General features: G+C 66.1%; 103 protein-coding genes and 3 pseudogenes (2 of these 106 only partly in view). 56 read left to right on the top strand and 50 right to left on the bottom strand.

Annotated elements, in window-relative coordinates; translation table 11 throughout:
• The 7 genes from ACILR9_RS02845 to ppk2 all read left to right on the top strand — a co-directional run.
• On the top strand, positions 1-212 hold the 3' portion of the coding sequence (locus tag ACILR9_RS02845) for a class I SAM-dependent methyltransferase (RefSeq protein WP_395708368.1). It extends 601 nt beyond the left edge of the window; 212 of the gene's 813 nt are visible here — the last part of the coding sequence; its start codon lies off the left edge, out of view; it ends in the stop codon at positions 210-212.
• 809 nt (positions 213-1,021) lie between these two features.
• Positions 1,022-1,318 (top strand): hypothetical protein, encoded by a 297-nt coding sequence (locus tag ACILR9_RS02840; RefSeq protein ID WP_395708367.1) that lies wholly within the window; start codon positions 1,022-1,024, stop codon positions 1,316-1,318.
• Positions 1,287-4,127 (top strand): cation-translocating P-type ATPase, encoded by a 2,841-nt coding sequence (locus ACILR9_RS02835; RefSeq protein ID WP_395708366.1) that lies wholly within the window; start codon positions 1,287-1,289, stop codon positions 4,125-4,127. Before ACILR9_RS02840 ends, ACILR9_RS02835 begins: the two co-directional genes overlap by 32 nt.
• Positions 4,124-5,572, top strand: coding sequence for a TolC family protein (locus ACILR9_RS02830; RefSeq protein ID WP_395708365.1), 1,449 nt, complete (start codon positions 4,124-4,126; stop codon positions 5,570-5,572). The genes ACILR9_RS02835 and ACILR9_RS02830 overlap by 4 nt, the downstream gene beginning before the upstream one ends.
• Positions 5,569-7,134, top strand: a complete 1,566-nt coding sequence (locus tag ACILR9_RS02825) for an efflux RND transporter periplasmic adaptor subunit (protein WP_395708364.1) — start codon at positions 5,569-5,571, stop codon at positions 7,132-7,134. Before ACILR9_RS02830 ends, ACILR9_RS02825 begins: the two co-directional genes overlap by 4 nt.
• A complete protein-coding gene (locus ACILR9_RS02820; protein WP_395708363.1) occupies positions 7,131-10,817 on the top strand; it encodes an efflux RND transporter permease subunit in 3,687 nt (1,228 codons plus the stop codon). Before ACILR9_RS02825 ends, ACILR9_RS02820 begins: the two co-directional genes overlap by 4 nt.
• A gap of 108 nt (positions 10,818-10,925) precedes the next feature.
• On the top strand, positions 10,926-11,726 hold the full coding sequence (ppk2, locus tag ACILR9_RS02815; protein ID WP_395708362.1) for a polyphosphate kinase 2: 801 nt from the start codon (positions 10,926-10,928) through the stop codon (positions 11,724-11,726).
• A 175-nt stretch (positions 11,727-11,901) separates the two neighbouring features.
• Here ppk2 and ACILR9_RS02810 read toward each other — a convergent pair whose 3' ends face one another.
• From ACILR9_RS02810 to ACILR9_RS02800, 3 genes are read right to left on the bottom strand one after another with little or no spacing between them, the layout of a single operon-like run.
• Positions 11,902-12,831, bottom strand: a complete 930-nt coding sequence (locus ACILR9_RS02810) for a ribose-phosphate pyrophosphokinase (RefSeq protein ID WP_395708361.1) — start codon at positions 12,829-12,831, stop codon at positions 11,902-11,904.
• Complete coding sequence (locus ACILR9_RS02805) at positions 12,828-14,375, bottom strand: thymidine phosphorylase family protein (RefSeq protein ID WP_395708512.1); 1,548 nt, start codon at positions 14,373-14,375, stop codon at positions 12,828-12,830. Before ACILR9_RS02805 ends, ACILR9_RS02810 begins: the two co-directional genes overlap by 4 nt.
• A gap of 5 nt (positions 14,376-14,380) precedes the next feature.
• Positions 14,381-15,757, bottom strand: a complete 1,377-nt coding sequence (locus tag ACILR9_RS02800; protein WP_395708360.1) for an MBL fold metallo-hydrolase RNA specificity domain-containing protein — start codon at positions 15,755-15,757, stop codon at positions 14,381-14,383.
• Positions 15,758-16,002: 245 nt separating this feature from the next.
• Here ACILR9_RS02800 and ACILR9_RS02795 point away from each other — a divergent pair, with 245 nt between their 5' ends.
• Together ACILR9_RS02795 and ACILR9_RS02790 are read left to right on the top strand one after the other, a co-directional pair.
• Positions 16,003-16,374: a hypothetical protein gene (locus ACILR9_RS02795; RefSeq protein ID WP_395708359.1), complete on the top strand. Its 372-nt coding sequence runs from the start codon at positions 16,003-16,005 to the stop codon at positions 16,372-16,374.
• The gene (locus tag ACILR9_RS02790) at positions 16,325-16,666 is read left to right on the top strand and encodes a hypothetical protein (protein ID WP_395708358.1); all 342 of its coding nucleotides are present in this window, start codon (positions 16,325-16,327) and stop codon (positions 16,664-16,666) included. The genes ACILR9_RS02795 and ACILR9_RS02790 overlap by 50 nt, the downstream gene beginning before the upstream one ends.
• 16 nt (positions 16,667-16,682) lie before the next feature.
• Here ACILR9_RS02790 and ACILR9_RS02785 read toward each other — a convergent pair whose 3' ends face one another.
• Genes ACILR9_RS02785 through ACILR9_RS02770 form a run of 4 tightly spaced genes read right to left on the bottom strand, consistent with a single transcriptional unit; the run spans position 16,683 to position 18,501 of the window.
• Complete coding sequence (locus ACILR9_RS02785; protein WP_395708511.1) at positions 16,683-17,138, bottom strand: hypothetical protein; 456 nt, start codon at positions 17,136-17,138, stop codon at positions 16,683-16,685.
• Complete coding sequence (locus ACILR9_RS02780; RefSeq protein ID WP_395708357.1) at positions 17,138-17,305, bottom strand: hypothetical protein; 168 nt, start codon at positions 17,303-17,305, stop codon at positions 17,138-17,140. The genes ACILR9_RS02785 and ACILR9_RS02780 overlap by 1 nt, the downstream gene beginning before the upstream one ends.
• 4 nt (positions 17,306-17,309) lie before the next feature.
• A complete protein-coding gene (locus ACILR9_RS02775) occupies positions 17,310-18,224 on the bottom strand; it encodes a nickel/cobalt efflux transporter (protein ID WP_395708356.1) in 915 nt (304 codons plus the stop codon).
• A 4-nt stretch (positions 18,225-18,228) separates the two neighbouring features.
• Positions 18,229-18,501, bottom strand: coding sequence for a metal-sensing transcriptional repressor (locus ACILR9_RS02770; RefSeq protein WP_395708355.1), 273 nt, complete (start codon positions 18,499-18,501; stop codon positions 18,229-18,231).
• A gap of 55 nt (positions 18,502-18,556) precedes the next feature.
• Between ACILR9_RS02770 and ACILR9_RS02765 the strand changes: the two genes are divergently transcribed.
• The 3 genes from ACILR9_RS02765 to ACILR9_RS02755 all read left to right on the top strand — a co-directional run bounded on the left by ACILR9_RS02765 (position 18,557) and on the right by ACILR9_RS02755 (position 20,958).
• A complete protein-coding gene (locus ACILR9_RS02765; RefSeq protein ID WP_395708354.1) occupies positions 18,557-19,270 on the top strand; it encodes a HupE/UreJ family protein in 714 nt (237 codons plus the stop codon).
• A 9-nt stretch (positions 19,271-19,279) separates the two neighbouring features.
• The gene (locus ACILR9_RS02760) at positions 19,280-19,993 is read left to right on the top strand and encodes a transmembrane anchor protein (RefSeq protein WP_395708353.1); all 714 of its coding nucleotides are present in this window, start codon (positions 19,280-19,282) and stop codon (positions 19,991-19,993) included.
• Between the two features lie 350 nt (positions 19,994-20,343).
• Positions 20,344-20,958, top strand: coding sequence for a class I SAM-dependent methyltransferase (locus ACILR9_RS02755; RefSeq protein ID WP_395708352.1), 615 nt, complete (start codon positions 20,344-20,346; stop codon positions 20,956-20,958).
• A gap of 121 nt (positions 20,959-21,079) precedes the next feature.
• Here ACILR9_RS02755 and ACILR9_RS02750 read toward each other — a convergent pair whose 3' ends face one another.
• The 3 genes from ACILR9_RS02750 to ACILR9_RS02740 are packed head-to-tail and all read right to left on the bottom strand — an operon-like array spanning position 21,080 to position 22,461.
• Positions 21,080-21,835, bottom strand: a complete 756-nt coding sequence (locus ACILR9_RS02750; RefSeq protein WP_395708351.1) for an alkylmercury lyase family protein — start codon at positions 21,833-21,835, stop codon at positions 21,080-21,082.
• Between the two features lie 15 nt (positions 21,836-21,850).
• Positions 21,851-22,069: a GDCCVxC domain-containing (seleno)protein gene (locus tag ACILR9_RS02745; protein ID WP_395708350.1), complete on the bottom strand. Its 219-nt coding sequence runs from the start codon at positions 22,067-22,069 to the stop codon at positions 21,851-21,853.
• Entirely contained in the window at positions 22,066-22,461 is a 396-nt protein-coding gene (locus tag ACILR9_RS02740; RefSeq protein ID WP_395708349.1) for a hypothetical protein, read from the bottom strand. Before ACILR9_RS02740 ends, ACILR9_RS02745 begins: the two co-directional genes overlap by 4 nt.
• Positions 22,462-22,527: 66 nt before the next feature.
• On the opposite strand from ACILR9_RS02740, the gene ACILR9_RS02735 reads away from it, so the two are divergent.
• Positions 22,528-22,935, top strand: a complete 408-nt coding sequence (locus ACILR9_RS02735; RefSeq protein WP_395708348.1) for a helix-turn-helix domain-containing protein — start codon at positions 22,528-22,530, stop codon at positions 22,933-22,935.
• Positions 22,936-23,090: 155 nt separating this feature from the next.
• On the top strand, positions 23,091-24,332 hold the full coding sequence (locus tag ACILR9_RS02730; protein WP_395708347.1) for an MFS transporter: 1,242 nt from the start codon (positions 23,091-23,093) through the stop codon (positions 24,330-24,332).
• Positions 24,333-24,374: 42 nt separating this feature from the next.
• Here ACILR9_RS02730 and ACILR9_RS02725 read toward each other — a convergent pair whose 3' ends face one another.
• From ACILR9_RS02725 to ACILR9_RS02705, 5 genes and pseudogenes are all read right to left on the bottom strand, one after another.
• Positions 24,375-24,572, bottom strand: coding sequence for a GDCCVxC domain-containing (seleno)protein (locus tag ACILR9_RS02725; protein WP_395708510.1), 198 nt, complete (start codon positions 24,570-24,572; stop codon positions 24,375-24,377).
• 64 nt (positions 24,573-24,636) lie between these two features.
• Positions 24,637-25,080, bottom strand: a pseudogene (locus ACILR9_RS02720) (efflux RND transporter permease subunit); the annotation flags it as partial.
• Between the two features lie 110 nt (positions 25,081-25,190).
• A complete protein-coding gene (locus ACILR9_RS02715; RefSeq protein WP_395708346.1) occupies positions 25,191-26,561 on the bottom strand; it encodes a TRAP transporter large permease subunit in 1,371 nt (456 codons plus the stop codon).
• 31 nt (positions 26,562-26,592) lie between these two features.
• Positions 26,593-27,141 carry a TRAP transporter small permease subunit gene (locus ACILR9_RS02710; RefSeq protein WP_395708345.1) on the bottom strand — a complete coding sequence of 183 codons (549 nt, stop codon included), beginning with the start codon at positions 27,139-27,141 and terminating at the stop codon, positions 26,593-26,595.
• 100 nt (positions 27,142-27,241) lie between these two features.
• Positions 27,242-28,096: a cation diffusion facilitator family transporter gene (locus ACILR9_RS02705; RefSeq protein ID WP_395708344.1), complete on the bottom strand. Its 855-nt coding sequence runs from the start codon at positions 28,094-28,096 to the stop codon at positions 27,242-27,244.
• 71 nt (positions 28,097-28,167) lie between these two features.
• On the opposite strand from ACILR9_RS02705, the gene ACILR9_RS02700 reads away from it, so the two are divergent.
• A complete protein-coding gene (locus ACILR9_RS02700; protein WP_395708343.1) occupies positions 28,168-28,563 on the top strand; it encodes a helix-turn-helix domain-containing protein in 396 nt (131 codons plus the stop codon).
• Between the two features lie 39 nt (positions 28,564-28,602).
• Here ACILR9_RS02700 and ACILR9_RS02695 read toward each other — a convergent pair whose 3' ends face one another.
• Complete coding sequence (locus ACILR9_RS02695; protein ID WP_395708342.1) at positions 28,603-31,758, bottom strand: efflux RND transporter permease subunit; 3,156 nt, start codon at positions 31,756-31,758, stop codon at positions 28,603-28,605.
• Positions 31,755-32,978 (bottom strand): efflux RND transporter periplasmic adaptor subunit, encoded by a 1,224-nt coding sequence (locus tag ACILR9_RS02690; RefSeq protein ID WP_395708341.1) that lies wholly within the window; start codon positions 32,976-32,978, stop codon positions 31,755-31,757. Before ACILR9_RS02690 ends, ACILR9_RS02695 begins: the two co-directional genes overlap by 4 nt.
• A gap of 177 nt (positions 32,979-33,155) precedes the next feature.
• Between ACILR9_RS02690 and ACILR9_RS02685 the strand changes: the two genes are divergently transcribed.
• Positions 33,156-33,392: a hypothetical protein gene (locus tag ACILR9_RS02685; protein WP_395708340.1), complete on the top strand. Its 237-nt coding sequence runs from the start codon at positions 33,156-33,158 to the stop codon at positions 33,390-33,392.
• Between the two features lie 63 nt (positions 33,393-33,455).
• Positions 33,456-33,992, top strand: a complete 537-nt coding sequence (locus tag ACILR9_RS02680) for a Spy/CpxP family protein refolding chaperone (protein ID WP_395708339.1) — start codon at positions 33,456-33,458, stop codon at positions 33,990-33,992.
• 168 nt (positions 33,993-34,160) lie between these two features.
• On the opposite strand, the gene ACILR9_RS02675 is transcribed toward ACILR9_RS02680, so the two are convergent.
• The 3 genes from ACILR9_RS02675 to ACILR9_RS02665 are packed head-to-tail and all read right to left on the bottom strand — an operon-like array spanning position 34,161 to position 37,095.
• The gene (locus ACILR9_RS02675) at positions 34,161-35,942 is read right to left on the bottom strand and encodes a nucleoside hydrolase (RefSeq protein WP_395708338.1); all 1,782 of its coding nucleotides are present in this window, start codon (positions 35,940-35,942) and stop codon (positions 34,161-34,163) included.
• A 3-nt stretch (positions 35,943-35,945) separates the two neighbouring features.
• Positions 35,946-36,569, bottom strand: coding sequence for a TVP38/TMEM64 family protein (locus ACILR9_RS02670; protein ID WP_395708337.1), 624 nt, complete (start codon positions 36,567-36,569; stop codon positions 35,946-35,948).
• Positions 36,570-36,621: 52 nt separating this feature from the next.
• Complete coding sequence (locus ACILR9_RS02665; RefSeq protein WP_395708336.1) at positions 36,622-37,095, bottom strand: methyltransferase family protein; 474 nt, start codon at positions 37,093-37,095, stop codon at positions 36,622-36,624.
• Positions 37,096-37,355: 260 nt separating this feature from the next.
• On the opposite strand from ACILR9_RS02665, the gene ACILR9_RS02660 reads away from it, so the two are divergent.
• On the top strand, positions 37,356-37,775 hold the full coding sequence (locus ACILR9_RS02660) for a MarR family winged helix-turn-helix transcriptional regulator (protein ID WP_395708335.1): 420 nt from the start codon (positions 37,356-37,358) through the stop codon (positions 37,773-37,775).
• A 425-nt stretch (positions 37,776-38,200) separates the two neighbouring features.
• Here the strand turns inward: ACILR9_RS02660 and ACILR9_RS02655 are convergent, their stop codons facing one another.
• Entirely contained in the window at positions 38,201-38,491 is a 291-nt protein-coding gene (locus ACILR9_RS02655; RefSeq protein WP_395708334.1) for a hypothetical protein, read from the bottom strand.
• 90 nt (positions 38,492-38,581) lie between these two features.
• Here ACILR9_RS02655 and ACILR9_RS02650 point away from each other — a divergent pair, with 90 nt between their 5' ends.
• A complete protein-coding gene (locus ACILR9_RS02650) occupies positions 38,582-38,902 on the top strand; it encodes a hypothetical protein (RefSeq protein ID WP_395708333.1) in 321 nt (106 codons plus the stop codon).
• Positions 38,903-38,958: 56 nt separating this feature from the next.
• On the opposite strand, the gene ACILR9_RS02645 is transcribed toward ACILR9_RS02650, so the two are convergent.
• Positions 38,959-39,330 carry a hypothetical protein gene (locus ACILR9_RS02645; protein WP_395708332.1) on the bottom strand — a complete coding sequence of 124 codons (372 nt, stop codon included), beginning with the start codon at positions 39,328-39,330 and terminating at the stop codon, positions 38,959-38,961.
• Positions 39,331-39,538: 208 nt separating this feature from the next.
• The gene (locus ACILR9_RS02640; RefSeq protein ID WP_395708331.1) at positions 39,539-40,441 is read right to left on the bottom strand and encodes a hypothetical protein; all 903 of its coding nucleotides are present in this window, start codon (positions 40,439-40,441) and stop codon (positions 39,539-39,541) included.
• A gap of 157 nt (positions 40,442-40,598) precedes the next feature.
• On the opposite strand from ACILR9_RS02640, the gene ACILR9_RS02635 reads away from it, so the two are divergent.
• Entirely contained in the window at positions 40,599-41,048 is a 450-nt protein-coding gene (locus tag ACILR9_RS02635) for an OsmC family protein (protein ID WP_395708330.1), read from the top strand.
• A 172-nt stretch (positions 41,049-41,220) separates the two neighbouring features.
• Here the strand turns inward: ACILR9_RS02635 and ACILR9_RS02630 are convergent, their stop codons facing one another.
• Entirely contained in the window at positions 41,221-41,973 is a 753-nt protein-coding gene (locus ACILR9_RS02630; RefSeq protein WP_395708329.1) for a DUF4239 domain-containing protein, read from the bottom strand.
• Between ACILR9_RS02630 and ACILR9_RS02625 the strand changes: the two genes are divergently transcribed.
• Positions 41,958-42,386: a carbonic anhydrase gene (locus tag ACILR9_RS02625; protein ID WP_395708328.1), complete on the top strand. Its 429-nt coding sequence runs from the start codon at positions 41,958-41,960 to the stop codon at positions 42,384-42,386. The genes ACILR9_RS02630 and ACILR9_RS02625 overlap by 16 nt on opposite strands.
• Here ACILR9_RS02625 and ACILR9_RS02620 read toward each other — a convergent pair.
• From ACILR9_RS02620 to ggt, 5 genes are all read right to left on the bottom strand, one after another.
• Positions 42,380-45,550 carry an efflux RND transporter permease subunit gene (locus ACILR9_RS02620; RefSeq protein WP_395708327.1) on the bottom strand — a complete coding sequence of 1,057 codons (3,171 nt, stop codon included), beginning with the start codon at positions 45,548-45,550 and terminating at the stop codon, positions 42,380-42,382. The genes ACILR9_RS02625 and ACILR9_RS02620 overlap by 7 nt on opposite strands.
• Before the next feature lie 18 nt (positions 45,551-45,568).
• On the bottom strand, positions 45,569-46,741 hold the full coding sequence (locus ACILR9_RS02615; RefSeq protein ID WP_395708326.1) for an efflux RND transporter periplasmic adaptor subunit: 1,173 nt from the start codon (positions 46,739-46,741) through the stop codon (positions 45,569-45,571).
• 161 nt (positions 46,742-46,902) lie between these two features.
• A complete protein-coding gene (locus tag ACILR9_RS02610; protein ID WP_395708325.1) occupies positions 46,903-49,233 on the bottom strand; it encodes a xanthine dehydrogenase family protein molybdopterin-binding subunit in 2,331 nt (776 codons plus the stop codon).
• Positions 49,230-50,543 carry an NAD(P)/FAD-dependent oxidoreductase gene (locus ACILR9_RS02605; RefSeq protein ID WP_395708324.1) on the bottom strand — a complete coding sequence of 438 codons (1,314 nt, stop codon included), beginning with the start codon at positions 50,541-50,543 and terminating at the stop codon, positions 49,230-49,232. The genes ACILR9_RS02610 and ACILR9_RS02605 overlap by 4 nt, the downstream gene beginning before the upstream one ends.
• Positions 50,540-52,147, bottom strand: a complete 1,608-nt coding sequence (gene ggt, locus ACILR9_RS02600) for a gamma-glutamyltransferase (protein ID WP_395708323.1) — start codon at positions 52,145-52,147, stop codon at positions 50,540-50,542. The genes ACILR9_RS02605 and ggt overlap by 4 nt, the downstream gene beginning before the upstream one ends.
• A 324-nt stretch (positions 52,148-52,471) precedes the next feature.
• Between ggt and ACILR9_RS02595 the strand changes: the two genes are divergently transcribed.
• The 4 genes from ACILR9_RS02595 (at position 52,472) to ACILR9_RS02580 (ending at position 54,840) form a co-directional block, all read left to right on the top strand.
• Positions 52,472-53,008 (top strand): SRPBCC family protein, encoded by a 537-nt coding sequence (locus ACILR9_RS02595; RefSeq protein WP_395708322.1) that lies wholly within the window; start codon positions 52,472-52,474, stop codon positions 53,006-53,008.
• A 17-nt stretch (positions 53,009-53,025) separates the two neighbouring features.
• Complete coding sequence (locus tag ACILR9_RS02590) at positions 53,026-53,688, top strand: YceI family protein (protein WP_395708321.1); 663 nt, start codon at positions 53,026-53,028, stop codon at positions 53,686-53,688.
• Positions 53,685-54,176, top strand: a complete 492-nt coding sequence (locus ACILR9_RS02585) for an SRPBCC domain-containing protein (RefSeq protein WP_395708320.1) — start codon at positions 53,685-53,687, stop codon at positions 54,174-54,176. Before ACILR9_RS02590 ends, ACILR9_RS02585 begins: the two co-directional genes overlap by 4 nt.
• Before the next feature lie 247 nt (positions 54,177-54,423).
• The gene (locus ACILR9_RS02580; RefSeq protein ID WP_395708319.1) at positions 54,424-54,840 is read left to right on the top strand and encodes a VOC family protein; all 417 of its coding nucleotides are present in this window, start codon (positions 54,424-54,426) and stop codon (positions 54,838-54,840) included.
• An 80-nt stretch (positions 54,841-54,920) separates the two neighbouring features.
• On the opposite strand, the gene ACILR9_RS02575 is transcribed toward ACILR9_RS02580, so the two are convergent.
• From ACILR9_RS02575 to ACILR9_RS02540, 8 genes and pseudogenes are all read right to left on the bottom strand, one after another.
• A complete protein-coding gene (locus ACILR9_RS02575) occupies positions 54,921-56,150 on the bottom strand; it encodes a PLP-dependent aminotransferase family protein (RefSeq protein ID WP_395708318.1) in 1,230 nt (409 codons plus the stop codon).
• 65 nt (positions 56,151-56,215) lie between these two features.
• Positions 56,216-57,844, bottom strand: a complete 1,629-nt coding sequence (locus tag ACILR9_RS02570; protein ID WP_395708317.1) for an FMN-binding glutamate synthase family protein — start codon at positions 57,842-57,844, stop codon at positions 56,216-56,218.
• 7 nt (positions 57,845-57,851) lie between these two features.
• Positions 57,852-58,121, bottom strand: a pseudogene (locus ACILR9_RS02565) (hypothetical protein); the annotation flags it as partial.
• Positions 58,122-58,459: 338 nt separating this feature from the next.
• Complete coding sequence (modC, locus tag ACILR9_RS02560) at positions 58,460-59,527, bottom strand: molybdenum ABC transporter ATP-binding protein (protein ID WP_395708316.1); 1,068 nt, start codon at positions 59,525-59,527, stop codon at positions 58,460-58,462.
• Complete coding sequence (gene modB / locus ACILR9_RS02555; RefSeq protein ID WP_395708315.1) at positions 59,524-60,210, bottom strand: molybdate ABC transporter permease subunit; 687 nt, start codon at positions 60,208-60,210, stop codon at positions 59,524-59,526. The genes modC and modB overlap by 4 nt, the downstream gene beginning before the upstream one ends.
• On the bottom strand, positions 60,207-60,995 hold the full coding sequence (modA, locus tag ACILR9_RS02550; protein WP_395708314.1) for a molybdate ABC transporter substrate-binding protein: 789 nt from the start codon (positions 60,993-60,995) through the stop codon (positions 60,207-60,209). Before modA ends, modB begins: the two co-directional genes overlap by 4 nt.
• Positions 60,996-61,008: 13 nt before the next feature.
• On the bottom strand, positions 61,009-61,860 hold the full coding sequence (locus tag ACILR9_RS02545) for a sulfite oxidase heme-binding subunit YedZ (protein WP_395708313.1): 852 nt from the start codon (positions 61,858-61,860) through the stop codon (positions 61,009-61,011).
• Between the two features lie 244 nt (positions 61,861-62,104).
• Positions 62,105-62,782 carry a hypothetical protein gene (locus ACILR9_RS02540; RefSeq protein ID WP_395708312.1) on the bottom strand — a complete coding sequence of 226 codons (678 nt, stop codon included), beginning with the start codon at positions 62,780-62,782 and terminating at the stop codon, positions 62,105-62,107.
• A 61-nt stretch (positions 62,783-62,843) separates the two neighbouring features.
• Here ACILR9_RS02540 and ACILR9_RS02535 point away from each other — a divergent pair, with 61 nt between their 5' ends.
• The 14 genes and pseudogenes from ACILR9_RS02535 (at position 62,844) to ACILR9_RS02470 (ending at position 85,327) form a co-directional block, all read left to right on the top strand.
• Positions 62,844-64,028, top strand: a complete 1,185-nt coding sequence (locus tag ACILR9_RS02535; protein ID WP_395708311.1) for a mandelate racemase/muconate lactonizing enzyme family protein — start codon at positions 62,844-62,846, stop codon at positions 64,026-64,028.
• 11 nt (positions 64,029-64,039) lie between these two features.
• Positions 64,040-64,678: an NIPSNAP family protein gene (locus ACILR9_RS02530; protein ID WP_395708310.1), complete on the top strand. Its 639-nt coding sequence runs from the start codon at positions 64,040-64,042 to the stop codon at positions 64,676-64,678.
• A 160-nt stretch (positions 64,679-64,838) separates the two neighbouring features.
• Positions 64,839-67,184, top strand: a complete 2,346-nt coding sequence (locus ACILR9_RS02525) for a xanthine dehydrogenase family protein molybdopterin-binding subunit (RefSeq protein ID WP_395708309.1) — start codon at positions 64,839-64,841, stop codon at positions 67,182-67,184.
• Positions 67,185-67,355: 171 nt separating this feature from the next.
• A pseudogene (locus ACILR9_RS02520) lies at positions 67,356-68,705 on the top strand (ABC transporter permease); the annotation flags it as partial.
• 142 nt (positions 68,706-68,847) lie between these two features.
• Positions 68,848-70,590, top strand: a complete 1,743-nt coding sequence (locus ACILR9_RS02515; RefSeq protein ID WP_395708308.1) for an ABC transporter permease — start codon at positions 68,848-68,850, stop codon at positions 70,588-70,590.
• Between the two features lie 199 nt (positions 70,591-70,789).
• Positions 70,790-71,536 carry an ABC transporter ATP-binding protein gene (locus ACILR9_RS02510; protein WP_395708307.1) on the top strand — a complete coding sequence of 249 codons (747 nt, stop codon included), beginning with the start codon at positions 70,790-70,792 and terminating at the stop codon, positions 71,534-71,536.
• Complete coding sequence (locus ACILR9_RS02505; RefSeq protein ID WP_395708509.1) at positions 71,533-72,237, top strand: ABC transporter ATP-binding protein; 705 nt, start codon at positions 71,533-71,535, stop codon at positions 72,235-72,237. Before ACILR9_RS02510 ends, ACILR9_RS02505 begins: the two co-directional genes overlap by 4 nt.
• A 138-nt stretch (positions 72,238-72,375) precedes the next feature.
• Positions 72,376-74,421 (top strand): hydantoinase/oxoprolinase family protein, encoded by a 2,046-nt coding sequence (locus tag ACILR9_RS02500; RefSeq protein ID WP_395708306.1) that lies wholly within the window; start codon positions 72,376-72,378, stop codon positions 74,419-74,421.
• Entirely contained in the window at positions 74,418-75,392 is a 975-nt protein-coding gene (locus ACILR9_RS02495) for a DUF2332 domain-containing protein (RefSeq protein ID WP_395708305.1), read from the top strand. The genes ACILR9_RS02500 and ACILR9_RS02495 overlap by 4 nt, the downstream gene beginning before the upstream one ends.
• A 181-nt stretch (positions 75,393-75,573) precedes the next feature.
• Positions 75,574-76,848, top strand: a complete 1,275-nt coding sequence (locus tag ACILR9_RS02490; RefSeq protein WP_395708304.1) for an exonuclease SbcCD subunit D — start codon at positions 75,574-75,576, stop codon at positions 76,846-76,848.
• A complete protein-coding gene (locus ACILR9_RS02485; RefSeq protein WP_395708303.1) occupies positions 76,848-80,351 on the top strand; it encodes an AAA family ATPase in 3,504 nt (1,167 codons plus the stop codon). The genes ACILR9_RS02490 and ACILR9_RS02485 overlap by 1 nt, the downstream gene beginning before the upstream one ends.
• Positions 80,348-81,487, top strand: a complete 1,140-nt coding sequence (locus tag ACILR9_RS02480; protein WP_395708302.1) for a mandelate racemase/muconate lactonizing enzyme family protein — start codon at positions 80,348-80,350, stop codon at positions 81,485-81,487. The genes ACILR9_RS02485 and ACILR9_RS02480 overlap by 4 nt, the downstream gene beginning before the upstream one ends.
• A gap of 196 nt (positions 81,488-81,683) precedes the next feature.
• Positions 81,684-84,173, top strand: coding sequence for a tetratricopeptide repeat protein (locus ACILR9_RS02475; protein ID WP_395708301.1), 2,490 nt, complete (start codon positions 81,684-81,686; stop codon positions 84,171-84,173).
• A gap of 14 nt (positions 84,174-84,187) precedes the next feature.
• The gene (locus tag ACILR9_RS02470) at positions 84,188-85,327 is read left to right on the top strand and encodes a mandelate racemase/muconate lactonizing enzyme family protein (RefSeq protein WP_395708300.1); all 1,140 of its coding nucleotides are present in this window, start codon (positions 84,188-84,190) and stop codon (positions 85,325-85,327) included.
• A 225-nt stretch (positions 85,328-85,552) separates the two neighbouring features.
• On the opposite strand, the gene ACILR9_RS02465 is transcribed toward ACILR9_RS02470, so the two are convergent.
• The 3 genes from ACILR9_RS02465 to ACILR9_RS02455 form a co-directional block, all read right to left on the bottom strand.
• Positions 85,553-87,151 carry a GMC family oxidoreductase gene (locus ACILR9_RS02465; RefSeq protein WP_395708299.1) on the bottom strand — a complete coding sequence of 533 codons (1,599 nt, stop codon included), beginning with the start codon at positions 87,149-87,151 and terminating at the stop codon, positions 85,553-85,555.
• 210 nt (positions 87,152-87,361) lie between these two features.
• A complete protein-coding gene (locus ACILR9_RS02460) occupies positions 87,362-88,150 on the bottom strand; it encodes an aspartate dehydrogenase (RefSeq protein WP_395708298.1) in 789 nt (262 codons plus the stop codon).
• Positions 88,147-89,421, bottom strand: coding sequence for an amidase (locus ACILR9_RS02455; RefSeq protein WP_395708297.1), 1,275 nt, complete (start codon positions 89,419-89,421; stop codon positions 88,147-88,149). The genes ACILR9_RS02460 and ACILR9_RS02455 overlap by 4 nt, the downstream gene beginning before the upstream one ends.
• A 194-nt stretch (positions 89,422-89,615) precedes the next feature.
• On the opposite strand from ACILR9_RS02455, the gene ACILR9_RS02450 reads away from it, so the two are divergent.
• From ACILR9_RS02450 to ACILR9_RS02435, 4 genes are all read left to right on the top strand, one after another.
• Positions 89,616-90,161, top strand: coding sequence for a VOC family protein (locus ACILR9_RS02450; protein WP_395708296.1), 546 nt, complete (start codon positions 89,616-89,618; stop codon positions 90,159-90,161).
• Positions 90,162-90,166: 5 nt separating this feature from the next.
• A complete protein-coding gene (locus ACILR9_RS02445) occupies positions 90,167-91,153 on the top strand; it encodes a Bug family tripartite tricarboxylate transporter substrate binding protein (RefSeq protein WP_395708295.1) in 987 nt (328 codons plus the stop codon).
• A gap of 25 nt (positions 91,154-91,178) precedes the next feature.
• Positions 91,179-91,787: a pyridoxamine 5'-phosphate oxidase family protein gene (locus ACILR9_RS02440; RefSeq protein ID WP_395708294.1), complete on the top strand. Its 609-nt coding sequence runs from the start codon at positions 91,179-91,181 to the stop codon at positions 91,785-91,787.
• 229 nt (positions 91,788-92,016) lie between these two features.
• Entirely contained in the window at positions 92,017-92,214 is a 198-nt protein-coding gene (locus tag ACILR9_RS02435; protein WP_395708293.1) for a hypothetical protein, read from the top strand.
• Between the two features lie 170 nt (positions 92,215-92,384).
• On the opposite strand, the gene ACILR9_RS02430 is transcribed toward ACILR9_RS02435, so the two are convergent.
• From ACILR9_RS02430 to ACILR9_RS02420, 3 genes are all read right to left on the bottom strand, one after another.
• Positions 92,385-92,801 carry a RidA family protein gene (locus tag ACILR9_RS02430; protein WP_395708292.1) on the bottom strand — a complete coding sequence of 139 codons (417 nt, stop codon included), beginning with the start codon at positions 92,799-92,801 and terminating at the stop codon, positions 92,385-92,387.
• A 94-nt stretch (positions 92,802-92,895) separates the two neighbouring features.
• On the bottom strand, positions 92,896-96,036 hold the full coding sequence (locus ACILR9_RS02425; protein WP_395708291.1) for an efflux RND transporter permease subunit: 3,141 nt from the start codon (positions 96,034-96,036) through the stop codon (positions 92,896-92,898).
• A gap of 21 nt (positions 96,037-96,057) precedes the next feature.
• Positions 96,058-97,185, bottom strand: a complete 1,128-nt coding sequence (locus ACILR9_RS02420) for an efflux RND transporter periplasmic adaptor subunit (RefSeq protein WP_395708290.1) — start codon at positions 97,183-97,185, stop codon at positions 96,058-96,060.
• 104 nt (positions 97,186-97,289) lie between these two features.
• On the opposite strand from ACILR9_RS02420, the gene ACILR9_RS02415 reads away from it, so the two are divergent.
• From ACILR9_RS02415 to ACILR9_RS02405, 3 genes are all read left to right on the top strand, one after another.
• Positions 97,290-98,705, top strand: a complete 1,416-nt coding sequence (locus ACILR9_RS02415) for a hypothetical protein (protein ID WP_395708289.1) — start codon at positions 97,290-97,292, stop codon at positions 98,703-98,705.
• 227 nt (positions 98,706-98,932) lie between these two features.
• A complete protein-coding gene (locus ACILR9_RS02410) occupies positions 98,933-99,580 on the top strand; it encodes a glutathione S-transferase family protein (protein WP_395708288.1) in 648 nt (215 codons plus the stop codon).
• 3 nt (positions 99,581-99,583) lie between these two features.
• On the top strand, positions 99,584-99,946 hold the full coding sequence (locus tag ACILR9_RS02405; RefSeq protein ID WP_395708287.1) for an ArsR/SmtB family transcription factor: 363 nt from the start codon (positions 99,584-99,586) through the stop codon (positions 99,944-99,946).
• A gap of 166 nt (positions 99,947-100,112) precedes the next feature.
• Here ACILR9_RS02405 and ACILR9_RS02400 read toward each other — a convergent pair whose 3' ends face one another.
• The 5 genes from ACILR9_RS02400 to ACILR9_RS02380 form a co-directional block, all read right to left on the bottom strand.
• Positions 100,113-100,943 carry a universal stress protein gene (locus ACILR9_RS02400; protein ID WP_395708286.1) on the bottom strand — a complete coding sequence of 277 codons (831 nt, stop codon included), beginning with the start codon at positions 100,941-100,943 and terminating at the stop codon, positions 100,113-100,115.
• Between the two features lie 86 nt (positions 100,944-101,029).
• Positions 101,030-101,476 (bottom strand): TIGR01244 family sulfur transferase, encoded by a 447-nt coding sequence (locus tag ACILR9_RS02395; RefSeq protein ID WP_395708285.1) that lies wholly within the window; start codon positions 101,474-101,476, stop codon positions 101,030-101,032.
• 9 nt (positions 101,477-101,485) lie between these two features.
• Positions 101,486-102,082 (bottom strand): VUT family protein, encoded by a 597-nt coding sequence (locus ACILR9_RS02390; RefSeq protein WP_395708284.1) that lies wholly within the window; start codon positions 102,080-102,082, stop codon positions 101,486-101,488.
• A 171-nt stretch (positions 102,083-102,253) separates the two neighbouring features.
• Positions 102,254-103,378 (bottom strand): MFS transporter, encoded by a 1,125-nt coding sequence (locus ACILR9_RS02385; RefSeq protein ID WP_395708283.1) that lies wholly within the window; start codon positions 103,376-103,378, stop codon positions 102,254-102,256.
• 67 nt (positions 103,379-103,445) lie between these two features.
• The gene (locus tag ACILR9_RS02380; RefSeq protein ID WP_395708282.1) at positions 103,446-104,399 is read right to left on the bottom strand and encodes an alpha/beta hydrolase; all 954 of its coding nucleotides are present in this window, start codon (positions 104,397-104,399) and stop codon (positions 103,446-103,448) included.
• Between the two features lie 248 nt (positions 104,400-104,647).
• On the opposite strand from ACILR9_RS02380, the gene ACILR9_RS02375 reads away from it, so the two are divergent.
• The 6 genes from ACILR9_RS02375 to ACILR9_RS02350 all read left to right on the top strand — a co-directional run bounded on the left by ACILR9_RS02375 (position 104,648) and on the right by ACILR9_RS02350 (position 109,839).
• Positions 104,648-105,511, top strand: coding sequence for a DUF2333 family protein (locus ACILR9_RS02375; protein WP_395708281.1), 864 nt, complete (start codon positions 104,648-104,650; stop codon positions 105,509-105,511).
• Positions 105,512-105,518: 7 nt separating this feature from the next.
• On the top strand, positions 105,519-106,445 hold the full coding sequence (locus tag ACILR9_RS02370) for a sulfite exporter TauE/SafE family protein (RefSeq protein ID WP_395708280.1): 927 nt from the start codon (positions 105,519-105,521) through the stop codon (positions 106,443-106,445).
• Positions 106,442-107,281, top strand: coding sequence for a TIGR02186 family protein (locus ACILR9_RS02365; RefSeq protein ID WP_395708279.1), 840 nt, complete (start codon positions 106,442-106,444; stop codon positions 107,279-107,281). The genes ACILR9_RS02370 and ACILR9_RS02365 overlap by 4 nt, the downstream gene beginning before the upstream one ends.
• 29 nt (positions 107,282-107,310) lie before the next feature.
• A complete protein-coding gene (locus ACILR9_RS02360; RefSeq protein ID WP_395708278.1) occupies positions 107,311-107,796 on the top strand; it encodes a universal stress protein in 486 nt (161 codons plus the stop codon).
• A gap of 293 nt (positions 107,797-108,089) precedes the next feature.
• On the top strand, positions 108,090-108,638 hold the full coding sequence (locus ACILR9_RS02355) for a NifU family protein (RefSeq protein ID WP_395708277.1): 549 nt from the start codon (positions 108,090-108,092) through the stop codon (positions 108,636-108,638).
• Between the two features lie 220 nt (positions 108,639-108,858).
• Positions 108,859-109,839 carry a glucosaminidase domain-containing protein gene (locus ACILR9_RS02350; protein ID WP_395708276.1) on the top strand — a complete coding sequence of 327 codons (981 nt, stop codon included), beginning with the start codon at positions 108,859-108,861 and terminating at the stop codon, positions 109,837-109,839.
• A 134-nt stretch (positions 109,840-109,973) separates the two neighbouring features.
• Here ACILR9_RS02350 and ddpX read toward each other — a convergent pair whose 3' ends face one another.
• Complete coding sequence (gene ddpX / locus ACILR9_RS02345) at positions 109,974-110,531, bottom strand: D-alanyl-D-alanine dipeptidase (RefSeq protein WP_395708275.1); 558 nt, start codon at positions 110,529-110,531, stop codon at positions 109,974-109,976.
• A 75-nt stretch (positions 110,532-110,606) separates the two neighbouring features.
• On the opposite strand from ddpX, the gene tsaB reads away from it, so the two are divergent.
• Both tsaB and rimI read left to right on the top strand, forming a co-directional pair.
• The gene (gene tsaB / locus ACILR9_RS02340) at positions 110,607-111,308 is read left to right on the top strand and encodes a tRNA (adenosine(37)-N6)-threonylcarbamoyltransferase complex dimerization subunit type 1 TsaB (RefSeq protein ID WP_395708274.1); all 702 of its coding nucleotides are present in this window, start codon (positions 110,607-110,609) and stop codon (positions 111,306-111,308) included.
• A 35-nt stretch (positions 111,309-111,343) separates the two neighbouring features.
• Complete coding sequence (gene rimI, locus ACILR9_RS02335) at positions 111,344-111,817, top strand: ribosomal protein S18-alanine N-acetyltransferase (RefSeq protein ID WP_395708273.1); 474 nt, start codon at positions 111,344-111,346, stop codon at positions 111,815-111,817.
• Positions 111,818-111,916: 99 nt separating this feature from the next.
• On the opposite strand, the gene ACILR9_RS02330 is transcribed toward rimI, so the two are convergent.
• Complete coding sequence (locus ACILR9_RS02330; RefSeq protein WP_395708508.1) at positions 111,917-112,126, bottom strand: sulfurtransferase TusA family protein; 210 nt, start codon at positions 112,124-112,126, stop codon at positions 111,917-111,919.
• Between the two features lie 99 nt (positions 112,127-112,225).
• Here ACILR9_RS02330 and ACILR9_RS02325 point away from each other — a divergent pair, with 99 nt between their 5' ends.
• Both ACILR9_RS02325 and ACILR9_RS02320 read left to right on the top strand, forming a co-directional pair.
• Positions 112,226-112,663, top strand: coding sequence for a Fur family transcriptional regulator (locus tag ACILR9_RS02325; protein WP_395708272.1), 438 nt, complete (start codon positions 112,226-112,228; stop codon positions 112,661-112,663).
• 67 nt (positions 112,664-112,730) lie between these two features.
• Positions 112,731-112,978: the 5' portion of a GNAT family N-acetyltransferase gene (locus ACILR9_RS02320; protein WP_395708271.1), read on the top strand. 601 nt of this gene lie beyond the right edge of the window; 248 of the gene's 849 nt are visible here — the first part of the coding sequence; the start codon lies at positions 112,731-112,733; its stop codon lies beyond the right edge, outside the window.

Genomic DNA, 112,978 nt, shown 5'->3' with positions numbered 1-112,978 from the left:
TGGATGTCCGCTTTCCCATTCCATCGCGCTTTGTGCAGATCACCGTACTCGGCGCGGCGACGTCTATTCCAGCCTTTGCAAGGCTCAGCCTGTCTGCGCGATCGGAAATCATCGACACCATATCCTGCGAACTCGCGCCTCTCATCGACCGCTACAGCAGGGCCGAGACGCTGGAGTTCCAGATGTCCACTCACCTGGTCGTCGCGGCCTGACTTGCGCTAGATCAAGGCGGGCGAGTCATCATCATGAAAAGAAGAAAGGTGGCATCGGATTAGCTTCGGGAACTTTTATGGAGGTTTCGGTCTAATCGGGCTCCGTGGACCTTGAAGGCTGTAGCATTGTGGCTAGACTGAACGACAATCTTGGTCAGTGATCATGTTTCAACTGACTTCATTGCTTCTACGATCGCTGCTGATCTCAATGGTCGGTCTGCTGGTCGTCGCCAGCGCCGTGCATGCACATGGGCGTTGCGACGCTGATTGCGGTAGGCACGTGCATCCTCCAGCTAGTGGGCCCGTGCCCGAGACCTCTAGATTTGCACAAACCGACGGCGCCGTTGCAGTGGCAGTGAATGCGCGCGCGGTGGTATCTGTCATGGAAAGCGACGCCTGCGAGCAAGGCGAGTGTGACCAGGGCTTCGGCGGCGGATGCTGTGCCGTAGCGTGTCACGCGGCTGTCGCGGGTCTGGGGCACATCATATTCAACGCTCATCGGCCGGCAAGTTCCGACCCGTTGATGAGCACACCCTCTCTTCACGGCAGGGTTGTTGGACCGGGTGATCATCCTCCCCGTTCTGTCTGACGCGACCGCGCTTCAAGCGCCGGATTCTTGTCTGAACTCGTAGCCACCAGCGGTAGGCGCAAGGAGCGTTCGGAATCACCAGCGCTGTAGCGAGCTCGCGAGCCGCTGCGCGCTCGTCGCCGGCCCCATGCCTATTTGAGCGGCTCGCACTACATAGGGAAGCCAGATGCTCCGAGCTCTGATTGCAATAGTCGTTCTCGCGGCGCTTCAGGGTGATGCAATGGCAGATGATGCCTGCACCGCGGCGTTGAACAAGCTTGTGCACGACTGGACATCGATCGCCGTGCCAGGGCCAACCCCGACCGGTCCCAATCAATCGTCCGAGCCCGAGCATGAACACGATGCGCAGGAGGTTTGGTACATGAGGAGCCAGATTCGCCTCGCACTTCGACTGTGCAACGAAGGCAAGACGCACGAAGCCTTGCTGCGAATGGATGTTGTGCGGGCATGGCTCAAGCTTCCGGAAGTGGAGCATCCCGCGGATCATGGGCGTTCGTATGAGGAAAAGCGGCCATGACTTGCAGCGATCAGGAAGCTGGGTGATGACAGCTACGACGCGCACGTCGGAAACCGCACGCGGCTCTACGGCCGCCGGGCCGATCCCCAGCGATTGGCACAGCCGACTGTTGGATGACCTGTTGAACGAACTCGGGACCCAACCGGAGCGAGGGTTGTCACTCGCAGACGCGGCCGACCGGCTGAAGCGCTATGGCCCGAATGAGTTACGCCAAGAGGCAGCTGTCCGACCGATTGCCATCTTGGTCGCCCAGTTTCGCAGCTTGGTAATCTGGATCTTGATCGGTGCGGCGGCGCTATCAATCGGCCTGGGCGAAATCGTGGATGGCCTCGCTATTGCCGTCATCGTCGTCCTGAACGCGCTGTTTGGATTCTATCAAGAGTTTCGGGCGGAGCGCGCAGCGGCGGCATTGGCGCACCTAGTTGCGCCTCGGGCCCGCGTCGTCCGGGATGGTCATTCGCTTATGATCCCGGCAGCGGAAGTCGTTCCCGGAGATATACTCCTCCACGAAGCCGGCGACCTTGTCGCGGCGGATGCGCGATTGATTCAAGCAGAGCAGCTGCGCACCGAGGAAGCGCCATTGACCGGCGAGTCCCAGCCCGTCGAGAAGGCCATCGCGCATTGCGTGGCCGAAACCGCGCTCGGAGACCGGCACAACATGGTTTTCCTTGCGACTACGGTGGCAGCTGGCACGGGTCGCAGCGTCGTCGTCGCGACCGGCATGGCGACCGAAGTGGGCCGCATTGCCGGGCTTCTGGAAAGTGCCACGGCGGGCGAAACGCCATTGCGTCGAAGGTTGGACCTTGTCGGGCGGTGGCTGCTGTGGGCCTGCCTTGCCATCGTTCTGCTCGTCTTTGTGCTCGGCTTGGTCCGATCGTTGCCGCTCTTCGGGCTGTTCCTCGCTTCGGTCAGCTTGGCCGTCGCCGCGATTCCCGAAGGTCTGCCGGCGGTTGTGACCGTTGCGCTCGCACTGGGTACCCAGCGCATGGCGCGGCGCAACGCACTGGTGAAGAACCTTCCCTCAGTGGAAACACTGGGCAGTGCGCAGGTCATCTGCACTGACAAGACAGGTACCCTGACCGTGGGTGAAATGACCGCGCGCAAGATGGTCACTGGCGCCAACGCCTACACGGTCACCGGCGAAGGCTATGCCGTGACGGGGGAATTCTTTGTCGGCGGACAAGAAATCCCTGCGGGAAGCGACCCGCTGCTCGGCAGACTCCTACGGGCAGCCGTAGCGTGCAACGACGCTGAACTGACCCGGCAAGCAGGGCGCTATGGGATCGTCGGCGACTCGACGGAAGGTTCGCTCCTTGTCGCGGCCGCCAAGCATGGCCTGCGGCGTGAGGAGCTGGAGGCCGAACTCCCGAGGATCGGCGGCGTGCCCTTCGACTCAGAACGAAAGCGAATGACGGTGGTTCGAGCGCAGGGCGATCAGGCTCTTGCCTTTGCGAAGGGCGCACCCGAGGTGATCTTCGCCCGGTGCTCGCATATTGTAACCGGGCGCAGCACCGAGCCAATGTCTGAGAGCGACCGGATGCGAATGTCGCTGGTCAGCGCGACCATGGCGAACGACGCACTGCGCGTGCTGGCGCTTGCGGAGCGGCCGCTCGGACCTCTGACAGAATACAATGCCAAGCCGATCGAGGCCGATGAAATCGAAAGCGGGATGACATTCCTGGGGTTGATCGGCCTTCAAGACCCACCGCGGGCGGAGGCTCGCGAGGCAGTCGCCAAGTGCCGCGGAGCCGGCATTCGGATCGTGATGATCACCGGAGATCACCCGGATACTGCGCGGGCGATCGCGCGTGAACTCGGCATCCTGGATCGGGGCGACGAGACCCTTACTGGTACCGAGTTGGCTCGGCTCGAGGACCGCAATCTGACCGAGCGAATAGCGCGGACCGCCGTATTCGCGCGAGTTACGGCCGCCGACAAGCTGCGGATCGTACGCGCGTGGAAACGGCGCAACGCCGTGGTCGCCATGACCGGAGACGGGGTGAACGACGCACCGGCGTTGAAAGAGGCATCGATTGGCATCGCCATGGGCATCACCGGTACGGAGGTCACCAAGCAGTCTGCCGATATCATCATCACCGACAACAACTTCGCGTCGATCGTCGCCGCTGTGGAAGAAGGGCGCGGCATATACGACAACATCGGCAAGACGCTAGGCTATCTGCTGGCCGGCAACACAGCCGAACTCACCGTCATGCTGGTGGCCACCCTGGTGGGGTGGCCCTTGCCGCTGCTGCCGATCCATCTGTTGTGGATCAACATCGTCACCGACGGGCTGCCGGCGTTGGCGCTTGCCACCGACCCAGTCGACCGGGATGTGCTGTCGCGCCCGCCGCGGCCCCCGCAGGCCCAGCTCATCGATGGTCCGTTCCTTAAGACGACTGCCATGATCGGCGGAGTCACGGCGCTCGTCACGCTGAGTGCTTTTGCCTTCGAACTTTACAGTGGAAGCCCTGACTCGGCGCAGAACGCCGCCTTCACAGTCCTCGTGTTCAGCGAGCTGTTCAGATCGTTCGGAGCGCGCAGCGACACCAAGCCGATCTGGCGGCTGGGCCTGTTCAGCAATCTCCGGTTGTTGATGGTCGTGCTGTTCACTTTCATCGCGCAGCTCGCGATCCATTATGTTCCGGCCTTGCAGGCTGTATTCGGAATCGGCCCGATCAGCATCGGCCAATGTCTGGCCTGGATGGCGTTGGGCACGATCCCGCTTGCTTTCGTGGAGGCCATGAAACTGCTGCGTACTTCAGGCGATGCCGCCACACGTGTCCCGCAGGCGGAGGGGCCATCGTGACCCCAAACTCTATTCCAAATAGGGGACTACCCAAGACTAGGGCGGTCTGCTTCCCGAGAGGCGTCCCAGCCTCTACCCGAAGTGTCTTCGTTAGGGCGGCATTCGTCAGTGCTCTTTATCTCCTGCTGTCCGGATGCGAGGGCGTCCCGACCGAAGGGGAACGCCGAGCGCAACAGGACCTACAAACCATCGCCGCCGCCTATCGGCCGCAACATCAACGTCCACCCCTGCCGCAGCTGCAAAGCAGTGACAGCCTCAGCACCTTTCTGCAGTTCGCCATCCTCAATCAGCCGCGAGTCGAAGCGGCATACTACGACTGGGCGGCGACGGTACGGCGCATCACCGTCGCGCGATCGCTGCCGGATCCGGAATTCCGATTCGAGATGGACATCTCGGGCATCGTGTCATCGGTGATGCCAGGGGCGATGGCGCAATTCCCAGGCTTCGGCAAGCTGGAAGCTGCGGCAAATGTGGTAACGGCGGAAAGCCAAGCGAAGTACTTCGTGTTCGAATCAAGTGTGCTGCAGGCGGCCTTTGGAGTGAAGAAGGCATACTACCAGCATCATTTCTTGGATGCCAGGATCGCCATCAACCAGCAGACTCTGAATTTGCTCGCGAATCTGGAGAAAGTCGCGCGCGCACAGCACGAGGCGGGCAAGGCCACGCTGCAGGATGTGCTGCGCGTGCAGATCGAACATGACCGCGTCGTCACAACGATCAGTAACCTGAAGGATTCGCGCAACGTGGTCCTTACGCAGTTCAAGGCAGCCTTGGGGTTGAGCGAATCCGATCTAACGCCGCCCGTACCCGCCAAGTTCGAGTCCACGCCGCTCGATCTGACTTCGGATCGGCTGTTGGCCTTCGCACTGGCGCGCAACCCACGCCTGAAGTCCATGGAAGCAGAGGTGCATCGCGCCGATGCAGAAATCAGAGTGGCGCAGAAGGCTCAGGTTCCTGACATCACTGCAGGCATCAGGGCGGATACGATCATGTGGCCCTTCATTATCCGACCGGAGCTCAGAGTCACACTCCCCGTATGGCGAGACAAAATCAAAGCGCAGATCGAGGGGGCCGAAGCCGGAAAGCGGGCCGCCGCAGCGCGGCTATCGGCCGAGCAGATCGCGTTGGTAGTCGAGTTCGTCGAGAAGCTGTACCTATTTCGCGAGGCAGGGCGCAATCTCGAACTCTACAATGGACGTTTGCTGCCCAAGGCTCGCCAATCCCTCGAAGTGGCGGAATCGGCCTACATTGGCGGACAGCTGGAATTCATCAATGTGATCGATGCTCAGCGGAGCCTCCTCGACTTCAGCCTGTCTGCCGTTGAAGCGCGTGTGCAGCGCGAACTCGCTCTTGCGGAACTATCGCTGATCATTCTCGGTACGCCGCCCGCGGGCGCTCCAGTCTTGCCGTCCGATGCTGCCGATCGCACGCGGGGGAATCCATGACCACCAAGCGACCTCTTCGCACGTACGTCATCCGCAGTGCCCTCGCGGCGGTGGCGATTCTCGGCGTTTCCTTCCTTTTCGCGATCCATTTGAGGGACGGTGGCGTGAATCGAGGCCAATCCGCCAGCGGAGCAGCTATGGAAGCAACGCAAGCGGCAGCGCCAGGCGCGTCGACGAGTGGAAGCCCTTCTGGGCCCAAGATCGTGGGTTACCGATCCACCATGCTGCCTGAAGTCAGCCAGACGCCACGCAAGGACAGCATGGGCATGGACATGGTGCCGGTCTACGAGGCGACAGGTTCGATGCTCGAACTGTCCGAGCACGCTCGCGCGATGGCGAGTGTGGAAACAGTTCCGGTACGTCGCCGCAGACTTACCCGCGACATGCGGGTGATCGGCAAGGTGCAATATGACGAGACAAGGCTTGCCACGATCACCTCCAGGGTCGACGGCTATGCGGAGCATCTTTTCGTCCGCTTCACCGGAGTTGAGGTCAAGCGCGGCGAACGGCTGGTGGAGATTTACAGTCCGGACCTGGTCATAGCTCAGCAGGAATTGCTCACCGTGCTTGATTTTTCCCGCAGCTCCAATCTGGTCGAATCATCCACGCGGAAGCTGCTTCGTTGGGGAATTTCGCAATCCCAGATCGATGAACTGAAACGGAACAGGAAGATCCACGAACGACTCACGTTGTCCTCGCCCATTGAAGGCACGGTCACGGAGAGAATGGTGGTGGAGCAGAGCGCCGTCAAACCGGGTGACGTGCTCTACCGCGTTGTGAATCTCGAGACGGTCTGGGTTTACCTCGACATCTACGAATATGAGCTGTCCTGGGTGAAATATGGTCAACCGGTCGAGATCAAATCCGAGGCGATCCCGGGACAAAGCTTCACCGGGCGCGTTGGCTTCATCAACCCTGTCCTGAACGAGGACAGCCGTACGGTCAAAGTTCTGGTCAGCGTCGACAACATCCAGAAGTTGCTGAAGCCTGGGATGTTCGTGAGCGCAACCATCCGGGCTGAGCTCCAGGCGAACGGCAAGGCCGCGCCGACCGGGGTCGAGGGCTTGTGGACGTGCCCGACACATCCGTTCGTCTTCCAAAGGGAGCCGGGCCAATGCCCCTCCGGCAACGTGCCACTGGTGCAGATTCCCGGCGGGGCGAAGCCGGAAGCTGACCAGTTTCCCCTCGCCGTGCCGCTGACCGCGGTCCTCGACAGTGGTCTTCGCAAGCTCGTGTATGTCGAGAGGGCCAAGGGCCAGTTCGTTCCGGTGGAGATCGAGGTCGGCCCTCGCACCGATGACGCCTATCTGGTGCTGAGCGGATTGCGCGAGGGAGACCTCGTGGTTACGCGCGGCAACGTTCTGTTGGACAGCCAATTCCAGATCCGAGGTTTGCCGAGCCTGTTCTACAAGGCAGGACAGGGGCCTGCCGCAAGTCACGCGCATGACGCTCCATCTTCCGAGAGGACAGGAAATGTCGCGCCCGCGACACCCCTCAGTCCAGTCTTTCCCCCCGCAACCGGATCAGGGGATCCGCAGCATCAGCAGCACACCCGTCCATGATCAACGCTCTGATCCGCTGGTCGCTCGGGCACGCGTTTCTGGTGGCACTCGCCGTCTTGGCGATCCTAGGGGCCAGCTACTACGCGATCCTCAACATGAGCGTCGATGCAATCCCCGACATCGGCGAGAAACAGGTCATCGTCTTCGCGGACTGGTCAGGACGCTCTCCCCAGGATGTCGACAACCAGGTCACCTATCCGTTGACCACGAGCCTCACGGGTACTCCGGGGGTCAAGTCCATCAGGTCGATGTCGGGTTTCGGCTTCGCCATGGTCTTCGTCATCTTCAAGGACGACGTGGACTACTACTGGGCTCGATCGCGCGTGCTCGAACGAATAAACGTTGCCCAGCAACGCCTGCCGAGCGGCGTGACACCGGTGCTCGGGCCCGACGCCACGGCGCTGGGTCAAGTCTACTGGTACACGGTCGAGGGGGAGGGATTCGATCTCGCCGAGTTGCGTTCCATTCAGGATTGGTATCTTCGCTACCAGCTCAATTCCGTCGAAGGCGTCAGCGAGGTCGCCAGCATTGGCGGGTATGTGCGGCAGTACCAGATCGACGTTCATCCCGACAAGCTGCGAGCCCACAGGGTCACGCTCATCGACGTCTATGACGCCGTACGGCGATCGAACATCGATGTCGGCGCGAAAGTGCTAGAGAAGAACGGCATTGAGTTTTTCATCCGCGGCGTCGGTTTCATCAAGACGGTCGAGGACCTGGAAAAAGTTGTCATACGCCAGGAGAAAGGTACGCCGATCCAGGTCAAGCACGTCGCAAACGTGACCATCGGACCTGAATTTCGCCGTGGCGCGCTCGACAAAGGTGGCGCTGAGGCCGTCGGCGGCGTCGTCATGATGCGCTACGGCGAGAACCCGCTGCAGGTCATCGAGCGGCTGAAGGAGAAGATCAAGCAACTGGAGCCCGGCTTGCCGCAGAAGACACTCGCAGACGGGCGCGTGTCGAAAGTGAGGGTGGTGTCCTTCTATGATCGGACCGACATCGTCACACAAACCATCGACACGTTGAAGGAAGCGTTGCTCGAGGAGGTGATGATGGCGAGCGCGGTCATCCTCATCTTCATGCTGCATCTACGCAGCACAATTTCGGTCATCGTCACGTTGCCGCTGTCTATCGGCATCTGCTTCATCCTGATGTACATCTTCGGCGTCGACGCGAACATAATGTCGCTCGCCGGCCTCGCGATCGCGATAGGCGACGTGGGAGACATGGGTATCATCGTGACGGAAAGCATCTATCGTCACATCGCCAAGGGGGATCAGTCCAAGAACCTCTTTCAAAAGGTCTTCGAGGGTGCGTCGGAAGTTGGAGGCGGGATCGTCACAGCGGTGTCGAACACCCTGGTTTCGTTCATTCCGGTGTTCTTCCTGATTGGCCAGGAAGGCTTGCTGTTCCGCCCGCTGGCCTTCACGAAGACATTCGCCATCGGGGCCTCTGTCATCATCGCACTCACGGTAGTGCCGCTGGTCTGCTACCTGGTGTACCGGCCGATCTCCTTGCCGCGGCGGACTGTCTGGATGATCGCCGCAACGCTCGGCATCGCTGCGATGCTCGCCGTGCATGGCATCGTCATGATGGTCGCCGCGGATGGGCACTACAGCGGCTGGCCGATGTCCGCGGTCATTGGTGTGATCGTCGCCCTGGCGTTCGTTCGGGTCACGCAGGAACGGTTCCTGCCACTCGAGGAAAATCCTGTCGCACGCGGAATCGCCGCCGTTTACGTTCCGATCCTGAGTTGGGTGCTGGCGCACAAGAAAACCTTCCTCATTCTACCGGTGTCGATCGCCTTCGCCGGCCTCTCCGTCTGGCTCGGCCTGGACAAGACGCTTGCGCCGTTGGGTTGGGCCATCAACCTGTTCGCCAGCGAGCAGGCCTCAGCCGAGCTGAAGCAGGCGATGCATGTCAAGACGACCGAGCCAGTGACGCGTCCACTCATCGAGTTCGGCCAACTCCGCTGGCAGAGGGTGAAGCACGCCGACGGCTCTACTTCCCAGCGCATCCAGTGGCGGCAGGCAGATCCCAGGGAGAGCGACGCCGAGGCGGCACGTGGCGTCCAAATCGTGCAGGAGCGCAGGATACTTCCGGGCATCGGCCGCGAATTCATTCCGCCCCTCGACGAAGGCGCGTTCCTCTACATGCCGACGTTGCTGCCGCAAGCCGGCCTCGGCCCGGCACTGGAAGTGAATGCCCGGCAGGATATGGCGATCGAAACCGTGCCCGAAGTGGCGTCGGTTGTCGGGAAGCTGGGTCGCGCCGACACGGCGCTCGATCCGGCGGCCATCGGCATGATCGAAAGCATCATCGTACTCAAGCCCGAGTCGGAATGGCGGCAGATACCGGTGAAACGTTGGTTCTCGGACTGGCCGGGCTGGTTCAAAGCCGGCCTTGCCTGGGTCTGGCCCGAGCACCGTCGCATCACAAAAAGCGAAATCCTCGGCGAGCTCCAGGAGAAGACGGCAATTCCGGGTGTGCTGCCGACGTTCCTGCAGCCGATCCAGACCCGCCTCGTCATGCTGACCACCGGTTTCCGGGCGATGATGGGGGTGAAGATCTTCGGAAGCGATCTCAGGCAGATCGAGCGCATCGGCCTGCAGATCGAGCAGTTGCTCAAGGAAGTGCCAGGTGCGACCGATATCGTCGCCGACCGTCTCGTCGGCAAGCCATATCTTGAGTTCGAGATCGATCGCGACAGGATGGCCCGCTACGGGGTGAACATCCGCGACGTGCAGGACATCATCGAGATAGCTATCGGCGGCACGAACATCATGGAGTCGGTCGAGGGTCGAGAGCGCTATCCGATTCGCGTACGCTATCTGCGAGAGTACCGCGAAGATGTTCCCGAGCTGGAAAGGATCCTGGTACCCACGTCCAGCGGTGCTCACATTCCCCTCGTGCAGGTGGTGACCATCAGGAGCGTCCTGGGACCGCAAGACATCAAGGGCGAGCGCGGCCTGCTCGTAGGCTATGTCACGATGAACACGCGGGACAGGGATGAGGTGAGTGTAGTCGAAGACGCCGAAGCCGCACTCCAGGCCGCGCTGCGGGATGGCCGGCTCACGCTGCCACCGGGCTATTACTGGGAATGGAGCGGTCAATTCGAGAATCAGGTCCGTGCAACCAAACGGATGCGCATTCTTGTTCCGCTCTGCCTCTTCATCATGTTCGTGATGCTGTATATCGGCTTCGAGCGCTGGTGGATCGCGCCCATTATCGCCTTCAGCATTCTCGTCGCCGCCGCAGGTGGGTTCATCATGCTGGCGCTGTGGGGCGCAAATCTCTCCATCGCCGTATGGGTCGGCTTTCTCGTGCTCTTCGGCGTGGTGGACGATGACGGCGTGATCTTGGCGACCTATCTGGAGAATATCTTCGACAAGGAAACGTTCGCCTCGGTGGAAGAGCTTCGTGCGGCCGTCGTGCGCGCCGGCCTGCAGCGCATTCGGGCGTCCTTGATGACGATCTCAACGACAATCTTCGGCCTGTTGCCAATCTTCTGGGCGACTGGACGCGGCTCTGACTTGATGCAGCCGATGGCCATACCGTCGGTCGGCGGCATGATCGTCGCTGGTCTTGTCGGAACGTTTATCGCGCCCTGCCTGTTCTGCGCGGTGGAGGAATGGAAATGGAAACGGGCCAAACGTCTTGCTCCGAACGTAGCCACGGCTTGAATATGGCACGGCTGCGTGACCTCGTGAATTCTGGCTGATGGCCGTTGGGGTGCAAAGCTCAAGCCTCGTCGCCGTAACGTCGCGCTTATACGAGAAATGACCTTTCCGATGAGTAAGAACAGAAGTGACCACGATGACCTTGCTGAGCAGCATGGCGATGCCAGCTACGACGCCACTCTTCGTACCCTGCAAATTGAGCTCGTCAAAATTCAGAGACACGTCATTGAACACGGACACAAAGTGCTCATCTTGTTCGAGGGTCGAGATGCCAGCGGGAAGGACGGTACGATCAAGCGCATCGTTGAACATTTGAGTCCGCGCGAGACCCGCGTCGTTGCACTCGGCAAACCCTCCGACCGTGACCAGGCATCGTGGTACTTTCAGCGGTATGCATCCTACTTGCCGGCGACTGGTGAAATGGTCCTGTTCAATCGTAGCTGGTACAATCGTGCCGGCGTTGAACGGGTAATGGGGTTCTGCAGCAGTGCCGAGTATGAAGCCTTCTTCGCGGCAGTGTTGCCATTCGAGTACATGCTCGCTGAAGCTGGTATTCAGATCATCAAGTATTACCTGGATATCAGCAAGAAGGAGCAAGGTAAGCGCTTGCGTGACCGCCGGACCGATCCGCTGAAGCAATGGAAGGTCAGTCCGGTCGATAGAGTCGCCCTCAAGTACTGGAACGAGTATAGTGAAGCTCGCAACGAAATGCTTGAGCGTACATCGAGGCCGTTGTCGCCGTGGATTGTGATTCGCGCTGACGACAAGCGTCGTACTCGTCTGAATGTCATACGCGATATTCTCTCGCGTATCAGCTGTCCTGAGAGCGACCAGCACTATGCGGTACCGGATTCTGACGTGGTAATTGTTTATGACAACCAGCGGGCGAAAGCTGGACTGTTGGCCAAGTAGCGACGCTTGCCACCCTCAATGGATTTGCGTTCGCTATCTGCGGGAATTCCGCGAAGACGTTCCGGAGCCTAAGAGCTACGCGGCGCAAGAATGGAAATGGGGACTCCGACGAACTCGTCTCGGAGGTGAGCTTTGGGGCGGCCAAATCGTGTGGTGATTTCAAGGTTCGGCCTTGTCAGGTCTTGGAAGCGTCCCATTTGTGGGAGCGACCTTGTACGCCTTTGAGCTGCGAGGCGATGGCGGTTGCCAGCAGTTCCGTCACGTCCATGGTATTGGAGCGGTGGCGGATGGTGTTGCTGCTGACGATGCGGCTGGCTCCGGCCCGCCGCAATTCCCTGTAGGACTCGCCTACAAAGAGGGGATGAACGGCGATGCACACGGGTGACGCACCGCCTTGGGAGCGGATCTGCTTTACCGTCTCGATCATCGTGCCGCCCGTGGATACGATGTCGTCGATTACGATCGGCGTGGGCTTCCCACGTCCGACGAAATTCAACGGAGACACCTTCACCGATCTGTCCCCCAGGCGGCGCTTCCGCAGTACCGTGTACGGGGCGTCGACCTGCAGGGCAACAGCGGCGACCCATTGCGCGCTCTCGCCGTCCGGGCCGACTAGAACAGGCCTCTGCACGTGATCATGGATCCATGCCGCAATCAGCGGTGTCGCATGCACGGCCACCGAGGGAATCACGTAGATTTCCGACAAGCTCTTGCGACGATGCAGATGAGGATCGACCGTCACGAGCCAGTCAAAAGCCGCGCTAATGGATCTTGCGAAATAGGTCGACGTAACCGCCTCTCCGCTCATGAACTGCTTGTCCTGGCGCATATACGGCAGGTAGGGACAAACGAGGCCGACGGCGCGGGCGCCTAGGTCGTGGGCGGCCGAAGCGAGAAACAGCAAGGGCAGGAACTTGTCGTCCGGCCGGTCAAGCTCGGCAACCACGACCACCTTCCGGTTTGCGAGCCTGGTTTTGACGCGCACGTAGGATTCACCGTCGGGAAAGTGCCTCCACTCGACAACTCCAAGTGCGGCTCCCAACGCGTGCGCCAGCCGTCGAGCGGTCAGCTCGGCCCCCGGCAGGGCCAGCAGAATCGGTTTCATGGCCTGGCGTTGCCCCGGACGATATCCAGCGGTTCGATCTGAATGATGCCCGGTCGCGGAATCACATAATCGAGAGCGTAGGCGAGTTCGCCTCGAGTCTCGGAGTGCAACGTAAAGAGCGGCTGACCACGCTGGACGGGCTCGCCCAGCCGAACGTGAAGCTCTAGCCCGGCCGTCTTGTCGTCAGGGGCGCCAGCGACCTTGGCCGCGCGGGACAGGAGCCGGTTGTCGATCGATTTAATCCAGCCGGCAGACGCGGCGGTGATCCCATGCGTGTGTCTTGCTCGCCCAGGCACCCGCATGCCGCCTTGCGCCTCGCAAATGGCCTGGAACTTCCGCCAGGCGCCGCCACATTCGAGTATGGCCGTGGCCGCCGCTTCGCCCGTGCCCGGCTTCGCGCTTGCGGTGAGCTCGAGCAGCGCCCCGGCAATACGGAGGGCACGCGCCCGCAGGTCGGCCGGCGCGGCGAGATCGTTGCGTAAGACGGCCAAGACGTCGCGGGCTTCAAGGGCAGGGCCGATGCCGCGCCCGACGGGCTGCGCGCCATCCGTCACCAGGATTTTTGCCGCGATGCCCAGGATCTGCGCCACGTCGAGAAGCCGCTCGCCCAGACCTTCCGCAGCCTGCTGCGTGCGCGCCTTCGCGGTGGGGCCGACCGGCACGTCCAGCACGAGGTGGGTTGCACCGGCCGCGGCCTTCTTGGAAAGGACCGAAGCCACCAACTGGCCCTCGCTGTCCAGATCGAGGGCGCGCTCGACACGGATCAGGATGTCATCCGCCGGACTGAGCCGGACAGCTCCACCCCAGACCACGCAGCCGCCTTCGCGATCGACGACCTTGCGCATGGCCACCTCGTCGAGATCGACGGGGGCCAGGGTTTCCATCGTGTCCGCGGTGCCTGACGGGGAGGTTATGGCCCGCGACGACGTCTTGGGTATCGTCACGCCGCTTGCCGCGACGATCGCTACCACGATCGGCGATGTCCGGTTGCCCGGCAGTCCACCGATGCAGTGCTTGTCGGCAATCGGCGATCGTCCCCAATCGATGCGGTCGCCGACATCGATCATCGCTTTAGTAAGACCGATCACCTCGTCGCGTCGCAGATTTGCGCCAGCGCAAGCGGTAACGAAAGACGCGAGGTGCACGTCGTCGTACCGGCCGGCCGCAACGTCGCCCATGATCGCAGCGAACGCAGCGTTATCGAGACTGTTCCCGTAAACCTTGGAGCGGACATGGCTCAACGAGTCGAGGGTTGGCGGGTGCTGAACCGAGATCACATCTCCGTCATGTGCGCGGAGGGCAAGCCATGCCACTTCGGAAAGTCCAGCTTCATCGGGCCGCAGCAGGTCGCCGTTGATGTGGTGAAGCGTGGCGATGATCGACTGCCTGCCGAGAGAGACGCCGACCCGAGCCTGCGCCATGAGACCTTCCGCGCGGCAGACATCGCAATCCGCTCTCATATAAACGACCGCCTCTTGGTGGGTATCGATTCCGAGACGACGCAGGCGCAGGGCATGATGCGTAGCCTTCGGTCCTACCGGCATGACGGTCATGTGAGCGTCCGCGATCGGCTCAGCTCGACCTCGTCACGGTAGGCCGGAACCCGGCAAGACCAGCCCAGCTCCTCCTCGATCCGGTGCCGCAATGCGTCAGCGGCCGCCGGCTCTCCATGCGTCACGAAAGTCATACGCGGAGGTTGGTCGAATGCCTTGAGCCAGCCCATGATCTCGTGCGCATCCGCGTGAGCGGAGAGCATGTCGAGATTCATGACCTCGGCTCGAATGGGTATGTAACTCCCGTGGATCTTGACCTCGGAGGTTCCGCCGACCATCGCCGAGCCACGCGTTCCGCCCGCCTGGAATCCGGCGAACAGCACCGTGTTGCGCGAGTCCGGCGCGAAGACCTTGAGGTGATGCAGTACCCGGCCACCGGTCGCCATGCCACTTGCCGAAATGACAATTGCCGGCACGTGATTGAGGTCGATCGCTTTCGATTCCTCGACGCTGCGCGTATTGCGCGCCAAGCCGCAAACAGCACGGCATTCCGAGATGCTGAGTCGGTGATCCAGGCGATGCTCGTGGAAGATCTCGCCGGCATCAATGGCCATGGGACTGTCCAGGAAGATCGGCAAATCGGGGATGCGGCGTGCCGACTTCAACACATGCAAATGGTAGAGGAGCGTCTGTGCACGGCCAACAGCGAAGGCTGGAATAAGGACGGTACCGCCACGCGCGGCAGTGCGGGTGATGACATCGGCAAGCACGTCCTGCGGGTCCTTCGATTCGTGTGTCCTGTTGCCGTAGGTCGATTCTACGACAAGATAGTCGGCGCCGACGATCGTAGCCGGTTCGCGCATGACGGGATCGTTGGGTCGCCCCAGATCGCCGGAGGATACGATAGTGGTGCCCTGATGGATGAGCCGGACAATCGCGGCCCCAAGAATGTGACCGGCATAGTGAAAAGTTAGGGTCGTACCATCGCCGAGATCGTGTACTTGGTCGAAGTCGATCGGTGCGAACTGCTCAAGGGCGATCCGTGCATCGGCTTCGGTATAGAGCGGAAGTGCAGGGCGATGCTTCGAGAAGCCGTGCCGATTAGCGAACTCTGCCTCCCGTTCTTCGAGATGGCCGGAATCGGGCAATAGGATGCCACACAAGTCGCGTGTCGCAGCGGTACAGACAACTCGCCCCGCGAATCCATTGCGGACGAGAAGAGGCAAATATCCTGAGTGGTCGAGGTGCGCGTGGGTGAGAACGACTGTATCGATCGTTCGTGGATCGACGGGCAGTGGTTCCCAGTTCTGCAGTCGCAACTGCTTAAAGCCTTGGAACAGTCCACAATCCAGGAGGAGTCGGCGACGACCTACTTGTACCAGGAACTTCGACCCCGTAACGGTTCCTACGCCGCCAAGAAAGGTAACGTGCATCCTTCCAGCCTTCCTGATCGATGAGCATCAATATCTGGCAGACCAACGGAGAAGATCCATTTCGAACTAATCCTTTAGCGCATGCAAGACACGATGAACCTTGAGCCAAATCAACTACCTTATCCCCCGATGGGGTGCGCGCTGCCCTGAGGTATCTGTAGCCGGTCGCCTACGACAAGTCGTTTGCGCTTGTCGATGGGGCGAAAGGGGAATTCCGGGCGACTGGGCAAATCCTGGGAGCTGCCATGGTTCGCATCGGCGATGGCACGGTCTCGGTCCTGTTCAGCGGCGACCTCGGCCGGCCGCATGATCCGGTGATGCTTGAGCCGGCACGCTTTCCGCAGAGCGATTACGTCGTCGTTGAATCCACTTACGGCGATCGACGACATGAGGCGGCAAGCGCCGAGAAGCGGCTTGCCGACATTGTCACTAAGACAGCAGCGCGCGGCGGTACGGTTGTCATTCCAGCCTTCGCTGTGGGCCGAGCGCAGTCGCTGCTCTACTACCTCGACCAGCTGAAGGCGCGAGGCGCCATTCCCGCAGATCCCTATCTATCTCGACAGTCCGATGGCGGTCGATGCTTCCGATATTTTCTGCCGGCGTGTGGGCGATCATAAGCTTACCCAAGGAGAGTGCCGCCGTATGTGCCACGTCGCGCACTACGTGCGCAGCGTCGAGGCATCGAAAGCGCTCGCGGCCCTCGACGGTGGTGGTCACGGCCTCGCCGCCCAGCGCGCTCGCCACCGCCTGCTGGACGTCCTCGATCATGACGCCGTACTGGGCGAGCTTGCCGCGATCGGGCACGACATCGCGGAAATAGCCGCCGGTCACGCGCTCGGCATGGGCCGCGGTCGTGCCGCCATGGATCGCCGCCTCGACCTGCGGGCGACGGCCTCCAGCTCGGCATAGTCCCGGCCGAGCGGCTTTACGGCTCATGGTGACGGCGATGCCTGCCGCCATGACAGCGACGAGAAGCAATCGCCCCAGCACCGCTTCCTTCACCAGCGCATAGTTCATGAGAAATTATGGTGAGTGGGCAAGGCAGCAGCCCGACGGCGTAGGCGAGGATGCCGCCGCGCTCGTGATGATGACCACCATCCGCCGCGCCGTCGTCTCGACTGTCTTCGCCGCGGCGGGCAAGGGCGCGATAAAGCAGCCAAGCGCCTATCAGGGCCACGGCGGCATGGCTGCCGATTTCGAGGGCGCGGCGGCTACCCTGCAGGCGGCCGAAGCGGACGACTGCCGCACCCACCACCAGCAGCAGGACTGCCGTGCCGACATGAAGGACGGCGATCTTGAGCACCATGGCAATGCCCGTCGTGATCCGTGCGCCGTTGCCCAGGAAGTAGGAAAAGAACACGGTCTTGCCTTGACCGGGCATCAGCGCGTGGACCATGCGCAAGGCAAAGGCGAGAGCGATGGCAACGGGCGCGGCGGCGAGATCGCGGAGGCCCGCCCCAGCGCGGCCGTGGCGGCGCCGCAGACGCCGGCATGCAGGTCGTCGAGACCGGTCAGCAGCGCCTGAATGATCGACTGGATCGTGTCCATCGCCTCACAGGATGTGGCTGAGTCCCTGCCAACCGACATAGAGTCCGACGCCGACAATCAACACGCCCGAGAAGTACGGTGCGCGGCGCGCCAACGTCTCAAAGCCGCTCCATCGGCGGCCGACATGCCGCACGCCGACAGCGGCCACGGCGCCGGCTGCCACCATCACGGCGGCGAGCCCGATGCTGAAGCAGAGGACGAGGGCGACGCCCAGCGTGACCTCGCGAAGCTGCAGGCAGAGCAACAGCACGGTGATGGCCGCCGGGCACGGGATCAGCCCGCCGGTCAGCCCGAAGACGACGATCTGGCCGGTCGTGACGTTGCGGTCGGCGAAGCGGCGGCGAATGTCGGAGGCATGCGCCTTCTCGTGCTCGTCCTGAAAGCCGGGCGTGCCGACGTCGAGACCATGATCGTGATGCCGATGCTGATGCTGATGCTGATGCTGATGCTGATGCTGATGCTGATGCTGATGCTGATGCTGATGCTGATGATCCTGGTCGTGGTGAGCAGGGTCGTGGTGCGCGTGTTCGTCGTGCGCGTGGTGCTGGTGCGTCGCCGCCTGCTTCTCGCGCTGCTGGTCGCGCCAGGTACGGGCCAGCATCCACACCGCGACGCCGACGATCAGCATTGCCGAAACGATCTGAAAGTAGGGTTCACTGGTCTCGGGGTTCCAGTGCGAGCCGAGATAGAGTCCGATCAGCGCAACCACCCAGACGACCGCCGTGTGCGAGACTGTCGCCGACAGGCCGAGCAGGGTCGCCTGGCCGATCGTGCCTCGGATCGCGACGATGAACGCCGCCATCATGGTCTTGGAATGGCCCGGCTCGAGGCCATGCAGTGCGCCCAGCACGATCGCACTCGGCACGAACAGCCAGGCGTTGCCGGCGCCCTGTTGCAGGAGGTCAGCGAATGAAGGCATGGGCCTAGAGGTAGCGGGTGATTTCCTTGAACTCGTCGATCGAGCGACGCTCCGCCTTGGGCAACGGGCCGACCGTCTCCTCCAGGCAATGATCGAGGTGATCGCGAATGAGTGTCTTCTTGGCTTCGCTGATCGCCTTCTCGACGGCGTGGAGCTGCTGGGCGATGTCGAGACACGACCGCCCCTGCTCGATCATCTCGATGACGCCGCGCAAATGACCGTTGCTGCGCTTCAGGCGCTTGACGATATCGCCATGGGTCTCGTGCTTGCCACTCATGGTGTCACCCCGTGGTCACTAGACCTATCCCCCTGGAGGGGATATAGCAAGATCGATGATTGCAGTTGGACTGGCCCCTCGTAAGCTGGCGCTCCGTGCCGGGAGCCTGTTGCCGGCGCTTTTTCTCGCCAACGCCGCCCTGGCCCACGCCGTCGCCGAGGGCGACAAGGGCTACATCCAGGAAATCTCCGGGGCGTATTTGCTGCCGTTCATCTATCTCGGCGCCAAGCACATGGTGACCGGCTACGACCACATCCTGTTCCTGCTCGGTGTGGTGTTCTTCCTCTATCGGCTGAACCATCTCGCCCTCTATGTCAGCCTGTTCGCGCTCGGCCACTCGACCACGATGCTGCTCGGCGTCTATTTCAATGTCGGCCTCAACAGTCACCTGATCGACGCCGTCATCGGCCTGTCGGTGGTCTACAAGGCGCTCGACAATTTGGGCGCCTACCAGAGGTGGTTCGGCTTCCAGCCCAACACCAAGCTGGCGACGCTGGTGTTCGGTTTCTTCCACGGCTTCGGCCTGTCGACCAAGATCATCGACTACGAGATCTCGCCGGACGGGCTGGTGCCGAACCTGCTGGCCTTCAACGTCGGCGTCGAGATCGGCCAGCTTCTGGCGCTGACCGCCATCCTGATCGTCATGGGCTTCTGGCGCCGGACCATCGGTTTCTGGCGGCATGCCTATGCCGCCAACGTCGCCATCATGACCGCCGGCTTCGTGCTGATCGGCTACCAGCTCACCGGCTTCTTCATCAACCGCGCCTGAGGTCCCGCCATGTTCAATGCCGAGATTCCGACCCGCGCCGAGCTGCCGAGCACCCGCCAGCTCCTGAAGTCGACCGCGATCGCCATCGTCGCGGCTTCCGTCATCCTGGTCACGATCGTGCTGCCCGCCGAATATGCGATCGACCCCACTGGCGTGGGGCGCGCGCTGCAGCTCACGCAGATGGGCGAGATCAAGAAGCAGCTTGCGATCGAGGCCGAAGCCGACCGCCAGCGCGACCGGCAGCCGGCGCCTGCACCGGCGGCGCCCGACCGGCGCTCGAGCCTGGGCGACATCATCGGCGGCCTGCTGGTGTCGCCGGCGCTGGCGCATCCCCACGACGACGACGAGGCCGCGCCCGCCAACAAAACGCCCAACAAATCCGTGGCGCAGCCCGCGCCCGGCGGCAAGACCGACGAGACCGTCGTCACCCTGAAACCCAACGAGGGCGTCGAGTACAAGCTCACGATGACGCGCGGCGCCGTCGTCGAGTATTCGTGGAAGACCGACGGTGGCAGCGTGAACTACGATTTGCATGCCTCGCCCAAGGGCGGCGGCAAGGAGACCAGCTACAAGAAGGGCCGCGACGTCGCCTCCGATTCCGGGACTCTGATGGCAATGTATGACGGCAGTCATGGCTGGTTCTGGCGCAACCGCAGTACCAGGAACGTGACAATCACGCTCAAGACAACGGGCGCTTACTCCGAGATCAAGCGTATGAACTAGGCTGGCGGAATCCTATCGGTAGGCACCCCTGTCCCATACAGCCCGTCGTCAACGGAAACGGCGCGCCCCAGGTAGCTCGGTGAGGGCATCGATTGTCGTCCAAAGTGATTGGTGATTGGAGAGCGTCTGTCCAATCGATTCAGTTTAATCCCCTAAGCAACCCTTCATCGAGGCCGCTCGCGCTGCCGAAGTAGATGAGGACGAGAAGCGCTGGGAGGCCCGGCTAAAGGCCGTCGTGAAGCCGCCAGCAGAACCCGCGCAGAAGGGGCGCTGGCTGCGCCTCGGTAAACTGGGCTAGAAATCTGCCATCATCTGCTTCTGGCGCGTGTCGCCGGATTGAGGAGGCACCCATGGGCGGCTCGCGCAGCTATTGGGACAACGTCTATGTTACCAAGGCAGAAACCGCCGTGAGCTGGTTCCAGCCGCACTCGATACGGTCGCTGGAGTTGATCGATTCGGCGTCTCCCGACCGCGAGGCGTCGGTGATCGACGTGGGAGGCGGCGCGGCGACCCTGGTCGATGATCTTCTGGCCCGAGGCTTTGGCGACGTTACGGTCCTGGACATTGCCGAGCCGGCGCTTGACCGGTCGAAAGTGCGCCTCGGCAGTGCGGGCGACCGGGTCGGATGGATCGTTGCCGATATCACGCAGTGGAAGCCGGCGCGGACCTGGGACATTTGGCACGACCGCGCGGTGTTTCACTTTCTCACCGAACGAGCGCAACAAGATGCGTACATCGCCGCACTGACCGCCGGAACCGCGCCCGGCGCCACAGTAGTCATGGCGACCTTTGCGCTTGACGGTCCCGATAAATGCAGCGGCCTCCCCGTGCAACGGTACAGCCCAGAAACTTTGGCTTCTCGGCTGGGCTTGGCCTTCGCGCTCACTGCTCATGCGAATGAGACCCACAAGACACCATGGGGGTCCGAGCAGCGCTTTTCATACACGGTGCTGAAGAGACAGTAAGCCTACTGGCTATTGTGTTGGGTTTGGCAAGTACCTAATCGCGAATTGATTGGACAGCTTTCGTCCAATCCGGTCGCGGCCATGAAGCCATGACCCTCGGCATCTCACAGTTCCCCGATTGTTACCCCGGCATCAGGATCGGTCCAAAGATGGCGCTGCCAACTTGCGTGGCTTCGCCCATCGTCAGATCGATCCCGGCCCGAGGGGGCGACTGAGTTCCGCACCACTCGCGTCGGTGCTCTTCGGAGCAGAAGAATGCGATTGCCGGGCAACACGAGGAAGCGGCACTACCGTCGTAAGCAAAGTCGTACCAGACGACCGCGCCGCGCGGCTGAGTGCTCCTCAACCTCTCGCCTTGTGCACGGGTCTCTACGTGGATAGGCGAGCCGCATTGATGGCACCGCGACGAGATCGAGATGCCCCTTCGGTACATGGCCGCCACGCCAAGTGCGTCGATGGCGCAGAGAGCGTTCAGGGTGTGCTTGCCGAAATGGATTCGGTGGCCAGTGGCCGCTTCGGTGAAGGGGTAGGCAAGCATCACTTCCCCGGTGACGTCATCGAGGTCAATCAGGTCATGCGACCTGAGGCTTGCGAGCAGAGTCGAGAGACGGGCGTCCGGTACGCCGGTTCTGGCAGCCATTTCGGTTCGCGTCGGCGCGCATCCAAGCTCGACATAGAGCCATAGAATCGTGCGCCACAACAGATCTTCATCATCACCCAGTTTCACCGCCCATCGATTCAGCAGGCCCGCACGAGAAGCAAGGCGCCCCGCAAGAGCTCGGCGAGCCTGCGGTTCGGTGATGGCCGACCAGTCTGGCCGACGAACGCCCGGTCTTATCTCAACCGAGAGTTCGGATGGCCTGGCTGTCGGATCCATCGGCTTTCTCCCCTATCATCGGGTGCAGCAGTCGTCGCGTTTGCCTTCCTGGATCGGCGGGCATGGGACAGACCCGAAGGAACAAAAGACGCAACAGTCACCCCGCTTTGGCTTGAGCAGCGTCTTGCAGCTCGAGCACTCATGGAAGTACTGGCAAGCGTTCGTGGGCATGGACTCCACTTTCGCGGTCCCGCACTCGGGACAGGTCAGCGTTGATTGCAAGATGACGTTCATAGAGGCGGCTCGATCCAGAAAGTCAGGGCAAGCAGGCCAATGGCGAGAAGGACGGCGAGCTTGCTGCCCCAGTCCAACACGGAGTTGGCGCGCCCACCAGAAGGCGCGCACGTCGGGGCTCTCCGACGACGAAACATCAGCCAGGCAGTAGCAGCCAGACAAGCCGTCGCCGCATAGAACAGCTCTTGCTGAAACTGCGCCGCAAAGTAGCCAATACCGACAAGAGATGCAGCGCTGATGCCCAGTACAGATAGAGCGAAGGGAAGAGCGCAGCACGAAGCCACGCCGAAGGCCGCCAGGAGGCCGCCCGCGGCAAACACGGCCTTGGCTGCGCCGCGCCCTGTGCCCGTCTGCGCCATTTTATCAAACTGCTCTTTGGCTTGCGTCACCATACGGTGATCCTGCACCCTGTAGCGACTACAGGCTCAAGCCCTTCTGGATCACAGGAGCGTGAGACCATGACGGCCTCGCAGAATTTTCCGATCGGTCGGCTTTCGAGCCAATCTGGCGTGAAGGTCGAGACTGTCCGTTACTACGAACGTATCGGCTTGTTGTCCAAGGCGCGTCGCACGTCAGGGGGATACCGATCCTATGGTGCGCCCGATGTCGAGCGACTTGCCTTCATTCGTCGCGCCCGGGACCTCGGCTTTTCGCTCGACGACGTTCGGCGTCTTCTCGATCTGGCAGACGGCAAATCCCGGTCTTGCCGCCGCGTACGAGACATTGCGGCCACGCATTTGTCCGACGTCCGAGCAAAGCTCGGCGACTTGCGTCGCATGGAGCAGGCTTTGGCCGACCTGGTCAGTGCTTGCACGGACGGCACTCTGCCGGCCTGCCCGTTGCTGGAAACTCTTCACACGCCTTGAGGTGCGAGAGGCAGCCCCGTCTCCCCTCACTGGGCCGCCGTTGTTACCGGGCGGACGACTTGAACGGGCTGCCACTAGCTGCGCCCTGCGCACGATCGGGCGGCCCCCGACGGCGGCGCACGACGCGGAATAATCCGGCCGCCTGTGTGCTACAAGTGCGCGAGGGGGCTCATCTGATCAAACGTCTTCCGATTCACTACGGCTGGATAATTCTGGCGGCCGGCACGCTCGGCTCGTTCATGACGCTGCCGGGTCAGACGGCCGGGGTATCGGTGTTCTTCGACCCCGTTACGCAAGAGCTTGGCATCTCGCGCACATGGGCTTCCGTCGCCTACTCGGCGGGAACGCTAGCGGGCATCCTGCCGGCACCCCTGGTGGGTCGCTGGATCGACAAGCGCGGACCACGCATCACGGCAACGATCATCGCCGCGGCACTCGCCCTGGCGTGTGCGTACATGGCGATGGTCCGTTCGGAGCTGATGCTGCTGATCGGCTTTGCGATGCTGCGCGGTACCGCCATCAGCGGCCTTAGCCTGGTGAGCGGCTACGTCGTCAATCTCTGGTTCGTCCAGCGTCGCGGCATCGCCGCTGCGGCTGCCAGCCTGGGTGTCGCGGCGGGCTCGATGGTCTTCCCGCCGCTGATCGACTTTTTGATAGCGCAATACGGCTGGCGCGGTGCTTACGTGGCACTCGCCCTGCTTGTCGCCATGACGATCTTGCCAGTGGCGGCACTCGTGTTCAGAGGCCGGCCGGAAACACTCGGGCTACGCCCCGATGCAGGACTGCCGCCCGTCGCCGGACGCACGCTGGAGGAGCCCTCGTTCACCCGCAAGGAGGCGCTTGGCACGGGCGTCTTCTGGCTGCTGAGCGCTGTCGGCTTCCTCACCAATGCCATTGGTACCGCGCTCTTGCTCAATCACTTCTCGATCATGCTCGGCACCGGCATCGAGCGCGGCGCCGCACTTGTGCTTCTGTCGGCGCTTGCGGCTGTTCAGGTCACAACGACGCTCGGCACGGGAGCTTTGGTCGATCACTACGAGCCCCGACGCCTGGTCCCGTTTTCAATGGCTGCGCTGGCGGCGGCGTCCCTGCTGCCAGCCGTCGGAAGCGGCATCGTCATTAGCTGGATGTACGCCCTATGCGTCGGCGCTGCCTACGGCTCGCAGCAAGCTATCTCCGCAGCGGGTTATGCCCAGTATTTTGGACGCGACAACCTCGGGGCAATCCGCGGCACAGCATCGCTGTTCGGGGTGAGCGGCGCGGCCTTCGGGCCGCTGCCCTTCGCCGCAAGCATCGACTGGACGGGAAACTATACCTACGCGTTGATCGGATCGGGGGCGCTCAGTCTGGCCTGTGGCGCAGCGGCGTTCATCGTGAAGCCGCCCGCACCGCCTTGAGCCGTACCACGACGCTAGTCCGATCGTGGCACAGTTCGAGCATCAGCAGCAGGATTTTCCGGATTGCTGAACGGGCGAACACGCTGCGTCGCCATAGGAACAGAACACACAACAGTCGCCGGCTTTCGGCCGCAGCACTGCCGTGCATCCTTTGCAGTCATAGAAGAATTGGCATGCATCGGTCGGCATGGTTTCGGTCTCACGATGCCCGCATGTCGGGCACGTTATGGTGGACGCCATCACCAATGTTTTCTCAGTCATAGCTGAACATGGCACGGGTGGGCTGCCTGTCAAAGGCGGCCGATCAGCCCGGATCACTACCGCTGGTCCGAGAGAGAAGTCCGGCCGGCGTTTGGGCATCGGCATCGGGTACGGGCTTCCATGAGGCCGCAAGCCGCCATCCCTTCACCAATCCATAGATCGCGGGAATCACCAGCAGCGTTAGCACCGTCGAGCTCGCCATGCCGCCGATCATCGGCACAGCGATGCGTTGCATGACCTCCGAGCCGGTACCCTCGTTCCACAGGATCGGCAACAAGCCGGCGGCAATCGTCGTCACCGTCATCATCTTGGGCCGTACGCGCTCGACGGCGCCCTCCATGATCGCGGCATGGAGATCGGCGCGTGTAAAGGCGCGGCCCTCTTCGGCGCATCGGGCGCGCCGCGCGATCAGCGCGTGGTCGAGATAGATCAGCATCACCACCCCGGTCTCGGCTGCCACGCCGGCCAAGGCAATGAAGCCTACCGCGCTTTTCTCCGATCTTCCGCGATAATCCGGAAAGGCCGCAGAGGGCTGTACGGAAATCGCGTGCTCTGGCGAAGGGACGACGCTACGCGGGGAGCAGGCCCTGAGGTAGGTTACGGCGTAGCGGCCCAGATCGGCAGCCAGGTCGCAAGGCCGGGCAAGGCCAGAACCAGCGCGATGCCGAGCAATTGGATCGCGACGATCGGCACGATGCCCCGATAGATGTCGCGCAGCGCGACGCTCGGTGGTGCAGCGCCCTTGAGGAAGAAGAGCGCAAAGCCGAAGGGCGGCGTCAGGAACGAGGTTTGCAGGTTGAGTGCGATCAGCACGGCGATCCACAGCGAGGCAAGCTCGGGCGAGCCGACATAGGCCGAGAAATCGAGCGCCTTCAGCACTGGCTCGAAGATCGGCAGGGTGATGAGGGCGATCTCGATCCAGTCGATGAAGAAGCCAAGCACGAAGATGATCGCCAGCATGGTCAGCAGCATGCCCCAGTCGCCGAAGCCGAGCCCCCGCAGCAGCTCGAGGACCAGCGTGTCGCCGCCGAAGTAGCGGAAAACATAGGAGAACGCCGTGGCGGCGACGGCGATGAAAAACACCATCGCGGTCATCAGCGCTGTGCTCTCGACGATCCCATGCATGGCGCGCAGCGAGAAGCTGCGATTGAGCAGCATCAGCAGGATTGCGCCAGCCGCACCGACGCAGGCCGACTGCGTCGGTGTGGCCAGTCCGGCAATGACCGAGCCAAGCACCATGGCGATCAGCAGCACCGGAAGGGCCAGGCTCCGCACGACATAGATCGTGAGTCGCAGCGCGCCACGGGTCGGCAAGGCCGTGAGCGGGGGTGCGATTCGCGGATCGACAATCGCCGCGCCTACATAGTAGGCAAGGTACAGCGCCACCAGGACCAAACCCGGCACGATCGTCGAAAGAAACATCTGCGAAATGAACACGCCGAGCTCGTCGGCGAGGAAATACAGCATGATCGCCGGCGGCAGGATCAGGCCGAGCGTGCCGGCAGCGGCAATCGAGCCGGTGGCGAAGGATCTCTTGTATCCGCGCTCCAGCATGGTTGGGAGCGCGAGATAGGCGAGCGTCGCTACCGAGGCGCCGACCAGGCCTGCCAACGGTGCCAGGATGACGCCGATCACTGTCACGGCGACTGCCTGGCTGGCGGGCACGCGACGCAACAACACCTGCAGGCAGAGCAGCAGCTCCCGTCCGATCCCGCTTCTTTCCAGCGCGATGCCCATGAACAGCAGCATGGGCACCGCGGGATAGATCAGGTTCTCGCCGAGCGTCGAGTAGATGCGCAGCGGAATGTTGAAGAAGGCGACCAGCGGGAACTGGCCGAGCGCGCAGCCGATCAAGCCGAAGGCCAGCGCGACACCGATGAGAACAAGCGCCACGGGATAGCCGCTGAACAACAACACGGCCAAGGCCAGGACCATGAACAGTGCGAGGTTGTCGATCAGGAAATCCACCGCGCTCCCCCTGCGCCGGCTGTGCCGTCGGCTAGCCTCGTTGCAACTCTCCGCCGGCCGGCGCCGGGCTTGGCGCGCGCCCAGCGAGGAACATCGCGTTGCGGATGGCGACGGACAGGCCGGCCAGCAGCAAAAGGAGGCCGCCCACCGGTAGCGTGGACTTGATGATCCAGCGCATCGGCAGGCCAAGCGGCGCGCGCGCACGTTCCGTCGTGACGAAGGAGTTCAGCGCGAGCTCGCCGCCATGGACGATGAGAAGCATGCAAAACGGCACTAGGACCAGCAGGCAGCCGAACAGCTCGATCCAGGCGCGCGTGCGCAGCGTCAGGCGGTCGCGCAGGATGTCGATCCGCACATGCGCATCGCGCAGATAGGCATAGCCCAGGCCGAGCATCACCACGGCGAGGAAGAAGTGCCACTCGAGTTCCTGCAGTCGGGTCGAGCCGACGTGGAAGAACTGCCGGCCGATCATGTCGTAGACCGAGACGGCGATCAGCGGGATGAGGGTGACCCAGGCGACAAGCGCACCGAACCCGATGATGCCGCGCTCCAATACGCGGCAGGCGCCGATCACCGACATGAACGACTCCTCTCAAGCCCAATCGCGGCGCCCTTGCTCACCTGATCGACGATGCAGCCTGCGATGGCGCTCGCCGAATCGTTCCCTTGCGCCGACCATCTCATACAACGCGCCTGGCCTGTCTCAAATCGGAGCGCGCGTCTGCAATGATCGACCATGCCGATTGCAGGAAAAGGGCGGCTATGACCGCGGCGACGACGAGGTCCGGCCACGGCGTGCCTGTCCACCACACCAGGCCCGCTGCGACAACGACCGCGGCGTTACCGATCGCGTCGTTGCGGGAGAAGAGCCAAACGGCGCGGACATTTGCATCGCCGTTGCGATGCGGGATGAGCACAAGGGCAGCAGCGATGTTCACGGCCAACGCGATCGCACCAAATATTCCCATCAGCTCTGCGTGCGGCTGATTGAGCACGAGCACGCGATATCCGGTGTAGGCAATGACGCCGACGCCGAGCGCGGTCAGAAACAGGCCCTGCAGCAGCGCAGCCTTCGCGCGCGCCCGCAGACCCCATCCGATGGCGATCAGTCCGAGAAACGATATGAATCCGTCGCCGAGGAAGTCGAGGGCGTCGGCCTTCAACGACTGCGAGCCGGCTATGATCCCGCCGACGATTTCAATGGCGCCATAACCGACGTTGAGAAGGATGACGATCCAAAGCGCGCGCTTGTACGCCGGTGTCACGTGCGAGAGGTCAGGAATTCTGTCGTCGTCATCGTCCTCGCTCAGCCGCGTGAGCTGGTAGCCCAAATCGGTGATCGTCCGCTCGAGCTCCGGCAGCGGCGCGGCCTTGTCCTGCAGCCGCAACGTCATTTCCTGCGAGGCAACCGACACCCTGACATCATCGACGCCCGGTATCTTGCGCGCCGCACCTTCGATCTTGGTGGCGCAGGAAGAGCAATCCATGCCGGTTACCCGGTACCGCACGGCCCCCTCGAGGGTTGTTGCGCTCATGAGAGGTGTCCTTGCTTTGGGGTCGACAAGTATACATCCTGTAGTAACTACAGTAACAAGGGGTCGTTGCCATGATGTCCATCGGTGCGCTTTCAAAGCAAAGCGGCGTCCACATCGAGACGATCCGCTACTACGAGCGCGCCGGTGTATTGCCGAAGGCGCGCCGTGCCACAAACGGCCGCAGAATCTACGGCGAAGACGATGCCGGCCGGTTGGCCTTCATCCGCCATGCCCGGGAACTGGGATTTGACCTTGTTTCCGTACGGGCTCTTCTCGCCCTGCAGGAGAAACCTGAACTGTCGTGCAAGGCCGCGTCGGACCTGGCTTCCGCTCAACTTTCAGCTGTCGAAAGCAGACTGAGTCGCCTCACCGTCCTGCGCGATGAACTGAAGCGAATGGTGCGCGCCTGCAAGAATGGGCGTGTCGTCGACTGCCGCGTGATCGATGCGCTCACCAATATGCGTTGATCCTGGGTAGGCTGGTCTCCTGCGCTTCGGGAGAGATGCCTAACCGACCTTTTGGGGATCGAGATTGAGCACAGGCTTCGATGCGGCAGTAAGCCGCCATCCTTTCACCAATCCATAGATCGCCGGGATCACCAGCAGCGTGAGGAGCGTCGAGCTCGCCATGCCGCCGATCATCGGCACGGCGATGCGTTGCATGACCTCCGAGCCGGTGCCCTCGTTCCACAGGATGGGCAGCAGGCCGGCGGCGATCGCCGTCACCGTCATCATCTTGGGCCGCACCCGGTCGACGGCGCCCTCCATGATCGCGGCGTGGAGATCGGCGCGCGTGAAGGCGCGGCCCTCGTCCGCGCATCGCGCACGGCGCGCGATCAGCGCGTGGTCGAGATAGATCAGCATCACCACGCCTGTCTCGGCCGCGACGCCCGCCAGGGCAATGAAGCCAACCGCCGCCGCCACGCTCATGTTGAAGCCCATCCACCAGACGAGCCACAGTCCGCCCACCAGGGCGAAGGGCAGCGACAGCATCACGATCAGCGTCTCGGCGATGCGGCCGAAATTGAGGTAGAGCAGGACGAAGATCAGCAGCAGCGTCGCCGGCACGACGATCTTCAGCCTGGCCTCGGCCCGCTCGAGATACTCGAACTGGCCGCTCCACACGGCATAGGTGCCGGGCGGGAACACGACCTTCTCCTGCACCGCCTTGCGCGCGTCGGCGACGTAGCCGGCAAGGTCGCGGCCGCGGAAATCGACGAAGACATAGACGGCGAGCTGGGCGTTCTCGGTGCGGATCGTGGTCGGCCCTTGAGTGAGCCGCACATCGGCGAGCTGGCCGAGCGGCAGCATGCCGCCGCGCATGGTTGGCACCAGCACGTCGGCTGCGATGGCCCGCGGATCGGAGCGGAAGTCGCGCGCATAGCGCACGTTCACCGAATAGCGCTCGCGGCCCTCGACGGTGGTGGTCACGGCCTCGCCGCCCAGCGCGCTCGCCACCGCCTGCTGCACCTCCTCGATCATGACGCCGTACTGGGCGAGCTTGCCGCGATCGGGCACGACATCGAGGAAGTAGCCGCCGGTGACGCGCTCGGCATGGGCCGAGGTCGTACCGGGCACGCCATGGATCGCCGCCTCGACCTGGCGGGCGACGGCCTCCAGCTCGGCATAGTCGCGGCCCAGCAGCTTTACGCCGACCGGCGTGCGGATGCCGGTTGCCAGCATGTCGATGCGTGCCTTGATCGGCATGGTCCAGGCGTTGCTGACGCCGGGGAACTGCAGCGCGCGGTCGAGCTCGGCGATCAGCGCGTCGATCGTCATGCCGCTGCGCCATTGCGCCTTGGGCTTGAGGTTGATCACGGTCTCGAACATTTCGAGCGGCGCCGGATCGGTCGCGGTCGCGGCGCGGCCCGCCTTGCCGAACACCGAGGCCACTTCGGGAAACGACTTGATGATCTTGTTCTGGGTCTGCAGCAGCTCGGCCGATTTGGTGACCGAAAGGCCCGGCAGGGTCACCGGCATGTAGAACAGCGTGCCCTCGTCGAGGCTCGGCATGAACTCCGCCCCCAGCCGCATCGCCGGCCACGCCGTTGCCGCGAGTGCGGCGACAGCGATGCCGATCGTGAGCAGCCGCGCGCGCAACACCAGCCGGATCAGCGGCCGGTAGAGCCAGATCAGCGCCCGGTTCACCGGATTTTTATGCTCCGGCAAAATGCGCCCACGCACGAACAGCATCATCAGCGCCGGCACCAGGGTGACCGACAGCAGTGCCGACGCCGCCATCGCCAGGCTCTTGGTCCAGGCGAGCGGCTTGAACAGGCGGCCTTCCTGGTCCTCGAGGGCGAAGATCGGCAGGAACGACACGGTGATGACCAGCAGGCTGAAGAACAGCGCCGGCCCGACCTCGACGGCGGCGGCGACGATGGCTTCGCCGCGCGATTTGCCGGGCTCGAGCCGTTCGAGATGCTTGTGGGCGTTCTCGATCATGACGATGGCGGCGTCGACCATGGCGCCGATGGCGATGGCGATGCCGCCGAGACTCATGATGTTGGAACCGATGCCCAGCGCCTGCATGGCGATGAAGGCCATCAGCACGCCGACCGGCAGCGTGACGATGGCGACCAGGGCCGAGCGCACATGCAGCAGGAAGACCAGGCACACCGCCGCGACCACCAGGCTTTCCTCGATCAGGGTGGTGCGCAAGGTGGCGATGGCGCGATGGATCAGCTCGGAGCGGTCGTAGACCGTCTCGATGCGCACGCCCTCGGGCAGGCCCGACGCGATGTCGATAAGCTTCGCCTTGACGTTTTCGATGACGTCGAGCGCGTTCTGGCCGAAGCGCTGCAAGGCGATGCCGCCCACCGCCTCGCCTTCGCCGTCGAGCTCGGTGACGCCGCGCCGCTCATCGGGCCCGAGCTCGATCCGCGCCACGTCGCGCAGCAGCACCGGCACCGGACCGTCGGCCTTGAGCACGATCTGCTCGAGATCCGCGGTGCCCTTCAGATAGCCGCGGCCGCGCACCATGAACTCGGCCTCGGCCATCTCGACGACGCGGCCTCCGGTCTCGCGATTGGAAGCGCGGATGGCGTCGATGACCCGGCTGAGCGGCACGCCGTAGCTGCGCAGCTTCACCGGATCGACGACGACGTTGTACTGCCGCACGAAGCCGCCGACGCTCGCCACTTCGGCGACGCCGGCCGCCTTGGCCAGCCCGAAGCGGATGTACCAGTCCTGCAGCGAGCGCAGCTCGGCCAAGGTTCGGTTGGCGCCCAGCACGACGTATTGATAGACCCAGCCGACGCCGGTGGCGTCCGGTCCCAGCGCCGGCTTGATCCCGGCCGGCAGCTTCGCGGTGCCGGAGTTCAGGTATTCCAGCACCCGGCTGCGTGCCCAGTAGATGTCGGTGCCGTCCTCGAAGATCACGTAGACGAACGACACGCCGAAGAAGGAGAAGCCGCGCACCGCCCGGCTTTTCGGCACGGCGAGCAGCGCCGTGGTCAGCGGATAGGTGACCTGGTCCTCGACCACCTGCGGCGCTTGCCCCGGCATCTCGGTGTAGACGATCACCTGCGTGTCGGAGAGGTCGGGGATGGCGTCGAGCGACAGCCGGCCGACGGCGAACAGGCCGCCGCCCACCGCCGCTAACGCGGCGATCAGCACCAGCAGGACATTGCGCGCCGACCAGCGGATGACGCCGGCGATCATTTCGACTCTCCCTTGCCGTCTCCGGCGGTGAAGGCGGCAAGGGCTGCGCGGATGTTGCTCTCGGCGTCGATCAGGAAGGTGGCCTGCGTCACGACCCGCTCGCCGGACTTGAGGCCGTCGAGCACCTGCACCCAGCCGGGCACGCGCGCGCCGAGCTTCACCGGTCGCGGCTCGTAGCGGCCCTCGCCGCGCTCGACCAGCACGACCTGCCGGCGGCCACTGTCGATCACCGCGGAGTCCGGCACGGCAAGCCGGCTGCCGTCGAGCGGCGTGGCGATCTCGACGGAAGCAGCCATGTCGGCGCGCAGTCGCCCGCCGGGATTGGCGACCTCGATGCGCAGCTTTGCTGTGCGGCTTTCCTTGCCGACCATGGGATAGATGAAGGTGACGCGACCCTCGACGGGTTGCTCGGGCCAGGCGTTGACGGTGACGCGGGCGGCGTCGCCCACCTTCACGAAAGCGAGGTCCTGCTCGTAGATTTCGGCCATCACCCACATGCTCGACGTGTCGACGATGCGGAACAGCGCCTCGCCCGGCTGGAAGTGCATGCCTTCGATGGCGATCTTCTCGATCACCGTTCCGGCGACCGGCGAGGGAACGGCAACGGTGCGCGAGGGCGGGTCGCCGCGGCGCAACTTTTCGAGGGCCGCTTCGGGAAAGGCGAGATAGCGCAACTTGTCGGTGGCGTCGGCGTTGCGGCCGGCGGTTCGCCATTGCTGCTGCAGGATGTTGAGCTCGGGGCTGTAGACGTCGAACAGATCCTGGCCAACCTTCACGGTGTCGCCGGTGGCATTGACGGCGAGCTTCTCGATCCAGCCGCCGAACTTCGGCGCCACGACGAACTGGCGGCGCTCGTCGAACTGCACGGTGGCGAAGGCGCGCACGGTGCGCGACAGCGCACGCGCCTGCACCTCCGCGCTGCGCACGCCGAGCCGCTGCACCTTGTCGAGGCTGATCTTGACCGTGCCCGGTCCATCACCGGCCTCGCTCTCGCAGACGGCGATGAAATCCATGTTCATCGAATCCTTTTTGGGCACGGGAGAGGTCTCCGGCGTGCCCATCGGATTGCGGTAGTATTTGACCTTGCTGCCCGGACAGACCGGATCGGCCGCGCGCGCGTCGGGCGCAGCCGCCGAGAGGGCAAGGACGGCCAGGACGGCAAAGACGGCAATGAACGCGGCGCCGACGATGCCGGGCCGCCGCTTGGCGACGAAAACCATGACGAACCTCCACGATGCCCGCGCGCAAAAATGCGCGCGGGCTCAAGCCGACTGACGAAGAGTCAGGCTCGCGGAGGGAACAGGTCAGGCGGCGGCGACAGGCCGCTCAGGGCAGTCATGCGAAGATGCCAACGGATCTTGCTGAAGCCGATCACCTGCAGATCGAGAGTGCCGGTCGTGAGCGTCGGTGTCGCGTTCGAGGAAGCCTGCACGCACGTGGCTGCCGGCATCGTGCAGGGTACGCTGTCGCACTCATCGCAATGGCTGCAGGGCGCGCTTGCCGTGCTGCGTTCAGTCGCCGACGCACCCGACGGCAGCGCTAGAGCCACGTTCATCAAGCCGCTCGCCAGCACAGCGAGACAGCCCCAAAAGGCGGCAAGGGCGCGAATGCGCTTCATGATGCGTATAGTGTAGCACCGGTGCCCGGTTACCAATCACAAGCGCGTCACGTGCGGCCAGGCAACGCAGGAGATTGTCATGAACAAATGGATGCTGGCCGCAGTCGCTGCCTTGTTTTTCGCCCCACAGATGGCGTGGCCGCAGGCAAGCCAACCCTATTCTGGTCTCGAAGCACGGCCGATCAGGGCGCTGTCGGACCAGCAGATCGCCGACCTCAAAGCCGGCCGGGGCATGAGCCTGGCGCTGGCCGCCGAGCTGAATGGCTATCCCGGGCCGCTCCATGTCCTTGAACTCGCCGAGCGGCTCGGCCTCACGCCAGGGCAGCGTGACAGGATGGCCAGGCTGTTCGAGGCGATGAAGAGCGAAGCGGTGGTGCTGGGCGAAAGATTGATCGCATCGGAAGCCAGTCTCGACCGGCAGTTCGCCGGCAAGACCATCACTGAGGCGAGTCTCGCCGACGGGGTGCAAGCAACTGCCTCGGTGCAGGCGGCTCTTCGAATAGCACACCTGAAATATCATCTCGCCACCGTCGAGGTGCTGACGCCCGAACAGGTCGCGCGCTATAACGAGTTGCGCGGCTACGCTGGCGGTGAAGCCAAGCCGCACCGGCATTGATGCCTTCTCGCCTTCCAGTGCTGCCCACCACTGAGGACGTGTGGCCATCCGAACCCGGATAGGGTGAGGAGCAGGCCTGCAAGCACGCGACTGGGGGCCGCGAGGCTGCGCGGAACGGCAGTGTTCCTAGGGGGTGCCTCGGCATAGTGGCGCTAGCTCTCGCGGAGGTTAGGGACTCTGTCTGGTCAACACGCCTATAAGCAGGTCCTTGAGGTCGTCGCCTACCCCGCCGCAATAGGTGACAGCACCGGATGCACGCGTGATCTGCGGTCGATCGGACTCCGAACCGACGAGCAGTCCGGTCGAGCCAAGCGCAACCCGCCACAGCACGGGCAGCCGATCGTCCTCGGCGATCCAGGCAGAGACCCTCGCGCAACTGAACTGCTGCGGGTGGAGGACGTAGAGTGCTGCGAGCGCATCGAATGGGTAGAACCCCGGCAGGCCGTTGTCTTCCTGCCAATAGTCGAGCCAAGGTCCGGCCCTTTCTGCGAGCCATGCCGCCGTGCGAGGGCCGCTCTTCATTCGAGCGAGATCCCGACGAGTCACCATGACCTCGCGAGCTGCCGCGTATGGCGTCAGGGTGATGCGTTTGACACGATCCAGGACAATGGCAGCCGAGGTTCGGTCTTTGGAGAAGTTGAAGTCGCGGAAGATCGGTCCGTGGCCGAAGAGAATGCCACCCGAATTCCTGCCTTCTGCCGGGTGGAAGACGTGGCCGGGACGCCGACCCATGACCGAAACCAGCAGACCGACGTTGTCCGCCAGATCCGGCCTCCTCCGCAGCGTCGCCGCGACGTTCGTCAGCGGCCCGAGACTGACGATGGTGAGGGGACCGTGCTCGAGCGCGCGTTCGAGTGCAGCATGCGCGGGTTCGAGAGAAGCTGTCCGTTCAGCCCCCAACGCAGTTGACGAGCCGCTGTGGACAAGGATGTCCGAGCGTCCAGCAGCGCGCCCAACCAGGTCGCGCGTCGTTCGGTCGACGACGGACAGCGGCGCATTGCCGAAAACGGTCGAGATCCCGACGATCTCGACGTCCGGCGAGGACATGAGGACGAGCAGCGCAAAGCAATCGTCCGGATCGGCGTGGACGCCGTTGCACGCAGCATCCGTATCGATCCATACACGCGACGGCCGATCCACGTGCGGTCCGCCGCGCACCAGCGGCAAGGGCCGATCCCCGGATTCGCCGGTACGCCAATTTCGAACGGGAACGATGCAGGTAAGTGCGAGCAGAGCCGCCGCCAGGAGCAACAGGGAAACCCCCACTCGGACGAACGCTTGACGATCCGGCTCCATCGCGGCTTCGGATACCCCGACCGGAAAAAATGACTGACCATCCGAACTCGACGGACGCGTCGAAATCCCGGCGGTCCCGCGCAGGAGGTGCGGGATGATCATCTTGGTTTGCTTTCGGTAGATGGTGTGGCGTTCGCCAAGCGTGTCAGCCAGCAGTCTTTCCTCCGCCCACGCGCGCCACACAAAGGTCGGCACAATCGCGGCAAGTACAATCGCGACGGCAGGCCAGCTGCTGAAGGCGAGGGCCTCGCCCATCGCCAGCATCGACAGGCCGAGGTAGATGGGGTGGCGCACGAAACGATAGGGACCTGTTGTGACGAGGCCCGTGCCTTGATCCGCCACCGGCACGAAACTCCATGCCGAGCCGAGCTCGGCCCGGGACCAGAGGACGAGCGCGGCGCCCGTCGCGGCGAGAAGGCATCCGCACACCGCCAGCAATAGCGCTGCGAGACCCTTGGCGTTGCCGGCAAAGAACGCCAGCAACGCCAAGAACAGCCCGAAGGCTGCGAAGTTTGCGAGGACCGGGGTCAGGTCGCCCCGACGCCGGTCGCCGCTCCGGCTGCGTTTGCGGCCACGCCCGCCGGCAGTCAGCAGGAGAGGCGCTGCGAAGGCGAGCAGCGAGGCGACGCGGAGGACTATGATGAATGTCGACATCGGTCAGGATGCGCGCGGGCGCATGAGGTACAGCACGATGGGAAGCAGCAACATGGGAAGGACGTAGCTCACCATGAGCACGAGGATCGGTTGATCGGCCCAGCCGGCACCGATGGCTGCAAACGCAAAGGCGGTTGGCACGCTGCCAACCGTCAGCGCCATGATGAATTTTCCCATCGGCATGCCGGCAAAGCCGGCCAGGAATACGATGGCTTCCGGTACGCTGTAGGGGAGACTGCGCGACAGGACGATTGCCCAGGCACCGGATCTGTCGAACAAGCTCTCCGTCTTGCTCCGGAATCGGCGACCCACCAGGCGATCGACAAACCGCCGCGCCGAGGTGCGCATCAGGGCGTAGCCGAGGATGCCGCTGGTGATCAGGGCGACGCTGCCCAGCAGTCCCCCGAACACCGTGCCGTAGATGATGCCGAGGTCGGCTATGACGGCCGTCTGCGGGACCGGCAGCACCAGATCTGCCCAGATGAGCGCAATGCCCACTGCCCATGCCCAGCTGTCGTAGTCCCGGAGCATGGAAACAGCATCGTTGGCGTCCTGATCTGTCGGGATTCTCGCACAGGAGGCGAGCAGGATTGCCAGAGCGCCGATGATGGTGAGGCTCGATCTCATTTGCACCTCCGCCGTTGACGATCGGCCGGTCCTGCCAGCAGTTATCCAACGGCTAGAGCCACCGCCGCACCCGTCGCTTGTAGTCGAGGTAGGCATCGCCGAAGCGCCGCTCGAGATAAACCTCCTCGCGGGCGATGACGCCGTAGCGGATTAAGCTTGCAAGAGGCAGCGCCAGGACAATGATCCACGTGCTGTGTGCAGCTACGCCGATGCCGCCATAGACCAGAAACAGTCCGAGGTAGATCGGATTGCGCGTCCACCCATGAACGCCGATCGTCACGAGCGCGCGAGTCGGCTGATTCGTGGGCACCGGCGTTGCCGCTCGGGAGAAGTTGCGAATGCCCGCGGCCGCGAGCGCGACGCCAATCAGGATCAGGCAGGCGCCGACCGTCCAGAGGATCGGAACATGACCCGGAACAGTGAACACCAAGGGCAGCAGGCGGTCCGCGCCGAACCCCAGCAGAAGAGCGCCTAGAAAGAGGAGAGGCGGCCGCGCGATGACACCTGCTGTTCTGGTGTCGTTCATTTGCCCAGCCGGGTCTTTACGCATGCATGCTCCCGCAGATGCTGGAGGCCAACGCAGCAGAAAATTAAAAATGACAACTAAGGTGTCATTCTGCAAGTTGACAACCAAGGTGTCAACTGGAGAAGCTGGTGCAACTAGAGGGAACGGAAGCGATGGCGTCGGAAAGACACAGGACTGGGGCGGTCCCAAGGACTGGGGCGGTCCCAAGGGCGGGGGCGAGCCCAACCGTTGACAGCAAGGCCGAGGCGATCGCCCAGCTAATGCTCGAAGTGGCCCAGTGTTTCTTCAGGATACGGGCCGTTGGCCAGAAGACAGGGTTAATCACCGCCTGGGGCGGCGGTGCGTTCGGCTTCATGCGGAGCCTTGCACTGCTTGGTCCGCTGACCGTGCCTCACATCGCCCAGATGCGGCCCACCAGCCGCCAGCGGATGCAGCGGCTGGCGGATGAGCTCGCGGCCGAGGGGCTCGTCAAATTCATTGACAATCCGAAGCACCGACGCTCGAAGCTCATGCGGCTCACGCCCAAAGGCGACGCGCGCTACCGGGAAATGAACACCCAGCTGGCGCTGATCGCTTCGACAATGTGTGTCGGTCTCAGCGAATCAGATATCCGCAAATCCACCGAGAGCGTGCGGCAGTTGAGCGATGATGTGAAAGCGCTGTCGGAGCGGGTGTCGTAGTGAGATACGTGACCTTACTTCAGGAAAAGATAATAGCCGACACGCATCGTCCAGCGTGCTTGAGCTAATGCTGGCGTCAGTCGAGACCTAGCTGCCTGGCGCAAGCACGCGCCGTTCCGATCGCGGTCAGCAAGGTCGTCCTTATCGCCGGCGCAACCGCGCGTCCTGTGCTGACTGTCGAAGGCCGGCCCGTCAGACGAGCGAAAGCAACAACCGCAACCCCTGGTGCGAGTATACTCGTGTTGTCGTGTACAAAGTGGCCCCTCCAGACGGTGTGAATCAATAGAGTGAGATGATCCTCCACGAGGCGGAAGCGCTAGCTTTCTTCGGTTGATTGCGGCGCCCTAGCGGCCGACGCCAAGAGGGCGTAGTGCCGGTCAAAGCCGGACCGCGCCGGATATCCAAGGACGACCTGGCGCCAAATCTCAGAGTGCTCCAGGCAGTACATAGTTCTCACTTTCATCCAGGGCGGGACGCCAACTTCCGCACAAGCCTGGGTCAAGCGGCAGACTTAGGGCAAAGTCCAGTCCGGTGCGTTCATCGCGCTTCCCCAAGCACCTGCGGTTGTCGTCGAGCGGCGCAATCAGCTGCCCGTCCAGCTCGGTCGGTGTCGTCCCGACCTTTCTGCCCGGCTCGAAGGTGACTCCCCGATCCCTCTCGAGGCGCCCGATCGGATCGAACAGAAGAATCCGCGCGGCATCCAGCGAGGTCTTCACGGCTGCGCCGATATTCAGGCTGGGAATGCGTTTTGCGCTAGACTGGCGAGCCCGCTCCGCCAACCTCAGGGTGCACTCAGGAGAGAGAACATGCGCCGACCCGCCCTTCTGCTGACGGCCGTATTTGGGCTGTCCTTGGTCGCCTGCGAGAGGCAACAGCCGAGCACCTCGCCACAGCAGCCACAATCGCCCAGCTCACCGCAGGACCTTGCCTACTGCGCCAAGCTCACCGAACTCTATCAGCGCTACGTCGGCCCTGATCCAAATTCCGCCAACATGGCAGGGGTCAGGCCGGACGTCCAAGGCGGGGAGGCGGTGGCCAAGTGCCGCGAGGGAGATGCCAGGGCGTCCATCCCGACGCTCGAGCGCCTGCTGAAGGATGCAGATATCACCCTGCCGCCTCGTGCCTGAGCTGAAACGCTCGCGCGTGCGAGCGTCAGGTATCGTCGCGATCTGACCTGTCGCCGCTAAATGCCGCGCTCGGCCTCTTCTCCGTCGTGCGTGCCGTCAGCCCTGCCATCGCTTCCGGGCGAGAGGCCGCGCAGGCGAACGATCATTGCGATGAGATCGACATCCGCCTGGAGCAGCTCCAGATCCCGGGTCATCTCGCGTACCTGCTGGCCTTTGCGACCGAACTCCTCGGAAGCGTCCACGGCGTTCCTGCGCTCCGTCACCCCGCCTGTGCCGTTCGTGAACGCCTTTGCCTTCTGCCACTCCATCCTCGCACGCTCGGTGTCACGCGCGAACTTTCTTTCGACGTATTGCCGTCGGATGCCATGGTAGGCTGCGAGCAAATCGACCTCCGACAGCTTCCACAATGATCCGGCGGAAACGGTCATGTCCACGGTTCACCTCGGCAGCAGGACTGATCGCACCGTAGCCTCGCCTCGCCTCGCCACGCCGGTCCGGTCGGGAAGCAGGTGCTCGGTTCGACCAGCGACAGGCAGCTCGACTGCGCTAGTGCTAGGCCCACGGGGACATAGAATGCGCCGCGCCAGTCGAGATAGAGACGATCAAGCCACCTGCCACCGGCCCGATCAGGGGGCGCTACAGGCGGCCGAGCTCGCCCACCATTTCCGCGATGGTACGCGCCAGCGCATCATCACCGTCCGATCTCGGCTTCAGCCACAGGCCGCCGGCCGGCCGGCCGTCGCCGGTGAAGATCTGACGACCCTTGAGCTCGGTGCTGTAGAACAGCATCGCCTCGGAGGCCGTATGCAGGGTGCGCATGCTGCCGTCGGGACAAAATACGTCGAGCGCTTCCTCGTCGAAGCCGGCGAACAGTTCCTGCTCGCCGTGCTTGACGAGCGGCATGCCGCTCAGGGCATTGACGGCGAACTGGACCGACCTGGTGTTCGGCCCGCGCGAATGCAGCTGTCCTGACAGCTCTTCGTTGCGGCGCCGGACCACGGTGGGGTCGCCGGCCGGGGCGATTCCGAACAGGTCGTAGTCACCGTGGACGTACTTGCCGTTCTGGCCCTGCGGATAGGTCGAATAGATCAGGCAACCATAGTGGCGAGACGTCCTGCACATCTGCACCGCCCAGCCCGGGCGTGCGCCCGGCCAGGTGCGCACCTCGCGATCGTTGCGCGGCTGGCAGAGGCCGATCGGCTCGCCGCGCTCGTGCAGCTTGTAGAAGAACTTCTGCCATTCCTTCTTGGCCTTGGCAGCCTTGCCAGGGCTCTTGAAGATGGCCTCGAACCCGAACAGCTCAGGGTTGACGACAAGGCCTGCCGTCTCGACGAGGTGGCCCTCAATGTCGGCATCGAAATCCGCCGTCTTGGGCTTGCAGTCGATCGGCTTGGCCATGTAGTCGGCTTGACCGATGAACTGGATGGATTGCGGATTGGTCTGCCGGACGATGATGTAGACCTTCTGGATCAGCGCTACGCTGCGAAAGACTTGCATGTCGCGCGGGCGCATGACCGCAGTCGCCTTGGGATCGTACATCCGAACCCTCCCCGGAGAATTACCTGCACGTCTGGCCCGCCGCCTCTGCCCGGCACCGACTTGGGCGATCGCTGGGCCCGGAATGTCGATCCGGGGGGATGCGGCTTGGCTGGTGAGGTAGAGTCGTCTCTCTTTCAGGCGACAGAAAGGCCAAGTCATGACCGACACGCGTGATCGCCTTCCGCCCGGCGTCGTGCTCATCGACGGTGCCGACGGACCTTTCGGCGAGACCGTGCGCACCGGCCCGCACGTGCTGCAGGCCGACGAGCCGGTCGAGGCCGGCGGCAATGACAGCGGGCCGAGCCCCTACGGGTACCTGCTAGCCGCGCTGGGCACCTGCACGGCAATGACCGTGCGTCTCTATGCGCGCCAGAAGAAGTGGCCGCTGACCGACGTCAAGGTACAGCTCACGCACGATCGGGTCCACGCCACCGACTGCGCGGAGTGCGAGACCAAGGACGGCAGGATCGACCGCATCGAGAAGGTGATCGAGCTCGTTGGCCCGCTCGATGACAGCCAGCGCCAGCGGCTGCTGCAGATTGCCGAGCGCTGTCCCGTGCATCGCACCCTGGTGTCGGAAATCCTGATCAAGAGCCGGCTCGTCTGACGGCGAGGCGGGCGAGGGGGCGCACTGCTGCTTCCTCGTCGGCGGAAATCCGCGTTGCGCGGAGATGTCGTGAGCCCCGTATCGTTGCCGGGCTTGGGGCGCAACACGAGGCCGCCAGCCGCCGACGCTGCCTGCAAGACGGCCCGGAACGGAAGGGCCCGAGGTGTGGCGCTCATAGCGGCGCCAGCGCCTGGCGCAGCGGCGCGCTGTCGATCTGCATCAGGCCGGTGAACGGCTGGTACATCTCGAGGATCAGGAAGACCGCTCCCGACGCCGACAGCGCGATCAGCACCAGGGCGCCGAAGCCGGTCGGGTTGAGAGGCGAGAACAGGCTGAAGCTCGCGAACAGGATGCACAGCCAGAACACCAGGACGACCAGGAAGATGGGCGGCATGCGGGCGGTCGATTGCTCGAACAGGATCAGTCGGGCCTGCAGGATCTGATTGGCGGCCAGCAAGGCCTGCCTTTGATACTGGCGTTGGGTCTCGGTCGCGGGGGCCAGGGTCTGGATCGCATGGAAGGCCTGCCGACCGACGGTCGAGGAGGTGAAAGGGCCCTCGGCCGTCTTCGCCGGACCCTCCGTCCAGATGCGGTCGACCAGGGTCGGCACCGCATCGCGCATCAGTTGCCGGGCCGTCCTGGCCTCCGACCCGTAAAGCTCCAGCATGTGGTCGAGCAGGGTGATGCTGGTCGCCAGCTGCCGAATCTCGTCGCGCTGGGCATCGTACGTCGTCTTGGCGGAGTTGATCAGCAGGCCGAGCACAAGGCCGGAAATCGTGGCGATCAGGGCGCAGCCCAGCCGGACGATGTCCTTGGCGTGGGTGTCGAGATGATGGTCGGGCAGCACGCGGCGCAGCAAGGCGCCGGTGAGCGCGCCACCGACCAGCATGCCGCAGATGATCAGCGAAATTGTCAGGGCGCTCATCTACTCTCCCCCGGCCCATTCGACCCTGGCGCAAGGATAGCGGCGGCGGAAGCGCTTCGTCTCCCCCGCCGTCCTTGCGTCGCCATCACGAGGCGCGGATAAACCGGATGTGCGAACTCAACGTCGAGATGCAGGTCCGCTGCGTCGCTTCCATCCCGACCGTCGAGAACGCCTGGGCGCGCGGCCGGAAGCTGGTGCTGCATGGCTGGATCTACGGCATGCAGGACGGGCACCTGTGCGATCTCGGACCAACGCTCGCCTCGGCCGCCGAGCGCGACGCCCTGATCAGCATGGGGGGAGTGCGTCCGGCTGACGGTCGAGCCGGCAAGTGGCATGCGCCAGCATGCCATTGCGGCGTTCGGCGGCGCGCAGCCGGCCGGGACGGGGGCAGGCTGATTCTCGCCCCTCAGTGAGAGGGCTCGGTGGCCGGTGTGGCGGGCTTCGGCGCCTTGCGCCCCTTGCGCCATTCCTCGAGGCGCTGCAGCACGACGAAGAACGACGGCACGAACAGAACGGCGAGGCAGGTCGAGGCGATCATGCCGCTGAACACCGCCATGCCGAGCGAGATGCGCGAGTTGGCGCCAGCGCCGCTCGCGGTCACCAGGGGCACGACGCCGAGGATGAAGGCGAACGAGGTCATGAGGATCGGGCGCAACCGGGTGCACGCCGCCTCGACGGCGGCGTCGAGGATCGGCTTGCCGTGCAGCAGGCGCGCCTCGCGCGCCACCTCGACGATCAGGATGGCGTTCTTGGCGGCGAGCGCGATAAGCAGCATCAGGCCGATCTGGGTGTAGAGGTTGTTGGGCATGCCCAGCGATCCCAGCGCGACGGCCGGCCCGATCAAGGCCAGCGGCACGGCCAGGATCACCGCCAGCGGCAGGATCCAGCTCTCGTACTGGCCGGCGAGGCAGAGATAGACCAGCAGGATCGCCAGGGCGAAGACATACATGATCTGGTTGCCGACGATGTTCTCCTGGTACGACATCGCCGTCCATTCGTAGCCGGTGCCGGGCGGCAGGGTGGCGCCGGCGATCTGGTCCATCAACGAGATCGATTCGCCCGAGCTGAAGCCCGGCGCCGAGGCACCGACCACGGCGGCCGACGGGTAGAGATTGTACAGGCTGATCAGCGGCGGGCCGTTCGACTGGTGCAGCGTGGCGAGCGCTCCGATCGGCACCATCTGGCCGTCCGAATTCTTCACCTGCAGGCGCAGGATGTCCTCGCCCTTCAGGCGATACTGCGAATCGGCCTGCTGGAACACCAGCAGCGTGAGGCCGAACTTGTTGAAGCGGTTGACGTAGGACGAGCCGACATAGGCCGACAGAGTGTCGAACACCTCGCCGATCGACACCTTCAAGGTTTGCGCCTTGACCCGGTCGACCTCGACGCGGATGTGCGGCGCGCCGGCGCGGAACGAGGTGACGAGATTGGCCAGGCCCGATTGGGTGCTGGCCTGGGCGATCAGGTTGTCGGTCGCATTCTGCAGCTTGACGTAGTCGAACGAGCCGTCGCGCTGCTCGACCTGCATCTGGAAGCCGCCGGCATTGCCGACGCCCTGGATGGCCGGCGGCACCAGCGGGAAGGCGCTGCCGTCCTGCAGCACCTGGCTCTCGCGCGCGATCTTCTGGACGATCGAGCGCAGGTCCTGGCCGGGCTGCTTGGCGCGCACGCTCCAGTCCTTGAAGATGATGTAGCAGACCCCGCCGTTGGCCAGCGAGTTGTTGCTGTCGAGGACGGAGAAGCCGGCGATGGCCACGACATGGTCGACGCCGGGCGTCTTGCGGGCGATCTCGGCGACCTGCGACAGCGAGGCCTCGGTGCGCTCCAGCGAGGCGCCGTCGGGCAGCAGCAGACCCATCAGCATGTAGCCCTGGTCCTCGTTGGGGATGAAGGCAGTCGGCAGGCGGGCCACGCCCCAGCCGCCCAGGCCGGCCATCACGAAGGCCAGCAGCACCATGATGCCGCTGCGCTTCACCATGCCGCCGATCAGCCAGGCATAGCCTTCCTCGAGCTTCTGGTAGACGTGGTTGAAGCCACGATAGAAGAAGTTGCGCTTTTCCGGCGGCACGGCCGGCCGCAGCCACATGGCGCACTGGGTCGGTTTCAGGGTGGCGGCATTGACCGCGCTGATAAAGGCGGTGGCGGCGATCACCAGGGCGAATTGGGCGAACATCTTGCCGGTCAGGCCGGGCACGAAGGCGGCCGGCAGGAACACCGACATCAGCACCAGGGTGATGCCGATCACCGGCCCGAACAGCTCGTCCATCGCCTTGATGGCGGCGTCGTGAGGCGACAGGCCGCGCTCGATATGGCGCGCCACGCCTTCGACGATGACGATGGCGTCGTCGACCACGATGCCGATCGCCAGCACGATGCCGAACATGGTCGTGGTGTTGAGCGTGAAGCCCATTGCCGCCATGGCGGCGAAGGCGCCGATGATAGTCACCGGGATGGTGGTGGCGGGCACCAGCATGGCGCGCCAGTCCTGCAGGAACACCATGATCACGATCAGCACCAGGATGCCGGCCTCGATCAGGGTGATGAACACCTCCTGGATCGAGATCTTGACGAAGTTGGTGGTGTCGAACGAGACATCGTAGACGACGCCGTCGGGGAACTGCTTGGCCAGCTCGTCCATCTTGGCCTTGACGCGGTTGGCGACGTCGAGCGCGTTGGCGTCGGGCAGCTGGTAGATGGCGATGCCGGCACCCGGCTTGCCGTTCATCTTGAAGATCTGCGAGTAGGTCTGCGAGCCGAGCTCGACCCTGCCGATGTCCTTGAGGCGAACGATGCGGCCGCCGTTGCCCTGGTCGCTCTTGACGATGATGTTCGCGAACTCCTCCGGCGAGGAGAGCCGACCCTCGACATCGACGGTGAGCTGGAAATCCTGGCCCTTGGGCGCGGGTGGCATGCCGACCTGGCCGGCCGTTACCGGCTGGCTCTGCTGCTTGATGACGTCGGCCACCGTGCCCGGCGTCAAGCCGAAGGTGTAGAGCTTCTGCGGGTCGAGCCAGACGCGCATCGAATACTGGCCGACGCCCAGCACGTTGACGTTGCCGACGCCCGGGATGCGCGACAGCTCGTTGACCAGATTGATGCTGGCGTAGTTGCTGAGATAAAGGCTGTCGAACCGGTCGCTTGGCGACGTCAGCGCTAGAATCTGCAGGATCGCGGTCGATTTCTTCTCGACAATGACGCCCTGGGCCTGGGCCGAGGGCGGCAGCGAGGCGAGCGCCGCGCTCACCTTGTTCTGCACAAGCACCTGGGCGAAATCGAGATTGGTGCCGATCGCGAACGTCACCGTGAGCTGGTAGGTGCCGGCATCGGTGCTGTACGACTGCATGTAGATCGCGCCTTCGACGCCGTTGACCTGCAGCTCGATCGGCAGGGCCACGTTGTCGACCACCGTCTTGGCGCTGGCGCCGGGATAGTTGGCCGTGACCTGCACGGTCGGCGGCACGATGTTGGGGTACTGCGAGACCGGCAGGGTGGCGAGCGCCACCGCGCCCAGCAGCACGATGACGATCGCCAGCACGTTGGCCAGGACCGGCCGGTTGATGAAGAATGCAGAAATCATCGGACGAGGGCCGGCCAGTTACTTGGTCGTGGTGATGTTGGCGCCCGCCGGCGGCGGCGGGATCGTCTCCTCCTTGGGCACCACCTTGCCGCCCGGCACGGCACGGCCGTTGGTGGTCAGCACGACGCGGTCGTCGGCGGCGAGGCCAGTCTCGATGACGCGCAGGCCGCCGACCAGCAACTGGCCGACCTTGACCCGGCTCTGGCGCACGACGTTGTCCTTGTCGACGGTCAGCACGTACTTGCCGGCCTGGTCCTCGGAAACAACCCGGTTGGGCACCAGGAAGACCTTGGTGGCGTCGAGGCCCCTGGGCACGCGCACGCGCACGAAGAAGCCCGGCAGCAAGTTGCGGTCGGGGTTCTTGAACAGGCCGCGCACCAGGATGGTGCCGGTATTGGGATCGACCTCGGGCGAGACGTAGTTGAGGAAGCCGGCGTGCGGGTAGCCCTCCTCGTTCATCAGGCCGATATCGAGCGGCACCTTGCTGAGATCCTCGACGGTCAGCCGCTTCCGGAGATTGTCACGGATCTGCAGCACGTCCTGCTCGCTCATGTTGAACTCGACATAGATCGGGTCCATCTGGACGATGGTGGCGAGCTTGGTGGCCGAGGTGTCGCCGACCAGCTGGCCGACCGACACAAGGTGCTTGGTCACGATGCCGTCGAATGGCGCCATCACCGTGGTGTAGCCGAGATTGGTCTGCTGGATGGTGAGGTTGCCCTCGGCATTCTCGACGTTGGCGCGGTCGCTGTCGCGCTTGGCCTTGGCCTTGTCGAAGGTGGTCTGCGCCGACACGTTCTGGCGCAGCAGTGTCTCCTGGCGGACGTACTCGGCCTGCGACTGGACCAGCTCGGCCTGGGCGGCCTCGAGTTGCGCCTCGGCCTCCTTGACGTTGGCCTTGTACATCGTTTGCTCGATCTCGAAGAGCACGTCGTTCTGCTTCGCCAGGGTGCCGTCGACATACTTGATGCTGGTGAGGAAGCCCTTGACGCGGGCCACCAGGTCGACGGTCGCGAATGCCACCGTGTTGCCGGTCAGCTCCTCGTAGGGCGTCACTTCCTGCTGCAACGGCTTGGCGACACTGATCTCGGGCGGCGGCGGCGGCTGAAACTTGTTCTCGGGCTTGCAGCCGCCCAGCGCGGCCACGACGCCGGCCAGCAAAGGCAGCAGGATCAGGCGGCGATTCGACATGGTTCCGATAACGCTCCCCGCAATGCTCGCCAAGCGTTAGCGCATCCCAACCCGGATTGCCACCGCGCACGTCATCTCGTGCGCTGCGTCATCCTCCTCCCGAGCGAAGCTGGGGAGGATTCTGATTCCCCTCCCCAGCGTAGCTGGGGAGGTATATGACGTCAGCGCGCCTCGGCCTGCTGCAGGGCCCGCCAGATGCGGTCCGGCGTCGCCGGCCCGTCGATGCCCTCGACGCCGAGCGGCGCCAGGGCGTCGAGGATCGCGTTGGCGATGGCCGGGAAGGCGGCGATCGCGCCGGCCTCGCCGCAGCCTTTCACGCCCAGCGGATTGGTGGTGCAGGGCGTGCCGTTGAAGCCGAGATCGAACGACGGCAGGTCGTCGGCGCGCGGCAGGGCGTAGTCCATGAACGAGCCGGCCACCATCTGGCCCGAGCCCGGATCGTAGGCCGCGTGCTCGAGCAGCGCCTGTCCAACCCCCTGGGCCATCGCGCCGTGCGCCTGGCCGGTCGCGATCATGGGATTGACCAGGACGCCGTAATCGTCGACCGCGGTGTAGCGCGCCAGGGTGACGCGGCCGGTCTCGCGGTCGATCTCGACCTCGACGACATGGGCGCCGTTGGGGAAGGTCAGGTGCTCGCGCGTCCAGGCATGGTAGGTGTCGAGCGGCTCGCCCCTGGCGCGGCCGAGCGCCGCCACCTCGATCAGGCCGATCGCGCGATCGGTGCCGGAGACGACGAAGCTGCCGTCGGCAAAGCGGATGTCGGCCTCGGCCGCCTCGAGCGCGTCGGCGGCGAGCGCCGTGCCCTTGGCGATGATGCGGTCCGAGGCGCGCCACATCGCCGTGCCGCCCATGTAGGTGGCGCGCGAGCTGCCATGGCCGCCGCCGGCCACGATCAGGTCGGTGTCGCCCTGGCGCAGCCGGATGCGCTCGTTGGGCACACCCAGGCGATGGGCGAGGATCTGCGGGAAGGTGGTTTCGTGACCCTGGCCGATATGCTGGGTGCCGGTGATCAGCGAGATCGTGCCGTCGGCTTCGAATCGTACGTCGACATTCTCGTCGGGCGAGCCGCCGGTGCCCTTGATGTGATAGGCGAAGCCCATCCCGCGCAGCCTGCCGGCGCTTTCGCTCTCCCGGCGTCGTGCGGCAAACCCTGCCACATCGGCGCGGGCCAGCGCCTGGTCGAAGGTCTGCGGGAAGGTGCCGCTGTCGACCTGGAAGCCGAAGCTGTTGGTCATCGGCATGGCGTCGGCCGGCACCATGTTGCGGCGGCGCAGCTCGCTGCGGTCGAAGCCGAAGCGCAGGGCCGCAGCGTCGATCAGCCGTTCCAGGATGTTGACCGTCTCGGCGAAGCCGGGGCCGCGCGTCACGCCGATCGGCGCGGTGTTGCTCAGCACCGCCACGACGTGCAGCGCGATCGACGGCAGGCGATAGACCGTGCCCTGCAGATGGACGTACTGGTAGGTCTGCACGCCGCCGCCGGCGCCCACCATGTAGGCGCCGAGGTTGGCCACGCTCGAGACCTCGAGGGCGAGGAAACGGCCGTCGCGGTCGAGCGCCAAGGCGGCCTCGGCCGTCACGTCGCGCGCCGCATGGTCGGACAGGAACACCTCGCTGCGGCTGGCGATCCACTTGACTGGCCGGCCGACCCGGCGCGCCGCCCACAGGATCAGCGCGTGCTCGGCGTAAGCGAAGTTCTTGGCGCCGAAGCCGCCGCCGACGTCGGGGGCGATGAAGCGCACCCGGGCGGGCTCGACGCCGAGCGCGCGCGCCACGTGGTTGCGGTTGATGTGGATGTTCTGGCTCGAGACATGCAGCGTGTAGCGCCCGCTCGCCGCATCGAACTGGCCAACGCAGCCGCGCGGCTCCATCGGGTTGATGGTGATGCGATGGTTGTCGAGCTTGAGTCGAACGATGTGGTTGGCGCAGGCGAACGCAGCGGCCACGCCGGCGCTGTCGCCGGTGCGCCAGTCGAGGCAGACATTGCCCGGCACCTCGTCGGCGATGACCGGCGCGCCCGCGGCCTGCGCCGCCGCGCCCGTGGTCACCGCGGCGAGCGGCTCGTAGTCGATCTCGACCAGCTCGGCGGCGTCGAGCGCCTGGGCCTGGGTCTCGGCCACGATCAGCGCCATCGGCTCGCCGGCGAAGCGCACCTTGGTCGCAGCGAGCAGCGGCTGCGGGGCGAAGGCGAAGGGCTCGCCGGTCTGGACATTGGCCTCGGCGTAGGGCCGCAGCGGCCCGAGCTTGTCGTGCGCCGCGTCGACCGCCGTCAGGACGGCAAGCACGCCGGGTGCGCGCTGGGCAGCATCGGTATGGGTGCCGTGGATCCAGGCGTGGGCGTGCGGCGAGCGCAGCACAACGGCATGGGCCAGCCCGTCGAAGTGCAAATCGTCGAGATAGCTGCCGGCGCCGGTGATTAGGCGGGCATCCTCGCGCCGACGGGGCGAATCGCCGATCGTTGATCTCTGCGAGAGAGCGCTGGTCGATAGGGTCATGTCCTGAGCGTCTCCGCGTTCCGGGCCTGTCGCTTCTCGTCCCACCAGTCGCCAGCCTGCAGCCGCCAGTAGACGAGCTGCGTGGCGAGCCGGCCGGCGCCGCCGCCGGCCCAGCGCGTGCCGTAGGGGGCGAACAGCTTCCAGCGGTCGTCCTCGCCCGCGATGCCGACGGCGACAGCATCGGCGCCGGCGGCTGTCTGGGCAACCCCGTGGCCGCCGAAGGCCGAGCACACCCACAGGCCGGGCTCGATCTCGCCGACCTGCGGCATCATGTGCGGCGCATAGCCCATGATGCCGGGCCAGGCATACTCGATCGCGACCTCGCCGAGCTGCGGATAGACCGACAGGATGTCGCTGCGCATCAGGGCGCTGAGGTTGGCCGGCTCGCGCGTGTCGGTGGTGATGCGGCCGCCCCACAGCAGGCGGTCGCCGTCGACGATGCGATAGTAATCGCCGGCCCGGCGCGTATCGGAGATGGCGCCGCGCCAGCGCACCGTTTCGGCGAGCTTCGTGCCGAGCTTCGCCGTCACCGCGACGTAGGTCGCCACCGGCAGGATGGCGCGGGCGAGCCGCGGCTGGACGCGGCCGAGATCGGCATTGCCCGCCATCACGACGTGGCGGGCGGCGATCTCGCCGCCGTTGGTATGCACGCGCCACCCGGTGCCCTTGTGCTCCAGCCGTACCGCGTCGCTCATCTCGTGCACGGTGCCGGCACGGCGCTCGATGTCGCGCGCCAGCGCGAGCGCGAGATTGAGCGGATGGACCTGGAAGGAGCGCGGGTCGTGGATCGCCTGATGGTAGCGCTCGGTGCTGAGCAGTGCGCGCACGCGCGCAGTGTCCCACGGCTCGAAATCGGCATCGAGCTTGGCTGCCAGCGCGCGGATGCGGTCGGGGAAATCGTCGCCCTGATCGGTGCGCGCCACGGTGAGCTTGCCCTCGCTCATCAGGAGGTCGGGCCGGGCGGAGGTCTCGATCGCCTCGCGTACGATCGCCACGCCGCGCTTGGACTGCGCATAGAGCTTGCGTGCGTGCGCCACGCCGAGGCGGGCGACCAGTGCCGCCGTGCGAGCCGCATAGCCCGGGCTGACGAAACCGCCGTTGCGGCCCGAAGCGCCCCAGCCGATACGCCGGCGCTCGACCAGCACGACCCGCTGCCCGCGCATCGCCAGCAGGCGCGCGGCATGCAGGCCGGCGAAGCCGCCGCCGACCACCGCGACGTCGGCCTGAGCACGGCCGCTGAGCGGCGGCCGCTCCGGGTCAGCGTCGCGGGTGGCGGCATACCAGCTCGCCGGGTACTCGTTGTCGGTCAACAGCCGACCGCCTCGCCATCGCTGCGCGGGTCGGCGCCGCCTGCCCGCATGCCGGTGAGCGGATCGATGGTGATGCCGTGGGCATGGCCGGCGAGCTCGTTCCAATCGCCCCAGCGATCGAGCGTGTGGCCGCGCCGCTCGAGCTCATCGAGCGTGGTGCGCGGGAAGCGCGCTTCGAGATGCAGCATGTCGCGCGGCTGGCCGATCGCGAAGCGGCCCGACAGGAAGCGCGGCATCTCGACCGCCTGCTGGATGTCGAGGCCGTGATCGATCATTGCCAGATAGGTCTGCAGGTGGATCTGCGGTTGGCCGTCGGCGCCCATGCAGCCCAGCACGCTCCACAACCTGCCGTCCCGGAAGCCGAGCGAGGCGATCAGCGTATGCAGCGGCGTCTTGCCCGGCTCGACCCGGTTGGGATGACCGGGATCGAGCGTGAAATAGGCGGCGCGATTCTGCAGCACCACGCCGGTCCTGCCGGCGACGACGGCGGCGCCGAAGCCGCCATAGAGCGAATGGATCAGCGAGGCGGCGTTGCCGTCGCGGTCGACGGCGGCTATGTAGACCGTGTCGCCGGCCAGGCTGCCTTCGGAGGGAATGCGGTCCCACGGAATGGCGCGCGCCGGATCCATCAGATGACGCCGCGCGTCGGCGTGGGCCTTGGAGATCAGGCGATCCATCGGCACGTCGGCGAAGCGGGGATCGGCGAGATGACGATCGCGGTCGTGATAGGCGAGCTGCTTGGCCTGCACCATGAGATGCACGGCATCGGGGCCGAGGAAGGGCTTGCGATGAAGCTCGAACGGCTCGAGCAGGTTCATCATCTGCAGCACGGCGAAGCCCTGGGTGGGCGCCGGCGTCTCGTAGAGCGTGACGTCGCGATAGCTCCCCTTGAGCGGCTCGCCCCAGCGCGCGACTTGCGCAGCGAGGTCCTCTGCGGTGAAGAAGCCGTCATTGGCCTGCGACCAGCGCACCAGCTCGCGCGCCACCTCGCCCGCGTAGAAACCGTACCAGCCGTCGCTGGCGATCGCCTGCAGCGTGCGCGCCAGATCGGGGTTGGCGAGCACAGTGCTGCCGCCGAGGAAGATCGCTGCCGCCTCCGGGCTCCTGGCCAGCTCCGGGCCCGCGGTCTCGAACCATTGGGCAAGCCGCGGTGATATCGGAAAGCCGTCGCGCGCGTAGCCGACCGCCGTGTCGAGACAGCGCGCCAGCGGCAGGCGGCCATAGGCGGCATGCGCCAAGGTCCAGCTCGCCACCGAACCCGGCACGGTAAGCGTGCCGACCAGCGGGCCGCGGTACGGCACCTCGGTGAGGCTGCGCCGGGCGAAGGCCTCCAGCGTGCCGAGCGACGTGGCGCGCCCGCCGCCGTCGATGTAGCGCACCGCGCCGGTCGCCGCGTCATGGATCAGCCAGAACGCATCGCCGCCGATGCCGGTCATGTGCGGATAGACCACCGACAGCGTGGCGCTCGCGGCAATGGCCGCATCCACGGCCGAGCCGCCGCGTTTCAACATTTCCGCGCCGGCGTGCGAGGCGAGAGCGTGGGGCGACGTCACCATGCCGTGCGGCGACTGGGCGGCCGGACGGCCAGCGTTGTATTCGATCATGTCGGGCCGATGACTAGCAGATTCGGGCCACGAGCTCGATGATCCCCAACGATTTTCTATCGCTCTGAGAGCCTGTGACGTTCTCGATCGTCGTTCTTTGGCGGTAGATGAGCTCGCCACCTCAATCTCTGTCGTCCTGAGCGCAGCGAAGGACCTCATCGCCGTGGCCACGGGCGTGCCTTTGAGCTTCCGGCGATGAGATCCTTCGCTGCGCTCAAGATGACATGGGAGGCCTCTGCCGTGATCATTATCTCCGATCGGTTGACATTGCCGCGGGTCCTTCCTAATTCTTAACCGCTGAGTTAAGTAACATCCGCGAGCGTCATGCTGAAGATCCTCGGATACGTCGTGCTGGTCATCCTGGTCGCGATCGCCGGCGTCCTGGCCTATGCCTCGACCAAGCCCGACAGCTTTCGCGTCGAGCGCTCGGTGAGCATCGATGCGCCGGCCGATCGCATCCAGCCGTTGATCGCCGATTTCCGGCGGTGGGCCGACTGGTCCCCTTACGAGAAGAAGGATCCGGGGATGAAGCGCTCGTTCGGCAACATCACCGCCGGCAAGGGCGCAACCTACGCCTGGGACGGCGACAACAATGTCGGGCAGGGCAGCATGGAGATCCTCGAGGCGGCGCCGGCCAAGGTGGTCATCAAGCTCGATTTCCAGAAGCCGTTCGAGGCTCACAACACCGCCGAGTTCACCCTGAAGCCCAAGGGCGACGCGACTGACGTCACCTGGGCGATCCACGGCCCCAGCCCGCTGATCAGCAAGGTGGTGAGCCTGTTCATGAACATGGACACCATGATCGGCAAGGACTTCGAAGCGGGCCTCGCCAATCTCAAGGCGCTTGCCGAAAAGCGATAGTCGTTACGGAGGGAGTCATGAGCCAGCGGCGCGATGTCCGCGCGAGCCTTTTGTCGTCCCGCGTGCTGGCGACATTCCTGGCGCTGGTCCTCGTCCCCGCGATCGGCCACGGGCAGGCGGCGCCTTCCGACCTGCCGCCAGGGGTCTATCCTGCCGAACAGGACTACAAGCTTGCCCTGGCGGGAACCTATGCGCTCGATCCCGATCATGCCGCGGTCATCGCCCGCGTCTCGCACCTCGGCTACTCCTACAGCATCTTCCGGTTCGATCGGCTCGACGCCACGCTGACGTGGGATCCCGCCGACCCGAGCGGCGCGGCGCTGTCGGCCAAGGTCGAGGCTGCGTCGATCGCCTCCAACGTCAAGGGCTTCAGCGAACAGCTGGCCGGCGACAATTTCCTGAAGTCGAACGCCTTTCCCCAGGTAACGTTCGCTTCGACCGCCTTCCGGCAGACGGGGCCGCGCGCCGGCAAGGTCGACGGCACCCTGAGCCTGCTCGGCCATACCAAGCCGGTGACCTTCGATGTCGAGCTGGTCGGCGCCGGCAAGGGCCTGACCGGCCAGCCGCGCATCGGCGCCACCGCTCGCGCCAGCATCAACCCCGTCGAGTTCGGCCTGATGCCGCTGCTTGGGCCCTCGATCGAGATCGTGGCCGACGTCGAGTTCGTGAGGACGCCATGAACGGTCCAGCCCGCGCCACGAACATGATCGCGAAATCCGTGGCGGGCGAAGTGGTCGTCAGGCGCGACATCGCGGCGCCGCGGGCGCGCGTCTTCGCCGCATGGACCGACGAACGGCTGGCGGCGCGCTGGTGGGCGCCGCGCGACTTCACGCCGCTGTCCTGCACCATCGACCTGCGCCCCGGCGGTGTCTGGCATCGTCGCATGCGCGCGCCCGACGGGACGGTTGTCGTCAAGCACGGAGTCTATCGCGAGATTGCCGCGCCGGAGCGGCTGGTCTTCACCTACATGACCGAGGATGCGGACGGCGCGATCGATCGCGAGACATTGGTCACGGTGATCTTCGACGATTTGGGCGAGCGAACGCGCCTCACCTTGAGGCACACCGCGTTTGCGTCCGACGAGGCCCGGCTCGACCATCAGGCCGGCTGGACCGGATGTCTCGACAGATGTGCGGCGTTCTTCGAAGCAGCGTGCGACGCGGCATGAGCCGCGACGGACTTGACAACTCGCGGCGCCGTGGTGACACGCCGCAGGCATCCCTTCACGACACCGCGGCGTTACGGTTGCGACGGCGGCCATGGCACGTCGGGTCATGTCGATCCGGCGGAGACAGGTCGCGATCCCGCTGATCCACCGCATGAGGGACTGGCCGCAGGCGCCGAGCGTCTTCCGAGATTTCGGGACGGGCATCGACCAGACGATTGACGACCGAGAGGACCGAAAGGAGCGAAAGATGAACGTGCAGCCCTACCTGTTTTTCGACGGCAAGTGCGAGGAGGCCCTGGAATTCTACAAGAGCGCGATCGGCGCCAAGGTCGACATGATGATGCGCTTCAGCGAGGCCCCCGAAAAGCCGCCGGAGGGTACGATGCCGGCGGGGTCGGAAAAGAAAATCATGCATGCCTCCTTCAAGGTCGGCGACACGCAGATCATGGCGTCGGACGGTCACTGCGCCGGCAAGCCGTCCTTCCAAGGCTTCGGCCTCACGCTCAATGCGGCGAACGATGCCGAGGCCGACAGGCTGTTCAACGCCGTCGGCAAGGGCGGTCAGGTGCAGCAGCCGCTCACCAAGACCTTCTTCGCCTCGCGCTTCGGCATGGTCACCGACCGCTTCGGCGTGATGTGGATGGTGATTGCGGAGAAGAGCTGATCGAAAGGTTTCTCGCTGCGCTCGGGACGGCATTCTTGTCATCCCGAGCGCAACGAGCCTTGTCTCTTCGTAGCGTCGTCCTACGCCTTGTCGACGTTCGAGCTACGCAACGGCACGCCGAACTCGCGGCGGCAGACGTCGGCCAGCACGGCGATGCCCTGCCTGATTGTCTCCGGTTCCGGGTTGGCGAAGCAGAGGCGCAGGCGGCAGCGCGCATACTCCTTGTTGGTCGACCATTCCGGACCCGGATTGAGCGATACGCCAGCGGCGAGCGCCGCCTGGGCGAGCTTCACCGTGTCGACGTTGTCGGGCAGCTTGATCCAGAGGTAGATGCCGCCTGGCGGGTCGCCGAACTCGGCGGCGGTGCCGAATTGCTCGGCCAGCGCCTCGCGCAGGGTCTGCAGCTTGCCGGCCAGCGTCTTGCTGAGTCGGGGCACGTGATCGGCGAAATGCTGCTTGCAGAACTCGGCCAGCACCATCTGCTCCAGCGCGCCGGAGCCGGCATCCTGCTTCAGGCCGAGGATGCGGCTCAGGATCTCCCACTTGGCGACGATGTAGCCGACGCGCAGCGCCGGCGCGATCGACTTGGAGAACGAGCCGATATGGATAACGCCTTCGCCGCCGGCCATCGCATAGAGCGAGGGCGGTCGCTTGCCGCTCCACACCAAGTCGGAATAGCACTCGTCCTCGAAGATCATGACGCCGTATGCGCGGGCGATCTTCAGCAGCTCGGCGCGGCGCGCTTCGCCCATGATGGCGCCCGTCGGATTCTGCACCGTCGGGATGGTGTAGATGTATTTCGGCGTCACGCCCTTCTGCTTCAGCTCTTCGAGCTTCTGCTTCAGGATGTCGAGCCGCAGCCCCTCGTCGTCGAGTGGGATGCCGATCGTGTTGACGCCGAGCTTGACCAGCTTGGTCAGCGCGCCGCCGTATGTCTCCTGCTCGATCAGCACGGTGTCACCCTTGCCGAGCAGCAGGGAGTTGACCAGCTCAAGGCCCTGCATCGACCCCGATGTGATCAGGATCTCGTCCGGTGAGCAGTCGATGCCGGCATGGCCCTTGAGCTTGCCGGCCAGGAAGTCGCGCAGCGGGCGATAGCCCAATGGTCCGCTGTTCAGGCCGTAGGTCGCGAGCGTCGCGCCCTCGCGCTTGAGCACGGCCGTCGCCGCCGCGATCAGCGCGTCGACCGGCACGTGCTTGGCGTCGTTGTGGCCGCCGATGAAATTGTACCGGGGAAAGCCGTTCCATTTGACGGCCGGCGGCGGCGTGCCGGGCGCCAGCAGGGGAGCAAGATCGAATGCGGCGGTCATGGCGGTTCCTCTTTTACTGTGACCCATTGCTGGGCCAACGACCGCCGATTCGCAACCGATTTTGGTCAGCTCTGGGTCACCGCGCGGAACGAACGGGCATCCGCCATGGCCCAGGGCTGCATCCAGCGCGGCGGCGCGGTGCCGGCGACCAGGGCGCCCTCGGGCAGCGCCGGATAGAGCTCGGCGAAGGTGATGACCTCGCTGGCCGAGACGCGGCGCGAGATATGGATCGGCTTGAAATCGTTGGGATGGTCGAGACCTGCCGCCGCGGTCATCTCGGCCAGCTCGTGCAGGGTCGCATGATGGAAATTGACCACGCGCTGCATCTTGTCGGGAACGTCGAGGGCGCGCTGGCGCGTCGGATCCTGCGTCGCCACCCCGGTCGGGCAGCGATCGGTGTGGCAGGACTGCGACTGGATGCAGCCGACGGCGAACATGAAGCCGCGTGCGGCGTTGCACCAGTCGGCACCCAGCGCCATGGTGCGGACGATGTCGAACGCGGTGATGATCTTGCCGGCAGCGCCGATCTTGATGCGCTGGCGCACCCCGATCCCGACCAGGGCATTGTTCACGAAATAGAGACCCTGGCGCATCGGCTTGCCGATGTGATCGACGAACTCCATCGGCGCCGCACCGGTGCCGCCTTCCTTGCCGTCGACGACGATGAAGTCGGGATAGATGTCGGTCTCGAGCATCGCCTTGCAGATGGCGAGGAATTCCCATTCGTGACCGATGCAGAGCTTGAAGCCGGCCGGCTTGCCGCCGCTCAGCCGTCGCATCTCGGCGACGAAGCGCATCATCTCGACCGGCGTCGAGAAGGCCGAATGCCGCGACGGCGAGATGCAGTCCTCACCGATCGGCACGCCCCGGGTCGCGGAAATCTCCGGGCTTACCTTCGGAGCGGGCAGGACGCCTCCATGGCCCGGCTTGGCACCCTGGCTGAGCTTCAGCTCGACCATCTTGACCTGCGGATTGGCCGCTGCCGCCGCGAACTTCTCGGGCGAGAAGGTGCCGTCGGGATTGCGGGCGCCGAAATAGCCCGAACCGAGCTCCCAGATGATGTCGCCGCCGCCCTCGCGATGATACGGGCTGTAGCCGCCTTCGCCGGTATCGTGAGCGAAGTTGCCGAGCCGGGCGCCCCCGTTCAGGGCGCGGATGGCGTTGGCGCTGAGCGCGCCGAAGCTCATCGCCGAGATGTTGAAGACCGAGGCGGAGTAAGGCTGCGTGCACTCCGGCCCGCCGACCGTGATCCGGAAATGCTCGTCGCTGACCGGCGCCGGGGCGATCGAATGGTTCATCCATTCGTAGCCGACACTGTAGACGTCGTACTGGGTTCCGAAGGGCCGCACATCGAGCACCTTCTTGGCGCGCTGGTAGACCACTGCGCGGCGGTCGCGGCTGAACGGCGTGCCGTCCTTCTCGCCTTCAAAGAAGTACTGACGCATCTCCGGCCGGATCGCCTCGAAGATGAAGCGCAGATGCGCCGCGATCGGGTAGTTGCGCAGGATCGAATGATGCTTCTGGACCAGGTCGTAGATGCCGACGGCGATCAGGAAGATCGCGATGTAGAGGCCGAGATGGAGCAGGAACGACCGCGGATCGAACACCAACCCGATCGCGAACGCGACCAGCGCCAGCGCCGACAACGTGAGTGTGATGAAGCGTGGCGTGAAAGCGAGCATCAGAGGGGGCATCGGTTCCTCATTTTGGACGAACATCGGCCAGGCGGGCATCGGGTTGCGCGAGCTTGCCGCTTCGCATCAGGCGCACGGCTTGCACCAGTGAGCGTGCGGCGTTGCGGACTTCCAGCTCGATCTCCTTGGCCATCGCGGGATCCTTGCCCTGGGTGGTCGTCGGATCGGGGTTGCCGCCGTCGGCGCATACCAGGCGATCCATCATCGCCTTCAGCCCCGACGGCGCCTGATACCAGCTCACCGGTGTCACGATCATGACGCCGTGCACGGCCACCCACGCCGCATCGATGATCCTGTCGATCTCTGCCTGCAGGCCCTCGAAGGCGGGATCGACGAAGCGCTCGCGCGCCCGCCGCGTGAACTCGGCCTTGGTGAGCGCGCTGCTCGGCATGCCCTTCCGGACTCTTGTCTTGGCCATGGCGGCCGTCCTCCCTTGGAGGGAGGATAGCGCAAATTGGTCGCTGGGTGCGCGCGACGCTCCTTCTTGTCATCCTGAGCGCAGCGAAGGATCTCATTGCCAGTAGTTGCAGAGTACACTGGTGGTGAGCGGCGATAAGGTCCTTCGCTGAGCTCGGGACGACAGAGATTGAGGTGGCGCCCAACGCCGAGCCTGCCCTACGTCCGTTCGAACGACACGCTCTTGATCACGGCGAACACCTGCCCACCGGGCGCCAGGGCCAGGCGCTGCACCGACTTGGCGGTGATGCGCGAGACCAGGATGGCGCCGTGGCAGTCCAGCCTGACGTCGGCCTGCGCGCCGTTCGCGGTGGCGGCGATCTCGACGATCCGGCCAGGCAGCACGTTGAGTGCGCTCACCGCGTCAGGCGGCCGGAGCGACAGCATGACGTCGCGGGCGCGGATGTAGGCGCGCACGGCGGTGCCCGGCGCGGCTTGCAGGCGCGGCACCTGCAGCTCGCCCGCCGCCGTCGCCAGAACCGAAAGCTGAAAGGCCCCGTCGTGACGAGTCACGGTGGCGTCGAGCACGCTGCCGACATCGGCCGGATCGGCCAGCGATAGCACGTCGCCGACCGGGCCGACGGCCGTCACCCTGCCCTCGCTCAGCAGCACCACCGTCGTGGCGAGGCGCGCCACCTCGGCGACGGAATGGCTGACATAGAGGATCGGCACGCCTGCCTCGTCGCGTAGCCGTTCGATGTAGGGCAGGATCTCGGCGCGCCGCGCCTCGTCGAGCGAGGCCAGCGGCTCGTCCATCAGTAGCAGACGCGGCCAGGAGAGCAGGGCGCGGCCGATCGCGACCCGCTGCTTCTCGCCGCCCGACAGCGAGGCTGGCCGCCGGTCGAGCAGGTGGCCGATGCCCAGCAGGTTGACCACCGAGGCGAGGTCGGCCTTGGCGCCGCCGCCGTCATCGCGGCCGAACCAGCGCCCGTAAAGCAAGTTGCGACGCACGTTGAAATGCGGGAACAGGCGGCTATCCTGGAACACGTAGCCGATGTGGCGGCGATGGCGCGGGATGAACACGCCCTTCTCCGTGTCGACCAGCGCCTTGCCGTCGATGACGACCCGTCCGCGATCGGGCCGCACCAGGCCGCCGACGATGTCGACCAGGGTGGTCTTGCCCGAGCCGGAGCGGCCGAACAGCGCCGTCAGGCCGGGCGCGGCCGTGAAGCGCGCCGTGAGACGGAAGCTGCCGCGCGCATGCTCGACGTCGACCTCGAGGCTCATGCCGCCATTTGCCGGACGCCGATGCGCCGCGCCAGCAGCTCCGAGCCGAGCAGCGCCATCATCGAGATGGCGATCGACACCAGGGTGAGGCGGAAGGCGCCGGCGTCGCCGCCGGGGACCTGGGTGAAGGTGTAGATCAGCGACGGCAGGGTCTGGGTCTCGCCAGGGATGTTGGACACGAAGGTGATGGTCGCGCCGAACTCGCCCATCGCCTTGGCGAAGCACAGGATGGCGCCGGCGATCATGCCGGGCAGGCAAAGCGGCAGGGTGATGGTGGCGAACACCAGGAACGGATGGGCGCCGAGCGTGCCCGCGGCCGATTCGAGCCGATGGTCGACGGCCTCGATCGAGAGACGGATGGCGCGCACCATCAGGGGGAAGCCCATGATGCCGCAAGCCAGCGCGGCGCCGGTCCAGCGGAACGCGAACACGATGCCGAGTTCCTCGGCCAGGAAGGCGCCGACCGGCGCCTTGCGGCCGAACGAGATCAGCAGCAGGTAGCCGGTCACCACCGGCGGCAGGATCAGCGGCAGGTGGACCAGCGTGTCGAGCAGGCCCTTGCCCCAGAAGCGGCCGCGCGCCAGCAGCCAGGCGATGGCGACGCCGAACGGCAGGCTGGCCGCGGTCGCGGTGGTCGCGACCAGCAGGCTCAGCCTGACCGCCGTCCACTCCTCGGGCGTCATGTCGCCGAGTTCGACCGCACCAGCACCGTGAAGCCCTGCTTCTCGAACGCCGTGCGCGCCTTGGCGCTGCGCAGGAAGTCGAGGAACGCCTTGGCATCGGCGTTCGTGGAGTCCTTGGTCAGAGCCGCCGGGTAGATGATCGGCGGATGCGAGTCGGCGGGAAAGGCGCCGACGATCTTGACATTCGGCTCGGCCGCCGCGTCGGTGGCATAGACGATGCCGAGCGGCGTCTCGCCGCGGGCCACCAGCAGCAGCGCAGCGCGCACGTTCTCGGCCTGCGCCAGGTGATCCTTGACGTCGGCCCAGGCGCCGAGTTTCTCCAGCGCGGCCTTGCCGTACTTGCCGACCGGCACCGAATCGACATTGGCCATCGACAGGCGTCCGCCGGCCAGCGCCTTGGCGAGATCGGCGCCCTTGATCTCGACCGTCGTGAGCTTCGAGTCCTTCGGCGCTATCAGCACGATCTTGTTGCCGAGCAGATTGAAGCGGCTGTCGGTCTTGATCAGGGTCTTGCCCTGGACGTAGTCCATCCAGTCGAGGTCGGCTGAGATGAACAGGTCGGCCGGCGCGCCCTGCTCCATCTGCTTGGCGAGGGCAGAACTCGCTGCATAGGAGATCTTGGGCATCGGCCTGCCGGTGTCCTTCGACCAGGTCGTCGCAATCTCGTCGAGCGCGTTCTTCAGGCTCGCCGCGGCGAAAATCACGACGTTGCTCTGAGCGAACGCTACATTCGGGAGCAACGACACGGCGAGCGCCAAGCCGAGCCAACTCCGTCTCTTCAACATACCAGCCTCCAAATCAGGGAGCCGATATACTCGACTGGACATATCGCTTCGTCCAGAGCTTGTTTGCAGCGAGTGTGAGACGTCGCAGCCCGACGGCCACAATGAGCAGCAGCGAGGCGATCAGCACCTTGTGCGCCGGGCGCGGCGCCAGATCGGGATCGAGGTAGGCCTCGAGGGCGCGCGACGGGTCGATGCCGTTCACCAGCCAATACCATCCCGCTTCGAAGACCACGGTCGCCAGGGTCGCGCCGACCGCCAGCAGGGCGAGACCGAGATAGCGCGTGCGCAGCTTCGCCGGCAGCACGCGCCACAGCATCAGCCAGGCGAACAGGCCGGCGGCGAAGGCCGGCTCGCCGATCTTGACCTTGGACTGGATGAAGAAATGGATCAGGGCGACGAAGGCGGCGGGATAGATCAGCCAGTGCAGCCGCTTCCAGTTGCGCCGCAGCCGCCGCTGCCAGCGGTCGGTCGAGGTGACGGCGAGCGCGATCAGCACCAGCAGCACGGCGAAGCCGATCGTCAGGTAGAACCGCTTGACGATCTCGTTGGCGACGACGATCAGGTTCCACTTCTGATCCAGCACGTAGATCAGGAAATGCGCACCGGCGTAGAGCGCCGACGCCACGCCGATGCGGCGACGGATCTGCACCAGCGGCATCCAGTCGAACAGCGCCCGCGCCGGCGTCATGGCGAGCGACAGCAGCAGGAAGATGACGGCCCAGTCGCCGGTCGCATGGGTTGCCAGTGTCACCGGCCGCGGATCGAGATCGCCATTGTACCAGCGCCACGCAAGCTCGACCGCGGGCAGGCAGAGCCCGACCAGGGTGACGAGGCGTAGCCAGAAGACTTTTTGCTGAATGGTCACGCTGGATACTTAGGGGATCGGGCGCTCGCGCAAACGTCAAACTTGCGTCATCGGGATGTGTGCGACGTGAAAGGTGGCCCTCGCAAGGCCACCAACCTCATGCTGAGGAGCGCCGCAGAGCGCGTCTCGAAGCATGGGCAACAGACACCTTGCCTGATCCCATCCTTCGAGACGGCCGCTGCGCGGCCTCCTCAGGATGAGGACATTGTTGGTTGGTGAAAGTCGGGGAGGGGAATACCCAACCTCACCTCTGGTTCCCGAACAGCAGCCGGTAGGTGCCGATGGTCGGTGCGGCTGTCACGCCGAAGGGCCGCAGGCGGGCAAGCGAGAAGGTGGTTCGCGCCGCCACCCCGACGGCGCTTGCGTCGGAGCCTTCGATCAGCACGACCCATTCGACCTCGTCGGCGCGCGGACGATCCATGCTGGCGTCGCGCAAGGGCGCGTTGGCAATCTCGATGTCGTTCTCGCCGGCGGACGCGCCGACCAGGCCCGGGCGTGCGATCGCCTTGGGCAGGGCGGTATCCCTCAGCCACTCCGTCAGGGCGTTGCGCTCGCGCGGGTTGGGAATGAAGCGCACCGCCGTCAGAACGCCGCCCACGCCGTGCGTCAGATCAACCTGCAGGCGCAGCGTCAACCGGTTGAAGCGCGTGAAGCGGCCCGTGACCGCCGCGGTCCATGGCGTCGGGTTGGCCAGCAGGTGAAGGTAGCCCGGCGTGGCGAGATCGTCGGCGCTGTCGCATTCGTAAGTCGCGAGGTACTTCGGCGAGCCGCGCACCGCGACATAGCGGCGCGCGCGATGGAAGCCCGGCAGGTTTATGCGCTCGTCGATGTGCTCGCGATTGTACCATTCATTGAGGTCGCGCTCGTCACGCGCCGTGACCTCGGAGTAGACGACGAGCATTCCCTTGCCGTGGAGGGGCATGATTTCATCCCGCTGTTGGCCATCCGCTAGTCTATGCTGCCGTCCCACGGAGGGGAGCACCATGAAAATCGCCAAGATCGAGGATCTTCATTGCAACGCCGGCTGGCGCGACTTCTCGTTCCTAAAGATCACCACAGACGACGGGCTGGTCGGCTGGTCAGAGTACAACGAGGGCTATGGCAGTGCCGGCATCACCGCCGTCATCCGGCGCATGGCGCAGGATCTGATCGGCCAGGATCCGCGGCCGATCGAGCGCATCATGACGCGGCAATATGCCATCACCCGCCAGGCGCCGGGCGGCCTCAATCAGCAGGCGATGGCGGCGGTCGAGAACGCGCTGCTCGACGTCAAGGCCAAGGCGCTGGGCATCCCGGTCTACGCCATGTTCGGCGGGCCGGTGCGCGATCGCCTGCCGCTCTACTGGTCGCATTGCGGCAGCTACCGCTTCCGCAACGCCGACGTGATGGGCGTCGAGCCGGTGCGCTCGGCCGATGACCTGGTGAAGCTCGGCAAGCATGTGAAGGAGCGCGGCTTCAAGGCGCTCAAGACCAACATCTTCCGCTTCGATGTCGATCCGCCCAACATGCATCAGCCAGGCTTCGCGCGCGGGCCGGGCTGGCCCGAGCTCAATGTCGACAACGCCACGATCGATGCCATCCACAATGGCCTGTCGGCGTTTCGCCAGGGCGCCGGGCCGGAGATGGGAATCCTCCTCGACACCAACTTCAACTTCAAGACCGAGGGCTATATCAAGGTGGCGCGCGCTTGCGAGCGCTACAATTTGTTCTGGCTGGAGATCGATTCCTACGATCCCGAGGGCCTGCGCCTGATCCGCGACCGCGCGCCCATGCCGATCGCCTCGTGCGAATCGCTGTTCGGCCGCCGCCAGTTCCGGCCATTCTTCGAGAACCGGTCGATCGACGTGTCGATCATCGACGTGCCGTGGAACGGCATGCTGGAATCCTTCAAGATCGCGGCCATGGCCGAACCGTACGAGATCAATTGCGCGCCACACAATTTCTACGGCCACATGTCGACGCTGATGAGCGCCAACCTTTGCGCCACAATGCCGAACTTCCGTATCATGGAAATCGATATCGACGACGTGCCCTGGAAGGACGATCTGGTCACGCATCCGCCGGTCATCCAGAATGGCGAATTGATCGTGCCCACCCGGCCCGGCTGGGGCGCCGACATCAACGAGGAGGCGGTCAAGGCACATCCGCCGAAGAACCCGCATCCGTGAGGGGAAACAACATGGTCTACGAGCTTCGCTGCTACACCCTGGCGCCCGGCAAGATGCCGGAATACCTGCGTGCCGCCGAGACGATCGGCCGGCCGGTGCGCGGCAACAACTACGGCGTCAACCACGGCTACTGGACGGCCGAGTTCGGCGCCCTGAACCAGATCTGGCATCTCTGGAAGTACGACAGCCTCAACGACCGCGAACGGCTGCGCGTCGAGCTGATGAAAAACAAGGACTGGACGGACAAGTACGTCGCGACCATCCGGCCCTGGATCCAGCGCCAGGACCTGCGCGTGATGAACGCGGTGGTCGACATCAAGCCGTCCGACGGCACGACCGGCAACGTCTACGAGCTGCGCATCTACCGCACCGTGCTGGGCGGCGCCCAGCAGTACGGCAAGGATTTCCTCGAGGTGAAGGAAGCGCGCGAGAAGTACTCGCCGATCTGGGGCGCCTGGACGGGCGAGTTCCCGCAGCCCAACGAGTGGATTCACCTGTGGCGCTACAAGAACCTGCAGGAGCGCTTCGAGGCGCGCGGCGCGGCGATGAAGGATCCCGCCTGGCAGGCCTATCTCGCCAAGGGCCCGGCGAAGCTCGCCGAGATGCACTCGACGCTGCTGCTGCCGACGAATTATTCGCCGCTGAAATAGTCTCTTCGCCTCCCCAGCGTCATCGCTGGGGAGGTGTCGCCGTCAGACGGCGACGGAGGGGTCATGAGCACCACCACTGAGGCTCATGACCCCTCCGTCCGCGAAGACGCGGACACCTCCCCAGCGGAGCTGGGGAGGATTGTGATCTTTGGAGTAGCCCATGGATTCGTACGACGACACCGCGCTCGCCCTGATGAAGTTCGGCGTCGGCCAGCCGGTGCCGCGCAAGGAGGATCCGACCCTGCTGCGCGGCCAGGGGCGCTACACCGATGACATCAACCTGTCAGGCCAGGCCTACGCCGTCATGGTGCGCAGCCGGATCGCGCACGGTCTCCTGAAGGGCATCGACACGGCGGCAGCCTCGACGATGCCCGGCGTGCTGGCGGTCCTGACCAGCGCCGAGCTCGACGCCGCGGGCTTCGGCCCGCTCAAATGTCCGATGAACATCCCTCAGCGCGACGGCTCGCCGATGAAGACGCCGCCCAGGCCGTCGCTTGCCAAGGGCAAGGTGCGCTTCGTGGGCGAAGCGGTAGCCTGCGTCGTGGCCGAGACGGCGCTGCAGGCCAAGGACGCCGTCGAGGCGGTCGAGCTCGACATCGAGGAGCTGCCGGCGGTGACCAGCCCGGCCGAGGCGTTGGCCTCCGGCGCACCGCAGATCCACGACGGCGTGCCCGGCAATCTGGCGCTCGACTTCCACTATGGTGACGGCGAGGCGGTGGAGAAGGCGTTCGCCGAGGCGGCGCACGTGACTCGGCTGGAAATCGTGTCCAACCGCATCGTCGTCAATCCGATGGAGCCGCGCTCGGCGATCGGCAGCTACGATCCGGCAAGCCAGCGCTGGACGCTCAATGTCGGCTGCCAAGGCGTGATCGGCCTGCGCGGCGGCTTGGCGCGCGACGTGCTCGGCGTGACGCCCGACAAGGTGCGGGTGCTGACCGGCAATGTCGGGGGCTCGTTCGGCATGAAATCGCAGGTCTATCCCGAGTACGGCCCGCTGCTGCTGGCGAGCAAGCAACTCGGTAGGCCGGTGAAATGGACCGACGAGCGTTCCGAGAGTTTCTTGAGCGACCATCACGGCCGCGACCATCAGCGCATCGCCGAGCTGGCGCTCGACAAGGACGGAAATTTCCTTGCGGTCCGGCTCACCGGCACGGGCAATGCCGGCGCCTACATCTATCCGCCGATGCCGGCGACCACCAATGCGGTGAAGAACATCATCGACGTGTATCGTACGTCCGCGATGGAGGTGAACTCCAAGGTGGTGTTCACCAACACCACGCCGATCGGTGCCTATCGCGGTGCCGGCCGCCCCGAGGGCAACTACTACATGGAGCGGCTGATCGACACGGCGGCGCGCGAGATGGGCATCGACCGGGCAGAGCTGCGCCGTCGCAATCACATCGGCCCGACACAAATGCCGTACAAGGCGCCGTCGGGCATGAACTACGATTCGGGCGAGTTCACCACCGTGCTCGACAAGGCGCTGCAGGCCGCCGACTGGGCAGGCTTCGACAGGCGCAGGCAGGAGAGCGCGGCGCGCAACAAGCTGCGTGGCCGCGGCATCGGCTCCTACCTCGAGGTGACGGGACCGCCGGCCAAGGAATATGGCGGCATCCGCTTCGAGGCCGACGGCACGGTGACCATGCTGAGCGGCACCCTCGACTATGGCCAGGGTCACGCCACGCCGTTCGCCCAGGTGCTGAGCGCCAAGACCGGCATCCCGTTCGAGCGCCTGCGCCTGCTGCAGGGCGATTCCGACCAGCTCAAGGTCGGCGGCGGCACCGGCGGCTCGAAGTCGGCGCTGGTCGCCAGCCAGGCTTTCCTCGAGGCCGGCGACATCCTGATCGAGCAGGGCAGGCAGATCGCCGCCCACGTGCTCGAGGCGTCGGCCGTCGACATCGAGTTCATGCACGGCCGCTTCACCATTGCCGGCACCGACCGCGGCATCGGCATCATGGAGCTGGCCGACAAGCTGCGCTCGGGTCTCACCTTGCCGCCTGATGTGCCGCAATCGCTCGACGTCAGCCACATCTCCGACAACCCGCCGTTCTCGTTCCCCAACGGCTGCCACGTCGCCGAGGTCGAGATCGACCGCGACACCGGCACGATCGAGGTGGTGCGCTATTTCATGGTCAACGACTTCGGCACGGTCATCAATCCGATGCTGACCGCCGGCCAGGCCCATGGCGGTGTCATCCAGGGCATCGGCCAGGCGCTGATGGAGCGCACGATCTATGACGGGCAGGGCCAGCCGATCGCCGGCTCCTTCATGGACTACGCGATGCCGCGCGCCGCGGACGCCCCGGACTTCTCGATCGAGAACCATTCGGTGCCCTGCAAAACCAACCTTTTGGGCGTCAAAGGCTGCGGCGAAGCCGGCTGCGCCGGCGCTCTGCCGTCGGTCATGAACGCCGTGGTCGATGCGCTGAGCGAATTCGGCATCACCCACATCGACATGCCGGTGACCCCGGAGAAGGTGTGGCGGGTGCTGAACGGGAAGGCTTGAAGCTTCTTCGCTGGGGGCGCGCCACTGAAGTGGCGCGCCCCCAGCGAAAGATCCCTCGCCACGCTCGAGATGACAAAGAAACTGTCATCCCGAGCGCAGCGAGGGATCTTTGTTCGGCGATCGCGACTCCTGTCGCTATAGTGCTTCCCGTCCCCCGATGCCTGCCGCGACGTGACCTTTGCCAGCTTCATCATCCAGCTCCTGAACGGGCTGGCAGCTGCGTCGTCGCTGTTCCTGGTGTCGGCCGGGCTGTCGCTGATCTTCGGCGTCACGCGGATCGTCAATTTTGCGCATGGCTCGCTCTACATGCTGGGGTTGTACGGCGCCTACAGCCTGATCGAGGCGCTGGGGCGGACGCCGCTGGGATTCTGGACCTCGGTCGTGCTCGCGGCGCTCCTCGTCGGCGTCGCCGGGGTGCTGATCGAGGTGCTGGTGCTGCGCCGCATCTACAAGGCGCCCGAGCTGTTCCAGCTGCTCGCCACCTTCGCCGTCGTCCTGGTGATCAAGGACATCGCGCTGTTCGTGTGGGGCGCCGAGGACCTGGTCGGCCCGCGCGCGCCCGGCCTGTCGATGGCGGTCGAGATCCTGGGCCGGCGCATCCCCGCCTATGACCTGCTGCTGATCGCCATCGGACCCGTGGTGCTGCTGGCGCTGTGGCTGCTGCTCACCCGCACGCGCTGGGGCGCGCTGGTGCGGGCGGCGACCCAGGATCGCGAGATGGTGGGGGCGCTGGGCGTCGACCAGGCCCGGCTGTTCACCTCGGTCTTCTTCGTCGGCTCGGTGCTGGCGGGCCTGGGTGGCGCGCTGCAGATCCCGCGCGAGCCGGCCAATCTCGAGCTCGACCTCTCCGTCATCGCCGACGCCTTCGTCGTCACCGTGGTCGGTGGCCTGGGCAGCATCGGCGGGGCGTTCCTGGCCGCCGTGCTGATCGGCGTCGCCAAGGCGTTCTGCATCGGCGTCGGCACCGTGCATTGGTTCGGCGTCGAGATCGCCTTCTCCAAGCTCACCCTGGTGGTCGAGTTCCTGATCATGGCGCTGGTCCTGGTGGTGCGGCCGTTCGGCCTGCTTGGCCGGCCGCCGGCGACGCAGCGCCTTGCCGCCGATCCGGCACCGCCGCTCGCCGTGCCGTCCTGGACCTTCGCCCTGGTGTGGCTGGCGCTGCTGCTCGCCGTGCCGCTCATCGCCGATCGCTACGTCACCATCCTGCTGACCGACATCTTCTGCTTCGCCCTGTTCGCCGTCAGTCTGCATTTCATCATGGGGCCGGCCGGCATGGTGTCGTTCGGCCATGCCGCGTACTTCGGGCTGGGCGCCTACGCCGCCGGCTTGGCTCTGAAGCGCGGCGGCCTGCCGATGGAGGCAGCGCTCGTGCTGGCGCCGTTCGTCGCCGGCGCCTTCGCCCTGGTCTATGGCTGGTTCTGCGTCAGGCTGAGCGGCGTCTACCTCGCCATGCTGACGCTGGCCTTCGCCCAGATCAGCTGGTCGATCGTCTTCCAGTGGGATTCCGTCACCGGCGGCAGCAATGGCGTGTTCGGCGTCTGGCCGTCGCCGTGGCTCGCCGGCAAGACCGTCTACTATTACCTGGCGCTGGTCTTCTGCGGCCGGGCTGTCGCTGATCTTCGGCGTCACGCGGATCGTCAATTTTGCGCATGGCTCGCTCTACATGCTGGGGTTGTACGGCGCCTACAGCCTGATCGAGGCGCTGGGGCGGACGCCGCTGGGATTCTGGACCTCGGTCGTGCTGGCGGCGCTCCTCGTCGGCGTGGCCGGGGTGCTGATCGAGGTGCTGGTGCTGCGGCGCATCTACAAGGCGCCCGAGCTGTTCCAGCTGCTTGCCACCTTCGCGATCGTGCTGGTGATCAAGGACATCGCGCTGTTCGTGTGGGGCGCCGAGGACCTGGTCGGCCCGCGCGCCCCCGGCCTGTCGATGGCCGTCGAGATCCTGAGCCGGCGCATCCCGGCCTACGACCTGCTGCTGATCGCCATCGGGCCCGTGGTGCTGTTGGCGCTGTGGCTGCTGCTCACCCGCACGCGCTGGGGCGCGCTGGTGCGGGCGGCGACGCAGGATCGCGAGATGGTGGGCGCGCTGGGCGTCGACCAGACCAGGCTCTTCACCTCTGTGTTCTTCGTTGGCGCGTTGCTGGCGGGCCTGGGCGGCGCGCTCCAGATCCCGCGCGAGCCGGCCAACCTCGAGCTCGACCTCTCCGTCATCGCCGACGCCTTCGTCGTCACTGTGGTCGGCGGGCTGGGCAGCATCGGCGGGGCGTTCCTCGCCGCCGTCCTGATCGGCGTCGCCAAGGCGTTCTGCATCGGCGTCGGCACGGTGCACTGGTTCGGCGTCGAGATCGCCTTCTCCAAGCTCACGCTGGTGGTCGAGTTCCTGATCATGGCGCTGGTCCTGGTGGTGCGGCCGTTCGGCCTGCTGGGCCGGCCGCCGGCGACCCAGCGCATCGCCGCCGATCCGGCGCCGCCGCTCGCCGTGCCGTCCTGGACCTTCGCCCTGGTCTGGCTGGCGCTGCTGGTGGTCGTGCCACTCCTCGCCGACCGCTACGTCACCATCCTGCTGACCGACATCTTCTGCTTCGCCCTGTTCGCGGTCAGCCTGCATTTCATCATGGGGCCGGCCGGCATGGTGTCGTTCGGCCATGCCGCGTACTTCGGGCTGGGCGCCTATGCCGCCGGCCTGCTGCTGAAGCGCGGCGGCCTGCCCATGGAGGCGGCGCTGGTGCTGGCACCGTTCGTCGCCGGCGCCTTTGCCCTGGTCTATGGCTGGTTCTGCGTCAGGCTGAGCGGCGTCTACCTCGCCATGCTGACCCTCGCCTTCGCCCAGATCAGCTGGTCGATCGTCTTCCAGTGGGATTCCGTCACCGGCGGCAGCAATGGCGTGTTCGGCGTCTGGCCGTCGCCGTGGCTCGCCGGCAAGACCGTCTACTATTACCTGGCGCTGGTCTTCTGCGGCGCGGGCATTGCATTGCTCTGGCGCGTGCTGTTCTCCCCGTTCGGCTACGCGCTGCGCGCCGGCCGCGATTCGCCCTTGCGCGCCGAGGCGATCGGCATCGACCTGCGCCGCTTCCAGTGGAGCGCCTTCGTGCTGGTGGGCGTGCTGGCTGGGCTCGCCGGCGCCGTCTTCGCCTTCTCCAAGGGCAGCATCTCGCCCGCCACCATCTCGATCGCGCAATCGACCGACGGGCTGATCATGGTGCTGCTGGGCGGCGTCGAGACGCTGACCGGGCCGGTCGCCGGGGCGGCGATCTTCACCTGGCTGCGCGACGAGGTCGCGCGGCGAACCGAGTTCTGGCGCGCCGTCATGGGCATCGTCATCCTGCTGATCGTGCTGCTCTTCCCTCAAGGCCTGGTCGGCGGTCTCAAGGCGCTGGTGATGCGCCTTCGCGAGCGGCCGGCATGAGCGCCAATCGGGCCTGCAAAGAAGCGAGTGCTGCAGTCGTGACGACACCGCTGTCATCCCGAGCAAGGCGCTTGCTTCGCAAGCGCCGTAAGCGAGGGACCTTTGAGGCCGCAGAAAAGGTCCCTCGCTGCGCTCGGGATGACATCGAGTCTGGATCGGCCATTCGCCTGCAAGCCCTTGGCTTGCGCGAGGCGCAGCCGTGAGCGCGGTGCTGCAGGTCGAGGGGCTGCACAAGTCGTTCGGCGGCGTGCAGGCGGTGGCCGACGTCTCCTTCGCCGTCGACGCCGGCGAGCTTCTGGCGCTGATCGGTCCCAACGGCGCTGGCAAGAGCACCTGCTTCAACATGCTGAACGGCCAGCTCGCGCCCGATAACGGCATCGTGCGCCTGGGCGGCCGCGACATCGTCGGCATGAGCCCACGCGCGATCTGGCGGCTGGGCGTCGGCCGCACCTTCCAGATCACCGCCACCTTCGCCTCGCTGTCGGTGCGCGAGAACGTGCAGATGGCGCTCTACTCCCATGCCGGCCGCCTGCGCTCGCTGCTGTCGCGCTTCGGCGCGGCGTTCCGGCCGGAGGCGGATCAGCTGCTCGACCAGGTCGGCATGCTCGACCAGGCCGAGCGTGCCTGTGGCGTGCTGGCCTATGGCGATCTCAAGCGGGTCGAGCTCGCCATGGCGCTCGCCAACCAGCCGCGGCTCCTGCTGATGGACGAGCCGACCGCCGGCATGGCGCCCAAGGAGCGCGTGGCGCTGATGGCCCTGACCGCGGGGCTGGCGCGGGCGCGCAACATCGCCGTGCTGTTCACCGAGCACGACATGGATGTCGTGTTCGGCCAGGCCGACCGCGTCATCGTGCTCGATCGCGGCGCGCTGATCGCCGGCGGCACGCCCGAGGCGGTGCGCGCCAACGACCAGGTCCGGGCGGTCTATCTCGGCGGCACCCACTGATGCTCACGGTCAGGGACCTGCATGCCTATTACGGCCGCGCCCACATCCTGCACGGCGTGACGCTCGAGGCGCGCGCCGGCGAGGTGGTGGCGCTGCTTGGCCGTAACGGCGCCGGCAAGTCGACGACGCTGAAGACGATCATGGGCCTGGTGCCGGCGGTCGCGGGCGAGGTGAGCTTTGGCGATGTGCGCATCGAGCGCCTGCCGCCGCATCGCATCGCCCGGCTCGGCCTCGGCTACGTGCCGGAGGAGCGCCGCATCTTCACCGACCTCTCGGTGATGGAGAATCTGGTCGTCGGCCGGCAGGCGCCGCGCGAGGGCGCGCCGAGCTGGAGCGAGGACAAGCTGTTCGCGCTGTTCCCCAATCTTGCCCGCATGCGCGAGCGGCCGGGCGGGCGCATGTCGGGCGGCGAGCAGCAGATGCTCACCATCGCCCGCACCCTGATGGGCAACCCGCGCTGCGTGCTGCTCGACGAGCCGTCGGAAGGGCTGGCGCCGATCATCGTCGAGCAGATGGCGAATTCGATCCGCACCTTGAAGGGCGAGGGCCTGTCGGTGCTGCTGTGCGAGCAGAACCTGCATTTCGCGCTGGGCGTGGCCGACCGCGCCTACATCATCGAGAAAGGCGAGATCCGCTTCGGCGGCTCGATGGCCGAGCTGGCAGCGGACGCCGGCCTCAGAGAGCAGTATCTGTCGGTGTAAGCATGGTGAATCGACTTCCGTTCCCTTGTCGTCCTGAGCGAAGCGAAGGACCTCATCGCCGCCAGAAACGAGTGAACTTTGAAACTGCTGGCGATGAGATCCTTCGCTGCGCTCAGGATGACATGAAGGACAATCGCCATGCCTGACCACTCCCTCACCGTCGGCATCGATGTCGGCGGCACCTTCACCGACCTGCTCGCCATCGATCCGGCGACCAACCAGGTGCTGCTGGCCAAGGTGCCGACCACCGTCGACAACCAGGCGATCGGCTTCATGGCGGCGCTGGCGGCGGCCGGCGCCGATCCGGCGGCCCTGCAGGCCGTGGTGCACGGCACGACGACCACCACGAATGCTCTCCTCGAGCGCAAGATTGCCCAGGTCGGCCTGATCACAACGCGGGGTTTTCGCGACGTGCTCGAGCTCGGCCGCCGTACACGCCCGCAGCCCTATGGCCTGCGCGGTACCTTCGTGCCGCTGATCAGCCGCGAGCACCGGCTGGAAGTGCCCGAACGCATGGATGCCGACGGCCAGGTGGTCGTGCCGCTCGACGAGGCCGCCGTGGCCGACGCGGCGCGCACGCTGCTGGCGCAGGGCTGCGAGGCGGTCGTCATCCATTTCCTGCACAGCTACATCAACCCGGCGCACGAACGCCGCGCCGCCGAGATCGTGCGCGGCCTGTGGCCCAGCCCCTACGTGACCGCAGGCCACGCCATCCTGTCGGAATATCGCGAGTACGAGCGCGGCGTGACCGCTGCCGTCAACGCCTCTGTGCAGCCGGTGCTCGACCGCTATCTGTCGCGCTTGCGCCGTGAGCTGTCGGGCAAAGGCTTCGATCGCGACCTGCTGGTGATGCAGGGCAACGGCGGCACGATCTCCTCGCGCCTGATCGCCGAGGCGGCGGTCAACACGGTGATGTCCGGCCCGGCTTCGGGCGTGATGGCGGCGGCTTATACCGGCCGCGCCTCGGGCCATCGCCATCTCATCACCTACGACATGGGCGGCACCTCGACCGACGTCGGCCTGATCGAGGACGCCGTGCCCCAGGTCTCGGGCGAGCTCGAGCTCGAATACGCCATGCCGATCCACGTGCCGATGGTCGACGTGCACACGATCGGCGCCGGCGGCGGCTCGATCGCCTCGGTCGATGCCGCCGGCATGCTGCGCGTCGGTCCGGAGAGCGCCGGCGCGCGACCGGGCCCGATCTGCTACGGCCGCGGCGGCGCCGAGCCGACCATCACCGACGCCAACCTGGTCCTGGGCCGCCTCAATCCCGATCGCCTGCTGGGCGTGGACCACCCGGTGACGCTCGACCATGTGCGCAGCCTCCTGGAAAGCCGCGTCGGCGCGCGGCTCGGGCTCGATGCCGAAGCGGCCGCTGCCGCCATCCTGCGCGTCGCCAACGATCGCATGGCTGGTGCGATCCGCCTGGTGTCGCTGTCGCGCGGCCACGATCCGCGCGACTTCGCGCTGTTCGCCTTCGGCGGCGCCGGACCCTTGCATGCAGCGGCGCTGGCGCGCGAGCTGGCGATCCCCACGGTGCTGGTGCCGGCACGGCCCGGCATCACCAACGCGCTGGGCTGCGTCGTCGCCGACCTGCGGCACGACTATGTGCGCACGGTCAACCGCCCGCTGTCGGCCCTCGACGATGCCACGGTGGCGCGCATCTATGCCGAGCAGACGGCGGAGGGCGAGGCGACGATCGCGCGCGAGGGCGTGCCGGTGCGCGCGCTGCGCCATGTGCTGAGCGCCGACATGCAGTTCCAGGGGCAGAGCCACATCCTGTCGGTCGCCGTCGACAGCCCGGCCATCGGCATCGAGGGCCTGCGCAAGGCCTTCGCTGCCGCCTACTGGCGCCGCTTCGGCATCGAGCTGCCGGAGATCCCGCCGGTGCTGGTGAACCTGCACAGCGCCGTGATCGGCGAACGACCCGAGATCTCGCTCGCCGCGCTCGCCGGGACGGATCGCGCGTCGACGCTCGCGGCGTCGCAGACCGGCGAACGCCGTGTCTCGTTCAGCGACGGCTGGCACCAGACGCCGATCTACGCGCGCGAGCGCCTGCCGCGAGATGCAGCGTTTGAGGGACCCGCGATCCTCGAGCAGCTCGACTGCACGACCGTCGTCGAGCCGGGCGATCGGGTGACGCAGGACGAGATCGGCAACCTGCTGATTGCGGTCAAGACATGACAGAGCTGTCGCCCGAGCAGGCCACGGTGGCAGCCCGCTATCGCACCTTCGCCGCCGAGGAGGTCCACGGCGTGTCCCCGAGCTACGAGCGCCTCACATTGGAGGTCGCCGACTCGCGCGAGATCCTCGATTTTCTCCTCGGCTTCCCGTCGGCGCGCCGCCAACCCAACCTGCTGCTGGCCGCATCCCGCATCGTCGCCGGACGGGTGCCGGACAAGGATCACCTGATCGAGCTCATCCGGGACCCCGAGGGGCGCCTGCGCACGCTCATGCTGTCCCGCACCACCCAGACCAACGAGGCGGCGCGCTGCGCCGTCCTGCTGCCCGTGCTGGCCAGCCTGCCGCCGCCGCTGGCGCTGATCGAGGTCGGGGCGTCGGCAGGTCTATGCCTGTTGCCCGACCGCTATGGCTACGACTACGGCGCACGGCGCATTGCCGGCGCGCCCGGCAGCCCGACATTCCGATGCGTCGTGCAGGGGTCGGCGCCGATCCCTGCCGCTGCGCCGACCATCGTCTGGCGTGCCGGGCTCGATCTGTCGCCGATCGATCTCGGCTCTGAAGCGGACACTGCGTGGCTCGAGGCGCTGGTATGGCCGGAGCAGGAGCATCGCCGGCGCCATCTCCAGCAGGCCATCGCCGTTGCCCGCGCAGCGCCGCCGCGCGTCGTCCGTGGCGACCTGTTGCATGATCTCGATGCCCTGATCGCCCAGGCGCCGGCCGGCACGACCCTGGTCGTCTTCCATTCCGCCGCGCTGGCCTACGTGACGCCGCGCGCCACGCGTCTGCGGTTCGTCGAGAGGCTGCGCCGCACACGTGCGACCTGGATCAGCAACGAGGCGCCCGGCGTGTTTCCGGACATCCTCGCGCAGGCCCCCGCGCCGATGCCGCCGAGCAGGTTCCTGTTGGCCGTAGACGGCGTGCCGAAAGCCTGGACGGGTCCGCATGGCCAGTCACTGGAGTGGTTTGCTTGAGCACGCTGTGCTTGGCTGGGTTCGGCCGAGCAGGATGTGCTCCAGGGAGGAGTTAACGATGAAGATCACCGAGATCGTCGGCCACATCCCGCAATGCATGGTCGACCAGCCGCTCGTCTCCGCGCGCAGCTGGGTCTACGGCATGCTCCCTGTCGGCCGTCGGACAGGGACGGAATGACCGATGGCCTTTCGCTTCGTCCACGCGGCCGACATCCACCTCGACTCGCCTCTGCGCTCTCTCGCCCTGCGCGACTCGGCTCTCGCGGAGCTGATCGGCAACGCGACCCGCCGGGCGTTCGTCGGCATCGTCGATCTGTGCCTCTCCGAGGAGGTCGATGCGCTGGTCCTCGCCGGCGATCTATACGACGGCGACCAGACGTCGATGAAGACGGCGCGTTTTCTCGCCGAGCAGCTGCAGCGGCTGCACGAGGCGGGCATCCGCGTCTACATCGTCCGCGGCAACCACGACGCGCTGTCGCGCATCACCCGGGAGCTCGTGTTGCCCGACTCGGTGAAGGTGTTCGGCGGCCGCGCCGAGGCCGTCCCCGTCGACCTCTCGGGCGGCGGGCCGGCCGTCGTGGTCCATGGCCTCAGCTTTGCCCAGCCGCACGCGCCGGACAGCCTGCTCGCACGCTACAGGATGCCGGTCGAGGGCGCAGTGAATGTCGGCATCCTGCACACGAGCCTCGCCGGCGCGGCGGGACACGATCCCTACGCGCCGTGCAGTGTCGCCGATCTCCAAGCAACAGGCTATCGCTACTGGGCGCTCGGCCACATCCACAAGCGCTCGGTGACCGAAGGGTCGTGCACGATCGTGATGCCCGGCAATCCGCAAGGGCGCGACGTCAACGAGGCCGGACCGAGGTCCGTCACCCTGGCCAGGATCGACGATTCGGGTTCGATACACGTCGAGGAGCGCCGCACCAGCATCGCCCAATTCGAGCGGGTCGACGTCGATGTCACGGGCGTCGTCGATTGGCGGGACCTGCCAGACGCGCTGGCGCATGCGCTGGCGCATGCGCGGCAGGATGTCCTGTCCGGTCACCTGGTCGCGCGGCTGCGCCTGATCGGAAGGACGTCGCTGGATTGGCGCATTCGCAGCAACCTCGATCTGGTGAAGACGGAGGCAGATCTTCGTGCCGCCGAGATCGGGACCTGCACGGTCGAGAAGCTGGAGGTCGACTGCCAGTCACCTCGAGCAGAGGGTACGCCGGCCGCAGACCCGATCTCGGAGCTGCGCCGGTTGATCGACGGGGAGATCGCCGGTTCCTCCGCCTTTCTCAAGGAGGCGGCCGAGATCGGCGTGGAATTGAAGGCCCAGCTACCCCCGGAATGCCGTGACCTGCTAGGCACCGACGAGGCATCCTTCAAGGAACGCTTGGCTGACCTCACCCGGGAGGGCGCCGACGACGTTCTCGCGCGCCTTCGCGCCCGTACGCCGGCGGGAGAGAGCTGATGCGCCTGCGGAGACTCGACCTCAGCCGATACGGCAAGTTCACCGATCGGGGGATCGATTTCGGCGAAACCGCCGAGGGACAACCTGATCTACACATTGTCTACGGCCCGAACGAGGCGGGAAAGTCGACGGCGCTCGGCGCCTTTCTCGACTTCCTGTTCGGCATCGAACCGAGGTCGCGCTTCAATTTCCTCCATCCCTACTCGACCATGCGGATCGGTGCCTGTCTCGAGCTGTTCGACCGTGCCGTGACCCTGGTCAGGGTGAAGCGGGCGCACGGCAGCCTGCTCGACTCGAGCGATCAGCCGGTCTCGGACGCCCTGGTCCTGGAGGAGCTCGCTGGCATCGATCGCGAGTCCTACCGGACGATGTTCTCGCTCGACGACGAGTCCCTGGAAGTCGGCGGCGAGAGCATCCTCGCCAGCAAGGGCGACCTCGGGCAGCTTCTGTTCTCGGCGAGCGCCGGACTGGCCGACCTCGGTCGCAATCTCGTCGAGATCAGGGCCGAGGCCGACCGGTTCTACAAGTATCGCGCCCGCGGCGGCGAGCTGGCGGAGCTCAAGGCTCGGCTCGCCACCCTCAGGGAGGAGCGGGAGCGGATCGATACGTTCGCCGCCCAATATGCCAATCTCGTCGTGCAACGAGATCGCGCACGCAGCCAGTACCAGGAGGCGCTGGACGAGAGGGCACGGCTCAACACCCGCATCGACGAGATCGCGCGCATGCTGAGCACGCTGCCGCGGCTGGCCGACTTGCGTGACTTCCGCCGACGTCTCGCGCCGCTCGCGGAGCTTCCGGATGCACCACTCGGCTGGGCGGAGCAGTTGCCCGGTTTGCAACGAGATGAAATTGCTCTCGCAGAGCGGGCGCAGGCAATCGAGGGCGAGATTGCCCGCCTCACCGCCGAGCGCGACGCGATTGACATCGATCGGGTGGCCCTCGCCATGGCCGACCGTATCGAGCGCCTCGCCGACCTGCGGGCGCGCTACATCACGGCCGAGAAGGACATTCCCGAACGCCAGCTGCAGTTGCGCGAGGTCGAGCTCGTCATAGCGGGTATCCTGGAGCGACTCGAATGCGGGGCGGAACCCGATCCGGGCCGGCTTGTGCTGACCGCTTCCGTCACGGCCGCCTTGCGCGGGCTGATGGAGCGCCGTTCCGGCATCGAGGCCGCCTCGAGGGCGGCGGAGAACGAGTTGGCTGCCGCCCGACACGGCTTGGCTGAAGCGACCCGCCGGCTCGACGAGGCCGGCGGAAGGGCCGATGCCGAGGCGGTCGATCCGTCAAAGCTATCGTCGCTGGTGACGGCCGTCGCCGCCGTGCGTGCCGACGATCACGCCGCACGCCGCCGGCTAGCCACCCGGTCCCGCTCGGCCGGCCGGCAAGCGTTGGACGAACGGTTGGCCGAGCTGCGACCATGGCAGGGCGACGTCGAGCAACTCGCCGGTCTGGCGTTGCCGGATGCGGTCGAGATCGAGCGCTGGAAGAAGACGGCTGCCGACCTTGAGAAGCGTCTCGACGGCTACGAGGCCGACATCGGGCGATGGACGGTCGAACGGGATCGCCTCGTGGCGGCGCGCGACGCGATCGGCGCGACCGGCGTCGTCGGCGACCAGGAGGCGGGTGACGTCCGGACGGAGCGGGAACAGGCCTGGGCCCGTCACCGCCGGACGCTCGATGAGGCCTCCGCCGATGCCTTCGAGCGGACGCTGCGTCGGGACGATCTCGTCACGATGGCAAGGCTTGCCCACACGTCCGATCTCGCCAGGCTGCAGCAGACGATCCAGGCGCTTGCGGACGTGAACGCCAAGCTCGACCGTGCAGGCGAGCTTCGTGCCGCGGCGGAGAAGGCTCGCGAGCAGAGTCGCGAGGAAGTCGCCGGGTCATTGCGCTCGGCATCGTCGGCGCTGTCGGACCGGATGTCCCTGTCGCAGCTCGAAAGCTGGCTCGCGCGACGCGACAAGGCTTTGGAAGCGGGATCGGCTGTCGGCAAGGCGGAGCGCGAGCTGAGCGAGGCCGAAATGGATGCGGCGACGGCGCAGGAACGGCTTTCAAGCGCGCTCCGCTCGGTTGGCCTTTCACCCGAATCGGACGCCACCGTCGAGGCGCTGCTCGCGATGGCGCAAGCCGCGATCGATCGCGAGGTGGCGTTGCAGCGCTTGCGGGGCGAGGTCGATGATCGTCGGCGCGAGCTCGGCCGGCGTGAGCAGGAGCTCGAGGCGGCCGCCCAGCAGGAGCGCCGCTGGGGGATCGACTGGGAGGCGGCCTGCGGCAGATGCTGGCTCGGCGACAGCGGTGCGGCCCCCGCGCTCGGGACCGTGCGCGAGGTCCTGGCGACACTCGCCGATCTCGCGCCCGCCTTGCAGAAGCGCGCCGGACTCGCTGACCGCATAGGCAAGATGCAGACGGACCAGGCCGCCTTTGCCACCGAGCTCGAGGTCATCACGCAAGATCTCGGGTTCGACCCGTCCGACATGCCGGTGCTGGATCTGGCGCGGACGGTCGAGCGCCGCATCAAGCAGGCGTCGGCGGCCGAATTGGAACGTGCTGCCAGGCAGCGAAGTCTGGAGGAGGCGACGAATCGAAAGCGCAAGCTCGCCGACGACTTGGCAATCCATGCCAAGCGCAAAGCCGAGCTGACGCGCTTCTTCGGCGTGGAGACGCTTGTCGAGGTGGGTGAGAAGCTGCGCGACATCGCGACAAGAGCCTCGATCCGGGATCAGGCGGCCTTGGCGGAGCGTGACATCCTCAACAACTTGAGGGTGGCGACGCTGGACGAAGCGGAGCCCTTGCTGGAGAGCTTCGATCAGGATGCGCTTGAGGTGGAGTTTGCCGAGCTCAAACCGCGTCTTGTGGACCAGGATCAGCGCTGCCGCGACGTGTTCTCGTCTTTCAGCAAGGCGGGCGATGCCGTCGCCGCGGTGGGCGGCGATGATGCCGTGGCGCGGATCGAGGAGCAGCGGCGCACGATCCAGCTCGAGGTCGAGGAGAAGGCCGAGCGCTATCTCAAGCTGCGACTGGGCGCCGCCGCGGCCAATCATGCCCTGCGTGTCTACCGCGAGACGCATCACAGCTCGATGATGGCGCGCGCCTCCGAGGCATTCTGCACGATCAGTCGGGGTGCCTACGCGAGGCTGGCCACCCAGCCGGACAAGGACGGCGAGATGCTGATTGCCGTCGCCGCCGACGGTCGGTCGAAAATGGCCGTCGAGCTGTCGCGGGGTGCGCGTTTCCAGCTTTATCTGGCCCTGCGCGTTGCCGGCTATCACGAGTTCGTCCGGTCGAGGCGGCCGGTACCCTTCATCGCCGACGACATCATGGAATCGTTCGACGATTTTCGCGCCGAGGAGGCATTCCGCCTCTTCGCGGACATGGCCGGCGTGGGGCAGGTGATCTATCTCACCCACCATCGCCATCTGTGCGACATCGCCCGGCGGGTGTGCCCCGGCGCGCGCGTGCACGAGCTGGGCGACGGCGCAATAACGAGAGAGGGGAGCCCATGAAGATCACCGACGTCGCCTGCCACATCCTGCAATGCAAGGTCGACAAGCCGTTCGTCTCGGCGCGCGGCTGGGTCTATGGCACGCGCTCGTCGTGCGTGGTCGAGATCTCGACCGACGAGGATATCACCGGCTGGGGCGAGTGCTACGGGCCGGCAACGGTGGCCAAGACCTTCGTCGACACCCAGTACAAGCCGCGGCTGCTTGGCCGCGATCCGTTCGATGTCGAGGCGATCTGGGAGGATCTCTACAATCGCATCAAGGACTACGGCACCACCGGGATGGCGATCTCGGCGATCTCCGGTATCGACATCGCGCTGTGGGACATCATGGGACGCGCCGTTGCGAAGCCAGTGCACAAGCTGATCGGCGGCGCCTACCGCAGCGAGGTCGTGCCGTATGCGACCGGGCTTTACTTCATCGACATGAATCGGCTGGTCGAGGAAGCGGTCGAGGAGGCGCTCGAATTCAAGAACGATGGCTTCCGCGCCATCAAGATGAAGATCGGCCTGGGCGATCTCAAGCTCGACGCGCGGCGCGTCGCGGCGGTGCGCGAGGCGATCGGGCCGGACATCAAGCTCGCGGTCGACGCCAATCACTGCTTCTCGGTGCCTAATGCCATCAAGCTCGGCCGCATGCTGGAGGAGCACGACATATTGTGGTTCGAGGAGCCGATCAGCCCGGAGGACCATGACGGCTACGTCGAGGTCACGCGCGCGCTCGACATGGCGGTGGCCGGCGGCGAGAACGATTTTACCCGCTGGGGCTTCCGCGACGTCATCGCGGACAAGGCCATGGACATCGTGCAGCCCGATCTGTGCGCCGCCGGCGGCTTCTCGGAGTGCCGCAAGATCGCGGCGCTGGCCAGCGCCTTCGGCGTCGAATGCGTGCCGCACGCCTGGGGCTCGGCAATCGGGCTGGCCGCGACGGTGCAGTTCCTCGCCGCCCTGCCCGACCAGCCGCCGGCGTTGCGTCCGATGCCGCCGATGCTTGAGTTCGAGCAGACTCCCAATCCGCTGCGCGGTCATCTGGCGACGGTGCCGATCGAGCAGAAGGGGGGTATCGTCGCCGTGCCGACCGGCCCCGGCCTCGGCATCGAGATCGATCGCGCGGTGCTGAAGAAGTACAAGGTGGCATGAGGACACATCTTCCATTCCTCCCCCGTCATCGGGGGAGGTGGCCCGAAGGGCCGGAGGGGGAAGGCCTCGGTCGAGATGCGGCAGTTCCGACGTCGGAATTCGAAGCATCTCGACTGCGGCTCTCCCCCTCCGCCCCGTATGACGGGGCACCTCCCCCGATGACGGGGGAGGGATTCGAGACGAGCGGCGTGCCAGCATGACGGGGACGCCGGGCGGCACCGTTGCAACCCTGCAAAAGGCCTTGGCACGCCACCAAGCCGGCGATCTCGCCGGCGCTGCGGAGCTGTACGAGGCAGTCCTGCGCGCTCGTCCCGATCAGTTCGATGCGCTTCAGCTGTTGGGCATCCTGCACGGCCAGAGCGGCCGCCTGGCGCGCGCCGCCGAGTTGCTCTCAGCGGCAGTGCGCGCCCGGCCAGACCATGCCGGCGCCCGGTTCAACCTGGGCAGCACGCTGCGGCGCCTCGATCGCTCCGCCGAAGCGCTCGATCACTTCGACAAGGCTGTCGTGATCGAGCCCGCCATGGCCGACGCGCATTTCGGCCGGGCGAACGCGTTGTCCGATCTCGGCCGATTTGCGGAGGCGCTTGCAGGATACGATCGCGTGATTGGGCTGAAGCCCGATCACCTGGATGCCCTCATGCGGCGCGCGATTGTGTTGCAGGCGCTTGGACGAACGGCGCCGGCGCTGGAGGGCGTCGAGCGCGTCCTTCGGTCGAACGGGTCGCGCCTCGATGCCTTGCGCCTGCGCGGCATGCTGCTGGCCGCCGCTGGCCGTCCGCAGGAGGCGATCCTGAGCTTCGAGCGGGTGCTCGCGGTCGACCCGCGCGAGGCCGACTCGCTCAGCAACCGGGGCAACCTCCTGAGTGGGCTGGGGCGCCTGGACGAGGCCCTGGCGAGCCATGATGCCGCGATTGCCGTTCGCCCCGACCAGCCCGCGCTTTACGTCAATCGCGGCGCCACGCTCGAGGCGATGAAGCGGGTCGCCGATGCGCTGGCCGACTACGACCGCGCCCTGTCGCTCCAGCCGCGGCTCGTTGAAGCCCATATCAACCGCGCTATTGTGCTGCACGCCCTGGGGCGCTCGGCGGAGGCGCTGTCGGGGTGCGATGCGGCCCTCGCGCTCGACGGCAAGCGCGCCGCCGCCATCCGCCTGCGTGGTTCGCTGCTGGCCGAGCTCGGTCGTCCGCAGGAGGCGCTCGCGAGCTTCGACCGGGCGATCGCCCTCGACGCCGGCGATGCCGAGTCGATCAGTCGCCGTGGCGATGTCCTGCGCATCTTGGGGCGGCTCGGCGAAGCGCTGGCGAGTCATGACCAGGCAGTTGCCGCGCACCCGGACCGCGCGGAGTTCCTTATCAACCGCAGCACCACGCTGGCGGAGCTGAAGCGCTCCGCCGAGGCGCTGGCCGATCTCGACCGTGCGTTGTCGATAGAGCCCGCCTCGGCCGTGGCCCAGGTCAATCGCGCCATCCTGCTGCGCCGGATGGGTCGGCTGCACGAGGCGCTGGTCAGCAGCGATGCGGCGATCGCATTGAAGCCCGATCTGGCCGTCGCCCATGGCAGCCGCGGCTCGGCGTTGTGGGAACTCGGACGGCTCGAGGAGTCGCTGGCGAGCCACGACCGCGCGGTGGCGCTCACGCCCGACGACGCCGACGCGCTCGCCAATCGCGGCGCCACCCTGCTCGGGCTGCAGCGGCTCGACGAAGCGCTGGCCTGCTATGACCGCAGCCTGGCGCTGCACCCTGGCGAGGGCGAGGCGGCGTGGAACAAGTCCCAGCTCCTGCTGCTGCGCGGCGACTTCACGCAGGGCTTGCCGCTCTACGAGGAGCGTCGGCGCAAGCCCGAGTTTCCAACGGTGGGGGATCCGGCCGTGCCGTCGTGGCGACCCGGTGTGTCCCTGGCCGGCCGGTCGGTCCTGGTCCATTGGGAGCAGGGGATGGGTGATACCATCCAGTTCTGCCGCTATCTGCATCGGCTCGCGGCGCAGGCGGGCCGCGTCCTGTTCGCAGCCCAGCGGCCGCTCGCGGGCCTGATGCGCGGTCTCGGGCCGGGAATCGAGATCGTCGATCCGGCCGACCCGGCGCTGCGCTACGACCTCAGGCTGCCTCTGCTCAGCCTGCCCTTGGCCTTGGCCACCACGCCGGACACCATCCCCGCCGACGTGCCGTATCTCGGCGCCGAGCCGGAACGGGTCGCGCGCTGGCGGCGGCGCCTGGGCGAGGGCGGGCTGCGCATCGGCATCTGCTGGCAGGGCAACCCCAGCCTGGTCGACCGTGGGCGCTCCTACCCGCTGGCTGCGCTGGCGGGTCTGGCGCGCCGTCCCGGCACGCGGCTCCTCAGCCTGCAGAAAGGGCACGGCGTCGAGCAGCTGGGCGCGCTGCCGCAAGGCATGACGGTCGAATCCCTGGGCGACGATTTCGATTCAGGGCCGGACGCCTTTCTCGACAGCGCCGCCGTGATGCAGAGCCTCGACCTCGTGATCACCTCGGACACCGCGATGGCGCATCTCGCCGGGGCGCTGGCGCGTCCGGTGTGGGTGGCGCTGAAGCAGGTCCCCGATTGGCGTTGGTTCCTCGATCGACCGAGCAGCCCGTGGTACCCGACGATGACTCTGTTCCGTCAGCAGCAGCGCGGCGACTGGGCGGGCGTGTTCGACGCCATGGTCGCGCGCCTCTCCGAATGGCGATGATGAAGGGGTAGGACATGAAGATCGTCGACGTCAAAGCCTATCCGACCAGCTTCCGCGTGCCGAAGGAGCGGCAGGTCTCGCTCGGTATCGGCACCATGACCAAGCGCGACTGCGTGATGGTGAAGGTGACGACCGAGGACGGGATCACGGGCTGGGGCGAGAGCCATCATGCGCGCTCGCCGGGCAGCGTCGGCCATCTGATCAACACGACGCTGAAGGGCTTCGTCGTCGGCATGGACGCCACCGACACGGTCGGCATCTGGGCGAAGATCTACAAGTTCCAGCTCGGCAGCCACGGCATGGGCGCCGCCACCGCGATGGCGATGAGCGGCATCGACCAGGCGCTGTGGGACATCAGGGGCAAGGCCGTGGGCTGGCCGCTCTACAAGCTGCTGGGCGGCAGCTCCCGACCGGTGCCGGCCTATGCCGGCGGCATCTCGCTCGGCTACCAGCCGCCGCAGGCGCTGGTCGCCGAGGCGATTCCCATGGTCGAGGCCGGCTATCGCGCGCTGAAGCTCAGGATCGGTGACACGGTCGGCAGCGACATCGCCCGCATGACGGCGATCCGCCACCATTTCGGCGACGACATCGCGATCCTGACCGACGCCAACACCGGCTACTCGGTGGCCGACGTGCGGCGCGTCATGCCGGCGATGGACGAGCTTGGCATTGGCTGGCTGGAGGAGCCGTTCCCGGCGCATGACCATCGCTCCTACGCCGAAGCCAAGGGCTTTGGCATGACGCCGCTGGCCGCCGGCGAGAATCACTACACGCGCTTCGAATTCCATCGCGTGATCGAGGACGGTGTCATCACCATCCTGCAGCCCGACCTGTCGAAGAGCGGCGGCATCACCGAGGTCCAGCGCATCGCCGCGGCAGCCTCGATGTGGAAGCTGCCGATCCATCCGCACAGCTCGATGACCGGATTGAACCATGCCGTGTCGATTCACTTCCTGGCGGCGATCGACAATGGCGGCTATTTCGAAGCCGATCTGTCGGTCGCCAACAAGTTCCGCGACGAGCTCGGCAGCGAGCCGTGGAAGATCGGCGTCGACGGCTGCGTGCGCCCGCTCGATAAGCCCGGCATCGGCGTCGAGATCGACGAGGCGTTCCTCGCGGCACACCCGGTGATCGAGGGGCCGGGGTACGTGTAGTCTTCGCCGGGAGCGCGCCACTCCGTGGCGCTCATGATCTCCTCCCCAACGAAGTTGGGGAGGTGTCGCCGTCTTCGGCGACGGAGGGGTCATGAGCCTCAGGCTCAAGCCTCTCCCATGATTCCTGACCCCTCAGTCGCGTGTGACGCGACACCTCCCCAGCGAAGCTGGGGAGGAGAATATGAGCGCCACGGAGTGGCGCGCTCCCGGCAATGAACCGTGCCGCTACGCCGCCGCGATCAGGTCCGACGCCTTCTCCGCGATCATGTTGGTGGCGGCGTAGGTGTTGCCCGACACCATGCGCGGCATGCACGAGGCGTCGGCGACGCGCAGGCCGGTGAGGCCGACCACGCGCATGCTGAGCGGATCGACCACGGCCAGGGGATCGGTGCCGAGCTTGCAGGTCCCGACTGGATGGTAGGTCGTCGAGCCGGTGGCGCGCGCATGCGCCATCCATTGCTCGTCGGTCTGGCAGTCGGGTCCGGGGAAATTCTCGCGGATGACGTGGTCGGCGAGCGGCCGGGTGGCCAGCAGCTTGCGCAGATACTTCATCGCCGCCAGCAGGGCATCGCGGTCGGTCTGCACGGCAAGATAGTTGGGCTGGATCTCCGGCTTGGCCGCCGGATCGGCCGACACTGCCTTCACGTGACCCGTGCTCTCGGGGCGCAGCTGCGAGGCGCCGAGCGTCATGCCCGGCACCGTGTCGAGCACCGCGGTGCCGTAGCTCCCGCCGGGATAGCTCGCCGGCGCGAAATAGAGCTGCATGTCGGGAGTCTCGAGGCCGGGGCGCGTCTTGAAGTAACCGCCGGCGTGGCTCGGGCTGCTGGTCAGCAGCCCCTTGCGGGCGATCGCATAGTGCAGCACCTCGCCCACGAGTCTCAGCCCGCGGCTGCGCTCGTTGAGCGAGCCCGCGCCCTTCACCAGGGCGGAGACGCGGATGGCGTAGTGGTCACGGAAATTGTAGCCGACGCCGGGCAGGGCGTGCTTCACCGGCACGCCGATCGCCGCGAGGTCCTCGGGCTTGCCGATGCCGGAGATCTGGAGAAGCTGCGGCGTGTTGATGGCGCCGCCGCACAGCACGACATCGCGCCGCGCCTTGATCTTGTGGACTTGGCCGTTGTGGCGATAGGTGATGCCGACCGCCCGCTTGCCGTCGAGATCGATCGACTCGGTCATCGCGCGCGTGACGACCTCGAGGTTGGGCCGGCGCAGGATGGGACGCAGATAGGCATCGACCGGGCTCCAGCGTCGGCCGCGCCGCATCATCTGCTGATAGAGCAGCGTGCCTTCCTGGTCCCCGCAATTGTAGTCGGGCGTGCGCTTGAGCCCGAGCGCTTCGTTGGCGCCCATGTAGGCGATGCACAGCGGATGGGGGTCGCGCTGGTCCTCGATGCTGAGCGGCCCGCTGCGGCCGCGCACCTCGTCGCTGCCGCCGATGCGCGATTCGGCACGCTTGAAGTAGGGCAGCACGTCGGTCCACGACCAGCCGCGACAGCCGAGCTGCGCCCACATGTCGTAATCCGCCGCCTGGCCGCGCACATAGAGATGGCCGTTGATCGAGCCCGAGCCGCCCAGCACCTTGCCGCGCGGGTACTTGATGCGGCGATTGTCAATGAACGGGCCGGGCGCGGTTTCGTAGCCCCAGTTCAACTTGGCGTCATAGACGGTCTTGTTGAACCCCGCCGGGATCTTGATCCAGATGTTGCTGTCGTTGCCGCCCGCTTCGATCAGAGCCACCGTGTGGCGGCCCGAGTCGCTCAACCGGTTGGCCAGCACGCAACCCGCGGCGCCGGCGCCGACGATGACGTAGTCGAATTCGTTCATTGTGGTTTCTCCCGGTTTCGAACTTTCCTCCCCGGCTCCGCCGGGGAGGTGTCGCCGTCACAGGCTTTTGGCCGCGCAGCGGCCAAAATGCCGATACGGCGACGGAGGGGTCATGAGCCTCAGGCCCAACCCTCTCCCATGACTCATGACCCCTCCGCCCCGTAGGGCGGGGCACCTCCCCAGCGAGGACGCTGGGGAGGATAATGAGACCTACGCCGCAACCACCAGCGTCGATGCCAACTGGCGCACCGACTTCACCATGGCCATGGCCACCAGCTTGCCGGTCTTGCGGTTCTCCTCGCTGACCGCGACGTCCTCCTTGAAGGTGAAGCGGCCGAAGGCGCCCACCGCCTCCAGTTCGACGACGTGCGTATCGATCGTGGGGTCGGCGACGATTACCACGCGCGTGCGGTCGAGCCCCAGTCCGGCGATCGCCGCGGCGGCCGAGATGTTGACGTTCTGCGGATAGAGCCGCGCGCCCTCGCGCACCGGGCCATCGAACACCACGTGCGGCTGGCGAAGTGCATCTAGGTCGACCAGCGTCTCGGCGATTGTTCCTTTCCAAGCCGACGGATCCTTGCGCACCGTGACGGTGACGCTGTCCAGGCCGCCTACCGCCGCGCTGCTCAGGATGTCGAGCGCGCCGATGCCGGCCGACGGCAGGATCAGGCGCCTGCCATTGGTGCGGGCGACGGCGAGCAGGCGATCGAACAATGCCGTGTCGGTGAAGGCGCCGACCGAGGTCACCAGGAAATCGGCGCCGCTCTCCAGCACGCGTTCGCCATGGCGGCGCACCGCTTCGTGGCCGGCGCATTCGGCGACAGCGTCGAACCTGTGCGCGAAGAAGCGGTCGGGCTCGTGGGTCAGCAGGCCCGCGTCGCGTGGCCGTTTGACCAGCACCGACACCAGCTCGGCATTGTCGATGCGCGCGGCCTCGATGTGACGGCCGATGGCGCCGTAGCCGATCAGCCCCAGACGGATCGGATCACGCACGGTCACGCGAGCTTCTGCTCGACCCAGCGCGCCCAGCTGATCAGCTGGTCGTCGCTGCCCGGCGGGCCGATCAGCTGCACCGACAGCGGCAGGCCGAACGGCCCCGTATTGAACGGCAGGGCGATGCAGGGCGTGCCGAGCAGGGTCCAGAAGCGGTTGAACAGCGGGTCGCCGGTGCTGCCGAGACCGGCCGGCGCCTCGCCCTTGGCCGACGGCGCGAGCAAGATGTCGAACGACTGCCAGGCCTTGGCGAGTTGGTCGAGGCACTCGCGCTTCAGCTTCTTGGCGTCGGCATACTGGCGGTTGGTCACCGCATCACCCTCGACCATCACGCCGGCCATGATCGGTGAGAACAGGTGCGAGAACCGTGCGCGCTCCTTCGCATAAGACTGCGTCGCTTCCTTGGTCATGATGCGATGCTGCGCCTCGACGAGGGTGTCCCACTCTCTTGGCGGCACCCAGTCGCGCACCCTGGCGCCAGCCGCCTTCACGGTGCGGGCGGCGAGCTCGATATTCTTGCGATTGTAGCCGTCGACCTGGTCCCACCACGGTGTGCGCATCAGGCCGATGCGCGGCGCCTCGGTCACCGGATCAGCGGCGGCGTGGCCGTAGGCGGCGCGGATGAGGGCAAGATCATTGGCTTCGCGGGCGAAGAAACCCAGCGTGTCGAGGGTCGGCGCGTAGGGCTTGATGCCTGTCATGTCGGCCCAGCCGTAGGTCCCCTTGTAGGCGACGACGCCATTGAAGGCGCCGGGCCGGATCACCGAGCCCGCGGTCTGTGTGCCGTAGCCGACCGGCGCCATGAAATCGGCGACGGCGGCCGCCGAGCCCGACGACGAGCCGGCTGGCGTGTGGCGGAGATTGTGCGGATTGTGCGTCTTGCCGGCATGGCCGCCGGCGAACTCGGTGGTCACCGACTTGCCGAGCACGATGGCGCCAGCCTTGACGAGCTGGGTCACGCAGGCGGCGTCCCTGCCGACGACATGGTCGCGATAGATAGCCGAGCCGCAGGTGGTGGGCATCGTCCGGGTGGAAATGATGTCCTTCACCGCCAGCGGAATGCCGTGCAGCGGCCCGACCGGGCGGGCGCGCTTGTCGAGCTGGTCGGCGCGCTTGCGGGCGCCATCCGGATCGAGTGCCTCCCAGGCATGGACCTGGCCTTCGCGCGCGTCGATGCGGTCGAGGCAGGCCTCGACTAGGTCGCGGGCTTTCAGGCGCTTGTCGGCCATCTGCTTCACGGCGGCGCTGGCCGACAGCCGGTTGGGCGATTTCGCCATGTGTGCTTTCCCCCGGGTCGTGGTTCGGGCCATGATGGCCGAGCAATCATGCAATGAACAGCGCTGCCGGGGATGGGAATGGCCGACGACGCAATCAATTTCTGGTTCTCGACCGGCAGCACCTACGCCTATCGTCATCGCGACGATCGGCTCGACGATGCGATCGCCTGGTTCCGTCACGGGAGTCTGAAGCCATGACTTTGCCCTTTGCCGTCCGCAAGCTCGGCCACGTCGTCGTCAACGTCGCCGACCTCGAGACATCCAAGCGTTTCTACACCGAGGTGCTGGGCTTCCAGCCCACCGACATCTACGGCGACGACAAGATGCCGGGCGGCATGGTGTTCCTGCGCTGCAACGGCGATCACCATTGCCTGGCGCTGATCGGTGGCGCGCCGCCGGCCGGCGAGGCCAAGCGCACCCTGCATCACCTGGCCTTCGAGCTGGCGACGCTCGACGAGGTGTTCCGTGCCCGCGATCATCTCAGGCGGCATGGCGCCAGGATCGTTTACGAAGGCCGCCGGCGCGCCGGCTGCCAGGTCTCGGTCGAGTTCCTCGATCCCGACGGCCATCACCTCGAGCTGTTCTGGGGTCTCGACCAGATCGGCACTGACGGCCGCGTGCGGCCGGCCGACGAATGGCGCCAGACGGCGACCCTGGAAGACGCCGTGCGTTTCGCGCCGCCCGGCCAAGACACGACCCTGCACGACGCCAACCTAAAGCGCGCCGACGCCGCCGATTGATGGCGATGCGCCGACGTCTTCTGCTCGCCGGCGCCGCCAGCGCCGCCCTGGGCGCGACGAGCGCTGCCCCTGTCACGACGGCGCGGGCACAATCCTTCCCCAGCCGTCCGGTGCGGATCATCGTGCCCTACACGCCGGGCGGCACCACCGACATCCTGGCGCGCGAGCTCGCCGCAAAGCTGCAGCCCGCGCTGGGCCAGAACGTGATCGTCGAGAACAAGCCGGGCGGCGGCGGCACGATCGGCTGCGAGATGGTGGCGCGCGCCGATCCCGACGGCCACACGATCCTGATGGGCCATATCGGCACGCTCGCGATCAACCCATTGGTCTATCCGCAGCACAGCTATGATCCGGTCACCGGCTGGACGCCGATCGCCTATGTCGCCAACGTGCCCAACGTGCTGGCGGTGAACGCCGCGGTGCCGGCGCACTCAGTGCCGGAGCTGGTGGCGCTCGCCAAGGCCAGGCCGGGCGTGCTCGCCTACGGCACGGGCGGCCCGGCCAGCGCCTCGCATCTGGCGACGGCCTACTTCGCCTATGTGAGCGGTGCCGACATTCTGCACGTGCCCTACAAGGGCACGGGGCCGTTCATCGCCGATCTCGTGGCGGGCCAGCTGCAGATCGGTTTCACCGGCGCGCCGGTGGTGATGCCGCTCGCCAAGCAGGGCAAGCTCAGAACGCTCGCCATCTCGAGCGCCCGGCGCTCGAACGCCTTTCCCGAGCTGCCGACGATTGCGGAGTCGGGCTATCCCGGCTTCGAGGCCGACCAGTGGTACGGCATCACCGGACCGGCCGGCATCGATCCTGTGGTCGTGGCCAGGCTGAACGCCGAGATCAATCGTGCCCTCGGGTCGCCCGAGATACGCGCGCGCCTGGAGAAGGAGGGCGGCGAGCCGGTGCCGATGCCTGCCGATGCACTGGGCAAGCACATCGCCGCCGAGATCGCGCGTTGGCGACCGGTGGTGAAGGCCGCCAACATTCGCCTGGAGTAGCCGGTAGCCCTTGGGGGAAGCATCGATGAGCGAGACGATCATGTTCCACGACGGGAACCGCGAGCTGCAGGACCAGTTCGGCAGCCGTCGCATCGCCGATCGGCTCGAAGAGAAGCTGACGCGGCGCCAGCTCACGGCACAGGACAAGGCCTTCATCGAGGGCGCCATGTTCTTCTTCCTGGCGACGGCCGACGCCGAAGGCCGGCCGGATTGTTCCTTCAAGGGCGGCGCACCGGGCTTCGTGCGCGTGGTCGCGCCCGATGAGATCGCCTTCCCCGACTACGACGGCAACGGCATGTTCAAGAGCCTGGGCAACATCCTGGCGAACCCCGCGGTCGGCCTGCTGTTCATCGACATGGGCGAGAAGCCGCGCCGGCTCAGGGTCAACGGCCAGGCGCGCGTGAGCCGCGACGATCCGCTGATGCAGCGCTTCGCCGGCGCCCAGCTCCTGGTGCGCGTCAGGACCCGCGCGATCTTCCCCAACTGCCCGCGCTACATCGTGACTCCCGGCACGCCGGAACCCTCGAGATACGCGCCGCGCCCGGACTACCAGCCGCCCGAGCCGGCATGGAAGGGCTTCGACGACTTCAAGGACGTCATCCATCCCCGGCAGCCGACGCCTAACGGGGAGTGAGCTCATGGCTGGCAGCGCAGCCCTCCGATGGCGCTCATGGGATCTGTGATCGAGAAGATGAGCGCCATCGGAGGGCTGCGCTGCCAGCGCATGATCGATCTTCATGCTCTTTCGGACCGCGAGCGTCTCGCTCGCTCATGAGCTTTGATGAGGTGCGTTCGGCTTCGCCGAGCCGCGCCATGAGCGAGCGAGATGCTCGCGGTCCGGAAGACGATGACTGGTAGCAGTGGTGGCGCCGAGCGCCGCGGCGACGCAACGTTTCAACGCGGACCTGCGCGAGGCCATGAAGGGCACGGTGTGGGTCAGCGGTTGCCGCAGCTGGTACCTCGACAAGAACGGCAATCCGGCGCTCTGGCAGTGGAGCTTCGACCGCTTCCGCGACGAGATGCGCGCGCCCGATCTCGCCGACTTCGCGCTGGCAGCGTAGCGTCTTCTCCTCCCCAGCTTCGCTGGGGAGGTGTCCGCATCTGCGCGGACGGAGGGATCATGAGCCTCAGGCTCAACCCTCTCCCATGACTCATGACCCCTCCGTCGCCGATGACGGCGACACCTCCCCACGTGAGGCGTGGGGAGGAGAATGATCTTCGTCGAACTGCATCACGAATTGACGACAGCGACTGCCTCGATCTCGATCATGAAATCGGGGCCGGCAAGGCGCGTGACGCCGACAGTCGTGCTGGTCGGGGTAGCCACGCCCAGGTAGCGCATGCGAATGTCACCGCACTTCTGGAATTCGTCGAAGTCGGTGACGAAGGTATTGGTCTTCACCACATCGGCCCAGGTCGCGCCGGCGGCCTTGAGGCATCGGTCGAGGTTTTGGAAGGTCTGCTCCATCTGGGCGCGCATGTCGCCCTTGCCGACACAGTTGCCGTCGATATCGCGCGCGAGCTGACCCGCAGTATAGACGATCTTGCCGGTGCCGCTGACCGTCACGACGTGCGAGTACGACGGCTGCCCGTGGGACATCCTGATGTTCATGCCTTCCGGCTGGAAACGTTCGATCTTCAGGGTCATCTGTGCTCTCCCGTCGGCTCGTCTTTGCCGCGCGCGATGATACACCTATTGGAAGCGCGGCGACGCTGAAGTGGGGAAGAGCGCAGCGCCGCTATCAGGCTTTCGGCTCGGCTGGCGGCTTGCGGCCAAAGCTCTTGAGCTTCTCGCGCAAGGTCTGGAAGGCGACGTAGAGACCGGGGATGACGAAGATGCCGAGCATCGAGGCGGCGATCATGCCGCCGAACACGGCGGTGCCGACGGCGCGCTGGGTGGCGGCGCCGGCGCCGGTGGCGATGACCAGCGGCACCAGGCCCAGGATGAAGGCGAACGACGTCATCATCACGGCGCGGAAGCGCAGGCCCGCCGCGGTGGTCGCGGCCGTGACGATGTCCTTGCCGTGGGCGCGCTCCTCCATGGCGAACTCGATGATCAGGATGGCGTTCTTGGCGGCCAGCGCGATCAGCACGACGATGCCGATCTGGGCGAAGATGTTGTTGTCGAGGCCGGACAGGAACAGCGCGGTCACGGCGCCGAACAGGCCGACCACGACCGACAGCAGCGCGGCGATCGGGATGGCCGTGCTCTCGTAGAGCCCGACCAGGAACAGGTAGGCGAACACCACGGCCAGGCCCAGGATGAAGCCGGTCTGGCCGCTCGCTGCCTTCTCCTGCAGCGCCGTGCCGGTCCATTCGTAGCCGAAGCCCGCCGGCAAGGTGCTCTTGGCAAGCCTCTCCATGGCGGCGATCGCATCGCCGGTCGAGTAGCCGGGCGCCGGCGCGCCGTTCAGCACCACCGAGCGCAGGTTGTTGTAGCGCACGATCGACGACGGCGCGGTGATCAGCTCGACGTTAGCCACCGCCTGCAGGGGCACCAGCTCGCCGTTCGACGACCGGATGCGCACGCGGAACACGTCGTTGACGTTGCCGCGGTCGGCGGCGTCGGCCTGCACCTTGACCTGCCAGGTGCGGCCGAACAGGTTGAAGTCGTTGGTGTAGGTGCCGCCGAGCGTCGTCTGCATCGCCGAGAAGATGTCGGAGATCGACACGCCCAGCGCCTGGGCGCGCTCGCGGTCGAGCTTGAGATTGATCTGCGGCGTCGAGGCGGCGTAGGTCGTGAACACGCCGGCAAGCTGCGGTACCTGCTGCGCCGAGACCATCATGCCGCGTGCCACCGCCGCCAGGTCGACCGGCGGCGCGCCGGCCAGCGACTGCACGACGAACTCGAAGCCCGACGAGTTGCCCAGCCCCATGATCGGCGGCAGGTTGAAGGCGAAGACGTTGGCCGAGGCGATCTGGGCGAACGCCTTGTTCATTTCCTCCAGCGCATAGAACACCGAGAGCGACCTGTCCTTGCGCTCGGCGAACGGCTTCAGGCCAGCCACGACCAGGGCGCGGTTGGGCAGGTTGAGCCCATCGAGCAGGCTGTAGCCGCTGACCGTAAAGACGCTCTGCAGCCACGGCTTGCCGATGATCCTCTGCTCGACCTCCTGGATCGACGCCAGGGTGCGGTTGGTCGAGGCGGCGTCGGGCAGCTGCAACTCGGCCATGAAGGCGCCCTGGTCCTCGTCGGGCAGGAAGCCTGAGGGCACCAGGCTGCCGATGCCGCCGGTCGCCAGGATGAAGCCGCCGACCAGCAGGAGCGCGATGAAGCCGCGGCGGGCGAGCGGCGTCACCAGCCGGACATAGCCGTCGCGGCTCCTGTCGATGCCGTTCTGCAGCCACGCCATGACACCCCGGGGCTTGCCGCGATGGCGCAGGATCAGCGAGCACAGCGCCGGTGACAGCGACAGCGCATTGATCGCCGAGATCACCATCGATACCGACACGGCGACGGCGAACTGCTGGTAGAGCTGGCCGGTGATGCCGGGGATGAATGCCGTCGGGATGAACACCGACAGCAGCACCAGGGTAATGGCGATGATCGGGCCGGTGACCTGGCTCATCGCCTTCTCGGTCGCCTGGGCGGGCGTGAGATCGGGCTCGTGCTCGAGGATGTGCTCGACCGCCTCGACCACGACGATGGCGTCGTCGACCACGATGCCGATCGCCAGCACCAGGGCGAGCAGCGAGATGGTATTGGCCGAGAAGCCCATCGCCAGCATGACGGCGAAGGTGCCGATCAGCGCCACCGGCACGGCAATGATCGGGATCAGCGTGGCGCGCAGGTTGCCCAGGAAGACGAAGACCACGATCGCCACCAGCACGAAGGCCTCGATCAGCGTGTGGATCACACTTTCGATCGTGGCCTCGACGAACACGGTGGTGTCGTACATGACGTCGTAGGCGACATCGTCGGGGAAGCGCGGCTCGAGCTCCTTCAGCGCCTGGCGCACGCCCTTGGCGGTGGCCAGCGCATTGGCGCCCGGCAGCTGGTAGATCTGGATGCCGGCGGCCGGCTTGCCGTTGTAGCGGCCGACCGAATCGCTGGTCTTGGCGCCGAGCTCGACGCGGGCGATGTCCTTGATGCGCACCAGAGACCCGTCGGGCTGAGCGCGCACCACGATGCCCTCGAACTCGCCCACCGTGGTGAGGCGGCCCTGCGTGGTGATGTTGAGCTGGAAGCCGACATCGTCGAGCAGCGGCGCCGCGCCGACCAGGCCGACCGCCGCCTGCACGTTCTGCGCCTGCACCGCCTTCACCACCTCGCTGGCGGTGATATCGAGGCTCGACATGCGGTCGAGGTTCAGCCAGACGCGCATCGAGTAGTCGAGCGCGCCGAACAGCGTGGCATCGCCGACGCCCGGCACGCGGCGCAGCGTGTCGAGCAGGGTGATGGTCGAGAAGTTGGACAGGAACAGCCCGTCGCGCGTGCCCTTGGGCGAGTAGACCGCCACGACCTGCAGCAGCGCCGAGGACTGCTTCTTGGTGGTGACGCCGAGCCGCTGCACCTCGGGCGGCAGCAGCGCCAGCACCTGATTGACGCGGTTGGTGACGTTGACGGTGTTGAGATCGGGATTGGAGCCGACCTCGAAGCTGATGGTCAGCGCGTAGCTGCCGTCGCCGCCCGAGGTCGACTTCATGTAGATCATGCGCTCGACGCCGTTGACCTGGCCTTCGATGACCTGGGCGACGCTTTCCTCGACCGCCTGCGCCGAGGCGCCGGGGTAGGTGGCGGTGACCCTGACCTGGGGCGGCACGATGTCGGGGAACTGCGCCACCGGCAGGGCGGTCAGCGCCAGCAGGCCGGCAATGGTGATGACCGTCGAGACGACGAAAGCCAGCCGCGGCCGGCGGATGAACAGCGACGAGATCGTCATGGGATCAGCGCTTCTTGGAAATCAGAGCTTCTTGGTCGTGCCGATCGGCGGCGCCACCGAGGGCGCCACGGTCATGCCCTCGCGCACCCGCTGCTGGCCCTGGACGATGACCCGGTCGCCCGCCTTCAGCCCTTCGGTGATGGCGAGCAGCCCGTTGCGCGAGACGCCCGTCTTGACCCGCTTCATCTCGACCACGTTCTTGTCGTTGACCACGAAAAGATACGGCCCGGTCTGGTCGAGGGCGATCGCCTGCTGGGGCACCGCGACCACGGTCTGCGGTTTCTCGGCTTCGAGGATGACGCGAACCGTCTGGCCGTCGGTCAGGAAGCCCTCCTTGTTGGGGAAGGTGGCGCGCACGATCTGGCCGTCGGTCTTGGGATCGACCGTGATGTCGATGAAATCGAGCTGGCCGTTCTCATCGTAGATGTTTCCGTCGGCCAGGCGCAGGCGCACGATCAGGGGGTCGCCGGCCGCCTTGTCGCGCCGCGCATCCAGGAACTCGCGCTGGGTCACCGGGAACAGGACGCGGATCGGCTTCTCGCTCACCACAGTGGCCAGCACGCCGCTGTCGGGGCCGACGATGTTGCCGGGCGAGAAGGCGGCCCGGCCGATGCGGCCGTCGATCGGCGACTTGATCTCGGTGTAGGACAGCTGGATCTCGGCGTCGCGCAGCTGGGCGCCGGCGTCCTCGAGCTGCGCCTTGGCCTGCAGCTGCTCGCTCAGCCGCTGGTCGTAGGTCGCCCGTGTGCCGGTGTTGGTGCGCAGCAGCTCGGCGGCGCGCTTGAGCTGCAGCTCGGCATTGGTCAGGGCGGCGCGGGCGGCATCGCGCTGCGCCAGCTTCTGGTCGACCGCCGCCTGGTAGGGGTCACGCTCGATGGTGAAGACAACCTGGTCCTTCTTGACCTGGTCGCCGTCGGCGAACAGGCGCGGGCCGAGGAAGCCCTTCACCCGGGCGCGCAGCTCGACCTTGTCGACCGCGGCGGCGCGGCCGATGAACTCGAACTGGTCGGCGATCGGCACGGTCTCGGCCGCCTGGACCAGCACGGCGGGCGGCGGGGCGCCCTGCTGGGCTGCCGCAGGGCCGCCAGTGAGCGCCGTCAGCAGGATTGCCGCGACCAGCGCAAATACAATTGAGCGCTGCGCATGCATTGTCTTCGTCCCCGCTCGTCCGTAACCTTGCTGCAGACTGCCTTAGTTCGACAAAACGGTCACTGTATTTCCCGGCCGTTGGGATGAAAGGAGTTGTCGCGGCAGTGGCGATCGTTCGCGCTCTCGTTCTTGCGTTGTCGCTGGCCCTTGCCTGCGTTTCGGCGGAGCTTTCCGCCCAGAATCGCAGCGATTTCGCGATTCCTGCGGAGTACGACAGCTATATGGCCGCGATCAACACCAAGGATCCCGCGCGGCGCGCCGCGGCGCTGGATGTGTTCATCCGCTGGTACCCCAACAGCGTGCTGAAGCTCGAGGCCCACGAACAGGCGGTGGCAGCCTGGCAGGCCGCCGGCCAGCCCGCCAAGGCCGACGAGATCAGCGCCAAGCTGCTTCAGATCGATCCCGACAATGTGCGGGCACTGGCCAATCGGGTGTTCGTCGGGCGATCCAAGGCGTCGCAGGGCGACAAGGTGGCGATGGTGTCGATGGTCGAAGCCGCCGAGCGCGGCCTGGTCGCCCTGACCAAGTGGCAGAAGCCGGTGCTGCTGACCGACGAGGCGTTCGCCCGCACCAAGGAGCAGATGGCCGCGGTGTTCAACGGCGCGCTCGGCTATGCGGCGCTGCAGGCCAAGGACTACGAGAAGGCGCGCCGTCATTATCGCGTCGCCGTGGCGGCGGAGCCCGACAATTTCCAGGATGTCTACCAGCTCGCCGTGGCGCAGCTCGAGGGCACGCCGCTCGATGCGCTGGGCTTCTGGTATGGCGCCCGGTCGATCGCCATCGCGCGTGCCGCCAAAGCCGATGCGGCCGCCGCCGACATCGAGCGCTACATCCGCTCGCGCTATCGCGTCTATCGCGGCAGCGAGGAAGGCTGGACCGACATCATGGCGCGCGCGGCGGGCAATGAACGCGCGCCGCCTGCGAATTTCGTCAAATCCATCCCGCGCGCCCTGTCGCCGGCCGAGGCGGCGCTGGTCGTCGTCGAGGAGCATGACCCGAGCTCGCTCTCCTTCGCTGACTGGGCGCTGGTGCTGCGCCATCGCGATACCTCACCGGCCAACAAGGCGGCCGCCGAGAAGGTGTGGAAGGCGATCACCGAGCGGCAGGGCGAGAACACAAGGCTCAAGATCCAGGTCAAGGTGATCAGCGCAACGCCCGACATCCTCGAGGCGGCGATCACCGACGTGGCGCAGGCCAACAACATCGCTGATCTGCATATTGTCATGGCGTGGCCGCTGGCGCCGCTGCCGGCGGTCGGCTCCAAGATCGCCATCATCGGCAGCCTGAGCGACTACCGCACCCAGCCCTTCCGCTTCGTGATGACCAAGGCGGAGCTGGCGCCCGAATCGCTGCCGGTCGCCGGCGGAGCCTGCGCCGATCCTCGGCCGCAGATGTGCACGCGCGACTATCGGCCGGCCTGCGGTCTGCGCCGCGACGGCACGCGGCAGACCTACGGCAACGCCTGCAGCGCCTGCAGCGACCCCGACGTCGTCACGCAGGCCGCCGGCGCCTGCCCTTAGGGCGGCGCATCGAAAAGGGGAAGGTCCCTCGCTACTGCTCGGGATGACATCGTTTTTGTCATCCTGAGCGCAGCGAAGGATCTCATCGCCAGGCGTTAAAGCACGCCCGCATCAGGCGGCGATGAGGTTCTTCATACCGTTCAGGAGGGCAGCAATCACGCCAAAGCCCTTGAAACCGATCGATCGACCCCATACTTAAGTAAAAACTTACGTATTGATGCCAGCCCATGACCGTCAGGCTCTATTTCCATCCGCTGTCCTCGTACTGTCACAAGGTCCTGATCGCGCTCTACGAGAACGAGACGCCGTTCGAGAAGGAGCTGGTCGATTTCGGCAACGAGGCCTCGACGGCGGCGTTCCGCAAGCTGGCGCCGGCCGGCAAGATGCCGGTGTTGCGCGACGAGGCGCGCGCCGAGACCGTGCCCGAGTCGACGATCATCATCGAGTATCTCGGCCATCGCTATCCCGGCCGGACGGCGCTCATTCCGGCCGATCCCCATCTCGCCCTGAAGACCCGTCTCGCCGACCGGTTTTATGATTGCTACGTCCATGATCCGATGCAGCGGATCGTCGGCGATCGCCTGCGGCCGCCCGGCAAGGGCGATGCGTTCGGGGTCGAAGCCGAGAAGGCGCGGCTTCGGCGTGCCTACGACATCATCGACCAGGACATGGCGAGCAGGACATGGGCGGTGGGCGACGCCTTCACCTTGGCCGACTGCGCTGCGGCAGCGCCGTTGTTCTATGCCGACAAGCTGGTGCCGTTCGGCGACAGCCATCGAAATCTCGCCGCCTACTTCGAGCGGCTGACGCGGCGGCCGTCCTACGCCCGCGTCCTCGAAGAGGCCAGACCCTATCTCTCGATGTTCCCTGGATAGGGGATGCTGCAGCCCCAGACCGGTGCGCCGCTCGATCTCACCTTCCAGGCGCTCGCCGATCCGACCCGGCGGGCCGTGGTCGAGCGGCTGAGCCGCGGCCCGGCATCGGTCAGCATGCTGGCCGAGCCGCTCGCCATGACCCTGTCGGCGGTGGTCCAGCATCTCGCCATTCTCGAAGCCAGTGGCCTGGTGACATCGGAGAAGGTGGGGCGCGTGCGGACATGCCGCATCGAGCCGCGCGCGCTCGACGCTGTCGAGCGGTGGATCAGCGAGCGCCGGGCGAGCTGGGAGCGCCGCTTCGATCGCCTCGACGCCCTGCTCGCCGAAACCGACCCCGCGCCCAAGCCCTTGAAGAGAGGCAGATGAGCAAGCGCAGCACCAGGCACGCGACCTTCACCATCGAGCGCAGCTTTGCGACGGCGCTCGCCCGCGTCTTCGCCGGATGATGTGAAAGCAAAGGTCCCGCGCTACGCTCGGGATGACATGGCCTTTGTCATGCCGAGCGTAGCGCGCGACTTTATCTTCTTGCGCCTCAGTGCGCCATCAGGAGCGGCACGCGGCAGGACGAGATCACCTTGGCGGTGGCGCCGCCCATGCCGAGGAAGCTCATCACCTGGCCGCGGCCGTAGGCGCCCATCACCAGAAGGCTGGATCCCTTGCCGTGCGTATAGTCGAGCAGGGCGCGGCCGCGGGCGCGGGCCGACACGGCGCCGGGGTCGATGGCGTCGATGGTGGTCTTGATGCCGTGCCGGCCGAGATTGCGCGCGAGGTAGGGCGCGCCGACATCGTCGGCCGTGCTGCCCGCCACCAGGATGGTGATCTCCTTGGCCTTGGCGAGGAACGGCAAGGCGTACTCGACCGCACGCGCCGCCTGGAAGCTGCCGTTCCAGGCGACGATCACCGACTCGAACGGTCCTTCGCCGGGATTGGGCGGCGCGATCATCACCGCGCGGGCGCATTCATGGATCGCCGCCTCGACGGTGGCGGGCGCCACGTTCTCCGGATCGGCGCCCGGCCGGCCCAGCACCAGCACGTCGGAGCAGCGGCCCATCGCCACCAGCGTATCGAGGGTCGCGGTCTTGGCCGCCGTGAAGGTCGCATCCTTCACCGGTGCGACGAGTTCCTTGTAGGCGCGCTCGCTCTCCTTGGCGCGCTCCTCGAGCCGTTCATCGTCGAGATTCATGATCAGCGGCATGGCCTCGCCGCTCATCGCCAGGCCGCCGATCATGCCGCCCGCCGGACCGACCGGCAGATGAAGCGCGTCCACCGTGCCGTCGAACAGCCTTGCCACCCGTGCAGCGAGCTTGAACGACATGGCAGCGTCGGGGCCGCCTTCCGACACGGCCAGGATCGACTTGAACATCGAGCATTCCCCCAAAACAAACGGAGGCGATTAAGACGGGCGTACGGCCGGCATGCAAGTCGAGACTTTGGGTCGCGACGGCCGGCTCACTGGCGCGCAGCCCGTGCAAGAGAGGCCATGATTTCGGTTGCCGGTTCGACATTCTGGCCGGCATGCCGGGCGGCCGCCACGACATCGCCCAGCGGACGTCCGGAGGCCAGGGCTGCGGCGCCCCACAACAAGGCGGAGCGCATGCCGCTCTTGCAATAGACGATCACCTTGCCGGGCTTCTTCGCCAGCAGGTCGACCAAGGCCCGCACCTGGTCGGGCGTGGCCCGCGGGCCGGAGAACGGCAGATCGAGAAAAGTGAGCCCGGCGGCCTCGGCCGCCCTGGCGATATCGGCGGTGCGCGGCTGGCCGAACATCGCCTCGCCGTCCGGCCGATTGTTGACGACGGCGACGAAGCCCGCCGCTGCGATCTCGGCCATGTCGCCGGGGCGCAACTGGCCGGAAACGGCCACGCGATCGTCGAGCATCGGGAAAGAGGCGGGCATGGGCTGTTCCTAGCGTATGGCGATTCCGCGGGCGGTCTCGCGCCGGCGGATCCAGTGAATGAAGGGCAGCGCCAGCAGCACCATCAGCAGCTTGCCGACGATCTGGCCGGCCAAAAACTCGAGGCTGCCGAATGCCAGCCACAGGAAGAGGATGCTGTCGGCGATCGCGCCAACGACGCTGCTGGCCAGCACGGCGAGCACCAGGCCCCGCTCCTGCAGCGGCGTATAGACGGCGAAGTCGGCGAGCTCCGATAGCAGGAAGGCGGTGAACGAGGCATACACCAGCTGCGGCGGCGCGACGGCGCCGGACAGGGCGGCGCCCGCCACGATCGCGCCGAGCGCGATGCCGCGGCCGAGGCGGCGCTGCACCATGTCGCGCAACACCAGGGCGAGGCCGATCATCAGCACGCCCGAGGGCGCCATCAGCGGACGGCCATCGGGTCCCCAGGGCGCCACGGGGACCAGGCAGGGTCCGTGCGGCGCGGCGCATACCGTCCCGATATGGCCGATCATCCAGTTGGCAGCAGGGATGCAGGCGAGAAAGGCCAGGAAGTAGCCCAGCGCCGCCGCCTTCTGCCGATTGAACGTCATCTGTTGCCTGGCCATGCGGTGGGCTGGTTAGCAGGAGTGACGGTGTGGGGGAACCACAAGAAGGAAAGGTCCCTCGCTGCGCTCGCGATGACATCGACCTTGATCTGGGCGCCTGCTCCCAGGTGATGTCATCGCGAGCGCAGCGAGGGACCTTTCGTCGGAGTGCAAGAAAGAAGAACGTCGCCTCTACCGCCGCACCAGGCAGAAATAGACGCCCAGCGCCAGAAAAGCGGCGAGGGCAGCGTAAAGCGGCGCCTGCGGAATGTTGAGGAACAGCCACGGCGCTGAAAGGGGGCCGACGGCGGCGCCGAAATCGCGCCAGGTCGAATAGCTCGCCTGGGAAGACAGCACGCTGGCGTGGCTGCGTTCGACCACGAGGACGGGGATCAACGTGTTGAACAGGCCGCGGGTCATGACGACCATCAAGGCGCCGATCACTTCGTGATCGCAGGCGATCAGCACGAAGCCCGCCACGAGCAGGACGCCGTTAGCGAACGAGAGCCGGCTGGCGCCGAAACGGTCGCCGGCCCAACCGCCGACCGGTCCGGTGGTGATCTCGACCAGCCAGCGCAACGCCAGCAAAGCCGCCGTGGCCAGGACGGGCGCAACCGACGTGATCGAATCCTTCAATAGGAAGGCGAGCGTGAGCAAGAAGACGCCGTCGCCGGTGAACCCCATGACGAAGCCCCACACCTCAAGGCGATGCGGGACCGGCAGCCGCAAGCGCTTCTGCCCCGCCGGCTCTGCTGCGAGGCGCGGCAGCAGCAGGGCCGCGATCAGGGAGGCCAGGGTCAGCCCGCCGAAGATCAGGAACACCGATTGCGGACCGACATTCAGGGCGATCCAGGCGCCGCCGACCAGGGAAACGGCCTGGACCACGCCGATCGCGGCCCGGCTCGCGCCCACCCGCTTGCCGGCATTCGGCCGGTCGCTCACGGCATAGGCCAAGGTCGACAGGTTCAGTGCGGCATAGGAGATGCCCCACAGTACCCGCGCTGCCATCTGCAGGGCGGCGCTGTCGAAGAGGCCATAGGCGGTGGTGGAGAGCACCGATCCGGTGGCCGCCAACACCATCAGGGTATGCGGCCCGACCCGGTCGCCGATCGCGGCCACGCCGGAATTGGCAAGCAGGCGGATCCAGCGATTGAGCGACAGCAGCACGCCCACCATGGCGAGACTGACGCCGAACTGCTCATGGTAAAGTGGCAGGACGGCATAGAGCAGCGTATCGCCGATCATGCCGAAGGCGATGACCAGGCCGGGAAGGGTCATGCCGACGGGTGCGGCGCGGGGCGGGCTGGTCATCATCATGAGAAGAGCGCGCGAGACGCCCGCGGTCCGGAAGACCCAGGATCCCTCCGTTCGTGAAGACGCCCCGTCACTGGGCGCGCAGCACCAGCGCTTCACGCAGGGCGGCGGCACAGAGGGAAGTCCCGCGGCGCGCACCGTGCAGGAACATCGGCGAGCTCAAAAAGCCATGCAGCATGCCGCCGAACTCGACGAGGTCGGCCAGCGTGCCTTCCTGCTGCAGGCGGAAGGCGTAGGCGCGGCCCTCGTCGCGCAGCGGATCGTAACCTGCCGTGACCACGAGGGCGGGCGGCAGCCCGGCGAGCGACTTGGCGCGCAGCGGCGACACGCGCCAGTCGCCGCGCGTGCTCTTGTCCGGCGTGTAGTGGTCGAAGAACCATTCCATGGTAACGGCATTCAGCCCGTAGCCGTCCTCGTAGCGGCGATAGGAATCGGCCCGCGCGACGGCATCGGTCACCGGATAGACGAGCAGCTGCAGGCGCAGTTCGGGGCCGCCATGGTCGCGCGCCCACAAGGCCACCGCAGCGGCGAGATTGCCGCCGGCGCTGTCACCGCCGACGGCGAGCCGCGCCGGGTCGATTCCCACGGAGGCGCCATTGGCCGCCACCCATTGCAGGCCGGCCACGACGTCGTCGAAGGCGCCGGGGAAGCGCGCCTCGGGCGCCAGACGATAGTCGACGGCGAACACCGCGATGCCCGCCTCGATGGCGAGCTGGGCGCACAGCACATCATGGCTGTCGAGGTTGCCGAACACCCAGCCGCCGCCATGCGCGAACACCAGGGCCGGCAGCGCGCCGTCCGCGGGCGCAGAAGCCGGGCGATAAAGGCGCACCGGCAAGCCGCCGACCGGTCCCGGGATGGTGCGATCGATCACCGTCACGCCGGCCGGGCGCGGCCCCTGGGCGCCGGGTCGCAGCGCCAGATACTGCGCACGCGCATCGCCGGGGGACAGCGTGTTCCAGGCCGGGCGGTTGGCTGCCAGCATGAGGTCGATCAAGCGTTGTGATTCGGGATCGAGCGCCATTCTCCAACTCCATTTGCGGACAATCGCGACACTCTAGCAGTCCGCGCCCCTGTTTCGTCACGAGACGAATGCTAAGGTACGCTATGACCTTCGACGCGGACCGGGGCACGTCTCACAATGCGGTACCGTCGCGGTGGCGCCGGGCGCTTGATCGTGTCCGGGCATGGCGGCCGAAACTGACAGGCCCGGCGCCGGCCGGACGTCGCCGGTGGTGGGGCTGGACTTGGCGTGCCCTTCTGATCGCGGTGGTGCTGTATTACCCGGTCGGCACGCTGATCATCGAGAACATCGACGACGATCCGCAATTCGGCCCGGGCGCCGTGGCGCCGGGCGAGAGCCGCGCCGTCGCCACCGCGGCGCAGCTGGTCACGCGCGAGGTCGACCAGAACACCTGGACGCCGATGATGCCGGTATTCATGCCGTCCGGCCTGCTCGACAACATGCCGAATTTCCAGCGCGGCATCATGTCGGCGCTCGGCCGCTTCAGCACCGAGCTGATGGACCAGGTCGGACGGACCCGCGGATCGAGCCAGACCGACCGCGATCTCGAGCAGGCGCGCGGCTTCCTGAACGAGCAGCCCAACATCTGGCTGTGGCAGCCCAGCGTCTCGCTCCTGCCGTCGACCACCTCGGCCCAGAAATATCGCGCCGGACGCGACCGGCTGATTGCCTACAACAAGCGTCTGGCCGCCGGCCAAGCCGTGTTCGAGCGCCGCGCCGACAACCTGCAGGCGCTGATCGATCGCATCGCCAACGATGTCGGCTCCGACTCGGCCGTGATCGACCAGCACATCATCGAGAATGCGGGTGATCTGTTCGATATGCGCGCCGACGACATCTTCTATTTCAACAAGGGCCGGCTCTACACCAACTACCTGCTGCTGCGCGAGCTCGGCATGGACTTTCAGAAGGTGATCAGCGATCGCGAGCTCACCAATGCCTGGAACGGCACTGTCCAGTCGTTCCTCGTCGCCGCCCAGCTCGATCCGTGGATCGTCTGGAACGGCTGGCTCGACGGCCTGCTGATCCCCAACCATCTCGCTGCGCAGGGCTTCTACCTGCTGCGCGCGCGCACCCAGCTGCGCGAAATCAGCACGATCCTGCAAAAATAGGCCGATCGTGGAAATCTACCTGCCGATTGCCGAGCTGTCGATCAACGCGTTTGTGCTGCTCGGCCTGGGGGCCGCGGCCGGCTTGCTCTCTGGCATGTTCGGCGTCGGCGGCGGGTTCCTCGCCACGCCGCTTCTGATCTTCGTGGGCATCCCGCCCGCGGTCGCCGTCGCCAGCCAGGCCAACCAGGTGGTCGCCAATTCCATCTCCTCGCTGCAGGTTCAGTGGCGGCGCGGCAATGTCGACCTGCGCATGGGCCTGATCCTGCTGCTCGGCGGCATGCTGGGCTCGTCGGCCGGCGTCTGGCTGTTCACCTACCTGAAGCGCATCGGCCAGATCGATTTCGTCATCGCCGTGCTCTACGTCGTGATGTTGTCGACCATCGGCGTGCTGATGCTGTTCGAAAGCCTGCGCACCTACATCCGGCGGCGCCGCAATCCGACCGGCCCGCGCGGCAAGCTGCACACCCACTATCTCGTTCACGGGCTGCCGCTCAAGCTGCGCTTCTACAAGTCGAAGCTCTACATCAGCGCCCTGTTGCCGATCGCCGTCGGCTTTGCCATCGGCGTGCTGTCGGCGATCCTCGGGGTCGGCGGCGGATTTGTGCTGGTGCCGGCGATGATCTACCTGCTCGGCATGCCGACTGCCGTGGTGATCGGCACCTCGAACTTCCAGATTCTGTTCGTGGCCGCCAACGTGACCCTTCTCCAGGCGATCACCAACGGCACGGTCGATGTCGTGCTGGCGCTGCTCCTGATCCTGGGGGGTGTGGTCGGCGCTCCGATCGGCGCGCGGGTTGCCGCCAAGCTGTCTGGCGTCGTGCTGCGCGGCTTGATGGCACTGCTCATCATCGCCGTGGCGATCGAGCTCCTCACCGAGTTGGTGCGCACGCCGAGCTCGCTGTACTCGCTCGGCACGCGCGAGTCGCCGCTGTGATCCGCCTCGCCCTGGCCCTCGTCATGGTGCTGGCGCTGGCGACGACGGCGGCTGCGCAGGGGCCGCGCGTCGAGCCGCCGGGCGGGGGGTTGACCGGCCCGAGCATCGGCCCGCCCGTCGGTCCCCTGGTGCCGCCGTCGGTTCCGACCGAGCCGTCGACGCCCGATCTGATCGTCGACCTGTCGCGCCCGCGCGTGTCGATCACCTCGGCCTTCCATGGCGAGAGCATGCTGCTGTTCGGCATGTTCGATCCACCAGGCGAGATCGTGGTCGTCGTTGTCGGGCCGCCCGGGCGCGAGACTGTCATGCGCAAGCAGCGGGTGCTCGGTCTATGGCTCAATACCGGCCGCCAGGCCTTTGACGACGTACCGGCCTACTACGCCATCGCCGCTAGCCAGCCGCTGCAGCGTCTGCTGGCGCGGGGCAGCGGCGAGATCCTGTCGCTCGAGGACCGGCTGGCGACGATCAGGCCCGTCGGCGAGCGCTCGCCGGAGGAAATCGCCCAGTTCCGTAACGGCCTGGTCGAGGTCAAGCGCAGCGAAGGTCTCTACCCGGCTGCGATCGGACAGATCACGGTCCAGGCCGGCCGTCTGTTCCGGGTCGAGCTGCCGTTCCCGTCAGGGCTCGATGAAGGGGTCTACGAGATTCGGACCTATCTGCTGCGGGAAGGCAAGATCGCCGCCGCCGTGTCGCGCCCGCTGCCGGTCGGCAAGGTCGGATTCAGCGCCCAGCTGGCGGGCTGGGCGGCCAATGACGGAGCGTTGTACGGCCTCGGCGCGATCCTCATGGCGTTGCTCGTCGGCTGGGCCGGTGGTTCGATCATGCGTCGCCTGTAACGCGTCTGACGCAAACGAGGGGAGGGATCATGGAGGAGCAATCCAGCCGGACGGAAAGCCGCGTCTTTCTGGTCGTCGTCGACGAGAGCCCGGAAATGCCCAATGCGTTGCGCTATGCCTGCCGGCGGGCCAAGCGCACGGGGGGCCGGGTGGCGATGCTCTATGTCATGCCGCCGCCCGAGACCCAGCAGTGGGGAGCGGTGGCCGAGTTGATGCGCGAGGAGGCGCGCCAGCATGCAGAGCAGGTCATCGCCGGTCACGCCGACACTGCGGTCTCGCTCACCGGCCAACCGCCGGCCATCTATATCAGGGAGGGAATCAGCCGCGACGAGCTGGTCAAAATGCTGACCGAAGACCATTCGATATCGGTGCTCGTGCTGGGCAGCGCCTCGGGCAGCGAGGGGCCGGGTCCACTGATCACGGCGCTCACCGGCAAGTTCGGCAGCCAGCTGCGCATCCCGTTGACGATCGTGCCGGGTTCCCTGACGGTGGCGGAGATCGACGCGATTTCGTGATTCTGATGTGTATAAATTGCGGCAATTCGCCGATCCAATTATTCCATATAGCAATTGACCTGTGTCCCTGGCGACACCCACAACTGAGCGAGTTGGCGAAGAATTCTCCCATAATCACGAATGTTTACGGAATATTTTCCATAATATATTTTTGATGAGACTCAAGAATCGACTTGATCGGCTTTGGTACGGTTCCTAGGTCGATAAGCATCGAGCCGGGGCGGGGGTAGTTCCTTCTCCATCTCGAGGGACGCCGAGCGGTTCGTCGCGAGGCGTTCAACCAGGAGGTAGCTTTGTTCATACAGACCGAGCAGACGCCTAATCCGTCGACCTTGAAGTTCCTTCCCGGCCGCGTTGTCATGGCCAGGGGGACGATGGATTTCGCGACGGTCGACGCGGCGAAGCCATCGCCGCTGGCCAAGCGGCTATTCGCGGTCGAAGGCGTTGAGCGCGTTTTTTTTGGTTCGGATTTCGTGACCGTCACCAAGGCGGTTGATCGTGATTGGCAGATTCTGAAGCCGTCGATTTTGGGCGGCATCATGGAACATTACACCTCGGGCGAGCCGGTGGTCGTCGAGGCCGATGAGGCCGATGCCGGTGCGGCCGATGACGACGAGGTCGTCGCGCAGATCAAGGAGCTTCTCGAGACACGTGTCCGTCCGGCGGTGGCGCAGGACGGGGGGGATATCGTGTTTCAGGATTTCCGCGACGGGGTGGTCTACCTGCACATGCAGGGCTCGTGCTCGGGATGCCCGAGCTCGACGGCCACGCTCAAGATGGGAATTGAAAACCTTTTGAAGCACTACGTGCCGGAAGTCGTGGAAGTGCAGGCGGCCCAGTAGGCCGCACGCAGCAAGAGCGTACAGCGAAACGGATGCGTCGCGGCCGGGGGGCTGGGCGCAGAGGGGCGTTGTTTCCGTAAAGCCAAGCGAAGAGTGAGGCATGAGATCATCGATCTTGCCCGCGGTGGGGCTCGGGCGTCCCTATGCATTCCCGGTTGTGTGGGCGACGTTATTTGCAACCGGAGTCGCGCTGGCCGAGCCTCGGCCGTCGACACCTGACGTGGAGACCTGTTTCTTCTTTGCGCCGTCCGGCCCGGGGGTTGATCAGGCCGAGCTGCCGCCCTTGAATGCCGAACCGGAGTCGCTGGTCTTCATTCAGCAGCCGGCGGGCGAGCCGGACGACACGTTCAATCGCCAGATTGCCGAAGCCTTCCTTGGCCACGGCCGGTTCGCCGCGCCGGGCAATGCGCTGCGTCGCCAGGGCCAGCTGCGACCGTTCAATCCGCGCACGGCCGACGAGCTCGCCGGCTTCTTCCGCGCCGCCTCCTACACCCTGACCGATGTCAGGCAGGGCGAGGCGGTGCCGCCGATCAAGATCGAACGCGTGCCGGAAGATCTCGGTAGCAAGGGCGGCCACGAGCGCAAGGCGCTGTTCATCACCGCCGTCCTGCCGGCCGTGCTCGAGGTCAATCAGCGCGTGTTGGCCGATCGCGCGCATCTCATCGCTCTGCGCGACAAGCTCGCCTGGTCGACGCTCGGCCTGTCGGCGATCGAGCGCATGTGGCTCGATGACCTGGCGGAACGCTACGACACCTCGGCCGACCGGATCGACGAGCTGCTGCGGCGCGTCGATATCGTGCCGCCGTCGATGGCGATCGCCCAGGGCGGCGTCGAATCGGGCTGGGGCACCTCGCTCGCGGCGCGCGCCGGCAATTCCCTGTTCGGCCAGATTCAATCGACAGGCCGTCATGCCGTCTCGGTGCCGTGGCAGCCCGGCCGCGGCATGCCGCAACCATTCTCGAATATCGGCGAGGCGACCGAGGCCTACATCGCCAATCTCAACACCCATCCGGCCTATGCCGCTTTCCGTGCCGAACGCGCCGCCTTGCGCGGGCGTGGCAGCCAGCTCGACGGCTATCACCTGATCGGCACGTTGCTGCGCTACTCGGAGCTCGGGCAGCGCTACGTGCAGTTCGTCCGCGAGATCATGCGCGAGAACGACCTGGTCGATTTCGACCAGGCGAGGTTGTCGAGCTTCTGACTTCTCCTCCCCAGCTTCGCTGGGGAGGTGTCGCGTCATACGCGACGGAGGGGTCAGGAGTCTCAGTGGGGCTTTCGACCCCTCCGTCCGCGAAGACGCGGACACCTCCCCAGCGAAGCTGGGGAGGAACTAGATCACATCATCGGACGCGGCAGGTCGGCGTCGCTGATCAGCGGGTAGCGGCGCGCGTCGAACAGCTGATAGTGCCACCATTCATTGCGATAGAAGTCCCAACCTGCCGCCGTCATGAGGCCCATCAGCAGCAGGCGGTGGCGCTGCGCCCCGACCGATATGTCGGTGCGCGCGTGGTGCGACAGCGGGGTGAAGGCGTCGAACGACGTCCCCATGTCTAGCTCCTGGCCGTCGCCGTCGAGCAGGGTGAGATCGACGGCCACGCCACGCGAGTGCGGCGAGCCGCGGCGCGGGTCGGCGAGGAACTCGGGATCGGGATTGGCGCGCCACAGCGCCCATTGCGCTTCGGTCGGTCGCAGCGCGTCGAAGATGCGCAGCCTGAAGCCGAGCGGCCGGGCGAGCGCAATGGCCGCCGCGAGCTTCTCGGCCGCCTCGCGATGCAGCCAGCATTCGGCATTTCGATAGACCGGCTTGCCGGATAGATTGGCATCCGTCGCGTAGGCCAAGGCGATGTCGACATCGAAGTCGGGCGGGGCAATCTCAACCAAATCGAGCGTCATGATCCGAGAATGCACAGCCGGGCCCGGCGACGCCAGCGCGTGGCCGGACGTTCGCCCCAATTCGCGTTTCCCGGGATGACGACAATCCTCGCCCTCGACTGCTCGGTGACCGGGCTGGGCGTCGCCGTGCTCGGCGGCGGCAAACGCCTGGCCGTGGTGGGCGAAGAAGGCCGCGATCAGGCTGCCCGGCTGCTCCCGGCCATCGAGACCGCGCTCGCGAACGCCGGCGTCGACCGACGCGCCGTATCGCTGCTCGCCGTGACGATCGGGCCGGGCAGCTTCACCGGCGTGCGCGTCGGGCTGGCGACCGCCCGCGGACTGGCGCTCGGGCTCGGCGTGCCGCTGGCCGGGATCGCTACGACGACCGTCCTGCTCGCCCAGTCGAGGGGAGGGCCGCCTGCCGGCGCGGCCGGGCAGCGCCGGCTCGCCGTCGCCGCCATCGACAGCCGGCTGGGCGACTGGTTTTGCGCCCTCGACGACGGCGAGCGAACCCCTTTCCTCACGACAGCCGCGGCGCTTGCGGCGCAGCTTGCCGGCCGGGCCTGTCTCATCGCCGGCGTCGGGGCCGGGCAGCTCGCCGCCGCGCTGGTCGCGGCCGGCGTCGATGCCGTCGCCGAGGAAGCGCAACCCGATCCCCTCACTCTTGGCCGTCTTGCCGGCGAGGCTGGCGTCGAGGCTTGGCGTGACGGCAACGCCCGCGATGGCCTGCCTCGGCCGCTCTATCTGCGGGGCGTCAACATAACGCTGCCCGATGGCACCCGGCGGACGGTCGACTGAATGAAGGTGTCGCCCAAATGCATGGTCTCGTCGGAATGAACGATCTGACGTACGTCGTGAGTGTGCTCGCGGCGCTCGACTTGGGGCGGGCGGCGGCGCTGCACCGCGAGGCGTTCGCCGCGGTCGGCGAACGCGGCTGGACGCGCCAGGAGATCGCCGAGCTGCTGGCGACACCTGGTGTTACCGGCCTGCTGATGCAGGCCGGTGACCATGATGTGGGTTTTGCCCTTCATCGCATTGTCGCCGACGAGGCGGAATTGCTGACCATCGCCGTCCGGCCGACGCTGCGTCGCCGCGGCGCCGGCCGCCGCCTGCTCGCCGCCGCCATCGCGCAGGCACGAGAGGCCGGCGCGACGTCGCTTTTCCTCGAGGTCGCTGTGGACAATCACGCCGCCCGCCACCTGTACGAAGCGGCGGGCTTCCAGGCCGTCGGCGCGCGCGCTGCCTACTACCGGCGCAGCGATGGCGGTGCGGCGGATGCCGTGGTGATGCGTCTTACTCTCAACTGACGTCACATCCCTCCTCCGTAATCGGGGGCATTCGCATACGGGCGCTCTCTCATTCTCCTCCCCAGCGAAGCTGGGGAGGAGAATGAAAAGCGCGCCCGATTACGGGGGAGGGATTGGAGACGTGCCGCCTGCGCGCCGGATGGTCACGATGTGATCGTCGCCGTCGGCCTCGATGGCGAGGATCGCGTGGCCCTCATCGCGCGCCGCGCGGGGCACGTTGCGCAACGGCTCGTCGCCGCGCAGCCTTACCCGCAGGACCTCGCCGGCCTGCATCCGCTCGAGCTTGAGCTTGGTCCGCACGAAGGTCATCGGACAGACCTCGCCGGTGATGTCGATGGACTGGTGAGCGTGAACTGTCATCGTTCACCAACTATACCCCGGCGGCGGACCAGTGTAGGGTGTGTTCGCATGCCGGACCGGAAATCGAAGCTCGAGCTCCTCTGCGTCGAACGCGGTCTGAAGATGACCGAGCAGCGGCGCGTCATCGCGCGCGTGCTCTCGGATGCATCGGATCATCCCGATGTCGAAGCGGTGCATCATCGGGCGACGGCGATCGATCCCAACATTTCGATTGCCACTGTCTATCGGACGGTTCGGTTGTTCGAGGAAGCCGGTATTCTCGCGAAGCACGATTTCGGCGACGGGCGCGCGCGCTACGAGGAGACGCCGGAAGAGCACCACGATCACCTGATCGACATCCAAAGCGGCAAGGTTGTGGAATTCCACAACGATGAGATCGAGGATCTGCAGAGGCGAATCGCCGAGAAGGCGGGATACCGCCTGGTCGGTCACCGTTTGGAGTTGTACGGCGTGCCGTTGGACGGGAAAACCGACCGTCAAAAATGAGTGGACTGGGCCATCGCCAACCCGATAATGGGCCCATGATCGGGGCGGCCCCCATTGCGGATGGAACATGCGCATAGACCGCGCTGACAGCGAAGCCGAGCTCCTGGGCACTCCCGCGTCAAGTCGGGAGATCGTCAAGGTCGTCGCTGGCGATTTCGAGGTGAGGCTCGCGCAAACCGCCGCCGAGATCGACGCGGCGCAAGCGCTTCGCTATCGCGTCTTTTACGAAGAGATGACAGCGCATCCGACGCCCGAGATGGCGGCGCGGCGGCGCGACTTCGATGCGTTCGACGAGGTGTGCGACCATCTGCTGGT

The sequence above is a fragment of the Reyranella sp. genome, assembly GCF_044224635.1.
Classification (GTDB): domain Bacteria; phylum Pseudomonadota; class Alphaproteobacteria; order Reyranellales; family Reyranellaceae; genus Reyranella.
Note: the sequence above shows the minus strand (reverse complement) of the source record. Positions and strands in the feature narration are given on the sequence as shown.

Excerpts from the sequence above, each read along its gene's own strand:
- ACILR9_RS02840 (WP_395708367.1), top strand. The coding sequence starts at position 1,022 with ATGGCAGATGATGCCTGCACCGCGGCGTTGAACAAGCTTGTGCACGAC.
- ACILR9_RS02835 (WP_395708366.1), top strand. The coding sequence starts at position 1,287 with ATGGGCGTTCGTATGAGGAAAAGCGGCCATGACTTGCAGCGATCAGGA.
- ACILR9_RS02825 (WP_395708364.1), top strand. The coding sequence starts at position 5,569 with ATGACCACCAAGCGACCTCTTCGCACGTACGTCATCCGCAGTGCCCTC.
- ACILR9_RS02820 (WP_395708363.1), top strand. The coding sequence starts at position 7,131 with ATGATCAACGCTCTGATCCGCTGGTCGCTCGGGCACGCGTTTCTGGTG.
- ppk2 (WP_395708362.1), top strand. The coding sequence starts at position 10,926 with ATGAGTAAGAACAGAAGTGACCACGATGACCTTGCTGAGCAGCATGGC.
- ACILR9_RS02810 (WP_395708361.1), bottom strand. The coding sequence starts at position 12,831 with ATGAAACCGATTCTGCTGGCCCTGCCGGGGGCCGAGCTGACCGCTCGA.
- ACILR9_RS02805 (WP_395708512.1), bottom strand. The coding sequence starts at position 14,375 with ATGCCGGTAGGACCGAAGGCTACGCATCATGCCCTGCGCCTGCGTCGT.
- ACILR9_RS02800 (WP_395708360.1), bottom strand. The coding sequence starts at position 15,757 with ATGCACGTTACCTTTCTTGGCGGCGTAGGAACCGTTACGGGGTCGAAG.
- ACILR9_RS02795 (WP_395708359.1), top strand. The coding sequence starts at position 16,003 with ATGGTTCGCATCGGCGATGGCACGGTCTCGGTCCTGTTCAGCGGCGAC.
- ACILR9_RS02790 (WP_395708358.1), top strand. The coding sequence starts at position 16,325 with ATGGCGGTCGATGCTTCCGATATTTTCTGCCGGCGTGTGGGCGATCAT.
- ACILR9_RS02785 (WP_395708511.1), bottom strand. The coding sequence starts at position 17,138 with ATGCCCGGTCAAGGCAAGACCGTGTTCTTTTCCTACTTCCTGGGCAAC.
- ACILR9_RS02780 (WP_395708357.1), bottom strand. The coding sequence starts at position 17,305 with ATGGACACGATCCAGTCGATCATTCAGGCGCTGCTGACCGGTCTCGAC.
- ACILR9_RS02775 (WP_395708356.1), bottom strand. The coding sequence starts at position 18,224 with ATGCCTTCATTCGCTGACCTCCTGCAACAGGGCGCCGGCAACGCCTGG.
- ACILR9_RS02770 (WP_395708355.1), bottom strand. The coding sequence starts at position 18,501 with ATGAGTGGCAAGCACGAGACCCATGGCGATATCGTCAAGCGCCTGAAG.
- ACILR9_RS02765 (WP_395708354.1), top strand. The coding sequence starts at position 18,557 with ATGATTGCAGTTGGACTGGCCCCTCGTAAGCTGGCGCTCCGTGCCGGG.
- ACILR9_RS02760 (WP_395708353.1), top strand. The coding sequence starts at position 19,280 with ATGTTCAATGCCGAGATTCCGACCCGCGCCGAGCTGCCGAGCACCCGC.
- ACILR9_RS02755 (WP_395708352.1), top strand. The coding sequence starts at position 20,344 with ATGGGCGGCTCGCGCAGCTATTGGGACAACGTCTATGTTACCAAGGCA.
- ACILR9_RS02750 (WP_395708351.1), bottom strand. The coding sequence starts at position 21,835 with ATGGATCCGACAGCCAGGCCATCCGAACTCTCGGTTGAGATAAGACCG.
- ACILR9_RS02745 (WP_395708350.1), bottom strand. The coding sequence starts at position 22,069 with ATGAACGTCATCTTGCAATCAACGCTGACCTGTCCCGAGTGCGGGACC.
- ACILR9_RS02740 (WP_395708349.1), bottom strand. The coding sequence starts at position 22,461 with ATGGTGACGCAAGCCAAAGAGCAGTTTGATAAAATGGCGCAGACGGGC.
- ACILR9_RS02735 (WP_395708348.1), top strand. The coding sequence starts at position 22,528 with ATGACGGCCTCGCAGAATTTTCCGATCGGTCGGCTTTCGAGCCAATCT.
- ACILR9_RS02725 (WP_395708510.1), bottom strand. The coding sequence starts at position 24,572 with ATGGCGTCCACCATAACGTGCCCGACATGCGGGCATCGTGAGACCGAA.
- ACILR9_RS02710 (WP_395708345.1), bottom strand. The coding sequence starts at position 27,141 with ATGTCGGTGATCGGCGCCTGCCGCGTATTGGAGCGCGGCATCATCGGG.
- ACILR9_RS02705 (WP_395708344.1), bottom strand. The coding sequence starts at position 28,096 with ATGAGCGCAACAACCCTCGAGGGGGCCGTGCGGTACCGGGTAACCGGC.
- ACILR9_RS02700 (WP_395708343.1), top strand. The coding sequence starts at position 28,168 with ATGATGTCCATCGGTGCGCTTTCAAAGCAAAGCGGCGTCCACATCGAG.
- ACILR9_RS02695 (WP_395708342.1), bottom strand. The coding sequence starts at position 31,758 with ATGATCGCCGGCGTCATCCGCTGGTCGGCGCGCAATGTCCTGCTGGTG.
- ACILR9_RS02690 (WP_395708341.1), bottom strand. The coding sequence starts at position 32,978 with ATGGTTTTCGTCGCCAAGCGGCGGCCCGGCATCGTCGGCGCCGCGTTC.
- ACILR9_RS02680 (WP_395708339.1), top strand. The coding sequence starts at position 33,456 with ATGAACAAATGGATGCTGGCCGCAGTCGCTGCCTTGTTTTTCGCCCCA.
- ACILR9_RS02675 (WP_395708338.1), bottom strand. The coding sequence starts at position 35,942 with ATGTCGACATTCATCATAGTCCTCCGCGTCGCCTCGCTGCTCGCCTTC.
- ACILR9_RS02670 (WP_395708337.1), bottom strand. The coding sequence starts at position 36,569 with ATGAGATCGAGCCTCACCATCATCGGCGCTCTGGCAATCCTGCTCGCC.
- ACILR9_RS02665 (WP_395708336.1), bottom strand. The coding sequence starts at position 37,095 with ATGAACGACACCAGAACAGCAGGTGTCATCGCGCGGCCGCCTCTCCTC.
- ACILR9_RS02660 (WP_395708335.1), top strand. The coding sequence starts at position 37,356 with ATGCTCGAAGTGGCCCAGTGTTTCTTCAGGATACGGGCCGTTGGCCAG.
- ACILR9_RS02650 (WP_395708333.1), top strand. The coding sequence starts at position 38,582 with ATGCGCCGACCCGCCCTTCTGCTGACGGCCGTATTTGGGCTGTCCTTG.
- ACILR9_RS02645 (WP_395708332.1), bottom strand. The coding sequence starts at position 39,330 with ATGACCGTTTCCGCCGGATCATTGTGGAAGCTGTCGGAGGTCGATTTG.
- ACILR9_RS02640 (WP_395708331.1), bottom strand. The coding sequence starts at position 40,441 with ATGTACGATCCCAAGGCGACTGCGGTCATGCGCCCGCGCGACATGCAA.
- ACILR9_RS02635 (WP_395708330.1), top strand. The coding sequence starts at position 40,599 with ATGACCGACACGCGTGATCGCCTTCCGCCCGGCGTCGTGCTCATCGAC.
- ACILR9_RS02630 (WP_395708329.1), bottom strand. The coding sequence starts at position 41,973 with ATGAGCGCCCTGACAATTTCGCTGATCATCTGCGGCATGCTGGTCGGT.
- ACILR9_RS02620 (WP_395708327.1), bottom strand. The coding sequence starts at position 45,550 with ATGATTTCTGCATTCTTCATCAACCGGCCGGTCCTGGCCAACGTGCTG.
- ACILR9_RS02615 (WP_395708326.1), bottom strand. The coding sequence starts at position 46,741 with ATGTCGAATCGCCGCCTGATCCTGCTGCCTTTGCTGGCCGGCGTCGTG.
- ACILR9_RS02610 (WP_395708325.1), bottom strand. The coding sequence starts at position 49,233 with ATGACCCTATCGACCAGCGCTCTCTCGCAGAGATCAACGATCGGCGAT.
- ggt (WP_395708323.1), bottom strand. The coding sequence starts at position 52,147 with ATGATCGAATACAACGCTGGCCGTCCGGCCGCCCAGTCGCCGCACGGC.
- ACILR9_RS02595 (WP_395708322.1), top strand. The coding sequence starts at position 52,472 with ATGCTGAAGATCCTCGGATACGTCGTGCTGGTCATCCTGGTCGCGATC.
- ACILR9_RS02590 (WP_395708321.1), top strand. The coding sequence starts at position 53,026 with ATGAGCCAGCGGCGCGATGTCCGCGCGAGCCTTTTGTCGTCCCGCGTG.
- ACILR9_RS02585 (WP_395708320.1), top strand. The coding sequence starts at position 53,685 with ATGAACGGTCCAGCCCGCGCCACGAACATGATCGCGAAATCCGTGGCG.
- ACILR9_RS02580 (WP_395708319.1), top strand. The coding sequence starts at position 54,424 with ATGAACGTGCAGCCCTACCTGTTTTTCGACGGCAAGTGCGAGGAGGCC.
- ACILR9_RS02575 (WP_395708318.1), bottom strand. The coding sequence starts at position 56,150 with ATGACCGCCGCATTCGATCTTGCTCCCCTGCTGGCGCCCGGCACGCCG.
- ACILR9_RS02570 (WP_395708317.1), bottom strand. The coding sequence starts at position 57,844 with ATGCCCCCTCTGATGCTCGCTTTCACGCCACGCTTCATCACACTCACG.
- modC (WP_395708316.1), bottom strand. The coding sequence starts at position 59,527 with ATGAGCCTCGAGGTCGACGTCGAGCATGCGCGCGGCAGCTTCCGTCTC.
- modB (WP_395708315.1), bottom strand. The coding sequence starts at position 60,210 with ATGACGCCCGAGGAGTGGACGGCGGTCAGGCTGAGCCTGCTGGTCGCG.
- modA (WP_395708314.1), bottom strand. The coding sequence starts at position 60,995 with ATGTTGAAGAGACGGAGTTGGCTCGGCTTGGCGCTCGCCGTGTCGTTG.
- ACILR9_RS02540 (WP_395708312.1), bottom strand. The coding sequence starts at position 62,782 with ATGCCCCTCCACGGCAAGGGAATGCTCGTCGTCTACTCCGAGGTCACG.
- ACILR9_RS02535 (WP_395708311.1), top strand. The coding sequence starts at position 62,844 with ATGAAAATCGCCAAGATCGAGGATCTTCATTGCAACGCCGGCTGGCGC.
- ACILR9_RS02530 (WP_395708310.1), top strand. The coding sequence starts at position 64,040 with ATGGTCTACGAGCTTCGCTGCTACACCCTGGCGCCCGGCAAGATGCCG.
- ACILR9_RS02525 (WP_395708309.1), top strand. The coding sequence starts at position 64,839 with ATGGATTCGTACGACGACACCGCGCTCGCCCTGATGAAGTTCGGCGTC.
- ACILR9_RS02515 (WP_395708308.1), top strand. The coding sequence starts at position 68,848 with ATGCTGGGGTTGTACGGCGCCTACAGCCTGATCGAGGCGCTGGGGCGG.
- ACILR9_RS02500 (WP_395708306.1), top strand. The coding sequence starts at position 72,376 with ATGCCTGACCACTCCCTCACCGTCGGCATCGATGTCGGCGGCACCTTC.
- ACILR9_RS02495 (WP_395708305.1), top strand. The coding sequence starts at position 74,418 with ATGACAGAGCTGTCGCCCGAGCAGGCCACGGTGGCAGCCCGCTATCGC.
- ACILR9_RS02490 (WP_395708304.1), top strand. The coding sequence starts at position 75,574 with ATGGCCTTTCGCTTCGTCCACGCGGCCGACATCCACCTCGACTCGCCT.
- ACILR9_RS02485 (WP_395708303.1), top strand. The coding sequence starts at position 76,848 with ATGCGCCTGCGGAGACTCGACCTCAGCCGATACGGCAAGTTCACCGAT.
- ACILR9_RS02480 (WP_395708302.1), top strand. The coding sequence starts at position 80,348 with ATGAAGATCACCGACGTCGCCTGCCACATCCTGCAATGCAAGGTCGAC.
- ACILR9_RS02475 (WP_395708301.1), top strand. The coding sequence starts at position 81,684 with ATGACGGGGACGCCGGGCGGCACCGTTGCAACCCTGCAAAAGGCCTTG.
- ACILR9_RS02470 (WP_395708300.1), top strand. The coding sequence starts at position 84,188 with ATGAAGATCGTCGACGTCAAAGCCTATCCGACCAGCTTCCGCGTGCCG.
- ACILR9_RS02465 (WP_395708299.1), bottom strand. The coding sequence starts at position 87,151 with ATGAACGAATTCGACTACGTCATCGTCGGCGCCGGCGCCGCGGGTTGC.
- ACILR9_RS02455 (WP_395708297.1), bottom strand. The coding sequence starts at position 89,421 with ATGGCGAAATCGCCCAACCGGCTGTCGGCCAGCGCCGCCGTGAAGCAG.
- ACILR9_RS02450 (WP_395708296.1), top strand. The coding sequence starts at position 89,616 with ATGACTTTGCCCTTTGCCGTCCGCAAGCTCGGCCACGTCGTCGTCAAC.
- ACILR9_RS02445 (WP_395708295.1), top strand. The coding sequence starts at position 90,167 with ATGCGCCGACGTCTTCTGCTCGCCGGCGCCGCCAGCGCCGCCCTGGGC.
- ACILR9_RS02440 (WP_395708294.1), top strand. The coding sequence starts at position 91,179 with ATGAGCGAGACGATCATGTTCCACGACGGGAACCGCGAGCTGCAGGAC.
- ACILR9_RS02430 (WP_395708292.1), bottom strand. The coding sequence starts at position 92,801 with ATGACCCTGAAGATCGAACGTTTCCAGCCGGAAGGCATGAACATCAGG.
- ACILR9_RS02425 (WP_395708291.1), bottom strand. The coding sequence starts at position 96,036 with ATGACGATCTCGTCGCTGTTCATCCGCCGGCCGCGGCTGGCTTTCGTC.
- ACILR9_RS02420 (WP_395708290.1), bottom strand. The coding sequence starts at position 97,185 with ATGCATGCGCAGCGCTCAATTGTATTTGCGCTGGTCGCGGCAATCCTG.
- ACILR9_RS02410 (WP_395708288.1), top strand. The coding sequence starts at position 98,933 with ATGACCGTCAGGCTCTATTTCCATCCGCTGTCCTCGTACTGTCACAAG.
- ACILR9_RS02405 (WP_395708287.1), top strand. The coding sequence starts at position 99,584 with ATGCTGCAGCCCCAGACCGGTGCGCCGCTCGATCTCACCTTCCAGGCG.
- ACILR9_RS02400 (WP_395708286.1), bottom strand. The coding sequence starts at position 100,943 with ATGTTCAAGTCGATCCTGGCCGTGTCGGAAGGCGGCCCCGACGCTGCC.
- ACILR9_RS02395 (WP_395708285.1), bottom strand. The coding sequence starts at position 101,476 with ATGCCCGCCTCTTTCCCGATGCTCGACGATCGCGTGGCCGTTTCCGGC.
- ACILR9_RS02390 (WP_395708284.1), bottom strand. The coding sequence starts at position 102,082 with ATGGCCAGGCAACAGATGACGTTCAATCGGCAGAAGGCGGCGGCGCTG.
- ACILR9_RS02385 (WP_395708283.1), bottom strand. The coding sequence starts at position 103,378 with ATGATGATGACCAGCCCGCCCCGCGCCGCACCCGTCGGCATGACCCTT.
- ACILR9_RS02380 (WP_395708282.1), bottom strand. The coding sequence starts at position 104,399 with ATGGCGCTCGATCCCGAATCACAACGCTTGATCGACCTCATGCTGGCA.
- ACILR9_RS02360 (WP_395708278.1), top strand. The coding sequence starts at position 107,311 with ATGGAGGAGCAATCCAGCCGGACGGAAAGCCGCGTCTTTCTGGTCGTC.
- ddpX (WP_395708275.1), bottom strand. The coding sequence starts at position 110,531 with ATGACGCTCGATTTGGTTGAGATTGCCCCGCCCGACTTCGATGTCGAC.
- tsaB (WP_395708274.1), top strand. The coding sequence starts at position 110,607 with ATGACGACAATCCTCGCCCTCGACTGCTCGGTGACCGGGCTGGGCGTC.
- rimI (WP_395708273.1), top strand. The coding sequence starts at position 111,344 with ATGAACGATCTGACGTACGTCGTGAGTGTGCTCGCGGCGCTCGACTTG.
- ACILR9_RS02330 (WP_395708508.1), bottom strand. The coding sequence starts at position 112,126 with ATGACCTTCGTGCGGACCAAGCTCAAGCTCGAGCGGATGCAGGCCGGC.
- ACILR9_RS02325 (WP_395708272.1), top strand. The coding sequence starts at position 112,226 with ATGCCGGACCGGAAATCGAAGCTCGAGCTCCTCTGCGTCGAACGCGGT.